Source organism: Streptomyces wedmorensis, assembly GCF_000716445.1.
Lineage (GTDB): Bacteria > Actinomycetota > Actinomycetes > Streptomycetales > Streptomycetaceae > Streptomyces > Streptomyces wedmorensis.
In genome coordinates this window covers 1-115,082 of sequence record NZ_JNWK01000001.1, presented here as the reverse complement: position 1 = coordinate 115,082, position 115,082 = coordinate 1, and the positions used below count along the sequence as shown (strand labels likewise).

The following is a 115,082-nucleotide window of genomic DNA, read 5'->3' as shown; positions in this document are numbered from 1 at the left end:
GGTTGAGGGCCGGGGTGGGGACGGTGCCGCTCGCGAAGCCGACGACGATGATGCGTCCCTCGAAGGCCACGCACTTGGCGGACTGCTGGTAGGCCTCGCCGCCGACCGGGTCGTAGACGACGTCGGCTCCGCGGCCGCCGGTCGCGGCCTTGACGGCGGCGACGACGTCCTCGGAGCGCCGGTCGATCACCACGTCGCAGCCGAGGGCGCGGGCGACGGCCGCCTTCTCCGGGCCGCCGACGACGCCGATGACGGTGGCCCCGGCCGCCTTCCCGAGCTGGACGGCGGCGCTGCCGACGCCGCCGGCCGCCGCGTGGACGAGCAGGGTCTCGCCCTCCTGGAGGGCGGCGCGGCGGTGCAGCCCGAACCAGCCGGTCTGGTAGCCGATGTGCAGCGCGGCGGCCTCGGCGTCGTCGAGCGCCTCGGGAGCGGGCAGGAGCCCGGCGGCGTCGGCGAGGGTGTACTCGGCGAAGCCGCCGTGCGGGAGCGCGGCCGTGGTGATGACCCGGCGGCCGTCCTCGGTCTCGGCGCAGACCTCCACGCCGGGGGTGAAGGGCAGCGGTGGCCGCACCTGGTAGTGGCCGCGGCAGAGCAGCGCGTCGGGGAAGTTGACGTTCGCGGCGCGGACCTTCAGGAGGACCTGGCCGTCTCCGGGCGCGGGCGGTTCCACCTCCTCGCGGCGCATCACCGCGCTCGGTTCGCCGTTCTCGTACACACGCCATGCCTGCATCCGGAATGCCTCCTCCGTACCGAGCGGTCGGTGGCATACTAAGCGGTCGCTTGCCTCGGTGGGAACGGCTCAGCCGGACTTCTTCGGGCGCGCCCTGACGTGCATGCGCTCCCCCTGCGGGCCGAACAGGCTCAGGAACTCCACCGGCCCGTCGGGCGTCGGCCCGAACCAGTGGGGCACCCGCGTGTCGAACTCGGCCGCCTCCCCGGCGGTCAGGACGACGTCGTGCTCGCCCAGGACCAGCCGGAGCCGCCCGGAGAGCACGTACACCCATTCGTACCCCTCGTGGACCCGGGGCTCGGGGGCCTCGTACGGCTTCTCCTGGATCACCTTGTACGCCTGGAGTCCGCCGGGCTGCCGGGTCAGCGGGTACATCGTGCGGCCGTGCCGCACGATGGGCTTCGCCTTGACCCGGGGGTCGCCCACCGCCGGGGCGCCGACCAGCTCGTCGAGCGGCACCTGATGGGCGCGGGCGAGCGGCAGCAGCAGCTCCAGGCTGGGTCTGCGCTGCCCGGACTCCAGCCGGGAGAGGGTGCTCACGGAGATGCCGGTCGCGGCGGACAGCTCGGCCAGGGTCACGCCCCGGTCGCGGCGGACCCGGCGGAGCCGCGGACCCACCTCGTTCAGCACGGCGTCGATGCGGTCGTCTTCGGTCATGCCGCCAGTCTTGCAGAAACGGCAAGATTAGTTGCCGTACCGGAGCGACCTGGCCGACTCTCGGTCCATGGACACACACACGAACGACATCGACGAGACCTACGACGCGGTGGTGGTCGGGGGCGGCGCGGCCGGGCTCAGCGCCGCGCTGATCCTCGGCCGGTCGCGACGCCGGACCCTGGTGGTCGACGCCGGCGAGCCGCGCAACGCACCCGCCGCCCACATGCAGGGCGTCCTGTCCCGGGACGGGACGAGCCCGGCCGAGTTCCTCGCGGCGGGGCGGGCGGAGATCGCCGCCTACGGGGTGGAGTGGCGGGCCGGCCGGGTGACCGGCGCGACGGCCGACGGACGGGACGGCTTCACCGTGGAGCTGGCGGACGGGACCGCGGTCGCCGCCCGGCGCCTCGTGATCACGACCGGCCTCGTCGACGAGGACCTGCCGGAGATCGAGGGACTGGCCGGCCGGTGGGGGCGGGACGTGCTGCACTGCCCGTACTGCCACGGCTGGGAGGTCCGCGACCGGCCCTTCGGCGTGATCGCGCACCCGTCGATGCCCGCCCACCAGGCCCTGGTGGTCTCGCACTGGTCGAAGGACGTGACCCTCTTCCTGCACACGGCCGCCGAGCCGTCCGCGCGGGACGCGGCGCTGCTCGACGCGGCCGGAGTGGAGGTCGTCCGGGGCGAGGTGGCCGGACTCGTCGTGGAAGGCGACGAGCTGACCGGCGTGCGGATGACCGACGGACGGATCGTCGCCCGCTCCGTGGTCTTCGCCGCGGCGGCGCGCCTCGCGCCCCGGGACGGCGTCCTGCGCCGGCTGGGCGCGGAGCTGCGGACGACGCCGTTCGGGGAGTTCGTCGCGGTCGACGAGACCGGCCGCACGAGCGTGCCCGGCGTGTGGGCGGCCGGGAACGTGACGGGTCCCCACGAACAGGTGGTCAACGCCGTCAGCCGGGGCTACCGGGCGGGCGTCGCCGTCAACGCGGACCTGCTGTTCGCCGACCTCGAGGAGAAGGCGGCCGGTCGGCCGACCGGATGAACCCCCGCGACTGCGGCTGCGCGCTCCTGGCGTAACGACGAGGATCGGTCAAGGTGGCCACATTCGGCCGGCGACGACGGAAGGACGGAACACCTCCCATGCTCGGTACGCAGTTCACCACGGGATCCCCCAACTGGATCGACCTCGGCAGCCCCGACACCGAAGCGGCCGCCGCCTTCTACGGCGCCGTCTTCGGCTGGGAGTTCCAGTCGGCGGGCCCCGACGCCGGCGGCTACGGCTTCTTCCGACAGGACGGGAAGACCGTCGGCGCCCTCGGTCCGCTCACCGAGGAGGGCGCCCACAGCGCCTGGACGGTGTACTTCCAGACCCCGGACGCCGACGCCACCCAGAAGGCCGCCGCGGACGCCGGCGGCACCGTGCGCGTCCCGGCCTTCGACGTCATGGACGCGGGCCGCATGGCCTGCCTCACCGACCCGGACGGCGCCGAGTTCGCCGTCTGGCAGCCGGCGGCCGTCAAGGGCCTGGAGCGGACCTCGTCCACCAACACCCTCGTCTGGGCCGAACTGCACGTCGCCGACCCGGAGTCCGTCCTCGGCTTCTACCGCACCCTGTTCGGCTGGCGGTGGGCGGATATGGAGGCGCCCGGCATGACGTACCGGGTGATCTCCACGGCCGAGGGAGACCAGGAGGACGCCTCCTTCGGGGGCGCCGCGGAACGCCAGGGCGACAAGTCGCACTGGGTGCCGTACTTCGCGGTCCAGGACGCCGACGCGATCACCCGGTCGGCCCAGGGCAACGGCGGCTCGGTCCTCATGCCCGCGGCCGACATCCCCGACGTCGGCCGGATCGCCTGGCTCGCCGACCCCTTCGGCGCGACCTTCGCGGTCCTGAAGCCCGCACCGATGGGCTGACGGCCCCGCGGCCCTCCCCGCGCCGGCGGCCCGTTCCGTGTCGACGGCCCTCCGTCCCGGCGCGGGACGGGCGTCAGCGGGCGAACAGCTCGAACGTCACCGCCGGACGGCCGCCGAAGCGGTCCGACGCGCGCCCGGTCGCCGCGGTGAGGAACGAGCGGACGTACTCCTCCGGGTCCTGGTCCGTCAGGGCCTCGATGTACGCGCGGTGGCAGAGCAGCGAGCGGATCGCGCGGTCCAGGCCCGGGGTGGCGTCGACGGCGTGGGTCGGGGTGCTGGAAGCGGCCACCGCCACCCAGCGCACCCCGTTCCAGGGCTCCAGGCCCCGTTCGGTCAGCTCGGGGAAGATCCAGCGGTTGCCGGCGTCCGCGGCCGCGTCCAGGGTGGCGCGGCCGACGGCCAGGTGATCAGGGGTGTTCCAGGGGGCGCCGGGGCCGCCGCCCCAGGTGTCGCGGTGGTTGAGGGTGAGGACCAGCTCCGGGCGGTGGCGGCGGATCGCGGCCGCGATGTCACGGCGCAGCCCGAGCCCGTACTCGATCACGCCGTCCCGGTGGTCGAGGAACTCGACCCGGTCCACGCCGACGACGGCGGCGCTGTCCCGCTGCTCCCGCTCGCGCAGCGGACCGCAGACGTCGGGGGCGAGCGAGTCGATGCCGGCCTCGCCCCGGGTGGCGAGGACGTACACGACCTCCTTCCCCGCGTCCGTCCAGTCGGCGACGGCCGCCGCGCAGCCGTACTCCAGGTCGTCGGGGTGGGCGACCACGGCGAGGGCACGCTGCCAGTCGCCGGGCATCTCCAGGAGGTCCGTGGCATGGGTGTCGATCATGACCGCAGGATACGGGCCGCCTCCGCGGCCGTCGGGCGGAACGACCCGGAAAGGATCACCGACCGCGAGACGTGCCGCGGACGGTCGGGGTTGAGGCCGCGCCGGGAGGCGAGGGCCACGGCGAGCCGCTGGGCGCGGACCAGCGCGGCGACCGGATCGATGGCGTCGGCGGCGAACAGGGCTCCCGTGGACTCCACTTCGTCCCGCAGCCCCGAAGGCGCGGGGCCGAGACACCAGACGAGGCTGGCCCGGTCGCTGATGCTGATCGGACCGTGCCGGTACTCCATCGCCGCGTACGACTCCGTCCAGGCGCGGGCCACTTCGCGGAGCTTGAGGGCGGCGTCGTCGGCGAGCCCCACGGTCCACCCGGTGCCGAGGAAGGTGAACTGCCCGCGCCGCTCCCAGGCCGCGGGCAGCCGCTCGTACAGGACGAGTTCGGCGTCGGCGATCGCCGGTCCGAGGTCCACCCCGAGCCCCGCGCGCAGGAGTTGGAGCGCCGCGGTGGCGAACCGGGTCTGGACGACGGAGCGTTCGTCGGCGAAGCCGAGGTCGACGACCCGGTCGGCGAGCCGCCCGGCGGGGCTGTCGGGCGTCCCGGTGAGGACGAGGGCCGGGACGCGGCCGGCCGCCGCCGCCAGCAGGTCCACGACCTCCGTGGTCGTGCCGGAACGGGTGAGGGCGACGATCCGGTCGTAACCGCGGCCCAGCGGGGTCGGGTCGGAGGCGGGGAAGGCGTCGGTCTCCCCCGCACCCAGTGACTCGCGCAGGGCGGCGTAGGCGCGGGCGATGAAGTACGAGGTGCCGCAGCCGACGACCGCCACGCGCTCGCCCCGGGCCGGCAGCCGGTCCCCGTCATGGGCCGCGATCTCGGCGGCGCGGCGCCAGCAGTCCGGCTGGCTTGCGATCTCCGCGCTGACGTGGGTGTTCATGTTCGGGTCCTCTGCTCGCGTGCTCCCCTCGCGGGGTCGGGACCCGATTTCTATCGGCATCCGTCGTCGCCGCACCATGTGCATCGGGTGGTCACCGCTTGGACTTTTGCGCGGCAGCGCCGACGGAGGCCGGCACTACCGACGGCGGCCGGGACGGCCGGAGCGCGCCCGGGACGGCGGGCGGGGCGCGCTCCGGCGGGCGGGGCCGTCCGGGGCGGTCGGACCCGTCCCGGACGGCCGGGCCATGGGCCTTCCGGGCGGTCAGGCCTCGTCGCGTGCCAGTGAGAGGAGCCGGTCGAGGACGCGCGGGCCGCCGGCCCGCACCCCGTCGTGCTCGAACTCGTCGGTGACCCAGGTCCGCAGGCCTCGCACGGCCCGGGCGGTGGCCAGGGAGTGGGCCGTGTCCACGTACATGTCGTCGTGGTAGACGGCGGCGGCGACCGGGACCTCGTTGGCGGCGAGGCGCTCCGGGTCGTACAGCGGCGTCCAGTCGTCGCGCTCGGCGAGCCGTTCGGCGGTCTCGCGCAGCGGGCGCAGCGCGGGGTCGGTGGTGAAGTGCCAGGGGTGGACCGTCTCGCCGGTGAAGAGGACCGGCGCGCCCGTGTCGAGAGCCGTCCGGGCGTCGAACTCGGGGTACTCCGCGCGGACGCGCTCGGCGGCCCAGCCGGTGGGCCCCCGGCCCTGGGCGTAGATGGCCTCGTGGAGGACGGCGTAGAGCGGGTGGCCCGCGTACGAGAGGTGCGCCTGGACCTGCTCCAGGAAGGCGTCGGCGAGCGCGGGGCCGTCCGCGGTGGGGACGAAGGCGCCCTCCAGGAGCAGATGGAGCTGGTGGGTGCCGTCGCCGGAGCCCAGGAGGATGCCGAGCGACTGGAAGGCCTCGGCGGTGAGGAGGCCGCCGCCCGGGAGGGTGACCTCGCGGTCCAGGAGGTGGGTGACGATCGCGCGGGCCCGTCCCTCGTCCTGCGGGTAGCGGGCGAAGTGGGCCTCGTTCTTGCGGCGGACACGCGGGTAGGCGGCGCGGTACACCTCGTCCGCGGTGGCGTCGAGGGACGGCAGGCCGCCGGTGACGAGGACGGTGTCCAGGCCCTCGGGCGCGGTGGAGAGGTAGTGGGTGGCGCAGAAGCCGCCGAAGCTCTGGCCGAGGACGGTCCACGGCGCCCCGCCGGTGAGCCGGCGGCGGATCAGCTCGCAGTCCTTGACGATGGAGTCGGCGCGGAAGTGGGCGAGGTAGTCGGCCTGCTCGGCAGGGGTGCCGCGGAGCGGCAGGGTCTGACGGTTGGCGGGGGTGGAGCGGCCGGTGCCGCGCTGGTCGAGCAGGAGGACGCGGAACTCTCGGACGGCACGGCCGAGCCAGGCCTGCGGGCCGATGAAGCGGCGGGCGCCGAAGCCGGGCCCGCCCTCCAGGTACACCAGCCAGGGCAGCCGCTCACGGTCCTTCGCGTCCCGCCCGCTCGCGACGACCTCGCGGCCGTAGACCTCGATCCGCTCGCCGTCCGGGCGGGAGTGGTCGAGGGGGACGGGGAAACGGTGGTCGGTGAGGACGAGTCCCGGCTGCCGGTAGGTGGTCACGCTGTGCCTGCTCCTGTTCGGTACGCCCCCGCGAGGACAGTGGATCACACGGCGGGGCCGTTCCCCGGGAGACGGCGGCCGTCACCGCGGCAGGAGTCCCTTGCCGACGAGGTAGTCACGGGCCACGTCCTCCGGCAGCCGCCGCCAGCTGTCCACCCGCTCGTTGAGGCCGGCCAGGTCGGCCGTGGTCAGCACCGTGTTGAGGCGGCCGAGGGCGGCCGTGACGCCCGCGCTCCCGGCGCGGGCGCGGTTGACCACCGGGACCACGAAGTCGGCGTTCTGGAGGCGCTTGTCGTCGGCGAGCAGGACGAGTCCGAAGTCGTCCAGCATGGCGTCGGTGGTGGTGGTGAGCACCAGCTGGTCCTCACCGCTCCGGACGGCCTGCTTCGACTGCGTGGTCCCGACGCCCTTGGGATCGACCGCGGTCACGTCGATGCCGTAGACCTCCTTCAGGCCGGGGGCGCAGTACGGCCGCCGCACGCACTCGTCGCCGGCCGCGAGGCGGACGGGGAGCCGGGCGGCGCCGAGGTCGCTGAGCGTCGTCAGGCGGTGCTCGGCGGCGTAGGCGGCGGTGACGGCGAAGGCGTTCTGGTCGACGGCGCGGCCGGGGTCGAGGACGGCGAGCCCGCGCGGACCCGCGAGAGCCCGCAGGGCGCTCATGGTGGCGGTCAGGTCGGGTGAGCCGACGGTCGGCGCGTCCGGCCCGTTGGCCTTGGCGTTCAGCCAGTCGGCGAAGGTGGCCGCGTACTCCGGCACGACGTCGATCTGACCGTTCTCCAGGGCCGGTTCGTACAGCTCCCGGTTGGTGACGGACAGGAGCTTCGTGCGGTAGCCGGCCTCCTGGAGCAGCAGCGCGTACATCTCCGCGAGGAGGTCGCTCTCGGTGAACCCGGCCGATCCGACGGTCAGGTCCCGGCTGTCGCCGGGCGGTGAGGTGACCGCGTCGCGGTCCTCGAGGGAGGGGCCCTCCGCACAGCCGCCCGCGGCTCCGGCGAGCGCCAGGAGGCAGACGGCGACGACGGTCCCGCGGGCCGCCCTCACGCCCCGCGCCCCCGCGCCCCGGCGGGGGCGAGACGCCCGACCGCCTCGAAGACCCCTTCGACGACGAGCGCGAGGACCGCGACCAGACAGGCCCCGGCGACGACCTGCGGGGTCGAGGCCAGGTTGAACCCGGCGGTGATGATCCGCCCCAGGCCTCCGCCGCCGGCGAGCGCGGCCACGGTGGCGGTGGCCACCAGCTGGACGGCGGCGATCCGCACCCCGGTGAGGATCAGCGGAAGCGCCAGCGGGAGTTCGACCCGGAGGAGGGTCTGGCCGCCGGTCATCCCCATGCCCCGGGCGGCCCGTACGACGTCGGCGTCGACGCCGCGCATGCCCACGTACGCGTTGGTCAGCAGCGGTGGCACGGCGAACAGGACGAGGGCGATGACCGTCGGCCACGGCCCGTACGGGCCGAGCGGGCTCAGCAGGAGCAGGACGAGGACGGCGAAGGTGGGGACGGCCCGGCCGGCGTTCGCGAGGTTCACGGCGAGCGCGCCGCCCTTCCCTAGATGGCCCAGGACGAGGCCGACGGGCAGGGCGATCAGGCAACTGAGCGCCAGGCAGACGACGGTGAGGAAGACGTGCTCGGCGAGCCGGTGCCGGACGCCGTTCTCCCCCGACCAGTTCGCGGCGGTGGTCAGCCAGGACCAGGCGTCGGCGAGGGTCGTCACGAGGCCTGCCCCCGGGTCCACGGGGTCAGCAGCCGCTGGACACCGAGGAGCAGCAGGTCGGCGACGACGGCGATGACGACGCACAGCGCGGACGCGGTGAGGACCTGCGCCTTGAAGTAGGTGTTCATCCCGGCGTGGATGAGGTTCCCCAGGCCGCCGTGGCCGACGATCGCGCCGATGGTGACCAGGGAGACCGCGGAGACGGTGGCCATCCGCAGCCCGGCCATCGCGGCGGGCACGGCCAGCGGCAGTTCGACGGTGAGGAGCAGCCGGATCGGGCCGTATCCGAGGCCGCGCGCGGCCTGCCGGGTCTCCTCCGGCACGGCCCGGAGCCCGGCGAGGATGTTCCGGACGAGCAGGGTCAGCGAGTACAGGACGAGCCCCGCGACGACGAGGGCGGCGGACAGCCCGTACGCGGGCAGGAGCAGCGAGAACATCGCCAGCGCGGGGATCGTGTACAGGACGGTGGTGATCGCGAGCACGGGCCCCGCCGCCCAGCGCCAGCGGCGCGCGGCGACGGCGAGGGGCAGTGCGAGCAGCAGTCCGATGGCCACCGAGGCCCCGGCCAGTTGCAGGTGCTGGACGACCGCGTCGGCGAGGATCTCGCTCCGCGTCGAGACGTAGGCCCCGCAGATCCACTCGTTGCGGGCGAGGCAGTCGTCGGGCGGCGCGGTCACCCTCCCATTCGAGACGGCTCGCCGTCACCGCGCACGCCCGGCCGGGCCGTTCGGGGGCGGGCCTCGGCGGTCCGGGGAACCCCGCGCCGACCGGGCGGGCACGGTCGGGTCGCCGGGGGGGGGAGGGCCGGGGCGGACCCGGGGACCGCGCGCCCGCCGGACGGGCACGGTCGGGGCAGCGGTTTGACGGTGGCCGCCCCGCCTCCGGCAGCGGGGGCGGGGGCCAGGTCGCGGTGGGTCACATGTCGCCGTGCAGGACGGAGAGGACGTTGCCCGCCGGGTCCTTGAACCAGGCGATCTCCGGGCCGCCGCCGGCGTTCCGTACGATCCCCTTCGCGTCGGCCTCGAAGCCGGGGTAGCGCTCCATGGTGACGCCGCGGTCGGTGAGCTCGTCGACGGCCCGGTCGATGTCGTCGACCGCGAAGTTGAGGATGGTGAACGTGGCGGGGGTGTGGTCCTCCTTGGGGTAGACGAAGACCGGGGCCCCGCCGGCCAGGGTCAGGCCGAGCACGCGCATCTCGCCCTCGCCGCGCTCCTCCACCTTCAGGCCGAGGGTCTCGCCGTAGAACCGCCGGGCCGCGTCCAGGTCGTCGACCGAGAAGCCGCTGAATGCCGAGGTCTCGCCGAACATGACGGACTCCCTTCCGGGGGACTCCCGCGAGGCCCCCTTCCAGGATCCGCCGAAGGACCACGGACCGCTCAGGGGGCGATCGGCAGCTGTCGCTTGTGCTCGGTGAGCTCGTAGCGGCGGACGATCGTGGCGTAGGCGTCCTCCGCGACCGGCTTGCCCTCCAGGAAGTCGTCGATGTCGTCGTAGGTGACGCCGAGGGCGTCCTCGTCGGCCTTGCCCGGGTCGAGGGTCTCCAGGTCGGCGGTGGGGGTCTTCCACACCAGCTCGGCCGGGGCGCCCAGCTCGTCGGCGATCGCGCGGACGCGCCGCTTGGTCAGGCCGGTGAGCGGGACGACGTCGGCGGCGCCGTCGCCGAACTTGGTGAAGAAGCCGGAGACGGCCTCGGCGGCGTGGTCGGTGCCGACGACGAGCCCGTCGTGGGCGCCGGCGACCGCGTACTGGGCGATCATCCGCTGGCGTGCCTTGATGTTGCCCTGGACGAAGTCCTGGTGGTGGGCGTCGCGGAAGGTCACCCCGCCGGCGAGGCAGGCCTCGAGGGCCGCGTCGCTCGACGCCTTCACGTCCACGGTGAGGACCTGGTCGGCGCGGATGAAGCCGAGCGCGGTCTGCGCGTCCTTCTCGTCGGCCTGGACGCCGTACGGCAGGCGCATCGCGTAGAAGGTGGCCTCGTGGCCGGCGGTGCGGGCCCGCTCCACGGCGAGCTGGCACAGCCGGCCGGCCGTCGTGGAGTCGACGCCGCCGCTGATGCCGAGCACGAGGGACCGCAGCCCCGTGGAGGTCAGCCGCTCGGTGAGGAAGGCCACCCGGCGCTCGATCTCGGCGGCCGGGTCGAAGCTGTCGGACACCTGGAGGTCCCGGGCGATCTGCTGCTGGAGGGCGGTGGACGCCGGGTCGGTCACGGAGGTCTCCTCGTCAGGGTTCGGTCGGCGGCGGACCGGGGTGTACGGGATGTACGGGCGTCCGCACCGGGATGTACGGCAAGCGCCCAGGTCGACTCTACGCGCCGCCCGAACGGGTGGTGGAGGCGTCCCTGCTGCGCGGCACCCCGAGGCCGCGTACGCGTCCCGCCCGCACGGCACCGCCGGGGCGGCACCTCCTGGGCGGCTCACGCGCGGGAGTGTGCGGAGGTCGTCCGGCGGCGGACGCCGGCGGGTGCGCCGCGGTCGCCCGGCGGCGCACCCGCTGAGTGCGCCACGATCGTGCGGCGCAGGACCCCGGCAGGTGCGCCGGTGTCATCCGGTGGCGGACGCCTCCGGGGTGCACAGCACCTCGACGCGCTGGACGAGGTTGTTGGCGAAGCCGCCGCGGTTCCAGGGCGCGGTGAGCGGCTGGACGTTGCCGTCGGTGTCGGTGGCGCGGACGGTGAGGTGGCGGAGGCCCGGCGTCGCGGTCCAGGTGGTGTGCCAGGCGGACCAGGCCCAGGGGTGTGAGGGGTCGGGGGTGAGCGCGGCCTCGGCCCAGGCCGCCCCGCCGTCCTCGCTGACCTCGACGCGGGTGACCGGGCCGTGGCCCGACCAGGCCCGACCGGTCAGCGCGACGGGCCCGGGGCGGACCACGCGGGTGCGGGACATGAAGTCGGGAAAGCCGGGCGGCACCATCAGGGCCCGCGGCGCGATGACGGTGACGGGCTCCCCCGGGTCGGTCGCCTCCTGGCGCAGGCGGTAGGCGACGCTCTGCTGGAAGCCGGTGTACGGGGTGTCGGTGAGCGTGATGTCGTGCAGCCACTTCACGTGGGCCATGCCGTACCAGCCGGGGACGACGAGCCGGAGGGGGCTGCCGTGCTGCGGGGGCAGGGGCGCGCCGTTCATCGCGTACGCGACGAGGACGTCACGGGCCGGGTCGGCGGCCGTCGTGAGGGGCAGGCCGCGCCGGTAGTCCTGCTCGACGCCGCGCTCCACGCCGTGGTCGGCGCCGGTGAACACCGCCTCGGCGGCGTCCTCGGCGATCCCGGCCTCCGCGAGGAGGGCGGTCAGCGGGACGCCGGTCCAGTCGGCGGTGCCGACGGCCTCGACGATCCAGGGCTGGCTGACGGGCCGGGGCGTGAGCCTGGCCCGGCCGTTCCCCGCGCATTCCAGGGTCACCCGCCGGGTGACGGCGGGCAGGGCGCGGAGCGCGTCCAGGCCGAGGGAGAGCGGCCGGAGCACCCGGCCGCCGATCGTGAGGCGCCAGCCGTCCGCGTCGGTGGCGGGGATGTCGTAGTGGACCAGGACGTAGTGCAGCCCGGGCGGCGTGACGTCGTAGCGCAGCGCCTCGAGCGGGAGGCCGTGGTTGCGGGCGGCGAGGGCGAGCTCGTGCTCGCTGATGCCCTCCTCGGGGCCCGCCACGCGTCCCGGCGCGCTGATGTCGCCCAGACCGGTGAGGGATCCGTCCATGCCTTCATGGTGCGCCGCGGCCGGGGGCCCGGCACCCCGGGCGGGGTCCGGGCCGTCAGCCGTGCCGGGGGCCGCGCAGGGCTCGGTCCAGGCCGTCCTGCGGGAGGCCGGTGAGGGCGCGGACGAAGATCTCCTCGTAGGCGGGTTCGCCGATGGAGGCGCGGACGGTGTCCGTGTACTTCTCGTGCAGGGCCCGCAGGCCGGGCAGGCCGCGCCGGGGCTGGCCGGTGGAGCGCCAGTAGGCCTCGCCGGTGCCGGACACGTCGGCCGCGCGCTCGCCGTCGCCCGCCGCCGCGAGGGCGGTGGCGAGGACGTCGAGGCCGAGGGCGACGCCGAGGCTCGCGCCGAGGCTGCGGGTGCCTTCGAGCATGGCGCGGGCGTGCCCGGACGCGGCGGCCGGGTCGCCCTCCAGGAGGCCGGTGAGGGCGAGCTGGTACTCCAGGGCGGTGCGGGTCCAGTGCTCGTCGAGCGCCTGACAGCGGGCCCGCAGGGCGAGCGCCCGTTCCCGTGCCTCGTCGAGCCGGCCGAGGCCGGTGAGGGCGAAGACCCGCACGAGATGACAGCGCAGCCGGGCGGCGGAGTCGGCCGGGCCGCCCCGCGCCGCGTCGAGGACATGGCCCACGACGACGTACGCGGCCATCGGGCGGCCGGTCGTCAGGGCGAGGAGCCCGGCGAGCGCGGCGGCGTCGAGGGTGAGGTCGCCGGGCCGGTCCCGCCGGCTCCCGGTCCCTCGCGCTGCGGCGTGCCCCGCGTGCGCGACGGCCTCCGCGTACGCGCCGTGACCCGTGCGCTCGGCGGCCCCCGACGGATCGGCGTACACCCCGTGCTCGACCGGCCCCGCGTGCTCGCCGTACCCCACCTCCTCGGCGTACCCCGCGTGCTCGACGGACTCCGCGTACCGCGCCTCGCGGGCGCAGCGTTCGCTCACCTCCTGGGCGGGGCCGAACTCGCCCTGGAGGACGAGGGTGACGCCGAGCGCCCAGAGCGCTCGGGCACGGACGCGGCCGCGGACGTCGCTGAGGAGGAGTGCCTGTTCGAGGCCGTCGCGGGCCTCCCTGAGGCGGCCGCGGCAGGACCAGGCGAAGGCGACGGAGCCGACGAGGTCGAGGGCGGCGTCGGGGTCGGTGCGGAGCAGGCGGTCGAGGGCGGTGCGCAGGTCGGTGTGGTGGGCGTCGACCGTGCGGTACCAGCGCAGCTGTCGGGCGCCGTGCCACTCGGCCTCCGCCCGGCGGGCCAGGCCCCTGAAGTGGGCGGCGTGCCGCTCGGCGACCGTCGCCGTCTCGCCGGTGCGGTCGAGCCAGGTCGCCCCGTACTCGCGGATCGTGTCGAGCATCCGGTGCCGTCCGGCCGCGTCGGCCGCGCGGACCACGGAGGCGCGGACGAGCCCGTCGAGGGCGCCGGGGAGAGTGGCGCGGTTCAGGGGGCCGCCGACGCACACCGCGGTCGCCGAGGCGAGGTCGAACGGGCCGCGGAACACGGAGAGCCGGGCCCACAGGAGCCGTTCCAGCGGGGCGCTCAGCTCGTGGCTCCAGCCGATCGCGGCGCGCAGTGTCCGGTGGCGGCTCGGCCACACCCGCTCCGTGTGGGCGAGCAGGTCGAAGCGGGTCCCGGGCGGGGCGTCGAACCGGCTGCCGAGCTGGTCCCGGACTGCCTCGGCGCCCTGGAGGCGGATCTGGGCGGCGGCCAGTTCCAGCGCGAGCGGAATGCCTTCGAGGCGTACGCAGATCTCGCCGGCCGGTCCCACCGCGGGGAAGTCCTCGCCCGCGGCCCTGCGGAGCAGTTCGAGGGCGTCCTGGCCGGCGGGCGGCAGCGGATCGAGGGTGATGACGTGCTCGCCCTCGACACCGAGGGGGCGGCGGCTGGTCGCGAGGACGGTGAGGCCCGGTGCGGCGGCGAGCAGTTCGGCGACGAGCCGGCCACACGGCTCGGCCAGGTGCTCACAGGAGTCGAGGACGAGCAGCAGCCGGTCGTCGGCGAGGCGCCGGCAGAGCCCGGTGGTCGCCATGCCCGGTGTGTGGTCCGCGAGGTCGACGGAATCGGCGACGAGCGCGACGAGGAGCCGGTCGCCGTCGAGTTGTGTCAGGTCGGTCCACCACGCCCCGTCGGGGTACCGCTCGGCGGCGCGGTGCGCCGCGCGCAGCGCGAGCCGGGTCTTGCCCACTCCCCCGACGCCGGTCACGGTGACGAGGCGGTTCTCCGCCAACGCGACGGATATTCGCTCCAGTTCCGTGCGGCGCCCCACGAAACCTGGGTTCTCGTCCGGCAGATGTCCACGCACGGAAGCAGTGTCCCTCATGAACGCCGCGAACGGGGGTGCGGAGTCCGTTCGTTATCCACCTTCGACCCTGACGACGACCGAGTGCCATCCCTGCGCGCCGTCGGGCATGGTGGAGGTGCGCTCCTCGGGCTGGGTGGTGCCGGTGCCGTCGGTGGCGCGGACGGTGAGGGTGTGGCGGCCGGGGGTGGCGGTCCAGGGGTGGACCCACTGGCGCCAGGTGTCCCGGGTGTCCTCGGCGCCGAGGGTGGCGTCGTGCCAGGGCCCGTCGTCGATCCGTACCTCGACGCGGCGGATGCCCCGGTGCTGGGCCCAGGCCACGCCGGCGACCATGACGGTGCCCGCGGCGATGCGGGCGAGGGCGCGGGGGGTGTCGATGCGGGACTGGGTCTTCACGGGGGCCTGGGCGGCCCAGCCGCGCGGGACCCAGTAGGCGTCGTAGGCGTCGAAGGTGGTGAGTTCGATGGACCGGATCCACTTGCAGGCGGAGACGTAGCCGTACAGACCGGGGACGACCATGCGGACGGGGAAGCCGTGCGAGAAGGGCAGGGGTTCGCCGTTCATGCCGAAGGCGAGGAGTGCGTCGCGGCCGTCCATGACCTCCTCGACGGGGGTGCCGATGGTCATGCCGTCGACGGAGCGGGCGACCAGCTGGTCGGCGGGGCCGCCCTCGGAGGGCGGGCGGACGCCGGCCTCGCGGAGCAGGTCGGCGAGGCGTACGCCGAGCCAGCGGGCGTTGCCGACGTAGGGGCCGCCGACCTCGTTCGAGACGCAGGCCAGGGTGATGTCCCGCTCCACCGTCGGGCGCGCCGTCAACTCGCTCAGGGTGAAGGTGCGTTCCTCCCGGACGCCGCTGCCGTGCAGCCGCAGCCGCCAGCGGTCGGCGTCGACCTTCGGGACCACGAGCGCGGTGTCGACGCGGTAGAAGTCCCGGTTGGGGGTGACGAAGGGGCTGATGCCGGGGACGCGGAGCTGCGCGCCGGCGGGCACGGCCGGCGCGGGTGAGTCCGGACGGGGCAGTCGCAGCGCCGCCCGGGAGGCCGCCGCGTTCTCCTGTACGGGGGTGCCGACCGCCCTGCCGAGCGCGGCGGCGCCGGTGACGGCGAGCCCGGCCGAGCCGGCGACGATCAGGAAGCCGCGCCGGTCCGCCCGGTCGGTTCCGGGCCTCGGGGCGCGGAGGCGGCCGGTCAGGACGTACAGCAGGGCCGCGCCCGCGACGGCTCCGGCGAGGGAGGGCACGGCGTCCACGGCGGAGTCCGAGTCGGGGCGGGTGACGGCGGCGAGTGCCCCGAGGAGCCCGAAGGCTCCGACGGCCGCGGTGCCGAGCAGGCGCCGGCGCAGCGCGAGCAGTCCGACCCCGAGGGCGAGGAGTCCGAGGACGACCAGGATGCCGAGCTGGAGGACGGCCTTGTCGCTCTCTCCGAAGACGCGGATCGCCCACTCCTTCAGGCCCGCCGGCGTCCGGTCGACGACGGTGCCGCCGACGGCCGGGACGGGGCCCGCCTCGGGCCGTACCCGGCCGGCGACGAGGTCCGCGACGGCCAGCGACACGTACGCGGAGATCAGGCCGCCGAGCGCGGCGAGGAGTCGGTCGGTGCGGGTGGGCTCGTACTGCGGCTCGCCCGCGGTCCTGGTGGTGTTCATGCTGGGTACTTCGGCACGCCCCGCCGCCTGGACGGGTCCCGTGCGGACGCTTCACCCGGGCGGCGGAGCGATCGGCAGGACTCTACGGCTTGTCGAGGTGTTCGCCCGGGGTCGCGAGGTCTTCGACCGCCTCGGCTCCGACGACCGCGCCGGTGGACTTCTTGCCGCGACGGAGCCGGCCTTCGAGCCAGGAGGCGAAGGTGGTGAGGGCGAAGTTGAGGAGGACGAAGATGACGGCGACGACGGTGAAGCAGGCGATGGTGTTGGCGCCGTAGTTGGCGCTCATCGGGCGGACGGAGGCGAGGAGTTCGGAGAAGCCGAGCATCGCGCCGCCGAGTGCGGTGTCCTTCACGATGACGACGAGCTGGCTGACGAGGGCGGGCAGCATGGCGGTGACCGCCTGCGGGAGCAGGACGTACGCCATGGTCTGGCCCTTGCGCATGCCGATGGCCTTCGCCGCGTCGGTCTGGCCGGTGGGCAGGGAGAGGATGCCGGCGCGGACGACCTCGGCGAGTACGGAGGCGTTGTAGAGGACGAGGCCGGTGACGACGGCGTACATCGGGCGGGTGTCCGGGCTGATGTCGGTGAACTCGGAGTACGCGGCGTTGGCGAAGAGCATGAGGATCAGGACGGGGATGGCCCGGAAGAACTCGACGACGGTGCCGGCCGCGCCGCGGAGCCAGCGGTGGTCGGAGAGCCGGAAGATGCCGAGGAGGGCGCCGAGCGGCAGCGCGATCACCATGGCGAGCGCGGCGGCGATCACGGTGTTCTTCAGGGCGGGCAGGATGTACGTCTCCCAGACGCGGGCGTCGGTGAAGAAGGGCGCCCACTTGGCCCATTCGAGCTGGTTCTTGTCGGCGAGGCTCACCACGACCCACCACACCACGGCGGCGAGGGCGACCAGGAACAGCAGCGTCCAGAGGAGGTTGCGCCGCCGGGCGCGCGGCCCGGGGACGTCGTAGAGGACCGTAGGTCTGTCCTTCTTCACCGTTTCACCGCCACCTTCTTGGCCACCCAGCCGAGGAACAGACCGGTGGGCAGGGTGAGGCAGATGAACCCGAACGCGAAGATCGCGGAGATGAGGATGAGTTGGGCCTCGTTCTCGATCATCTCGCGCATCAGCAGGGCCGCTTCGGCGACGCCGATCGCCGCGGCCACCGTGGTGTTCTTGGTGAGGGCGATCAGGACGTTGGCGAGGGGGCCGACGACGGAGCGGAAGGCCTGCGGGAGCACGATGACGCGCAGGACCTGCGGGAAGCTGAGCCCGATGGCGCGGGCCGCCTCGACCTGTCCGAGGGGGACGGTGTTGATGCCGGAGCGGACCGCCTCGCAGACGAAGGCGCTCGTGTAGGCGGTGAGGCCGAGGACGGCGAGCCGGAAGTTGATCGTGGTGAACCGGTCGGCGCCCAGGCTGACCCCGAGGGTCTGGAAGAGGCCGAGCGAGGTGAAGACGATGATGACGGTGAGGGGGATGTTGCGGACGATGTTGACGTAGGCGGTGCCGAAGCCCCGCATCAGGGGGACGGGGCTGACGCGCATGGCGGCCAGCAGCGTCCCCCAGATCAGGGAGCCGATCGCGGAGTAGACGGTGAGCTGCACCGTCACCCAGAAGGCTCCGAGCAGGTCGTACCCCTGGAGGAAGTCGAACACGGCGGCCTGCTCACTGGACGACGACGCCGATCTTCGGTGCCGGTTCGTTCTCGTAGCCGGCGGGCCCGAAGTTCTTCTTGACCGCCGCCTCCCAGGAGCCGTCGGCGACCATCTTCTCCAGGGCCGTGTTGATCTTGGCCTTGAGCTCGCTGCCCTTCTGGACGCCGATGCCGTAGTTCTCGTTGCTCATCTCGAATCCGCCGAGCTTGAACTTGCCCTTGAACTCGGGCTGCGAGGCGTATCCGGCGAGGATCGAGTCATCGGTCGTGACGGCGTCGATGACCCCGTTCTCCAGTCCGGTCAGGCACTCGGAGTAGCCGCCGTACTCCTGGAGTTGGGCGTCGGGGGCGATCTTGTCCTTGACGTTCTGCGCGGACGTCGAACCGGTCACCGAGCAGAGCTTCTTGTTGTTCAGGTCGGACGGCTCCTTGATCGAGTCGTCGTCGGCCCGGATCAGCACGTCCTGGTGGGCGAGGAGGTAGGGACCGGCGAAGTCGACCTTCTCGGCCCGCTTGTCGTTGATCGAGTACGAGGCCGCGATGAAGTCCACGTCGCCGCGCTGGAGCAGCGTCTCGCGGTCGGCGCTCTTGGCCTCCTTCCACACGATGTCGGACGGCTCGTGGCCGAGCTCCTTGGCCACGTACGTCGCCACGTCGACGTCGAAGCCGGTGTAGGTGCCGTCGGGGGTCTTCAGGCCGATGCCGGGCTGGTCGTACTTGATGCCGATGGTGATCTCGTCGCCGCCGTGATCACGGGGCGCGTCGCCGGCGGCGCCGTGGGCGAAGCCGGCGGAGGTGAAGGAGAGGACGACGGCCGCGGCGACGGCCACGGTGGCCCTGCTGGTCCTGAGCGCGTTCATGAGGATCACCCCTGGGGGCTGTGGGTCGGGCGGCGTCCGCCGGCTCAGTGGTGGAGGATCTTGGACAGGAAGTCCTTGGCGCGGTCGCTGCGCGGGTTGCTGAAGAACTCGTCCGGGGTCGTCTCCTCGACGATCTTCCCGTCGGCCATGAAGACGACCCGGTTGGCGGCGGAGCGGGCGAAACCCATCTCGTGGGTCACGACCGCCATCGTCATGCCGTCCCGGGCCAGCTGCTGCATGACCTCCAGGACCTCGTTGATCATCTCGGGGTCGAGCGCGGAGGTCGGCTCGTCGAAGAGCATCACCTTCGGATCCATGGCGAGGGCGCGGGCGATCGCCACGCGCTGCTGCTGGCCCCCGGAGAGCTGCGCCGGGTACTTGTCCGCCTGGCTGGCGACCCCGACCCGGTCGAGGAGGGCGCGGGCCCGCTGCTCGGCGGCCTTGCGGTCCTTCTTGCGGACCTTGATCTGACCCAGCGTGACGTTGTCGAGGACGGTCTTGTGGGCGAAGAGGTTGAACGACTGGAAGACCATGCCCACATCGGCCCGCAGGGCGGCGAGTTCCCGTCCTTCGGCGGGCAGCGGGCGCCCGTCGACGACGATCTCGCCCGCGTCGATGGTCTCCAGGCGGTTGATCGCGCGGCAGAGCGTCGACTTCCCCGAACCGGAGGGCCCGATGACGACGACCACCTCGCCGCGGTGGATCGTGAGGTCGATGGACTGGAGGACGTGCAGGGTGCCGAAGTGCTTGTCGACACCGCGCAGCACGACGAGTGAGTCACCGCCGTCCGGGACGGGCATGGCACCCTCCTGGGTCACGCCCCCCGTTCTGCCGCTCCCTCTCACGTTCATGCTCCGCCCTCCACCCGGCGCGCGCACGCCGGAGGGGTGCACGGAGGGTGAGCACGGAGACGCGCACGCGTGATGCCCGGAAAGGGGTTCACGCGCGCGCGTGGGGCTCGGCAGGGGTCAGCCGGCGGTCTCGCGGGCGGCCAGGTCGATCAGGTCGCACACCTCGGCCGGCCGGGAGGCCAGCGAGGCGTGGCTCGCGTCGAGCTCGACCACCTTGCGCGGGTTCATGCGCTGGGCCATGCGCCGCTCGTTGTCGGGGTGGATCATGCGGTCCTCGGTGGAGACCTGGTACCAGCACGGCTTGGCCCGCCAGGCCGGGGAGGTGACGGTGTCGCCGAAGGTGGAGGCGAGCGGGGCCTTCTGCGTGACGGCCATGACGAATGCCTCGTCCTCGGTCAGGTCCTGGGCGAAGCTCTCGTGGAACTTGTCCTGCTTGATCCAGAGGTAGCCGTCGGAGTCGGGCGCGATGTCGTCGAAGGCGGCCGGCGGGTTCTCCTGGCTGATCTGGCCGGGGCTCTCACCGGTGTCCGGGGCGAAGGCGGCGATGTAGACGAGGGCGGTGACGTTGGGCAGGTCGCCCGCCTCCGTGATCACCGCGCCGCCGTAGGAGTGGCCGACGAGGACGACGGGGCCGTCGACCTGCTTGACCATCTTCCGGGTGCGCTCGGCGTCGTCGGTGAGGGAGGTGAGCGGGTTCTCGACGGCGTACAGCTTGCCGTATCCGCGTTTCCTCAGCTCGACGATGACGTTCGCCCAGTGGGCGGCGCCGCCCCAGAAACCGTGCACCAAAACGATCGCGGGCTTGTCTGCCATGGGTTCCGTACCGATCTGCGCGAAGGATGGATCCCGCCCCTGATCCCGCCCCTGATCCCGCCCCGTGACCCCCGCGCCACGCTACGGGCAGGGCGAGGGGACCGCACCTGCGATGGTCTCCCCGGTCGACGGCGGCACGGCCGCGACGGGGGCCGGGCGTCGCCTGCGGACCTCGGCGCCCTGTCGGACACTGGGGGTGGGAGTCGAGTGCGCGAGGAGGGTCCGCCATGAGCAGTGCCGCACCCAAGGTCAGCACGTTGCCGCCGGAGCACCGCGAGCGTCTGATGGCCTTCGCCGAGGACGTGTACTTCGATTCCGGCCACCGCCTCTTCGAGGAGCAGCAGTACGCCGACCGGTTCTGGATCGTGAAGACGGGCGCCGTGACGCTCGACGCGAAGGTGCCGGGTCGCGGGTCGCCCGTGATCGAGACCCTGCGCCACGGCGAGCTGGTGGGCCTGTCCTGGCTGTTCCCGCCGTACCTCTGCCAGTCGGGCGCCGAGGCGATGACGCCGGTGCGGGCGTACGAGTTCGACGCCCCGGCCGTCCGCTCGATGTGCCGCTCGGACACGGATTTCGGCGCCTCGGTCACGTTCTGGGTGGGGGCGATCCTGGCCCACCGCCTCCACGTGACCCGGGTCCGGCTCCTGGACCTGTACGCGCCGCACGGGAGCGGCATCCTTGCGTGAGCCGTGCCCCCTTCCTCGTACGCGGAAGGGGGCACGGCGCTGCGGTGGCGCGGTCAGTTCACGAAGACGACGGGGCTGCCGGCCTGGCTGGTGTCCATGACGGGCCCGTACTTCGCGGAGAAGTAACCGCTGCCCGGACAGGTGCCGGGACCGCTGGTCTTGGTGAACAGCTGGTCGGTGAAGGTGAGCGAGTTGTCGGTGTTGGAGGGGGTGGCGGTGAGGCTCGTGGCCCGGTAGACGCAGGTCGTCAGGCCGAGGATGGTGTTGATCTTCAGTGTGGTCTGGATCGGGCCCGCGGCGCCCGCGGTGACGGTGAGCGACCCGCCGGAGGTGACGGCGGCGGCGAAGGGCAGGTTGTTGACCGTGATGCTCTGGACGCCCGTCGCGCCGATGATGTTGGTGGTGCAGCTGCTCAGGGTGTGAGCCGTGACGGACTCGGTGGCGGTGCCGGGCGCGGCGGGGTTGCCGGTGACCGTGGCGGTGAACGCGGAGGTGCCGCAGGTGATGCCGGTGCTGCCGCCCGCGGTGGTGGCGATCCTGGCCTTGGTTCCGGCGGAGAGGGAGGCGGAGAGGACGTCGCCGACGGCGACGGCGGTGCCGCCGGCGCCGCCGGTGGTGAGGACCTCGCCGGCGGCGGCGCCCGAGGCGCCGGCCTGGGCGGTCGCGGCCAGGGTCGCGGTGACGGCGAGGCCGATGGACACGAGAAGAGCGCGCTTGCGCATGGGGATGCTTCCTTCCGTACGGAGTGGGGGTGCGGAACTCGGCTGTACTGGCGGTGCGCGTGGGGACGCGGGGGTGGTCCGGGGCAGTGCGGACCGGTACGGCGGTGTACCGGGCGCACTCGGGGATGCCCTGGGGGGGAGCCGGCGGCGGTGAGGGAGGTGCGCGGCGTTGCGGAGCGGTGCGCGTCGATACGGGTCGGAGCGCGGCGTTGCGGAGCGGTGCGCGTCGATACGGGTCGGAGCGCCGGCCTGACGGGGTGGTGCGCGGCCGCCGCCGGGACGATCCGGCGCCACGGATGTCCGGCAGCGGTGTCGCGGGAGGTGCGGGAGCGTGATACTCGGTGCGGTGTGCGGTGGGGACGCGTCCCGTCCCACGGGGAGCGGCTCCGACGTTCGGCACACCGAGAGGAAAACCCATCAGGGTTGTAATCCTGTCGAGTATGTGACGTCAACAACCCCGGGAGGATGTGGCCGATGACGAGTGCTCGCGGAACCGAGGAGGATCTCGTCCTGCCGGGCGCCCGCTCGGGAAGGGAGCCGGAGCGCTCGCTCCGGCCCGGACCCCGTCGGCTGACGCCCGAGGAGGTCGCCTCGCGACAGCGGGAACGACTGCTCGACGGGGTGGCGACGACGGTCGCGGCGAACGGCTACGCGGGCGCCCGCATCAGCGACATCTGCCGGGCCGCCGGCGTGACCCGACCGGTCTTCTACGAGCTGTTCTCCGGCAAGGAGGACGCCGTCATCGCCGCCTACCGGGGCGGCACGCAGCAGGTCGTACGGGCCATGCGGAGGGCGTACGAGGAGGCCGGCGGCGCGGCGGACTGGCCGGCCGCGGTGCGCGCCGGACTGCGGGTGCTCCTGACGGTGCTCACGCAGACCCCGGCGTTCGCCACGATGGTGGTCGAGATCGAGTCCCTGGGGCCCGCGGGGCGCCAGGCGCGCGCCGAACTTCTGGCCAGTTTTCGCTGGTTCTTCACCGACGCCCCGGCGGGGCCCGCACGGGTGCCGCGGAGCGAACTGGTCGACATCGTGGTGGGCGCCGTCCACGCCGCGGTCCACCGGGCGGTCGACGAGGGGCGGCTCATCGATCTTCCCCTCCTGCTCGACAGTCTGGTGCACGTCCTGGTGGCTCCCTTCACCTCCGAATGATCGATCGTCGGACGGCCGACAGGCCGCTGATGCAGGGGAGTTGACCCCGGGTAACAGCAAGCCTTACGGTCCGAACGGTTCCCTGCGGCACGTCTGCCTCCGCACCACGCGAGGAAGACCCAGGCGGGTTGGGGGACTGTCCGCGCCAGGACGCGCCGCGCAGGTCTGTTTCCTCACTCATGTCAGGAGCACCGCATGGCCATGTCCGAAGACACCCCCGACCAGCACACGAACCCCGCCACGACGGAGGACGGCTCCGGCAGACGCGGCCGGGTGCGCTACCGCCGCGCCGCGATGATGGGCGGACCCGCCCTGGCCATCGCCGCCACGCTCGTCGTCCTCACCGCGCAAGGGGCGCTCGCCGCCCAGTTCGCCATCTCCGGCATGCCGTTCACCGTCGCCGCCGACTCCATGGAGGGCACCGGCTTCGGCCAGTTCGGAGGCCTCGACAACATGGCCGAGGGAAGCCCCAACGCCGGCGACACCGGCGGACAGGTGCTGGTCATCGTCACCGCGATCCGCGAGGCGAAGCTCACCAACCTCTGCCAGAGCGTGGAGCTCGGCGGCACCTACCTGCGCATCACGGCGGGCGGCAAGGGCACCCCGGTCAAGGCCTCGGGGCTCACCACCGACTCCACCGAGATCAGCGGCAAGGTCGCCGACTTCGACAACATCGAGATCGGCGGTGACGCCAGCACCTTCGACAAGCCGCCGATCAAGGGCCCGCTCGGCTCCTTCGGACAGCAGGCCGACACGGTCACCATCAAGGACCTCCGGCAGACCAACTACGCCACGACCGCCGTCCGGTTCACCCTTCCCGACCTGCACATGAGCTTCAGCTCGAAGGGCTGCTGAGCGTGGCGCCCGGCCGTCCCCGGCACCCCTGGCGGACCTTCCGGCGCTGGCGGCACCACCGTCCCTTCGGCGCCGGAGTCACGCTCGCCCTGGGCGGGGCGGAGATCCTGCTGACCCAGCGGGCGAGCATCACCGTGATCCTCACGGCGGGAGCGGACAGCCTGGTGGGCTACGTCCTGCCCTCCCTCATGATCATCTGTGGACTGCTCATCGTCCTCAACCCCCGCCAACGGCTCTTCTACTCGGTCGTCGGAGTCCTGGCGTCCCTCGGGAGCTGGGTCACCTCCAACCTGGGCGGGTTCGTCGTGGGGATGCTCCTCGGGCTCATCGGCAGTTCGCTCGCCTTCGGCTGGCTCCCGGACCGGCCGCCGCGGCAGCGCCGGCTCTTCCGCCGCCGGAAGCCCGCGACCACCGGAGACCCGGCGGAGACGCCGACGGCGGCCGGGACGGCCTGAACACACGCCCCGAGCCGGGCCCGCCCGACGGCGGGCCCGGCTCGGGCACCGCTCCACGCCGGGTCCGGGTCCGATCGACGGCAGGACCGCATCGGTGCCGCGCCGCGGCGGGCCCGGCTCGGCCGGCAGTCCGCACTCGAACGCCGTGCGATCGGGCAACCGTGACGTCGCCCGACCGGACGGTACGGTGGGAACGCACGACCGGGCCGCGGCACCGCGCAGGCCCTGACCCCACCCGTACGCACACTTCGGCGACGAGCGGCGAGGCCCCCATGAGCGACCCGAGGACGGCACGTGAGGCGATCGCCCTCGTGGCGGACGACTTCACCGAACTCCCCTACGGGGAGGAGCCCCTGGCCGGTGACGGGCCGATCGACTGGCCCGGCTACGCCGACGCCCACGCCCGCGCCGCCGAGCGCACCGGCGAGACCGAGTCGGTGGTCTGCGGCACGGGCACGGTGTGCGGGGTGCGGGTGGTCCTGATCTCCTTCGAGTTCCGGTTCCTCGGCGGCTCCCTCGGCGAGCGGACGGGAGCGCGGGCCACGGCCGCCCACGAGCTGGCCCGCGCCCGCCGGCTGCCCGTGGTCGTCCTCCCCGCGACCGGCGGCAGCCGGATGCACGAGGGCATGCGCGCGCTCCTCCAACTCCAGTACCTCGCACGCGAGTCGGCGCTGACCCGGGCCGCCGGGCTGCCGCAGGTCGCGGTCCTGCGGAATCCGACGACGGGGGGCGGCTGGGCGACGCTGGGGGCCGGGTCCGACGTCGTGCTCGCACTCCCGGAGGCCCAGGTGGGCTTCGCCGGGTCACGGGTGCGCCCGCAGGACGCGGACCCGGCCGCGTACACCGCCGAGGCCCAGCTCGCCCACGGCCACGTCGACGCGATCGTGCCGCCCGACGAGCTGCGCACCACCCTCGGACGCTGGCTCGGGCTGCTCACCCGGCCCGCCGAGGGCCCGGTCCCGCCGCCGCACGCGCTGTCGGCGCCGGGCACCGAGCCCGCCGCGAGCGGGCGGGAGGCCGTGGCGCGCGCACGGCGCCCCGACCGGCCGCGGGCCCCCGCGTACCTCGACGCCCACTTCACGCTCCGCGAGGAGATCTCGGGCGACCGCTGCGGCGGCGTCGACCCCGGCATGCGCTGCGGCTTCGGGCAGCTCCCCGACGGGCGTACCGTCGCGTTCGCCGCCCAGTGCGGCACCGCGACCCGCCCGGCCGGCTTCCGCACGGCCGCACGACTCGTCCGCCTCGCGGACCGCCTCGGGATCCCGGTCCTCACCCTCGTCGACACCCCTGGGGCGGCCAACGACCCGGCGGCGGAGTACGCGGGCGCCGGCCCCGCCATCGCCGACCTCTTCGCCGCCGTCGCCACCGCCGGCGTCCCCCTGACCTCCCTCCTCGTCGGCGAGGGCGGCTCCGGCGGCGCCCTCGCCCTCGCCGCTCCCGAGAACCTCTGGGCCACCCCCGACAGCTACTTCTCGGTCATCGCCCCCGAACTGGCGGCGTCCATCCTGAAGCGGACCCCCGAGGAGTCCGACAGGACCGCCGACCAACTCCGGCTGCGGCCCCAGGACCTTCTCGACCTCGGGGTGGTCCGCGGCATCGTGAAGCCCTGAACGACACCGCTCGCGAGGTGCGTCGTCGCAGGTCAGCGCCCGGAATCGAGTCGCGGAGGAGCACGGCGCCCGGCATCCTGTCCGGCATGACCGCCGACCCCGTCGACCCCGTCGACCCCGTCGACCAGGCTCGACGTCTCGCACACGCCCGTTTCCCCGACGCCCTCGCCGCGATCCTCACCGGATCGACCGCCGCCGACCGTGCCCGTGCACTGGCCGAGGCCGACCTCGCGAAGGGCCGCCGCCGCTCGCCCCGGAGACCGTCGAGACCAAGTGCTACGACCTGACGGACGCGCTGGACGACGACTCGGTCGCCGCCCGCCGGCCGTGATCTTTCCCGAGTCTTGTCCGGGCGCTGACGGTCCCTTGTACGGGGCTTGACCCGGGCGCCGCGAGAGTGGGATCACCCGAACGCAGCTGCGGTCGGGGGGAGTTCGCTCAGCGGAGGAGATCCGATGAACCGTAGGACCCGTATCCGCGCCGCCGTCGCCGGCGGCGTCGCCGTGACCGCGCTCGGCGCGCTCGTCGCCGGTGTGGGTGTGGCGCAGGCAGGTGAGAAGGAGCACGGCAGGGACCGCGGCGACCGGAAGGGCGGGGTGACCGAGCGGGAGATAGCCGGGCTGTTCGACCGGTGGAACGCGGCGCTGCTGACCGGGGACGCGGAGAAGGTCGCCGACCTGTACGCCGAGGACGCCGTGCTGCTGCCGACGGCGTCGCCCCGGATCCGTACCGATCACGTGGGGATCGTCGACTACTTCGAGCACTTCCTGCAGAAGAAGCCGCGGGGCGAGAAGGTCCGTTCGGTGATCCGCGTCCTCGACCGGAACTCGGCGCTCGACGCCGGCGTCTACCGCTTCCACCTCACCGACCCGAAGACCGGCGTCACCAAGGCGGTCGACGCCCGGTACACCTACGAGTACGAGAAGCGGGACGGCGTCTGGCTGATCGTCAACCACCACTCCTCGGTGCTCCCGGCCGAGGGCTGATCCGCCGCGGCGCGTCGGCCTCGGTCCGCAGTCCGATCCGTACGCACAGTCCGCCGCCGGGCGCGTCCCGAAGCGCGACCCGGCCTCCGTCGTCCGTGACCAGCTGCTTGACGATGGCGAGGCCGAGGCCCGAGCCCGTGCGGCCGGTCAGCCCCTGGCCTCGCCAGAACCGGTCGAAGGCGCGGGCCTGTTCGGCGGCGGACATCCCCGGGCCCTGGTCGAGGACCTCGACGACCGCCTCCTCGGGACCGTCCGTCTCCACCCGTACGGTGATCGTGCCCCGGTCCGGGGAGACCTCCAGGGCGTTGGAGAGCACGTTGTCGAGGACCTGGTCGAGGTTGCCCGGCCCCGCGAGCACCCGGGGCCAGTCGTCGGCGTCACCGGCGAGGACGAGGGTCACCCCGCGTTCGTCGGCGGCCGGCCGCCACACGTTCAGGCGTTCCTCGACCAGCTCGCGCAGCGCCAGCGGTTCGGGCGCGGAGACCTTCGCCTCGGCCCGGGCGAGCACCAGCAGCCCGTTGACGAGGCGGCTCATCCGTACGACCTCGGCGGTCGCCTGGTCGACGTCCTCGCGGACGAACTCGTCGTCCACCCCGTCCGCGATGTTGTCGAGGGAGAGCCGCAGCGCCGTCAGCGGGGTACGCAGCTGGTGCGAGGCGTCGGCGACGAAGATGCGCTGCGAGGCGACGAGCGTGTCCAGGCGCTCCGCGCCCTGGTTCAGCGTGCGGGCGAGCGTCCGCGTCTCCTGCGGGCCGGTGACGGGGGACCGTGCCGTGAGGTCGCCGTCGCCGAACCTGCTCGCCATGTCGTTGAGTTGGCGCAGCGGCTTGGTGAGGAGCCGGGCCACGATCGCGCCGAGCCCGGCCGCCACGGCGAGCACGCCGACCGCGAGGATCGCCCGGAACCCCCAGATCCGCCACAGCCGGTCGGTGAGGTCCGCCGTCTCGTACCGGACGCGGACCGCACCGACGATCCGCTCCTCCACGGCCCCGTTCCGCGCGTACACCGGTACGGTGACCACCAGTTCGGGCCCCCAGACGAGCCGCGACCCCCAGTCGACGGTGGTCCTGCCCCGCGCAAGCGCGCTGTCGAAGGCCGGGTCGTCCGGGTGGGCGGGCAGGGGCAGCGGCGGCATCGCACTCCTGCCGTCGGCCGCCACCACCTCCACCGTCCCTGGCGTCTCGTCGCCGTACGCCCCCGCCATCCGGGCCAGCGCCTGCCGTGCGGGCGCGTCGCCCTCCCCGAGCAGCAGCGCCATCGTCGTGGCCTCGCGGCGTACGGACTCCTCGGTGTCGCCCCGGAGTTGGGCGGTGAGCGTGAAGGCGACCGGCACGGTGAAGGCGGCGAGCGCCACCGCGACGAGCGCCACGTAACTGACGATCAGCCGCCTGATCACGTCGGGTCCGCACCGACCGGCCCGACCGGGGCCTCCGGCGCGGCCCGGTCCCCGGCGCCGTCCGGCTCGTCGGTGAGCACGTTCAGTCGGAAGCCCACCCCGCGGACCGCCTCGACGGCCACCGCGCCGGCGAGCTTGCGGCGCAGCGCGGCCACGTGGACGTCGAGGGTCTTGGTCGGCCCGAACCAGTTGGCGTCCCAGACGGCTTCCATGATCTGCTCGCGCGACATCAGGGCGCCGGGTTCCTCGGTGAGGAAGGCCAGGAGGTCGTACTCCTTGGGCGTGAGCGCCACTTCGACGCCGTCGAGCCGGACCCGGGCCGCCTTGCGGTCGACGGTCAGCCTGGCCCCGTATCGCTGCGGCCCGGTGGGCTGTTCGGCGGGGCGGACCCTGCGCATCACGGCGCGGATCCGGGCGATGACCTCGCGGACCCCGAAGGGTTTGGAGACGTAGTCGTCGGCGCCGATCTCCAGGCCGACGACCCGGTCGGTCTCGTCGCTGCGCGCGCTGATGACGATGATCGGCACGTCCCCGCGCCGTCGCAGCGCCCGGCAGACGTCGAGCCCGTCGGTGTCGGGCAGACCGAGGTCGAGGAGCACGAGGTCGTACGGGGTGGCGACGGCGAGCCCCGCCGCCCCCGTGGTGACCCACTCCACCTCGAACCCGTAGCGCAGGAGTCCGCGGCGCAGGGACTCCGCGACCGGCTCGTCGTCTTCCACCAGCAGTACACGCACGGGGAAACCCTAGTTCGAGTTCCGTACGCCGGTTCACCATCGGGTCGGCGCCCGGGCGGCGCCTCAGTAGTAGCGGCGCATGATCTCGTCGGCCCAGGCCGGCTGCTCGGTCGGCCCCTGGGGGCCGAACTCGGCCATGTACGGCTTGATGTCGAGCACGGGGGTGCCGTGGACCGCGTCGAGGCCCCGCACGTGGAGGTCGAGGCCGTCGGTCCGGATCAGCCGGCAGCGCGAGACGCCGATGCGGTTGGGGCGGTTCTTGCCGCGCTGGGCGAAGATCCCGACGAGCGGCCAGTCCTTGTTGCCGCGCGGGTGCCTGGCGCCGGTCTGGACGGCGTCCGGTGCCACCCGGTCGAAGTGGTAGACGACCTCCAGGTGCGAGAACTCGTCGAGGCCGGCGACCGCTTCGGGCCCGAACGCCGCCGCGTCCAGCCGGACGACCGACTCCACGTCGCCCCACTCGTCGTCCCGTACGTCCTCCCGCCCGCCGACGACATGACCCACCGGATACGAGACGACCGTCGTCGGGGTGCGCTGCTCCTGTGCTGCCATGGGGTTCCTCGCTCTTCTCCCACGGATCCCGTGGGATGCTCCGATGCGGCCGGCCAGGGGTGCGGCCGGACCCCGGCACCGTACCCCTTCGGGCGAACGGCCTTCGAAAGTACGTCAGATGCCCGGCCCGTAACCGGGATCCGGTGCCTGTGGCGGATTCCAGCCGGCCGCCAGCCCCCAGAGGCCGAGGGCGACGACCGCCACACAGACGAGCGCCGCCTGCCACGGCCGCAGCCACCGGGTGGCCGCCGCGTACGTCAGCGGCGGTACGACGAGACCGGCGCACAGGATCAGCGGCAGTTCGACGAGTATCACTCCCCAGTCCCTGGCGTGCGCCTCGAAGCCGCCGTCGATGGTGTAGGCGGCCCGGGCCAGCGCGAACGCCCCCACGACCGCGACCCCGGCGACGGCGAGCAGACAGCCCACGGCGCTCTCCGCCCGGGCGTCGCCGTGCTCCTCTCGCCCTCGCTCGTGGTCTCCGTGCCGCTCGGCCCCGGGTCGTTCGGCCCCGTGTCGCTCGGCCCCGTGTCGCTCGGCCCCGTGTGAAGGGTTCTCGCTCATGCAGGTGACGGACGCCGGAAGGTCCCGCCCGGTTCCGTCCGCGCAGGTCCGCAGGTCCGCAGGGGTCGCGTGGGGTCTCCGGGGTCGGCGGGCCCCCGCGCGTTCGCCGGGCGGGCGGCTCCGGGTGACCATGGACGTACGGGACCTGACCGGAGGCCGGGCAGCACCGGGAGGCAGCGATGGGCCATTCCCCCGCGGACACCGGTGGCACGACCACCGACGTACTCGTCGTGGGCGCGGGGCCGGTCGGTCTGAGCGCCGCCGCCGAACTGCGCCGCCGGGGTGTGCGCTGCCGGCTCGTCGACCGGCTGCCGGCGAGGCTGCCGTACGCGAAGGCGGTCGGGATCCAGCCGCGCACGCTGGAGCTATGGGACCGGATGGGGCTGGTCCGGGACGTCCTGGAGGCCGCTGTTCCGCTGCACGGGCAGCTGATCTACGTCGACGGACGGGAGCAGGCGAGGATCGAGCTCTCGCTGCCGCCCGAGGTGCCGTACGGATTCGCGGCGCTGCCCCAGTACGAGACCGAACGGCTGCTGGAGGCGTACGTCGCCGGTCTGGGCACGTCGATCGAGCGCGGCACCGAGTTGCTGTCGTTCACCCAGGACCCGGACGGCGTGACCGCGCGGCTGCGCACGGCCTCGGGCGCCGACGAGGAACTGCGGGTGCGCTATCTGATCGGCTGCGACGGCGCCCACAGCGTGGTCCGCAAGACGCTGGGCCTGTCCTACGAGGGGGGCGCGTTCCCGGAGACGTACATGCTCGGCGACGTCGAGGCCGACTGGGACCTGCCGCCGGGCTACGGCCTGCGCTCCAGCGGCCCGTCGCCGGACGGCGCCGGCGACGACCTCCTGGTGTGCATCCCGCTGCCGGGTGCGGGGCGCTACCGCATGTCGATGAAGGCGCCTTCCGCGTCCGCGGCCGCGGACCGCGCCGGGGACGGTGTCGCGCACGGTCTGGAAGGCGGCACCGGGCCCGCGCTCGACGATCTCCAGGCCGTCGTCGACCGCCTGGCGCCCCGGCCCACGCGGCTCTCCGCGCTGCGCTGGTCGTCGGTGTTCCGCATCAGCCACCGCATCGTCGACCGCTACGGAGAGGGACGGGTGTTCGTCGCGGGCGACGCGGCCCACATCCATCCGCCGGTCGGCGCGCAGGGCATGAACACGGGCGTCCAGGACGCCTGCAACCTGGCCTGGAAGCTGGCCCTGGTCGTCCGCGGCGAGGCCGGGCCCGCCCTGCTGACCAGCTACGACGGCGAGCGCCGCCCGGTCGGCGAGGAGGTCGTGGGCCGGACCGTCCGGCATGCCGTCCAGGGCATGGACACCGGTCCCGACCAGCGGCGGACCCGGATGCTCCGCGAGGCCCAGCTTCTCGTCGGCTACCGCGACGGGCCGCTCTCCGGCGCCCCGTACGGACCGGACGAGGCGCCCCAGCCAGGGGACCGCGCCCCGGACTGCGCGGGCCTGACGACGCCGATCGCCGGCTACCCGCTGCGGCTGCTCGACGTCCTGCGCGGGCGGGCCGGGCACGTGGTGCTGCTGTACGGGGACGACGCCGCCACCCTGGCCCGGGCGGCCGACGCGACGCGGGCCGCGGGCGACCTGCCGCCGCTCGCGGTCCTGGCGCAGGACGCCCCGGACGGCGTGCCGTCCGGGGCGTCCGCGCCCGTCTACCGGGACGCCGCCGGGGAGTTCGCACGGCTCTACCTCCCCGACGACGCGACCGGCTTCGTGGTCCGGCCGGACGGGCAGCTCGGCGCCCGGTTCCCGATCGGCGCCACCACGACCGCCCTGTCCGACTACCTCAGGAGCCTGTCCGTTCCCCTGAGGCCGTGGACGGGGTTACGGGACCCAGTGGTTGCCCGAGACGGTGATCATGACCTGGAGCTGGATGCTCGCTGAGAAGTAGCTGCTCGTGTCGATCGGCGTGGCCAGCATCTTGTTCCAGAGGGCGTCGAGCCAGGCCTGGCTGCCCGAGTCCGTCATCGCCGCCACTGCGAAGGGGGCGAAGAAGGCGGCCTCGCTGCCCGAGGAGATCTGCGTGCCGTTCAGCTTGTAACCGATGGCGATCTTGTTCGGGTCGCCGCCGGTCTTCGACTTGATCCAGCCGTTCAGCTTCCGCGCCGCCGCCAGGGAAGTGGCGTCCCCGCTGGTCACCGCGTCGTCGGCGATGCGCCACGGGGTGCGGCAGGCGTTCCACCAGTAGGCGCCGTCGTTGGGGTCCTCCAGGACCTGGCCCGGGGCCGGCTTGGGCGTGGTGTTGGTGTCGACGACGAAGTCCGGCAGGAGTCCGGTGCCGGGGGCGTACGTGGACTGGAGGCGGGAGATCTGGGTCTGGTGCGCGCTGCGCACGGCGTCCCAGGTCGTGTCGCCCGAGGCCGTACGGAAGGCGCGGAAGTGGTCGACCATCCAGTCCGACGTCCGGGAGATCCAGTAGTACTGGTCGCCGGAGCTGCTCCAGTCGCCCAGCTTCAACAGCTTGGTCGTCGGGTTGAGTTCGTCCTTCTTGATGGCGGCGATGTGCTTGAGCGCGAGGTCCTTGTAGTTGTACGTGCCGGCGCTGCCCCACTGCTTGTCGGCGAGCAGCAGGCCGTACGCCACGTCCATGTCGCCGTCGGTGGCCCCGTCACCGCCGTTGACGCTCTTGCACGCGGTGTCCTGCTCGGCAGCCAGCAGGTTCGGGTTGACCGACGACGGGTGGTCGATCTTCCACTTCACCAGGCCGTCGAATATCTTCTTCGCGTCCGGGTCGGCGCCCGCCATCGTCGCGGTCACGACCATGCCGTAGCCCTGCGCCTCGGCGACGTACGGGTGGTCGGCGTCCGGCGAGATGATCTGGTACCAGCCGTTGCCGCAGTTCTGCCGGACGAAGGCGGCCTTCCACCGGTTGTAGTAGTCGACCACCTTCTGGTCGACCGTCGCCTGCGAGCCGGTGGGCTTCAGCATCCCCGCGGCGTACGGCTTGAGGTGGCTGCCGAACGGCACCGCCGTCCCGCCGCCTCCACCGCCGCCGGTCGGCGCGCCGTACACCTCGAACTCCCAGAGGGAGTAGCCGTACGGGGTTCCGCGCCCGGTCCCGTACATCCGCACGTACCGGCCGCTCCCGGAGACCGTCAGGTCGTCCGTCGCCCCGTCGCCCGCGCTCGTGGAGTAGACGTCGCTCCAGGTCGCGCCGTCCGGCGAGGTCTGGATGCGGTACGCCTTCCCGTACGCCGCCTCCCAGTTGAGCTTCACCCGCGAGATCGTGTGGTTCGCCCCGAGGTCCACCCGGATCCACTGCGGGTCGACCCCTTCCACGCTCGCCCAACGGGTGGCTCCGTTGCCGTCCACGGCCAACGCGGGCCCGAACGCCGACGTCTCGACGGACGACGCCGTCACGGCCTTCCCGGTGGACACCAGCCCGTCGGCGGCCTCCGCCGTCGGCATGACCGTCAGGGGCACCGCCAGCAGACCCGCGAGTCCGAGCAGCGAGGCACTTCGTCTCCGCATGACAACTCCCTTTCCCTCTACGGCAATAGATAGGAAGTATTCCTAACCATTGGCGGAGACTAGAGAGCCCGACAGCCCGGCGCAAGACCCCTGACATGACACCCGGGTGAGCGATGGGGGAACGCCACCGATGCCCGGAAGGTCGGGCGAGGACCGGCTGCGGCGCGTCGAGGAGGGGGAACAGGCCCGCCTCTCCCCCTCGCGCCACGCCCCGGCGATCGCCTCGCTTTCCCGGTCAGGGCGCCGGGGAGCAGACGGTGACCGGCGTGGTGCTCGCGACGGCGACGACGGCCGCGCGCGGGGGGTCGGTCCGCTCCAGGAGTCGGAGACCGGGGCCACCGGCCTTGAAGAGGGCTTCGTGCCGCACCCAGAGGCGCAGGAGCGCGGCCCCGGGATCGGGGCTCGCGGAGGCGGCTTCGAGGTCGGCCTCCGGGAGGAGGCGGCGGAGGACGGGGAGGGGGCCGGGGCGGCGCGTCGAGGGTTCGACGTCGATGCCGACGCGGCTGGGGCCCACCGCCGCGGCGGCGAGGCCGTCGGCGTGGCTCGCGCTGAGGCCGATCTCGGGGTGGCCCGGCAGGAAGGGCCGGCCGTGACCGGACCGTCCGCACGCGGCGCAGGACTGGGCCGGCGCGGAGGCGTGCGGGGGCCGGCCGGTGAACCGGGCCACGCAGAGCCGCAGCAGGAGCCGCGCCGCCAGGACGTCGTCGCGGCGGGAAGGGATCCGGATCGGGGCCAGCCGCCGTACCTCCCACGGGGCGAGGAGCCCCTCGTGCAGCTCGGGGTGGGCCAGGACCTCCGCGGTGGTCGCCACCGCGGCCAGGGTCGGCCGGCCGGCCGGCCGCGGCTCGGGGCCGGCCGTCACGGTCGAGGGTTCATCCGGCGGCGGCCGGCGCGGCGGCCGGTCCGGTGGCGTCCAGGAAGCGCGCACGGACCCGGTTCAGGGTGCGGAAGTCGTCGATGGTGACCTCCTGGAGGTCGATGGTGTCGCCGGTCAGGTCCTCGAGGAGGTCGATGAACTCCAGGAAGTCCATGGAGTCGATGAGCCGGGCCTCGATGAGGTCCTCGTCGGCGTCGATCGGGCCGTCGAGGCCGGGGTTCTTCTCGTGGAGCCAGTCGGAGATGCGTTCCATGGGGCGGGCGTGCTCCTGTTCCGTGGTGCTGGGTGGTGAGTCGTACCGGCGGCCTTCGGCCGTCAGGCCGGGGGTCGGGTCCGGGCCGCTTCGCGCACCCGGTCGAGCGCCGCCTCGGGGGTGCCGTGGGCGAGGATCATGGCGTGGACCCAGCGTTCGACGCCGAAGGCGACGCAGGCGCTGTAGGCGGGGCCGTGGGAGCCGGCGCGGATGCCGAGGCGTTCGCCGAAGAAGTTGCGGTGGCGGTTGACGGAGGCGATGGCGGTGCCGTCGGGGGCGCTGAACTCGTGCTTGACGGGGTCCAGGGCCATGAGGCGGGCGCGGGAGCCACCCTTGTCGTAGAAGGGGTCGTCGGCGGTGGCGCGGGTCAGGGCGAGGCCGAGGCGGTCGGCCAGTTCCCCGACGAACCCGGCGCCGCTCTCCAGGTGTTCGACCGCGCCCTGCTTGGTGCCCAGGTAGAGGACCTCGCGCATGTGGAAGCCCCAGAGGCGGCGCAGGCCGTCGTAGTGGGTCTCGTTGCGGAAGCAGCGGCCGGCGGCGGAGAGCCGCAGGCCGCCCTCGCCGACGTCGCGGCCCTCCAGGGAGAGGAGCAGTCCGTAGCAGGTGGCGGACGGCAGGAGGTAGCCGGTCGGCGTGAGCGGCAGTCCGCCCGGCTCCTCGCCGGCCGCGAGGCCGTCGAGCGCCTCGGGGGTGAACCGTCCGGCGGAGACGCCGAGGTGGGGGAAGTTCCGGAAGAAGTCCAGTCGCGCGAGGCTGTCGACGGAGAGCAGTGGCGGTCCCGTCACCTCGGGGGCGGCGAGGCGTGCGGCCAGTCCGGTCAGCAGGTCGTCCAGGCCGTGCAGCAGGGCGGTGTGGACCGGGTCCAGCGTGATCAGGCCCGCACCGGGGTTCTTCAGGCCGCCGTCGGGCAGGGCCGTGGTGCCGGGTGTGCTCATGGAAAACCGCTCCCTCTGGGCGTGGACGAACAAGTCGGGGCTTCGGAAGCCGGCACGATCCGGGCGGGCCCGCGCCCGCCGTACCGGCGGACGGGCAAGCGGCCCGGCACAGACGCCTGACGGCCCATCAGGCCGTGGCCGCACACCAGGACCCTAGGCCAGCATCTCCGAACTTGTCTAGACCAAAGTCGGCCCACCCCGTCGCGACCTGAATCCCTCTCGACGCATCCCGACCACACACGAAAGCGACACAACTCCGCATGTCGACACCGTACTTGACAGAAGAGATGGTCTACACCAATTCTGCTGAGCGACATGCCTTCAGCAGCCGCCGCGGCACGCCCTTCCGGCCACCGCGGCGCCCGGCGTCGCGCCCAGCGACTGTCGAACCACCGCCGGAAGCGACCGTCCTCGGCCCTGACCACCGCCTCGGAGGGACCACATGGCGACACCCGCCGCCGACCGCCGCCCACGCAGTTCCCACCTCCACCGCGCGGCGTCCGACCGCCCCTACTTCAGTGCCGACGGCGAGTCCTACCTGGCGCAGACGACCCTGCGGGAGCTGGAGAAGTCGCGGCCCCTGCGGGTCCTGACCGAACAGGACTTCGCCCACTGGCAGACGTACGGATACGTCGTCGTACGGGAGGCGATCCCGGCCGACGCGGCCCGGCGACTGCTCGACTTCACGTGGGACTTCCAGGGCCTCGATCCCGAACGCCCGGACAGCTGGTACGAGGACCGGCCGTTCCGCTCCGATCTGGACCGGCAACTCCACGTGTACGGCTTCGTCGAGGCCTACCACCACCAGCTCCTCTGGGACAGCCGCCAGGCCCGGCGCGTGTACGACGCCTTCGTCGACGTCTGGGACTGCGAGGAACTGTGGGTGACCCTCGACCGGCTCAACCTCAACCCGCCCAACGTCCGCAACCGCGACCGCGCGCTGATCGAGACCCGGGACCGCGGCTTCGACATCGACCTGCACTGGGACATCGACACCACGCTCGGCGTGCCGCCCCAGCGGGTGCAGGGCATCATCGCGCTCAACGACACCCGGCCCGAGACGGGCGGCTTCCAGTGCGACCCGGAGCTGTTCCGCCGGTTCGAGGAGTGGAAGCTCGGCCAGCCGGCCGACCGCGATCCCCTCCGCCCCGCCGTGGACCGCGCCGAGTTCCCCGTCGTACGGCCGGATCTGCACCCCGGCGACCTGCTGATCTGGAACGGCCTCCTCGCCCACGGCGTGGCGCGCAACGTCTCGCGGGACGGAGTGCGAGCGGTCCAGTACCTGTCGATGATGCCGGCGCTCGAAGAGCACGAGCGGCTGCGGAAGTCCCGCGTCGACTCCTGGCGCCATCTGCGCACCCCGCGCTGGAACCGCACCCTCGTCGGCGACCCGGTCCTCCACGAGTCCAAGCGCTACCCCACCGCCGAACTGACCGACCTCGGCAGCCGGCTCCTCGGGCTCACCTCGTGGAAGGACGCGGGCGACGCCGCCCCCGCGACGGTCTCCGTCCAGAGCGGAGAGCCCGCGTGCGCCGCGTCTGCCTGACCCTCCCCACCCACCGCGCCTGCGCGGAGACCATCGCGGCGGTCGCCGAGGAGGCCGCCTACGGCGCCGCGCACTTCGACGTCGAGGTCCGATTCCTGATCCTGGACTCCTCGGACGCGGCGGTACGCGCCGGGCACCGCGCGGCGGTACGCGCCCTTCCGCCGGCCCCGGGCGTGGTCGTCCACCACCTCGACGAGACCGAACAGCGCGCCGTCCTGCGCGAGGCGATCGCCGCTTCAGGTGTCGGCTCCCCCGAGCGGCTGCTCGACCTGATGCTGCCGTCGCGCGTGTCCTACGGCGCCTGCACCAACCGCGCGTTCCTCATCGCGGAGGTCCTGGGGTGCTCGTCGGTGCACCGCCGGGACTCCGACAGCCGCTACCAGTACCTCGACGGGAAGCCGGTCTTCCCGCTGCACCACGAGCTCGCCGCCCTCGGACGGCGCGCCGCCGACGTGGCGGGTCTGGTGACCCGCAGCCGGCTCGATCCCGCCTGCGCGGACCGGCCGGTGGCCGTGGTCGGCGGATCGTTCGTGGGCGAGATGTCGGTGGACGTGGCGGAGATCCGCCGACTCGACCCGGCCGTCTACGGCGAGGTCGTCGGCCTGTCGATCCCCTACGGCTATCCGGAGATCTGGCGGGCCAACCTGATCGAGGAGTCCTTCCGCGGCGCCGGGACCGCCGCGTTCACCGCCGACCGGACCACGCTCACCGCCGTCAGCCCGACGCGGGTGGACATGTGCAACGTCGGCTTCGACCGCGAGGTCTACGGCCGGGTCCCGCTTCCCCCGGCGACCGACACCATAGGCAGCGACTACTTCCTCCTCCACCTGGTGCACGGGGCCCGTCTGCCCGGAGTGCTGCACAACCGGCACATCGTCAACTACCACACCGGCGAACGGCGTTCGGACCAGGGATTCCTCGCCTACCAGCTGCGCTTCGCCAAGTTCCTGCTGTCGGCCGGGTACTTCCACACGGTGTACGCCCGCATGGCGGCGGCCGGCGACACACTGCTCGACGGCGCGGGACACGTCCGCGCCACCGCCGTCGCCGAGCTCGTCCGGGACAGCACGCGCCTCGACCCCGCCGGGAACGTCGAACGCCTCGACGTGCTCGACCGCTCCTACCGCAAGCTGGGCGGGCGCTACGCCGAGGCCGCGGACCTCCTCGCCGCCCGCGCCGGACAGCTCCTCGACGAGGCCCGGCAGGACATGGCGGACTTCGCCCTCCTGATCGACGCCTGGGCACCCCTCGTCCACGCCACGCACTCCGTGAAAGGCATCGCATGAGCCGCCCTCCGAGGCACTCCCCCACGCACCCGGCCGAGCCGGGCCCGTGCCGGTGAGCGCGCACGGGTCACCGCGCCCGACGAGCACCCGCACCGTCACCGTCGCGTACCAGGGCGGCACGGCGCGGCGGGGAGCGGTCACGATGGGGCAGGCGAACATGATCCGCTGCGTCCTGCGCGACGAACCCGTGCAGATCAACATCCACGACGTGTGGCCGGTGCCGCCGGGGACCCGTACGGACGCGGCGATCGACGCCCTGCGCACCCTGGCGGTGCGCCACGAAGCCCTGCGCACCACGTTTCCCGCCCCAGCGGACGGAGACGTACCGCGCGAGCAAGTCGTCTTCGCCGAAGGGGAGTTCGCGCTCACCGTCCTCGACCACGACGAGCTGCCGCCCGAAGCGGCGGAGTACGCCGAGTCGCTGGCCCGGGCGGCCCGCGTCGACCGCTTCCACCTCGATCGGGACTTCCCCCTCCGGGTGTCCCTCGTCACCGCGGCGGGCGCGCCGGTGTTCGTCGCCCTCGCGGCGAGCCACGCCGTGACCGACGTCGGCGCCCTCGCCGTACTCCGGGAGGAGTGGCTCGCGCTGCTGACCGGCGCGCGCCTGCCGGACGTCACGGCCGTCACGCCACTCGGTCTCGCCGCCGAGGAGGCGACCCCGTCGGGTCTGCGCAAGTCGCGTGCCTCGCTGGCGCATTGGGAGCGGATCATCCGCACCGGGCCCCAGGCGATGTTCGCCGAGCCGGGCGCCGAGGGCACCGACGTACGGGTGCCGTGCCTCACCCTGCGGTCACGGCGGGGCGCCCGGGCGCTGGCCCGCGTGGCCGAACGCACCGGCGGACTGCCTGCCACGGTCCTCCTGACGGCCTGGTGCGCGCTCGTCGGCCACCGCGCCGGTCAGACCGCCTGCGTCACGGCCGTGCCGACCTCCAACCGGTACGAGCCCCGGCTGGCCCGCTCCGTGAACACGCTCTCGCAGGACGCGCTGCTCTGCCTCGACCTGCGGGTCCCGTCCTTCGACACGCTCCTCGCCAAGACGTGGGGGGCGGCGCTCAACGCGTACCGGCACAGCCGGTTCGACGCGGTGGCCCTGTGGGAGATGATCGGGCGGGCCACGTTCGAGCGCGGCAGCGCGTTCGCGCGCGACGTCGTCTACAACGACGTGAGCACGCTCCCCGCGATCCTCGCGGCCACATCGGCGGGCCCGGTGGACGAGCCGGGGCCCGAACTGGAGCTGGGCCGGGGCCCGGAGCAGGTCCTGCCGACCCGCCTCCTCACCTTCGTCCACGAGACGGCACCCCTCCTCCGTCTCTCCCTGTGGGCGGACCCGGCGCTGTTCCCCCGCGAGGAGGCGGAGGGCTTCCTCACCGGCCTCGTACGGCTCCTGGAGGCGGCCGCCGACAAGGACGTGCCGCTCACCGGGCTCACCGAGGTGACGGGCGTCCAACCGGTCGAGCGCGGCACCGACTGGTGCCTCGTGGACGGTTGCTGGGTCTCGCCGCCCGCCGTGGCGGACGCGCTGAGCCGGGCCGTCGGCGGCGTCCCCGTGCACGTCGTCCTCGACGCGCCGGCCGAGGCCGGCGAAGGGCCGGGGCCGCACCTCACGGCGTTCATCGCCGCCGACGGCTCCCCGCCGACCCCGGCGAGCGCTCACGCGGCGCTGATGGACACCCTGCCCGGCCGCCCCGGAGTGCTGGCCCCGCGCCGGTACGTGATCGTCCAGGGCGCGCCGGCCGAAACCGAACCGAGCAGCGCATGGCTGCGGCGACGCATACTCATGGAAGGGACCGGCCGCGACCGGCAGATGTGACATGACGATGGACGACACGACCGTCCGGCGGAAGCCGGACGCCCTCCCCAGCCCCTGGCGGTCCAGCCGGTTCCGGCGCTTCTTCACCGCCCGCAGCACGTCGCTCCTCGCCGACGGCATGCTGATGGTCTCGATCACGACGACCGTCCTGGCCGCCGGGTACGGCGCCGGCGGCGTGGGGTACACGCTGGCCGCGTGGATGGCCCCGATCGTGCTGCTCATCCTGTTCGGCGGGGCACTGGCCGACAAGTTCACACCGCAGGTGATGATGGTCGGCGCCGACGCGGTGCGGATGGCGACCATGCTCACGCTCGCCGTTCTGCTGGCCGGCGGCGGGGTACGGCTCTGGCACGTCATGGCCCTGATGGCGGTCAGCGGCGCCGCCACCGCCATGTTCCAGCCCGGCCTGGCGGCCCTGGTCCCCCAGGTCGCCGAGGACATCCAGCGGGCCAACGCACTGCTGCGGGTCTCCGAGGCGATCTGCACCCTCCTCGGCCCCGGCCTGGCCGGCCTCCTCGCGGCCTACTGGGACGTGGCCGGCTCCTTCCTGGTCATCGCGGCGGCCTACGCGATCAGCGCCCTCGGCCTGCTGTCGCTGCGCCACCTCCGCACCGCCCGGGAGGACGGCGACGACAGCGACGACCCGCTGCTGCGGCGACTGGCCACGGGATGGCACGAGTTCCGGTCCCGTTCCTGGCTGTGGGGCGTCATCGTCGTCTGGGCCGTCTACGGGCTGTTCGTGTTCGGCCCGTCGGTGCCGCTCGGCGCGGCGCTCCTCACCGAGCAGCACGGGGCCGGCGGCTACGGCTGGATCGCCTCCGCCGACGGCGCCGGCACGATCGTCGGCGGCCTGCTCGGCATGCGCGTCCGGCCCGCCCGGCCGCTCGTCGCGGGGGCCTGCGCGATGTTCTTCTTCACGCTCAACCCGCTGGCCCCCGCGCTCGGCTGGTCGTTCACCGTCACGGCCCTCACCGGCGTCGTGGCCGGCTGCGGCTTCGCCTTCTGGGGCGTGATGTGGGCGACCAGCGTGCAGTCCCACATCCCGGTGGCCGTCCTCAGCCGCGTCTCCGCCTACGACATCGCCGGCTCCATCATGGTCATCCCCCTCGGCCGCGTCCTGGCCGGCCCGGCGGCCGAGTCCTTCGGCGCCGACCGCGTCCTCCTCTTCTCCTCCGTCATGGGCGTCGTCTGCCTCACCGTGATGCTCGCCGTCCCGGCCATCCGCGGCCTCGGCAGGGCGCCTGCGGAGGCCGCGGACCCGGACTGAATCCTGTCCGGGCTCGCGGCGCCCGAGGAGTCCCGTCAGACGTCCCGGACGCGCCGGAAGGGGCGGTCCGCCTCCAGGGTGAAGGCGACGTCGAGAAGGGTGCGTTCGCTGCCCGGCCGGCCGGAGAACAGGACGCCGACGGGCAGCCCGTCCTCCGTGGCGGTGGGGGCGGGCAGGGAGATCGACGGCGTTCCGACGATGTTGTCGACGGGGGTGAACGCGACGTACCGCAGGATCCGTTCGACGAGCTCCGGGTAGGGAACGGTGGGGCTGAGGTGGCCGATCGGCGGCGCCGTGTGGGCCAGGACGGGAGAGAGAAGCAGGTCGAATCCGCGGAACGCCGCCGCGTACGCCACCTTGGTCCGCTTCAGCCTGCGCAGCACGCCGGGGGTGCTCCGCCAGTTCTTCACGTACGTGGCGTGGAGTCCGCGGCTGAGACCGTCCATGCGGCGCCGGTCGAAGTCCGGGCCGAAGGTGCGGCCGCCGGCGCCGATGAGGAACGAGAGCAGTCCCCAGTAGGTGAGGAAGTCGTCGGTGAACCGCGGGTCGATGGCCGGCGCCACCGGCTCCACGGTGTGGCCGAGCCGCTGGAGCGTCGCCACGGTGTCGGTGACGGCGGCCCGGGTGGCGGCGTCGGTCGTGACGCCGTTCGGCGAGTCGAGCATGAACCCGACGCGCAACCGCCTGCCCGAAGGGCCTTCCACGAGGCCGACCGGCGGCAGCTTCGGGTTGCGCCAGTACGTCTCCGCGGCGGCGAGGAAGGCGGCGGTGTCCCGGACGGAGCGGCTCACGATGCCGTCGGAGACGATGTCGAGGGGCAGTTGACGACTCTGCGCGTTCGCCACGACCCGGCCGCGGGTCGGCTTCAGGCCGACGAGGCCGCAGCAGGCGGCGGGGATGCGGATCGAGCCGCCGCCGTCGTTGGCGTGGGCGATCGGCACCGCACCGGCGGCGACGAGGGCCGCGCTGCCGCCCGACGAGCCTCCTGCCGAGTGACCCGTGTTCCACGGGTTGCGCACGGGCTCGGCCGCCTCGTACTCGGTGGACGGGCTGAAACCGAACTCGGGCAGCCGGGTCTTGCCGAGCACCGTGACACCGCTGCTCAGGAACTGCCGGGTGAACGGCGCGTGCCTCCGCGCTTCCCTCGGGCTGAAGGCCGCGCTGCCGTGGCCGGTGGGGAGGCCGCGGTAGTCGGTGTTGTCCTTCACGAACGTCGGCACTCCGGCGAAGGCGCCGCCCGCCCCGGCGGCGGGCGCCGGGGACTCGGCGTACGTCTGGACCGCGTGCAGCCTTGCCTCGACCGCCCGCACCCGCTCGGCCGCGTCCCTGGCGGCTTCGGCCGCACCGACCTCACCGCGCCGGATCGCCGCCGCGAGACCGACGGCGTCGTGCTCCCCCAGTGCGTCGTCCCGGAAGGCGTGCACCGTGGTCCGTTCCTCGAAAGTCGTCACCGCTACCTCAGCCCCGCCGTATGGATGGTTGTCCCTCCATCATTCCGTACCGGCGAGTAACACGCGAGGGGTCGAGGGCCTCGCCCTGCCGCCGGAGCGGCGCGGGCGCGGTGCGGGCGGACGGGCGGAAGGGCGGCCGGTTGGCCTTCTTGGCGACCGGGCACGAGGGTGGGCGAGGGCACGGTGCGGAGTACCTGCAGAGGGGGCGGGGCGACGGCAGGTCAAGGAGTCGTGCGCACCGGGAAGCTGAAGGCGTGCCCCTGCTCCTTGAGCCACGGCAGCACCTGCCGGAGTGCCTCGACGGTCTGGCCGCGGTCGCCGCCGCCGTCGTGGAAGAGGATCGTCGGCCCGTTGGACAGCTGACTCTTGACGGTGTTGACGATCGAGGCCGTGCCGGGCTGCTCGAAGTCCTTGGTGTCGACGTTCCAGCCGAGCGGCCGCATCCCCGCCGCGGCGGCGATCCGCCGGCTGTCCGGGGTGAACGCGCCGCCCGGGGCCCGGTAGTACTCGACCTTGGCTCCCCCGGCCGCGTCCTCGATCATCTTCTTCGCGGCCAGGATCTGCTGCTTCTGGTACGCGACGGGCTTCTTGTCCATCGAGGTGTCGTGGTCCATGGTGTGGTCGCACAGCTTGTGGCCGTCCGCGACGACCTTCTTCACGAGTTCGGGGTGCTGCTTCGCCTGCGGCCCGATCATGCAGAACACGGCCTTGACGCCGTTCTGCCGGAGGATGTCGAGCATCTGCGGCGTGAACCGCGGGTCGGGGCCGTCGTCGATGGTGATGTTCACGGCCGTGCCGCCCGCCTCCGCGGCGTGCGCGATGCTCTCGGGCACCCGCTGGGGAGGGATCCGGGCCGGCTGCTCCGTCTGCTCCGCCGGCGTCCGCTCCGCCGGCCCGGCACCCCGCTGTGCGGCGGCCTCGTTGCCGGTCAGCGCGGCGGCGGCCCACACCGCGAGACTGATCCCCACCGCCGAGGCCACCACGGCTATGTGCGTCCTGTACGTGTTCTGCTGCCCCATGGAATGCCCACTCCCCGTGCGCTCGCGACGTCTCCCAGGTGAGAGGACGGTACAAGCGGCGGGAAGGTTTCACTCCGGTCCGACCGTTCCGGTGACGCCCGTGACTCCCGCCACGGCGGACGGGGCGCCCGCTTTGACGGTGTCTCGGGCATTGGTGTATCCAACATCGGTATGTGTCGGGCGGAGCGATCGGCCCGATTCTCCACCCACCCATCCCCTCACCCACTCACCCACCGACCGAAGAGAAGAGGCACCGATGGCGTTCCATGACGGCCAGCGGGTGAAGCTGGCGGCGGACGTCAGGCTGGCGGGCTCCCTCACCGTGGCCGGGGACTCCCCGGACGCGACGGATGACGTCGGGGGGTCCCTCTCCCTCGCGTCGGGCACCGAGGGCACCGTGGAGCGGGTCGTCGAGCACGCCAAGGAGGAGAGCCACGAGGTCCGCGAGTACCTGCGGCTCACTTCCCTCCTCGACGGCTTCGGCGCCCAGATGCCCCCGGCCAGCAGGAGCCGGCTCGAGGAGCAGATCGGCTCCCTGGAGGCCGACTGGCTCGCCTACCAGGAGCAGCGGCCCCACGTGACGGTCCGCGTCCGTCTCGACAACGGCTTCGTCCTCGACGGAACGCCCGAGGCCTTGTTCACCTCCGCCTGACCCCGTGACACGTCCGCGGGAGCCCCGGCCCGGTGTCAGCCGAGGCGGACCCGGACCTTCTGGGGGGCGCCGGCGGCCCGGGTGAGGTCGCCGAAGGCGAGCTTCAGCGTGGCACCCGTCGTGGCGGCGGTGACGGTGGCCGGCTTGGAGAGCACGGCGGAGACCCGCTTCGCCCAGGTGATCTCCAGGGAAGCGGCCTGGCGGGCCGGGTCGGAGACGACGACGGTCGCGGTGCCGTCGCGGTGCTCGCGGACGAGGACGGACGCGGGCGCGTCGGCGGTGAGGGGTCCCACGGTGCCGGCGGCCCAGAAGTTGACCGCGGTGAGGCCGAGTCGGGGGACGCGGACGCCCTGCCGGTCGCCGGTGTTGGCGAGGATCCGCACGCGGCCCCTGTCGGCGGCCCGCAGCGCGGTGGTCGCCGCGCTCGCGCCGGGCAGCAGGACGTACGCGTATTCCGCGCCGGCCGGGTCGGTGCCGTGGTCGGTGCAGAGGGTGAGGTAACGGCGGGTCAGTGGCGTGGCGGGACCGCCGGTGTTGATGTCCCGCCAGGAGCCGGTGCGTTCCTCGCGTACGGCGGTGAGCTTCAGGCCCTGGGGGAAGACGTAGCCGGCGTGGCCCTCGATGTGCGCCCAGCCGGCGTCCTCGAAGGTCCGCCGCCACCCCTGCGCCGCCGGCTGGACCCGGCCGTCGACGGTGAGCGCGGGCGCGCCGGTCGCGCCGAGGGCGCGGTTGTCCACGGTGGTCTCCACGGCGTGGCCGTCGGCGGAGGTGATGCCGGCGCCCAGGCAGACGACGGAGTCGTCCAGCCAGAACCACGACTTCCTGGCGTTCATCGTGGAGGAGAGGCCGCTGAGGTGCTGTCCGGTGGCGCCGAACTCGCCGTCGGTGGTGCCGCCGACCCAGGCCGCGTCGGGCATGGGCTGGCCCCAGTTGCCGCCCTCGCCGTCGGCGAGCGGCTTGCGGGAGGCGGTGATGCCGGGGAGTCGGTACGGGTCGACGGTCGGCCAGTACGCGTCCGAGTACTGGTCCAGGCCGAAGTCGTCGCCCCACCAGGAGAGCCAGCCGGCGCCGGTGTGGTAGCCGCGGGCGTGCTCGCCGTTGCCGAACTCGTAGTGCGCGATGCGCTTCGACGCCATGGAGACCGAGGCGCACCAGCCCCGGCGGCGGTGGGTGGCCCGGTCCATGTGGTGGAACAGCCGGTGCTGGACCGGTTCGGGCGCGGGCGTGACCGAGGTGTCGTCGAGGACGGACTGCAGCAGGGCGGCGCGGACCAGGCTCAGCTTCGGGTTCCGCAACGGCGGGGCGAAGCGGTCGCGCTGCATCCAGCCCTTGACCATGGCGCGCCAGCGGGCGTTCTCCTGCTCGCTCGCGCCCTGGCCGACGAGCACGATGGTGGCGAGCAGGCCGTGCGCCCTGGTGTGGTCGGAGGTCCCGGCCCGGCTGATGCCGCGCGAGGAGACGTTGTCCATGATCAGGCCGTTGTGGACGAAGGGCGCGATGGCGTTGTCGACGGTGTCCAGGAAGAGTTGCGCGTCCGGCGAGTCCACCGGCCACCGGGAGGCGCGCAGCAGGGCCATGAGGCGCCCGATGCCGTCGTGGAGGACGGAGCCGTAGCCGCCGATGTAGGGGACGTTGCGGTGCTGGATGAAGGACCCGTCGGCGTAGAAGCCGTCCCCGGCGGTCACGTAGGGGAAGACGGGGTTGAGCGCGGCGACGGCGCGGGCGAGGCGGTCGGGGTCGTCTCCGACGATGGAGCGCAGGATCACGCTGCGGCACAGGTCGACCCGGTTCGCTCCGGTGGAGGTGCCGGTGTAGGAGTCGAAGACGGAGTCCGGCACGAAGTGGTCGACGGCCCGGCAGTACGCGGCGATCCGTTCCGCCGTCAGGTGCTCGTGGACCAGGACGCAGGTGTCCATGAAGGCCTGCGGGCCGCCGATCTGCCAGTTCCACCAGTTGCCGTAGCGCGTCGTGTTCTCGTTGTAGACCCGCGCGTACACGTGCTCGAGGCCGGTGAGCACGGCCTCCAGCACGGCCGGGTCGCCGGTCAGGCCGGTACCGGGCTGCGCCCATGCCTGCGCGAGGGTACTCAGCCGGTTGAGACTCTCGTTCATCATCGCCGAGAAGCCGTACGACTCCGCGTCCGTGTCCGGCTCCGGGTCCTTCCACACGGCGTCCGGCCACAACGACCCGTCCGCGGGGGCCATCGCGGACAGATGCCCCCGCGCTGTCCTGCCCAGTTCGGCGAGCAGCGTCCTGAAGGGCTCGGCGGTGGGACTGAACCCGGCACCGAGGACGAGGTCCCGCCACGTGGCGCGCAGTGCGGCGAACTCCTGCGCGTCCCCTTCCGCCGCCGCGGCCGGCCCGGCCGCGACACCGAGGAGTCCGAGGGCCAGCGCGGTTCCTCCGCTCGCCTGGAGGAACGTGCGTCGACGCAGTGAAGAGCCCATGGGGAACCAGCCTTTGCGGAGGTGTCGGAGGGGGCGATGCCTGAACGGCAGCCTCCGCAAGCGCTTTCTATCCGTCAAGGGACGGCGCCGAATCGGGCAGTTTTCGGTCAGCCGGAGGGCGGCGACAGAGCCTCGGCCCCGCCCGGCTCCCGTCCCGCGCCGCACGAATCCCGCACGACGAGCCTCGGAAGCCACTCGATGGCCGAATGGGCCGCGTCGGGATCTTCGAGGCGGCGGACCAGAAGACGGACGGCGGCTTCACCGACAGCGAAGGTGGCCGGGCTGACGGAAGTCAGGGGGACGTCCGCGAGGGCCGCCGTCTCGTCGTTGTGGCAGACGAGGGCGAAGTCGTCGGGGACGCGCACGCCGTGCGCGGTCAGCCACTGAAGGAGATTGAGGGCGTCGATGTCGGTGTGAACCAGGGCGGCGCGCACCTCGCCCGCCTCGACGAGAGCGAGAAGACGCTCCCGCGCGATGTCGTCCGGGTGCCCCCACGGCCCGCTCGGCGGCGGGGACAGGTCGTCGTCCGGCAGGTCGAGGGCCCGGACCGCCGACAGGTAACCGGAACGCACCGCGGGCCGCGTATGCGTGTGCCGGGCCAGCAAGGCGACCCGGCGGTGGCCCAGCCGCGCGAGGTGCCGGACGGCGAGCGCCGCCCCGCCCGCATGGTCGGAGACGACGCGGTCGAGATGGGAACCGGGCACGCCGAGCGGAATCCGGCGCTCTACGAGCACCGCGGGGACCGCGGGTTCGGCGAAACGGGCGGCCTCCTCCCGCGTGGGGCCGCCGACGGTCCAGCTGGGAGCGAGCAACAGGCCGTCGACGCCCGCGGCGAGCAACGTGGCGATGTGCTGGACGTCGCGCTCCGCCGAATAGTCCGTGATGCCCACCAGAAGCCGCGCACCGACATCCGCCGCCGCCTGCCGGGCGCCCTGGATCACCGCCCGGTAGTAGTAGTCGGACACGGGCACGACCATGCCGAGCACCAGACCGCCCGCCGGCCGGGGCGCACCCCGACGGGCGAGCCGGGCATCACGGGCGTTGAGCGGCGCGGTCGGCCAGCTGACGGTGCCGTGCAGCCGCCGCAGACGCCCCACGTCCGCCAGCGCCGCCACGTCCCGCCGTGCGGTCTCCACGGACACCCCCAAGGCCTCCGCCAATTCACTGACCCGCACGCTCTCCCGTTCCCGCACCACCCTCAGGATGCGGCGGTGCCGCTGCTCCACGCTCTCTCGCATCGGTGCCGCCCCTCGCTCCGGTGGTCCGCGCGGGCGCAGCGTAGCCCACGCTCCGACGGGAAACCGACCGCCGGGTGCCCGTACGGGGCCTCGCCCCCCCCACCCCGCGCGTCGGGGGTCGTCGCGCGCCGGGACGACGCCCCGCCGCCCGCGTTGTGGGCCTGCGCCCCCGCCCCCGCGTTGTGGGCAATCGTTCCGCTGGGGCGGTGCCCACCCCCGCGCCTGCGCCCGCGCGTTGTGGGCTGCGCCCGCGCCCCGCCCGTTGTGGGCGATCGTCCCGCTGGGGCGGAACGGGTGGGCACAACGGACGGCGCCCCCTGCCGGGCCCAGGTTTCCGCGCCCGAACCCGCACCCTTTGCACACCGAGCTGTGGGTGCGGGTCAAGGCAACAGGGGCGGAGGCGCCGCCGAGGGCGCCGTCCCGTGTGCCCACCCGTCCCGCCCCAGCGGGACGATTGCCCACACGGCGGTGGGGCGCAGGCCCACACGGGGGTCGCGGGGGCGAGAGCCCAGGGCCCGCGCAGGCCCCACACGGCGGTGGGCGGAGGGCGAGAGCCCCGGCAGGCGCAGGCCCCACTCGGCAGGGGGCACAGGTCCACACGGCGGTGGGCGAAGGCCCACACCGGGCGGCGGGGCCACACGGCTGTGGCACGGGGCCCGCACGGCGGTGGGCGGGGCCACGAGGCAGCAAGTGCGGGCCCGGACGAGGCAGGGCGGTGGGTGGGGTCAGGTTTCGGTCGGGGGGCGGGTGAGGCGGTGGAGGCGGAGGGCGAGGTGTGTCTCGAGGGCCCTGGAGGGGGTGTTCCAGTCGGGGCCGAGGAGTTGGGCGACGCGGTCGAGGCGTTGTACGACGGTGTTGACGTGGACGTGGAGGGCGTCTTTGGCGCGGGAGAGGCTGCCGCCGTGGTCGTAGTACGCGCGCAGGGTCCGCACCAGTTCGGTGCCGCGCTCGGAGTCGTAGGCGAGGACGCGGTCGACGTACGAGCCGACGTCGGACCGGTCGCCCAGGAGGACGCCGATGAAGCCCAGGTCGGCGATGTCGGCGCCCTCGCCGGTGCGGTCGAGGGAGTGGAGGGCCGTGAGGCACCGGAGGGCCTCGGTGTGGAGCGCGGCGAGGTGCTCCGGTCCGTGTCCGGGGCCGGCCGCGCCCACGGTGACGGGTGTGTTGAGCGTACGGGCGAGGTCGGCCGACAGGGATCGGGCGAGGGCCCCGGGGCGGTCGCCCGGAGCCAGCAGGACGACGTGGCCGTGCCGGGTGCCGGCGAGGCCGCCGAGGCCGCGGGCCTTGCGGGCGGTCTCGTCGGAGAGCCGGGGCCGCAGGGCGGCCTCGCAGTCGAGGACGGCGACGGAGTGCGGCCGGGCGAGGTCGACTCCGAGGCGCCGGGCCCTCAGGGTCAGGCTGCCGCCGTCCCGGCGCGCCGACGCGGCGGGGTCCACGAGGAGGTCGTCGAGGAGTTCGCCTCGCACCCGGTCCTCGGTCTCGGCGACGGACCGGCGCATGAGGAGCAGGAGTGCGGTCACGAGCGCGGCGCGCTCGAACAGCCGCCGGTCGGCCTCGGTGAGGTCGTCCCGTCCGGTCAGCACGATGCTGCCCAGGGCCTCGGTCCCGGCCAGGACGGCGCAGGTCCACACGGAGTCCGCGCGGACGGCGCGACCGTCCGTCTGCGAGGCCGCGAGGCTTTCGGCGGAGGGGGTGACCGGTCCGGTGCAGGACCGGGCCAGCTCGCTGCCGTCGGTGTCGTGGACGGCGACCCCGCCCCCGAGCAGCGCCGCGATCTCGGCTGCCACGTCGTCGATGCCCGCGCCCCGCAGCACCAGTTTCGTGAGGCGGTCGTGGGCGTCGGAGGCCCGGTGCAGTGCCTCGCTGTGCGCGTGGGCGGTCGCGTTCGCCGCTTCGAGCCGGCTCAGGGTGGAGCGGGTCTCCTCCAGGAGGCGGGCGCTGTCGATCGCGACGGCGGCGTGGTCGGCGAGCGAGCCGAGCAGGGCGATGGCGTCGGGGGTGAACTCGCGTGGCCCCCGGTCCGCGGCGAACAGCACCCCGATGATCTCCTGGCCGACGCGCAGCGGGACGCCGAGGATGCCGCCGAGCCCCTCCTCGGCCACGCCGTCGTCGATCGCGCCGGTGTGGCGGAACCGCCGGTCGGTGCGGTAGTCGGTGCTGGCGTAGGGGCGGGCGGTCTGGGCGACGAGGCCGCCCAGGCCTTCGCCCATGCCCAGCCGGAGCTGCTGGAAGGCCGCGGACACGGAACCGTCGGTGACCCGCATGAACGTGTCGTGGGCGACCGGGTCGTTGAGCGTCAGGTAGGCGATGTCCGTGCCCAGCAGCGTTCTCGCCCGCCGGACGATGGCGCGGAGCACGGCGTCCAGGTCCCGCAGTCCCGCCAGGTCGCTCGCCGTGTCGAAGAGCGCCACGAGTTCCGCCTCCCGGCGGCGGTACTGGTCGAGCACCCGCCGCACGGACAGGGCGACCTCGGTGGTCTCCTCGATCCACGCGGCCTCCGCCCCGCCCGCCCCACCGGCCCGTGACCTGGCCGGCTGCGCGGCGAGCTGCTCGGCGGGCGCCCCGGCCGCGAGCAGGTCCAGCAGGTTCCGGGCAGCCGCCTCGGCGGGCGCCGCCGCCACCCGCACCTCGCCGAACCCCGACGCCGGAGCTCCGGCAGGCACCGGCGTCCCGGCTTCGTCGGGCTCCGGCGTTCGTTCCCCTTCCGGCGCCGGTGGGCCGTTCTCGGCTCGACGGTCGGCGGTCATGGGGCCTCCTCGCGGGGCGTGTGCGGGGTGGGATGCGGCGCGGGGCCCGGTGCGTCGGGTTCTCCCCCATGGTGGGGGCGGACCGGGCGCCTCACGAGTGCGGCGGTGCCGGGCGGTTTGGGCCCGACACCGCCGGAGGGGGGTGCTACGCGGGGTCGCACGTGTGCACCGGAGGGAGTGTTACGCGGGGTCGCCCGCGTGCACCGGGCGGGGCTCGTCGGCGGGCTGCTCGGCGCGGTTGCGGGCGAGGTCGCGGCCGCGGGTCTCTCGGGTGACGGCCACGGTGATGGTGGTGATCACGGCGGCCGCGCAGAGGTAGATGCTGATGGGCGTGGAGCTGCCGTAGTCCTTGAGGAGCTCGACCGCGATGATCGGGGCGAGGGCGCCGGCGAGGATGGAGGCGAGCTGGGAGCCCATGGAGGCGCCGGAGTAGCGGACCTTGGTGTCGAACATCTCGGAGATGAAGGCCGCCTGCGGGCCGTACATGGCACCGTGCAGCAGCAGGCCGGCGGTGACGGCGAGGGTGATCACCACGAACGACTTCGAGTCGACGAGACCGAAGAAGGCGAAGGCCCAGATCGCCATGCCCGCCGAGCCGATGAGGGTGACGGGACGCCGGCCGATCCGGTCGGACAGGGCGCCCCACAGGGGGATGGTGACGAAGTGGACGGCCGAGCCGATCAGGACGGCGTTGAGGGCGGTGCTCTTCGACAGGCCCAGGTGGGTGGTGACGTAGACCAGGAGGAAGGAGGTCAGGATGTAGTACGAGATGTTCTCGCCGAAGCGGGTGCCGATGGCGGACAGGACCTCACGCCAGCTGCGCTTGAAGACCTCGACGACCGGGGCCTCCTCCTTGACGCCCGCCGCAGCGGCCGCCTCGGCCTTGGCCTGTGCCTCCAGGAAGACCGGGGACTCGGAGACCGAGACGCGGATCCACAGGCCGATCACGACGAGCAGTCCGGAGAGCAGGAACGGGATGCGCCAGCCCCAGGACTGGAAGGCCGCGTCCGACTGGACGGCGGCGAGCAGGGACAGCACGCCGGTGGCGAGCAGGTTGCCGCCCGGGGCGCCGGCCTGCGGCCACGAGGCCCAGAAGCCGCGGTGCTTGTCGCCGCCGTGCTCGGAGACGATCAGGACGGCCCCGCCCCATTCGCCGCCCAGCGCGAAGCCCTGGACGAGGCGCAGCACCGTCAGCAGGATCGGCGCCCAGACGCCGATCGAGTCGTAGGTGGGCAGCAGGCCCATCGCGAAGGTGGCGCCGCCCATCATGAGGAGGCTGAGCACCAGCAGCTTCTTGCGTCCGATCCTGTCCCCGAAGTGGCCGAAGACGATGCCGCCGAGCGGTCGGGCGGCGAACCCGATGGCGTACGTGATGAACGCGATCAGTGTGCCCACCAGCGGGTCGGCGGTGGGGAAGAACAGCGTGTTGAACACGAGGGCGGCGGCCGAGCCGTACAGGAAGAAGTCGTACCACTCGATGGTGGTGCCGATCAGGCTCGCGCCGACGATGCGACCGATGCCGCTTCTCGGGGTGGTGTCAGACATGGGTTCACCGGGTTTTCACAAGGGGGGACGGGACGGGATGGTACGGGTCGTACGTGGAGGGGCCGCGGGTCGGGCGAGGGTCGGGCCCGCGGATCGGCGGTTCGGCCCGGGGGGGCCGCCGCCGACGGGTCAGCCCGCGGTCCAGCCGCCGTCGAGCGGCAGGGACGCGCCGGTGAGGTAGCCGGAGTGGGGGCCGCACAGCCACAGGACGGCGGCGGCCACCTCCTCGGACTCCAGGAGGCGCTTGACGGGCGAGCGGGCCAGCATGACGTTCGAGAGGACGTCGCCCTCGCTGATGCCGTGGGCGGCGGCCTGGTCCCGCACCTGGTTCTCGACGAGCGGGGTGCGGACGTAGCCGGGGTTGACGCAGTTGCTGGTCACGCCGTGGGGAGCGCCCTCGATCGCGGCGACCTTGCTCAGCCCTTCGAGGGCGTGCTTGGCGGCGACGTAGGCGGACTTGAAGGCGCTGGCCCGCAGTCCGTGGACGCTGGAGACGTTGACGATCCGGCCCCAGCCGTGGGCGTACATGTGCGGCAGGACATGGCGCATCAGCAGGAACGGGGCGGTGACCATCACCTTCTGGATGAGTTCGAAGCGCTCCGGCGGGAACTCGGTGAGGGGCGCGACGTGCTGGAGGCCGGCGTTGTTGACGAGGATGTCGACCTCGGCGGGGAGGAGGTCGACGGCACCGGGGTCCGCGAGGTCGGCCACGTGTGCCTGTCCGCCGGCGATCTCCGCGACGGCCTTGGCCGCGTCGGCGTCCCGGTCGACCACGTACACGACGGCCCCCGCCTGCGCCAGGGCGAGCACGCAGGCCCGGCCGATGCCGCTTCCGCCGCCGGTCACCAGAGCCGTACGCCCGCTCAGGTCCACCGCGGCGCTGGGCGGCGGCAGCGGAGCCGGGGCGTGAAATGTGTTCGTCATGGCCGGAAACACTAGGGAGCGCCTGGAGTCGGTCCCATGTGAGTGACCGCTACAAAGCGCTGCTCCCGAGTGGGTTCTTCCGCCATGGGTGCCGACGGGCCGGGCACGGTTTCCGGCCGTCCGCCGACGGGCGTCCGGTACCCGCGTCGGGGCAGGTGGTCATCACCACCCACCCCGGGGTCGATGTGTGGATGACAGACATGGTCGCCCTCCTGCCGCCTGCCTAGGCTCGCTGCCTGTCGGTTGTACCGGCACCGGCTCTGACCTGCGCGGTCGGCCCGGCTGCCCGAGGGAAAGGGACCGTATGGGTCTGGACAAGACAGTCGCGAGCGCGGCGGAGGCGGTGGCCGACATATCCGACGGCGCCTCCCTCGCGGTGGGCGGATTCGGGCTGTGCGGCATACCGGGCACGCTGATCGACGCCCTGTGGCAGCGGGAGGTCAGCGACCTCAGGATCGTCTCCAACAACTGCGGCGTCGACGACTGGGGCCTCGGGCTCCTGCTCGCCGCCGGCCGGATCTCGCGCATGACGAGCTCGTACGTGGGCGAGAACAAGGAGTTCGCCCGTCAGTACCTGAGCGGCGAGCTGGAGGTGGAACTCGTGCCCCAGGGCACGCTGGCGGAGCGGCTGCGGGCCGGCGGCACGGGCGTCCCCGCGTTCTACACCCCGGCGGGCACCGGGACCCAGGTGGGCGAGGGCGGGCTGCCCTGGCGTTACGCGGCCGACGGCTCGGTCGCCGTCGCCTCGCCCGCCAAGGAGACCCGGGACTTCGGCGGCCGCCCGTACCTGCTGGAACACGGCATCACCACCGACTTCGCCCTGGTCCGCGCGACCATCGGCGACCGGCACGGGAACCTCGTCTTCCGCTCGTCCGCCCGGAACTTCAACCCGCTCGCCGCGATGGCGGGCCGGATCACCGTCGCCGAGGTGGACCACCTCGTCGAACCGGGCGAGCTCGATCCCGACGAGGTCCACCTCCCCGGCATCTTCGTCCAGCGCGTGGTCAGGGTGTCCCCCGGCGATCCCGCGGCCGAGCGGCGCATCGAGCGCCGGACCGTTCGACAGGAAGGCGGTGCCTGACATGGCGCTCACCCGCGAGCAGATGGCGGCCCGCGCCGCCCTGGAACTCACCGACGGCAGTTACGTCAACCTCGGCATCGGCCTGCCCACGCTCATCCCGAACCACCTGCCGGAGGGCGTCGAGGTGGTGCTGCAGTCCGAGAACGGCATCCTGGGTGTCGGTCCGTACCCGACCGAGGACGAGCTCGACGCCGACCTCGTCAATGCCGGCAAGGAGACCGTCACCGCCCTGCCCGGTGCCTCGTTCTTCGACTCCGCCCTGTCCTTCGGCATGATCCGCGGCGGTCACATCGACGCGGCCGTCCTCGGCGCCATGCAGGTCTCCGCCTCGGGCGACCTCGCCAACTGGATGATCCCGGGCAAGATGGTCAAGGGCATGGGCGGCGCGATGGACCTCGTCCACGGCGCCGGCAGGGTCGTCGTCCTCATGGAGCACACCGCGAAGGACGGCAGCCCCAAGCTGGTGGACCGCTGCGACCTGCCGCTCACCGGCCGGTCCGTCGTCGACCGCGTCATCACCGACCTCGCCGTCGTCGACATCACCGAGGACGGTTTCGTCCTGGCCGAGCTCGCCCCGGGCGTCACCCTCGACGAGGTCCGGGCCGCCACGGGCGCCGAACTGACGGTGCCGGCCGGCATCGGCGGCTGAGGAGGGCCCCGTCTCAGACCGTCGGCGGCGCGGCCTGGAGGTGCGGAGCGGCCTCGGCCTCGGAGTAGGAGGAGGCGAAGGTGAACGCACGCGGGGACGGCCCGTTCGCCCGCAGGTCCGCCAGCCGCTCCATGGCCTCGCCGACGGTCGGGAGGTGGCCGGCGGGGACCCACCACAGCACCATGTGCGCCTCGACGTGCCGTGCGAACCACTCGCGGCGCCGCCGCATCACCTCCAGGTGCCCGCTGCGGTAGGCGAAGTCCCACAGCGCCTCCTGCGTCTCCCAGACCGACAGGTTGACGATGACGTCCTCACCTGCCGGGCGCAGCCCGGTGGCGTCGGCCGCCCCGTCCTCCACGAGCCGCCACACGAAGCCGGGCGCGCCGTCGGCGGCGGCGTTGACCGGGTCGAGCATGTCGACGAACGGCGCGACGCGCGGGTCGTCGAGGGGGTACCGGAGCGTGGCGACGTTGAGCTGGGCGAGGTGGGCGGCGTGCCGGGGTGCGGTCATGAGCTCATCCCAGCACGGCCCGCTTTTCTATGTCAATCCTCGTTGTTTTTAGAAAGCTCCACCACCACACAGCACTCTCCCGGCCGGGCGTCCATACGGGCCCGGACCGGACCGTCCGTACCGATCAGCCCTTCGAGCAGCGCGAGGTTCATGCCGCAGACGAGCGGCGGGAAGCTTTCGGCGACGGCGTGGAAGGGACAGTTGCGCATGCGGACGACCCGCTCGGCCTCCCCGGCCGCCCCGCCCTCGGCGCCGTCCCCCTCACCGACGCCTTCCCCCTCGCCGACGCCTTCTCCCCCGTCGGCGTCGCCTGCGCTCCCCGCATCCGCGGCGGCCTCGAGACGCGGCTCGTACCCGCGGCCGGCCAGCACCTCCATGACCTCTTCGAGGCCGCCACAGGCGGGCGCCGGCCCCCTCAGCGCCTCACCCCGGCGCCGGGCGGCCGCGCGGAGTCCGGCGTCGAGGCCGGCCTCCTCGGCGGCCTCGGCGAGCAACTCGGCGGCCGTGCGGTAGTCGCGGGCGGGCAGCGACACCGAGCGCTCCGCCCTCGCCCGCGTGTAGACCTTGGCGGGGCGCCCGGCCCCCGGTCCCGAACGGCCGGTCAGCCGACGGCTGCCGCTGTCGAGGAGACCGGCCTCCGTCAGCTTCTCCAGATGGTGCGCGGCGAGCGTCCGCGCGACCCCGGCCGCCTCGGCGGCCTCGTTGCGCCCGACCTCACGGCCCTGCGCGGCCACGTACTCGTACAGGCGGCGCCGCACCGGATCCTGCAGCACCGCGATCACATCGATGTCCTCCACACGGCCATTCTAGGAACAATGTGGATTGGAGATAGAAAGGCCGTCCGGACGTCGATCCCCCGCCCCCTCGCCACGCGCTGCGGCGGCCAGGCGCGCCTGGCTCCGCCGGTTGTACGGGCTGTCCGGGCGCAGTCCGGTGCGCTCGCTGATCAGGGCGCGGGCCAGGTCGTGCCGGCGGGCCCTCAGGGACGATTCGAGGAGGGTCTGCTGGACGGCGTCACGCTGGGCGTGGCTGCCGCCGAACTCGTGGAGGCGGCGGCGCAGCGGCCACAGGAGGTCCACGGCGGCCGCGTGGTCGCCGTGCGCGTGCGCGACCAGCGCCCGGCAGACCGGGAGGCCGATCTCCGCCGTCATCGCGTCGTTCGTCGAAGAGCCCGCCCCGGGCCGCTCCAGCCACCGTTGCCGGTCGGCGACGAGGCGCTCGGCCTCGGCGGGGCGGCCGGCGCCGACGTAGGACATGACGGCGTGCACGTCGTTGAAGGCGTAGAACGGCGGGTCGGCCCGTGCGGTCCACGCGTCGGCGAGCGCCTCCCACCGCGGGGCCTGGTCGATCCCCGACAGGTGGAGACGCCACAACAGGGCCGCCGCGTCCAGGAGTTGCATGGCCAGACCGGCGGACGTCCCGTTGTGCAGGTTCGCGTCGTACACGCGCATCGCGGTGTCGGTGTCCCCTGCCTCCAGGGCGAACAGCGCGTAGTGCCACCAGTTGTGCACCGCGAGGAAGTTGTCGCCCGACCAGTCCCCGGTCCGCGCGTCGAGATAGGCGATGCCGTCGGCGTACCGGCCCCGCATCTCGTAGGTGTGCACGACGGCGTGGACGGCCCAGACGTCCTGGGGGTTGCGCGCGACCGCGGCCGCGCCGACCTCCTCGGCACGGTCGTAGTGCCCCGACTCCTCCAGGCCGAAGGCGTACATGCCGAGCAGCGGCCCGCGGTGGGGTTCGTCCGCGTCCCAGGCGGACAGCGCGCCGCCGACGCGGTCGCGCAGGCGCACCGCGTCTCCGGTGAGGAAGTCGAGCTGGTGCCCCACGAAGAGGGCGAGCGCGTCCCTGGGGTACGCCAGGGTCAGCCGCTCCAGGAGTCCGGCGGCCCGCCGCAGGTCACCGGCGAGGAGGCTCTCGGCGGCGGCCGTGTGCAGGCGCTCGCGCGGCGGCAGCGCCGCGCGGTCCAGACCCGCCGTGTAGTCGGCGAACCTGCCCCGGGCGACGGCGGCGTCGGCCGGCTCGGTGCCCAGCATCCCCAGATAGGCCGCGAAGGCCTGGCCCACGGGCGACACCGGGTCGGCCGCGAGCAGGTCCCCGACGGCCTCGACCACCTCCGGCCTGAAGAACAGCAGCGCCTCCACCGCCCGGTCCAGATGCGCGGCCCCCTCCTCCGTACCCTCGTACAGGAAGTGGCCGTACCGGTCGGTCGCCATCCCAGATCACCTCACGCGACGCCTCGGGAGAACACGGAACGGCGCCCCGGACGGCGCGCCGTCCCCATGAAGCCAGCTCCCGACCACCCCGCACAGGCCCCGAACAGGTGACGCCCGGGCACACGCGGGCGCACCCGGAGCACACGGGGCACACCCGGCACACGGCGGTCGCACGCTCCGCAGGCCCTCCCGCCGTCAGGCGGTCGGTGGCGCTTCGGGCGTCGCGTCGCGGAGGTCGGCGAGGAGTTCGGCCTGCCCCGCGAGGACGCCCGAGAGGATCGTCCTGGCCACCGCGAGCAGCTCGGCCACCTGGGGATCGGTGAGCGCGTAGTGGACGGCGGAGCCTTCGCGGCGCGCGACGACCAGGTTCGACCTGCGGAGCACCGCGAGCTGCTGGGAGAGGTGCGCGGGCTCGACCCCGACCTCGGCGAGCATCTCCGAGACGGCGTGCTCCCGCTCGCTCAGCAGCTCCAGGACGCGGATGCGCACCGGATGCCCGAGCGTCTTGAAGAACTCGGCCTTCAGTCGGTACAGGGGCGTGCTCACCGCGCCCACCGCCGATCCGCCCGCGAGTCGGCGGCCCCGCAGCCCGGCCGCACGTTCACCCGCGTCCCCGCCGTGTCCATCGCGTCCCTCCGGAGCCGTTCAGGCCTTCTTGACGACGCTGGACTTGAGCTGCATGGGTCCGAAGCCGTCGACCTTGCAGTCGATGTCGTGGCCGTCGACGCCGTCCACGAGCCGGATGTTGCGGACCTTGGTTCCGGCCTTGATCCCGGTGGGGCTGCCCTTGACCTTGAGCGTCTTCACGACGGTCACCGTGTCCCCGTCCGCGAGCACGTTGCCCACCGAGTCCTTGATCACCTTCTCGCCGACCGTTCCGGAACCGTCGGCCGCTCCGGCCGAGAGGGACCACTCGTGGCCGCATTCGGGGCAGACCAGCAGCGCGCCCATCTCGTAGGTGTAGGCGCCGGAGCACTCGGGGCAGGGAGGCAGGTTCTCGTTCACCCGGCAATTCTATGACGAGATGATTAATTGCGAAAATTGGCAACTACCCGTGCGGCTCACCGGCGGCGACTCCGGGAGTGACCAGTCCCGACTCGTAGGCGACGATGACGAGTTGGGCCCGGTCCCGGGCCCCGAGCTTCCCCATGATCCGGCTGACATGGGTCTTCGCCGTCAGGGGCGACAGTCCGAGGGCCTCCGCGATCTCCGTGTTGTTCAGGCCCCGGGCCACCAGGGCCAGCACCTGGCGCTCGCGGTCCGACAGCCCTCCCGGGCCGCCCGCCGCAGGGGGATCGGGGAGCGCCAGTGCCCGGGCGATCAGCCGGGACGTGGGGCCCGGCGACAGCAGGGCCTCCCCCGCCGCCACCGTACGGATCGCGGCGAGGAGCTCGGCCGGGCGGATGTCCTTGACCACGAAGCCCGACGCACCGGCCCGCAGCGCCTCCACGACGTGCTCGTCCGTGTCGTACGTCGTGAGGACCAGCACCTTCACCCCGGCGAGGTCCTCGTCGTCGGCGATCAGCCGGGTGGCGCCGATCCCGTCGAGCTCGGGCATCCGGACATCCATCACCACCACGTCCGCCCGCGCCGAACGGGCCAGTTCCACCGCCTCCCTGCCGTTGGCCGCCTGGCCCACGACCTCCATGTCGGGCGCCGACTCGACGAGCATCGCGAACGACGCCCGGACGAGCAGCTGATCGTCCGCCAGCAGGACCCGGATCACACCGCCACCTCCCTCACCGCGAGCGGCAGTGCCGCCGTGACCTCGAAGCCCCCGCCCTCGCGCGGCCCCGCGCTCAGTGTGCCGCCCACGCTCCTGGCCCGCTCACGCATCCCGACGATCCCGTACCCGGAGCCGCGCGGACCGTCCGCCCCACCGCCCGCCACGTGGCCGCCGACGATGCCGCTGTTGGTCACCCGGACGGTCAACACCTCCTCCATCAGGCCGACATCGACCCGTACGCGGGCGTCCGGACCACCGTGCCGGACGGCGTTGGTCAGCGACTCCTGCACGATGCGGTACGCCGCCGCGCCCACCGCCGCCGGGACCTTCGCCCCGCCCGTCCGCACCGTCAGGTCCGCCCCCGAGGGCCGTACGAGATCGGGCAGCGCGGCCAGGTCCGGCAGCGGGCCCTCCGGGGCGGCGCGGAGCACGTCCAGGGTCGTGCGCACCTCGGCACGGGCGTCCCGGCACGTCTCGGATATCCCTTCGAGCGCGCGGACGAGCGCCTCCCGGTCGAGCCGGTCGGGGTCGGCGACCAGGACGTGCGCGGCGACCGACGCCTGCACGCCGATGAGGGTGATCGAGTGGGCGAGGAGGTCGTGCAGGTCGCGCGCGATGCGCAGCCGCTCCTCGGCGGCCTTCCGCTCTCCCTCGCGCTCCGCCCGCTCCACCACGCTCGCCACCAGCTGCCGGTAGAGCCGGATGCTCGCGCCGAAGACGAGCATCGCCATCACCCAGCCGGAGACCCTCAGCAGCTCGACCGTCTCGTGCGGGTTGACCACGACCTGGATGGTCAGCGTGACGCAGGTGACCGAAAGCCCCACCAACAGCGTGCGCTTCGGCCGTCCGGTGGACGCGACCGTGTACAGCGCGGTCATCGACGCCGGGATCGGCGCCAGGTGCATGTAGTCGAGCGCGTGGTAGGGCACCACGCAGGCCACCACCGCCAGGAGCACCGGCATGGGCGCCTTGCGCCGCCAGGCCAGTGGCACGTGCGCGGCGAGCAGCAGCGCCCAGCCCAGCGCGTCCGGCCGGCGGCCGTCGTCGACGGTCAGCGCGAGGACGACCGCCACGACCGCGAAACCCGCGGCGGCCGTCGCGTCGCACCTCGTGGGGTACGGCGCCGCCTGCGGGTCACGGGTCAAGGCCGCTGCGAAGTCCATGGTGCACATCCTCCCCGCGGGCAGGGGCCCCCGGTAGTCCCGGGAGCCCCCACCCGCCCCTGATCAGACCCGTACGGGCACCGGCTCGGTCGCGGACTCCGAACCGGGTTGCGGCTTGGGCCCCTTGGCCAGCGGACCCGGCCACCACACCTTCCGGCCGAGCAGCACGCTCGCGCTGGTGACGAGGTACGTGCGGACCAGGAAGGTGTCGAGCAGGACGCCGACCGCGATCACGAAGCCGAGCTCGGCCAGTTGCACCATCGGCATGTTCACGAGGACCGCGAAGGTCGCGGCGAGGACGAGTCCCGCCGAGGCGATCACGCCACCGGTCGTGCGCAGCGCGGTCAGGGCCGCGGCTCCCGGCTCCGTCCCGTTCAGGCACTCCTCGCGCATCCGGTGCATCAGGAAGATGCCGTAGTCGACGCCGAGGGCGACGAGGAAGACGAAGGAGAGCAGGCCGAGGCCGGGGTCGGTCCCCTCGAAGCCGAAGAGGGACTCGAAGACGAGGCCTCCGATGCCGAGGGCCGCGCCCCAGACGGCGACGACCGCGGCGACCAGGAGCAACGGGGCCACCAGGCTGCGCAGCAGCACGATCAGCACGATCGTCACCACGACGAGGACGAGCGGGACGACGATGTCCCGGTCCCGGGCGCTGGTGTCGGCCATGTCGAGTTGTTCGGCGCTCGGCCCGCCGACGTACACCCCCTCGCCGAGCGCGGACCGCAGCTCCTTGATGGTGGCGGTCTCCGCGGCGGACTGCGGCGGGTGCGCGGCGACGACGGAGATCTCCGTCCAGCCGTCGCCGCTGCGGCCGCGCTCGGCCTTCACGACGCCTTCCGTCGCGCGCGCCGTCTCCAGCGCTCCGGCGGAACCCGCCGTCGGGGCCACGACGGTGATCGGCTGGGTCCCCGTCTCCGGGTACGCGGCGGCCAGCGTCTTCATCGCGGCGACCGCCTCCGGGGTGGAGCTGAAGGAGTCCTCCTGCTTGAGGGCACCGGGCAGGTTCAGCGCGCCGAGGGCGAGGGCGGCCAGGGCCGCGGCGCCCGCAAGGAGGACGGCGAGCGGACGCCGGCCCGCCGAGGACCCCATCGCCGCGAAGAGCGAACGGCGCGTGGCCTTCGGCTCGCTTCCGTACGCCGGGATCAGCGGCCAGAACACCCGTCGGCCGAGCACCACGAGCAGGGCGGGCAGCAGCGTCGTCATGGCGACCAGGGCGCACAGCACCCCGACGGCGGCCGTGGGTCCCATGCCCCGGCTGCTGTTCATGTCGGCGGCGAGCAGGCACAGCATGCCGAGGGCGACGGTCCCGGAGGACGCGAGGACGGCGGGGCCGCAGCCGCGCAGGGCGGCGGCCATCGCGTCGTACGGACGCGGGACGCGGCGCAGCTCCTCGCGGTAGCGCGAGACGAGCAGCAGCGCGTAGTCCGTGCCGGCGCCGAAGACCAGGATCGTCATGACGCCCGTGCTCTGGCCGGACACGCTGATGTCGAAGCCCTGGTGGAGGGCGTAGGTCACGGCCATCGACAGGAAGTCCGCGACTCCGGCGACGGCCAGCGGGACGAGCCACAGGAACGGGCTGCGGTAGATGACGATCAGCAGGATCGCGACGACGGCGACGGTCGTGTAGAGCAGCGGACCGTCGAGCGAGTCGTACACCTCGCCGGCGTCCGTCGCGAGGGCGCCCGGACCCCCGACCTCGCCGCTCACCGTCTCGCGGATGTCGTGGACGAACGCGTCCCTGGCCTTCTCGTCCGAACCCGGCTCGGTGCTGGAGACCGCGTACAGAAGGGTGCTGCCGTCCTCGGAGGGGACGGCCCGGGGGGTCGAGCTGAGCGGATGCTCGGCCGCGACCCGCTCCACCTCACGGGCGGCGGTGGCCCTGTCGGCGGCGGTCAGGCCGCCCTCGCGGTGGTACACGAGCACGAGGTCCGTGGAGTCCCCGCCGGGCAACTGTTCGGTGATCCTCGCCACCTGCGTCGAGTCCGCGCTCCCCGGCAGGTAGTCCACGGCCCGGTCGCGCTGCACCTCTCCGAGCTTCCCCGCGAACGGTGCGGCCAGGGCGATCACGATCACCCACAGGGCCAGCACCCCCCACCCCACGAACCTCTTGCGGCCCTCCATTCGGGCCTCCCTCCATCGGTCCTCGTCTGTTCGCTCCCAGACTCCCGCCGTCGGGCGGGGGATTCGTCGCGCTGAGGACCGAGCCGAGGGGTACTCCCGCGGGCGTCGTGGAGGGCCGGTTACTCCCTGGGGAGTACGCGGACGGGACACGACCGCCGCGGGCCGCCGGAACGGGGGCGGCCCGCGGGCGACCGGCACCAGGGGGTCCGGACGGTCAGGTCCGGTCGGCCGTCCGGGCCGGGGTACGGGAGGCGATCTCCATGGTGAGCCCGACGGCGGCGCCGAGGACTCCGAGGAGCGCGGTCAGTACCAGCAGGAGCAGGCCGGTGTGGCTGTCGAGGGCCCGTGCCTGGACGCTGGTGGCCGGGACGCCGCCGGAGTGCGCGGCGAGGGAGTAGCGGGAGTCGTTGGAGTTCGCGCGGTGGTCGCCGAGGAGGAAGAGCGCGCCCTCGGGGACGACGACGTCGTACGCGGGGGCCGAGCCGGACGGGTCGCCGTCCTTCACGTACGGCTCCGTCAGCGGCTCGCCGTTCACCGTCACCGGTCCGCCGGGGCTCTGGCTCACGTGGTCGCCGCCGACGCCGATCACGCGGCGCAGGACGGGCCTGTTCTCATGACCGTCCTGCGACCGGTGGAGCACCACGTCACCCCGTCCGACCTCGCTCGCGTCGACGCGCTCGAAGAAGACGCGGTCGCCGCGCGGGTAGGTGGGGTTCATGGCGTCGCCGCTGACGGTGGCCGACGTGTACCCGGTGGCGAGGAGTGCGATCGCGCCCACGGCCGCGGCGAGCCCCGCCGCGCCCAGCACCCGTCCGGGGAGCCGCGGTCGGCGCCGGTCCGTCATCACACCGGGCCGATCGGGTAGAAGCCGGGGGCGGGCATCAAGCGCGCGATGGAGAAGGGTTCGAACCCCGGGTCCGTCAGGACGCGGTAGACGAACTCGGAGGTGGACATGCTCACCTCGTGCCAGGGGTACGGGTTGCCCCGGGTGACGATCGGCCAGGTCGCGGGATCCTCGTCGGCGGACGCCAGCCAGAAGTAGCCGCATTCCATCTCGGCGAAGGCCCATGGAATCAGGCCCCGGCGGCCGGGCCGGTACACGTGGTACGGCTCGAGGACCGGGTCGGGCCCTTCCTCGGGGCCGGTGTCGAGGACCGAGCGCCAGATGTGGGGCAGGTCGAACCGGCGGGTGGGGTCGACGCCGAGGACCCTCATGAACTCGGAGAATTCGCCCGTGCCGAACGTCTCGGCGAGTTTCTTGTAGTCCTCGGGCAATGCCGTTCCGAGTTCTTCTTCCATGCTGTTCCAGGGGAGTTCACGCCGAAGCGGCTCCCAGTTCGTGGCCTCGGCGATGCGCTCGACCCACATTCCTTCCACACTCCGATCGAAGAAACTGACGACACGCCGCAATGGCCGGGCCGGCGAACGGGATCCCGCGAGGCCACTGCGGGTGACCGTCGAGGCGATCTCCTTCCACGAATTCCCCGTCCGATACCCGGTCGGCACCGCCGACACCTCGGCCTGCACCCGCCCTTCGGACAGCGTCCTCGGCGTTACGGCCGGGATTATCGGCCTCTGATTTGGTGAGCTGTCAACTGACCGGACAATTCGACGCGAGGAGCGAGTCGGCCGTGACCAGAAGGCGAAGTTCGTCGAGTACGGGAGCGTCGGTCCTGTCCAGGGTCCGCAGCGCGCTCCTCCACCGCTCCCGAGCACCCGGCTCGTCACCCGAGGCGCGGAGGACGTGCCCGTGTTCGTGGTCGGCGAGGCCCGTCGCGTAAAGGTCACCACGCTCGGCGGCGAGGGTGCGCAGCGTCTCGCACGCGCGGTGAGCGGCTTCCAGCCGCCCCAGTACGCGCAGGGCGCGGGCCTCGCCGAGCCGGATCTCCCGCTCCGCGTTCCAGTGCGACGCTTCGGAGGCGACGGCGAGGCCCCGTGCGAAGTGGTCCAGCGCGAGGTCCGCCTCGTTCAGCGCGAGGTGGGCGTGTCCCAGGTTGCACAGGGCCATTTGCTGGACGAGGGGGTAGTCGCTGCGTTCGGCGGTCTCCAGACTCCGGCGGTGGTAGCGGACGGCCAGCCGGAGGTCGTGGAGTTCGGCGACGACTCCCTGGTGCCCGAGGAGGATGGCCTCCCGAGTGGCCGGGAGCTCCTCCGTCCGCAGGGCGAGGCACCGGTCGAGCGCCGCGCGCGCCTCAGCGCCACGGCCCAGTTCCTTCAGCAGAGCGGCCCGGTTGCCCAGCATCGACACCATCGCGCCGCGGTCGTGGGGCCCCTCCCCCACCACGATGGCCTCGTCGATGAGGATCAGTGCGTCGTGGAGATGGCCGGCCGTGTAGCAGATCCTGCCCAGGTCGAGCAGCGCCCGGTGGTGCGCCGCCACGTCTCCATGGGCCCGGGCGAGGCTGATGGTGGCATGGACGAGGCTCTTCATCTCCTCGATCCGTCCGCGGTCCTGCAGGTAGGGGAACAAGGCCTGCATCAACTCCAGGAGCCGGGCGTGGTCCAGGGGGCCGTCGCCGCCCTGCCGAGCGAGGAACAGCAGGTTCTCCCTCTCCTGGTCACCCCAGGCGAACGCTTCGGCGGGGTCGGAGAACGGAGCGGCCCCACGGGCCTCCCAGTCCCGGGCGACCGCGCTCGGGGTCGAGCACCGGAGTGCCGTCGCCGCCTGTCCGGCCTTGGCGGTGTACCAGGGCAGCGCTCGGGCGACCGCGGCGGCGCACTCCTCCTGCTCGTCCTCCCGGCGGGCGAGCTCGCGGGCGAAGACGCGGACGAGATCGTGGGCCGAGTACCTGCCGTCACTGACGTCTTCGAGGAGCGCGACCTCCACGAGCCGGTCGAGGGCCTCCTCCGCCTCCCGCTCCCCGGTGCCCATGAGCCGGGCGACGAGGAAGGTCGGATAGGTGGGCAGGTCCAGCGCTCCGATCCTGAGGAGGGCGAGTCCCGCGTTCCGATCACGTGGGGCGTCGGAAGCGCGCAGGGCGGCGTATGCCACGCCGAGCGAGCGACGCACGCTCAGGTCGTCGAGGTCGAAGTGGTCGAGGCGCTGTTCCTGGGCGGCGAGGCGGTCCACGAGGTTCCGGGCCGTCAGGACACGGCGCGTGGCGAGTCGAGCCGCCGTCACCCGCAGCGCGAGGGGCAGCCGGCCGCACAACGCCACGAGTTCGCCCACGGCGTCGTCGTCGGCGGCGGTCCAGGTGCGTCCGGATGCCCGGGCCAGCAGCTGGGCACCTTCCGCGGAGGACAGCAGGGCGAGCGGCGTGTGCAGGGCGGGGTCGAGCGTGCCGAGGGGCAGCCGACTGGTGATCAGCACGGCGCACCCCGGCGCCGCGGGCAGCAGGGGCCGGACCTGGCCGGCCGAAGCCGCGTCGTCGAGCACCAGGAGCGTGCGCGTACCGGCCAGGACCGAGCGCAGCAGCGCTGAGGCCGCCTGCACGTCCGAGGGAAGGGAACGGGCCGCCACGCCGAGCCCGCAGAGGAGCGCGGTGAGTGCCTGGGCCGGGTCGAGAGGCGGTATGCCGGGGGTGGCGCCGTGCAGGTTGAGGAACAGCTGTCCGTCGGGGAAGGCGGCACGCAGGCCGTCCGCGGCATGCAGGGCGAGGCCGGTCTTGCCGACACCCGCCATACCGCTCACGACGGCGACCGCGGTGTGCGCGCTCTGTGCCGTCAGCGCGGCGCGGAGGGCCGTGATCTCGTCCGTGCGGCCCACGAACTCGGTCGGCGGCATGGGCAGTTGGGCGGGGCGGAGCGCCCTCGGCGGCGCGGCCGGAGGTTCGGTGTCCGGGCGGAGCCGCTCCGGGCGCGGCTCCGAGGAGAGGATCTCCTGGTTCACCTCCTGGATCGCGGCACCGGGCTCGACGCCCAGTTCCTCGACGAGGGTCCCGCGCAGGCTGTGGAAGACGAGGATCGCTTCCGCCTTCCGGCCGGTGCGGTCGAGGACGAGCATCAGTTGCCGGTGGAAGGCCTCCCGTAGCGGATGCTCCTTCACCAGGGCTCCGAGTTCCGTGGCCAGGCCGTCGAGTCGGCCGAGCCGCAGGAGGGCGTCGAAGCGGCATTCCAGGGCTTCGAGCCGCTGTTCCTGATAGGAGACGACCCGTGGATGGGTGGCGAAGGCAGGCAGGTCGGCAAGCGGCGAGCCTCGCCACAGCCGCAGGGCCGACGTCGCCTCTTCGTTCGCGGTCCGCCAGTCTCCCTCGCCCAGGCGGCGCTGGGCGCGGGACAGCCGCCGCGCGAACGCCTCGCCGTCCAGCTCCCCCTCTCCGACCCGGAGCTGGAACCCGTGCCGGACGGAGCGAAGGCGCTCACCGTCGCTCCCGCCGAGGGCGCGCCTGAGCCGTCCGACGTGGTTGTGCAGGGATGCGGTGGCCGTGGGCGGCTGCCGCTCGCCCCACATGACGTCCTTCACCGCGTCCATGGACACGATGCCGCCCGGTTCGAGCAGCAGCGCCGCCAACAGCAGTTTCGACTTCGGCTGGACGATGGGACGCGCCTCGCCGTCGTCGTCCCATACGGTCAGCGCCCCCAGTACACCGAACTTCACCGGCCACCCCCGTTTGCCCGGAAAGCTTTCATGATCGTTCAGGTCTCCGGATCCCGCAACCGAGAGGGGGCCCGGCCTGATCGGCAAGACACCCCCTAGAGTGCGGGTGTGCCGTCATACAGCATTGGGCAGGCAGCGCAGCTGCTCGGAGTGAGTTCGGAGACCGTTCGCCGGTGGGCGGACGGTGGGAAGCTCGCCATGGAGCGGGACGGCGCCGGCAAGAGGGTGATCGAGGGGACGGCTCTGGCCCGTTTCGCGCAGGAGCGGGGTGCCGGGCTCCACGCGGTTCCGGAGGACGACGTGTCGACCTCCGTCCGGAACTCCTTCGTGGGGATCGTCACGGGGGTGAAGGTCGACGACGTGGCCGCGCAGGTGGAGATCCAGTCCGGACCGCACCGTCTGGTCTCGCTCGTGACGAGGGAGGCCGTGGAGGAGCTGGGGCTCGACGTCGGGGTCACGGTCACCGCCCGGGTGAAGTCGACCAGCGTGCACATCGACCTGCCCTGACCGCGTCCGGCGCACGGACCGTCACCGGCAGAGCAGTGCCGCGCGCAGGTCCGCCTTGTGCTCCAGCCGCGACAGGTCCCGGCCGGTGAGCGCCTCGATGCGTTCGACGCGGTAGTGGACGGTGTTGACGTGGACGTGGAGGGCCTCGGCGGTCCTCGCCCACGAGCAGTCGTGCGCGAGGAAGACCTCCAGGGTGTCCAGGAGCATGGTGCTCGACCCCCGGCCGGCGCCGAGGAGCGGCCCCAGAACGGTCTGGCGGTACACGTTCCGTACGTCGGCGGGGATGCCGGCGATCAGCTTGCCCAGCCCGTCGAGGTCGTCGAGGCCTGCGACGCGAGGTGACGACGGCGCCGCGGTGCGGACCGACGCCAAGGCGTAACGGGCCTGCGTCAGAGCGGTGTTCAGTCCGGCCGGGGTGGCCGCGGCCCCACTCACCCCCGCGTGCAGGGCGATGTCCGGGCTGCAGGCGTGGATCAGCGGCCACACGTCACCCAGCCGGGCGCGTACACCCGGCGCCGCCTCCCTCGGGTGCGCGACCACCGCCATCGTCTCGTCACCCGTGCCGTCGGCGACCGCGAACGCGACGGAGGGGACGTGACGCAGCGCCTCCGTGAGTGCCGCGACGCCGGGGGCGACGGTCTCCCCGTGCGTCTCCGGGGCCGCGACGACCACGGTGTACGCGTCCGCGTCACCGAGGCCACAGGACGCCAGGGCGCTGTGGACGCGGTGGGCGTCGAACCGCGGGGCGCCCACGGCGTCCGCGAGTTCCGCGCACGCGGCACTGCCCGCCGCCCGGTTCCGGTCCTGTCGGCGCCGGTGACGGCCGAGGAGTTCGGCTATCTCCTGGAGGACCCTCGGGGGCACCTGGCCCGCCTCGGGCAGGTGCAGGTGCCAGGTGTCGTAGACCGTCGCGCCCTCGGTCTCGACGCGGACCGTCGTTCCGTGCCCGCCGCGCACGAGTTCCGCGGCGCGCGGGGCGGGCAGCTCCGCCGCGGCGGCACCGGTCCGGGCGACCGTTCGGCCGCTGCCGGTCAGCAGGTGGCAGGCGGGCGTGCCGAGGTGGGCGAACGCCCGGTCGAGCAACTCGCCCTCCGGCGCACCGCTCCGCAGCGCGCGATCGAGGTCCAGGCGGACGTTCTCCGGCAACGCGAAGTGGTCCGTGGGCCGCCGGCTGAGCTCGCTCCACTGCCGGAGGTAGACCGCTTCGGTGATCGCCCGGAAGGTCGTGTGCGCCGGCACGGCGATCAGGGTGACGCGGTGCGCGCGGCAGGCCTCGGCCAGCTCCCGCGGCACCTCCCCGTGTGTCTCCTCCCCCGCGAGCAGCGCCACCGCGCCGGCCTCGCGCAGGGCGGAGACGAAGCGTTCGGTCTTGCCCGGTCCGCCGTCCGGGCTCCACCACACGAGGCCGCTGAGGACGATCTCCCCCGGTTGGAGGAACCGCGCCGGATCCTCCAGGTCGGTCGCCGTCACGCCGCCGATCTCCTGGCCGAGCAGCGTCTCGTCGCCCCAGACGAGGGAGAGGTCCAGACGGTCGAGGCGGAGGAGATGGTCGACGTGCATCAGAGGCTCCCAGCGTGGTCGCGGGACAAATCCGCGCTCACATTCACGAGGCGAATGCGAGACGGCACATCGTAGATGCCAAAGCCCTAGCGCAAAACAGCTCTTGGTTGATTCTCCAGGGCGCGGCCCTGCGAGGTGGACGTTTTCCGGCTTCCCGTCCAGTCGTGCCGCGCTGCCTCACCCGGCTTCACTGGCCTGAACACACCGGTCGGAAGGCATGGGCAGGGATGGATCTGAACACGATCGCGGACGTGAGGGACGCGCGTCGGCACGAGCCGTGGCGGCCGGGCGACGCATGGCTCGGCGGCGGCACGTACCTCTTCTCCGAGCCGCAGCCGCATCTGCGCCGGCTGGTCGACCTGAGCCGGATGGGCTGGGAACCGCTCATCCGGCACGAGGACGGTTCGCTGGAGATCGCGGCGACGTGCACCATCGCCCAGTTGTCCCGCTTCGGGCGGCGGCTCCTGGACGCGCCCGCGGCGCCGCTGTTCGAGCAGTGCTGCCGGGCCTTCCTCGCCTCGTTCAAGATCTGGAACACGGCGACGGTCGGCGGCAACCTGTGCAACGGCCTGCCGGCCGGGCCGATGGTCTCGCTCACCGCCGCGCTCGACGGCACGTGTCTGCTCCGGGCCCAGGACGGCTCGCTGCGCGAGGCGAAGGTCGTCGACTTCATCACCGGCGCCGGCGTCAAGGACCTCGCGGAAGGCGAGCTCCTGCGCTCGGTGACCCTGCCCGCCCGGGCGCTGGAGTGCCGAACGGCGTTCCGGCAGGCCTCGCTGTACGGCCTCGGCCGCTCCGGCGCGCTGGTCATCGGGACGCTCGACCCGGTGGACGGTTCGCTGGCGGTGACGGTCAGCGCGGCGACCACACGGCCGTTCCGGTTCTGGTTCCCGCTGCCGCCCGACCGCGAGCGACTGCGCCGGGCGGTCGACGAGGCGGTCCGCCCCGACGAATGGTTCGACGACATCCACGGACTGCCCGAGTGGCGACGGCACATGGGCCTGCGACTCGCCGAGGAAGTCCGCCGCGAACTCACCGCCCTGACGGAAGGAGGAGTCCGATGAGCCCGCACACCGAGGGATTCCGGCTCCATGTGAACGGCCGGTCCCACCAGGAGGAACCGCGCGCCGGCCAGTGTCTGCGCACCTATCTCCGGGAGCACGGCTGGTTCGGCGTGAAGAAGGGGTGCGACGCCGGCGACTGCGGAGCCTGCACCGTGCACGTCGACGGGGAGCCCGTGCACAGCTGTCTCTACCCGGCCGTGCGGGCCGGGGGCCGCTCCGTCACCACGGTGGAGGGGCTGGCCACCCGGGACGGTGAACTCCACCCCGTGCAGCAGAGGTTCCTCGACGCTCAGGGCTATCAGTGCGGCTTCTGTACCGCCGGGTTCCTCATGACGACGGCGGCGCTGGAGGCGGAACGGGGCTCCGCGCACGACGACGGGAAGCTCGACGACCTCCCGCGCGCGTTCAAGGGCAACATCTGCCGCTGCACGGGCTACCGGGCGATCGAGGACGCCGTGCGGGGCGTCAAGCACACCGAACGGCCCTGTGCGGGCCAGGCGGTGGGGCGGAACGTCGGTGCCCCGGCCGGACCGCAGGTCGTCACCGGCACGGCCCGCTACACCTTCGACGTCGAGGTGCCGGGCCTCCTCCACATGAAGCTGCTGCGTTCGCCGCACCCGCACGCCCGGATCGTCGCGATCGACACCGCGGCCGCGCTGCGTGTCCCCGGGGTGGTCGGCGTCCTCACGCACGAGGACGCGCCGGCGACGCTGTACTCCTCCGCCCGCCACGAGCATCCGAGGGAGGACCCCGACGACACCCGGGTCCTGGACGACGTCGTCCGGTACGTCGGACAACGGGTCGCGGCCGTCGTCGCCGACAGCGAGCAGGCGGCCGAGGAGGGCTGCCGCCGGATCGAGGTGACGTACGAGGAACTGCCGTACGTCACCGACCCGGAGGAGGCGATGCGGCCCGGCGCGCCCGTCATCCACGCCGGCAAGGGGCCCGAGGCCCGCATCGCCTGGGTCGAGAACAACGTGGCAGGTGAGGTGCACGGCGAGATCGGCGACGTGGAGCGCGGTTTCGCCGAGGCCGACGTGGTGTACGAGGAGACGTTCCGCACCCAGCGCGTGCAGCACGCCAGCCTGGAGACGCACGGCTGCGTCGCCTACTTCGAACCGAAGGAGGACGGTTCGGGAGAACGGCTGACCGTGCGCTCCTCCACCCAGACGCCGTTCCTGACCCGGCGGGCGCTCTGCGCGCTGTACGGCCTGCCGGAGGACGAGGTGCGGGTGGTCGCGGGCCGCGTCGGCGGCGGCTTCGGGGGCAAGCAGGAGATGCTCACCGAGGACGTCGTCACCCTCGCCGCACTCAGGCTGCGGCGGCCGGTGAAGCTGGAGTACACGCGGGCCGAGCAGTTCTACGGAGCCACCACTCGGCACCCGTTCACCATCGGCGTCAAGGTCGGGGCGCGCGCTGACGGGACGCTGACGGCCGTGCAGATGCGGGTGGTGTCGAACACCGGCGCGTACGGCAACCACGGCCCGGCCGTGATGTTCCACAGCGTCGGCGAGTCCTTCGCCGTCTACCGCGCCCCGCACAAGAAGGTCGACGCCTGGTCCGTCTACACCAACGCGGTCCCGGCCGGCGCCTTCCGCGGCTACGGCCTGGGCCAGGTCACCTTCGCCGTCGAGTCGGTCATGGACGAGCTGGCCCGCCGGCTCGGCGTGGACCCGCTCGTCTTCCGCGAGAGGAACGTCATCGGCCCGGGCGAGGCCATGCGCAGTCCGATCGGCGAGGAGGAGGACCTGCACATCGCGTCCTACGGCCTCGACCAGTGCTTGTCCGTCGTACGGAAGGCCATCGCCGAGGACCGCAGCGCGGAGGACGCTCCCGAAGGATGGCTGACCGGTCAGGGCACCGGGATGGCGATGATCGCCACCGGGCCGCCCGGCGGACACTACGCCGACGCCCGCGTCTCGCTCCTGGAGGACGGCACGTACGACATCGCCGTCGGCACCGCCGAGTTCGGCAACGGCACCACCACCGTCCACAAGCAGATCACCGCCGGCGCCCTGAACACCACCGAGGACCGGCTCGCCGTCCGCCGGTCCGACACGGACGTCGTACGCCACGACACCGGGGCCTTCGGCTCCGCCGGCACCGTCTTCGCCGGCAAGGCCGTCCTGCTCGCCGCGACCTCCCTGGCCGAACGGCTGCGCACCCTGGCCGCCCGGCACACGGGGGTGGCCCGGCACCTGTGCGTCCTCGGCGCCGAGTCCGTGGACTGCGCGGGCCGGACGGTGACGCTGAAGGAGCTGTACGAGGCAGGGCACGCCCTCGGCGCGACGAAGGAGCTGGGGGCGGACGGCCACTGGGGCGGCTCACCCCGCTCGGTCGCCTTCAACGCCCAGTGGTTCCGCCTCGCCGTCGACCCCGCGACCGGCGAGATCCGCATCCTCCGCAGCGTCCACGCCGCCGACGCCGGCAAGGTCATGAACCCCATGCAGTGCCGCGGCCAGGTCGAGGGCGGCGTCGCGCAGGCCCTCGGTGCCACGCTCTTCGAGACCGTCCGGATCGACGACCGCGGCGAGGTCACCACCGCCGCCTTCCGCCGCTACCGGCTCCCCCAGTACGCGGACGTCCCCCGCACCGAGGTCCACTTCACCGAGACGTCCGACGCGATCGGCCCGCTCGGCGCCAAGTCCATGAGCGAAAGCCCGTTCAACCCCGTCGCCCCCGCGTTCGCCAACGCCCTGCGCGACGCCACGGGGATCCGCTTCACCGAGCTGCCGGTGACCCGCGACCGCGTCTGGCTCGCCCTCGACCGGAAGGAGCGCGACGTCGGTCGATGGACCGGGAGGATGTGAGCGACCGACTCGTATCAAGCTCACGAATACCGGGTGTCAGGCCGGATTGACATGGCAAACACGATTCCCTGCTTCGGCGGTCGGGTATCACTGCGCGCAGCCGCCGCACCGACCGTCCCGGAGGGACCGACGATGAGCCGACCGAGCGCCACGCCCCACGCGACGCCCGTGACCACACCCGCACCCGGGTCCTTCGCACTCTGGGGGGACGTGGCCGACCCCGCCACGCTCACCGTCGCCGACCTGCGCGAAGGGTGGGAGCAGCACCGGGCCGATGTGGTCTTCGACTGCGCGTCGGCGGGACCCCAGCGCCACACCTTCGCCGGCCCCCTCCTGCGCGAGGTCATGGCCGTGGCACGTCCCGGCTTCGATCCCGCCCGCCGCAAGGAGCGCTCCCGCTTCCTGGTGACGGTGAGCGGCGGCGACGGGCACCACACCGTCCTGGCGTGGGCCGAGATCGACGCCGACTTCGGCAACGTCCCCGTACTGCTCGCGACCCGCATGGACGACGAGGAACTCGACACCGCCGGCACCCAGCTCGTCGTGCCCTCCGACCGCTGCGGCGCCCGCTACGTCAGCGCCGTCACCGGGATCTGGATCGGTGCCCACCGGCTTCCCGGAACCCCTTCGTCCGACGGGTGAGACGGACGGGCGACTCCGCTCGTCCCTTCCTCCAACCCACCTCTCATTCGCCATGGAGACTCCCACGACTTTGTTGCAGATGAGCGTGATCTCGCCCTACCGTGTCGCATATGCAGTCCTACACCATCGGGCAGGCCGCTCGTCTGCTGGGCGTGAGCCCCGACACGGCACGGCGCTGGGCCGACGCGGGCCGGGTGGCGACCCACCGCGACGAGAGCGGTCGGCGCGTGATCGACGGCAAGTCGCTGGCCGCGTTCTCCGTGGAGATCGCGTCCGGCGAGGACGACGACGCGTCGTACACCTCCGCGCGCAACGCGTTCCCCGGCATCGTCACCGCGATCAAGCTCGGTGACATCGCGGCCCAGGTCACCATCCAGGCCGGGCCGCACCGCCTGGTCTCCCTCCTCACCCGCGAGGCCGTGGAGGAACTGGGACTGGAAGTCGGCATGCAGGCCACCGCCCGCGTGAAGTCGACCAGCGTGCACATCGACCGCACCTGACTCCCCTCACGCAGTACCGAGATCCCTCGGCCGTCGGCGCGGCCGGCCTCTCCCCCGCACCTTCCTCTCGTCCCCAAGGAGTTCGCCTCATGTCCCGCACCCTCACCCCGGCCAGACGTCGTACCGCTGCCGCCGCCCTCACCGCCGCCCTCCTCGTCCCGCTGGCGGCCTGCTCGTCGAACGACGACACCAAGAAGGACACCGCGGGCTCCCCGGCCTCCGGCTCGGCGGGCGCCGCGCCCACGGCGAACCTCACCGTCCTGGCCGCCGCGTCCCTCACCGACGTGTTCAAGACGGCAGGCGCCGCCTACGAGAAGTCCCACCCCGGCACCAAGCTCACCTTCTCCTTCGCCGGCTCGCAGGAGCTCGTCGCCCAGGTCTCGCAGGGCTCCCCCGCCGACGTCCTGGTCACCGCCGACACCAAGAGCATGGACAAGGTGAAGGCCGACACGACCACCCCGGCGATCATCGCGAAGAACCGGCTCGTCATCGCCACCGGCGAGGGCAACCCGTTCAAGGTCGACGACCTGAAGGACCTCGCGGACACCAAGCTCAAGGTCGTCCTCGCGGCGCCCGAGGTGCCCGCCGGCAAGTACAGCGAGAAGATCCTGGACGCCCAGAAGATCACCGTGAAGCCGGTCTCCCAGGAGCCCAACGTCCGCGCGGTGCTCAGCAAGGTCGAGCTGGGCGAGGCCGACGCCGGTCTCGTCTACAAGACCGACGCCGAGAGCGCGAAGGACAAGGTCGACGCCGTCGAGATCCCCGACGACCAGAACGCCATCGCCCAGTACCCGGCCGCCACGCTGAAGGACTCGAAGAACGCCGAGGCCGCCGCCGCGTTCGTCGCCTGGCTGTCCTCGCCCGAGGGCCAGAAGATCCTCCAGGACGCCGGCTTCCAGAAGCCGTAACCCGGCCCCGGAACGTGAGAGGGTGCCCGTCACGGGGGGACGGGCAGCCTCTCACACCCCACGCTCCTCCCAGGAACTCCGATGAAACGAGCAGGCATACGTACTTCCGGCACCCGCCCGCCCCTCCTCCTGGCGCTGCCCGCGCTGGCGGCCGTGACCTTCCTGAGCCTGCCCCTGGTCGGCATCCTCGTACGGACCGAGTGGACCGAACTCGCCGACCATCTGAGCTCACCGGGCACCGTCCAGGCGCTCCAGCTCTCGCTCCTCGTGTCCTTCTGGGCGCTGGGGCTTTCGCTGCTGCTCGGCGTCCCGCTCGCCTGGCTGCTCGCCCGGGTGCCGTTCCCCGGCAAGGCGGTCGTCCGCTCACTCGTCCTGCTCCCCATGGTGCTGCCGCCCACCGTCGGCGGCGTCGCCCTGCTCCTGGCCTTCGGGCGGCGCGGGCTCCTCGGGCCGTGGCTGGAGGAGACCTTCGGCATCACCCTGCCGTTCCACACCTCCGGGGCCGTGCTCGCCGCGACCTTCGTCGCCATGCCCTTCCTCGTCATCAGCCTGGAGGGCGCGCTCGGCGGACTGCGTCTCCGTTACGAGGAGACCGCGGCCTCCCTCGGCGCCTCACCGGTGCGCGTCTTCTTCACCGTGACCCTGCCCATGGTGGCGCCGGGGGTCATCGCGGGCGCCGCGCTGACCTGGGCCCGGGCCCTCGGCGAGTTCGGCGCGACCATCACCTTCGCCGGCAACCTGCCCGGGACGACCCAGACCCTGCCGCTCCAGGTCTATCTGCTGCTGCAGGACGAGCCCGAAGCCGCGACATCCGTGTCACTGCTGCTGCTCGCCATCGCCATGGCCGTGCTGATCGCCCTGCGGGGACGCTGGACGGGCACACCGGCCGACCGCGAGCGCCGCACCGGACCCGAGAACGGCGAGCAGCCGATCGCCGCAGAGCCGACGGCCGACGTCACCCAGGCCGCTCCGCCCGCGCCCACGGAGGGACGCTGGGCGCTGCGCGCCGAGGTCACGGGCTTCACCCGGCTCACCCTCGCCGCCGAACCCGGCACCACCATCGCCGTCGTGGGACCGAACGGCGCCGGCAAGACCACCCTCCTCCGGGCCCTGCTCGGCCTCACGCCCCGCGCCCACGCGGACCTCATCCTCGGCGGCACCGACGTCACCGCCCTGCCCCCGCACCGGCGGCGGGTCGCCTGGGTGCCCCAGGACGGCGCCCTCTTCCCCCACATGACGGCCCTCGCCAACACCGCTTACGGCCTGCGCGCCCAAGGCGTCCCGCGGACCGAGGCCCGGCGGGAGGCGCGGGCCTGGCTCGACCGCCTCGGAGTCGGCCACCTCGCCCACCGCCGGCCGGCCCAGCTGTCCGGCGGGCAGGCCGGTCGCGTCGCCCTCGCCCGTGCGCTGGCCGCACGCCCCCGGCTGCTCGTCCTCGACGAACCGCTCGCCGCCCTCGACCAGACCACCCGCGCCCACGTGCGCCACACCCTGCGCACGCACCTGGCCGGCTTCGGCGGCGTGTGCCTCATCGTCACCCACGACCCCGTCGAGGCCGTCTCGCTCGCCGACCGCGTCCTCGTCCTCGACGACGGCCGTGCGCTCCAGGACGCCGCGCCGTCCGAGGTCACCCGCCATCCCCGATCGCCGTGGGTGGCCCGGATGCTCGGCCGCAACGCCTGGCCCGGCACGGCCACCCCGGAGGGCCTCGCGCTCGACGGCGGCGGCGTCCTGGTGGCGACCGACCCGCCGGCGGCGGGCACCCCGGCGCTCGCGATCGTCGCGCCGGAATCGGTGTCGGTCCATCGCGAGAAGCCCGCCGGCAGCCCCCGTAACGTCTGGCCCGGAACCGTACGCGAGATCACCGCGAGCGGCAGTCGGCTGCGTGTCCTGATCACCTCCGACGAGGCGCCCGACCTCGTCGCCGAGATCACCCCGCAGGCCGCCGCCGAACTCGGACTCGCCGACGGCGTGCCCGTCTGGACGAGCCTCAAGGCGACCGAGGCCACGGTCGTGGCTCTCTGACTCCCGTTCACGGTCCGCCGCGCCGGAACCGTTCCGGTCGGCGACCGGGGGATCTACCCTCTCCCGCATGCCACCTCCGCTGCTGCACCGGCGCTGTCCCGAACTGGCAGGGTCGCTGCCCTTCCTCCGGCTGGGCCGGGCACCGGCGCCGGTCCGGCGGCTGCCCGGGCTCGGTACGCGGTCCGAGGTGTGGGTCAAGGACGAGAGCGGATACGGCGACGGCGGCTGGGGCGGCAACAAGGTCCGCAAGCTGGAGTGGCTGCTGCCGGAGGCCCGGCGGCGCGGCGCGAGAACCATCCTGACGGTCGGCGGTCTCGGCACCAACTGGGGCCTCGCAGCCGCCCGGTACGCGCGGGAGGCGGGGCTCGACGTGGCCCTGGGCCTGATCGACCACCCGGTCGACGAGCACGTGCGGGCCCAGCTGGAACGGCTGCGCGACTCCGGTGCGACGCTGCACTTCCTGCACACCAGGACGAGGCTGATCCTGGCCGCGCCGTGGCTCTTCGCCCGGCACGCCCAGGGTCGTACCCTGCCGTACTACCTCCCGGCGGGCGGCTCGTCGCCGCTCGGTGCGCTCGGCGCCGTCGAGACCGCCCTGGAGCTGGGCTCACAGGTCGAGGCGGGGGAGCTGCCGGAGCCGACGTGGCTCGTCACCGCCGTCGGATCCGGCGGTACCGCCGCGGGGCTGGCCGTCGGACTGCGGCTCGCCGGGCTGCGCACCCGCGTCCTCGGCATCGTGGTCAACGACACCTTGCGGCTGGACGCCGCCACCCTCCTCAGGCTGGCCCGCCGCTCCACGGCCCTGCTCAGGGCCCGGGGTGCCGAGCCGGGCTGCGGCGAGCCCGCCTCCGACGCGATCCGTACGGAGACGGCCTGGCTGGGGGACGGCTACGCGCACCCCACCGCCGCCGCCGACCGCGTCCTCGCCCGCGCGTCGACGCAGGCCGGCCTGACCCTGGAACGCACCTACACCGCCAAGGCGCTCGCGGCTTTGCTCGACCTGGACGCGGCCGGCCGGCTGGACGGCGGCCCGGTGGTCTTCCTGCAGACCCACGGACCGCGATGAGGGCGAGGCCCGGTCGGACGGGCCGGACCGGCTACGCGGTGCCGGCGGCCTGACGGCGGGACAGGGCGGTCTTGGCGTAGAGCAGGTGGGCGATGGCCTCGGCCGCGAGGAGGAGGACCACCAGCCACGGGGTGAGCACGTCCGCGCCGAGAACGACCAGGAGGGGGATCACGACGCCGGGCAGCGCCCAGACGGCCACCTGGCGCGGTGGGCTGCCGAACCGGAGCGCGATCAGGGCGTGCGCTCCGTGGTAGACCGCCAACCCGCCGGCGAGGGCCCAGACCGCGCCCCGCGCCAGGTGGTCGTGGCCGGACTCCTCCACGGCCGTGGCCAGTCCGGCGGCCATCGAGATGACGGCGGCGGTGACGAAGAAGTGGAGGAAGCCGCCCACGTCACGGGCGAGGAGGTAGGCCTCGCGGGTGCCGGCGGTGCCCATGACGCGCTCCGCCGCCGTCGAGGCGAAGTCGAAGTAGGACCACCAGAGGGTGGCCAGCAGGACGAACCCGAGCACCGCCACGACCCCGGCCCGGGCGGTCCACGTGTGGTCGGTGGACGTGATGAGGGCGAGGACCGACTCGCCGAGGACGATGATCACGAACAGTCCGACCCGCTCGACCAGGTGGCCGGTGTGGACCCGGCCCGGGATGCCCTGCCCCCGGGCGGTCAGCAGCAGGACCATCTCCGCCATCAGCAGAGCCGCCCACACCCCGTAGCGCCAGGGAGCGGGGACCGCCGCCGAACCGGCCCAGAGCACCGCGGAGAGCAGACAGTAGGTCAGCGGCCGCCAGCGGGGCAGCGTGCGGGGTGCGGGAAAGCGCGTGGCGGGCCACCACAGGGCGAGCAGGACGAGGCGGGTGCCCGCGTAGCCGAGGGCGTAGGCGGGGCCCCGGTCGCCGTCGGCCTCGGGCACCGCCGCTGCCATCACGGCGAGGCACAGCATCGCCGAAAGCATGACGAGGCGGCGGCGGGCGCTGTCGTCCTGGAAGAGGTTCGCGGAGACCGTGAGGTTCGCCCACATCCACCAGGGCGGGAAGTAGAGGCCGAGGAACACGGCGAACTCGCGCGCGCCGGGGTCGCCGTGGAGGCCGTGCGCGAGCTGGGCGACGACGGCGACGAAGACCAGGTCGAAGAAGAGTTCCAGCCATCCGGCGTGCCGGGGCTCCGGCTCCGGCGTGCGCGACGGCGACCACGACGGGGTGTGCGGACTGCTCATCAGGCCATCCGAGAGGGGATTCGACAGCGGCACGGGCTGGGTGCATCAGATCACGGATCCGGTCCCGCGCCGCCGAGGCGAGGGCGTCCCGGGCGTCGCGCCCGCCGTCCTGGGCCGCGCGTCGAACCCTCGTCCCTGACGTGTCCCGGGTTCAGGATCGGCGGCACGCGCCGGCCCGCCCGGTCGCCCGTGCCGGGGGCGACTTCGGGGAGGGAGGTCACAGGTGGCGGGGCGCGTCCGGCCTTGGGATCATTTCCCCGGAGGACAGCCATGGCTCCCTATACGCACAAGTCCCCGCCGGACGGATCCCCCGGCCGCGAGACCGCCGGGAACGGGGGCGCCGCTCCGGACGCCGACTCGGCGAAGCGCCGTCGGTCGCTTCGGCTCACGCTGCCCGGCTGCTGGGGGGCGCTGCTCTTCGCCTGCCTCTCCTTCACTCCGTCGCTGCTGCCGCGCGGCGGCGTCCTCCAGGGGCTGATCTGCGGCATCAACGCGGCCATCGGCTACGGGCTGGGCGTCGTCGCGGCCTATGTGTGGCGGGCGTTCGCCGACCGGGAGGCGCGGCACGCCTCGCGCACGTCGTGGCGCGTCCTCATCGTCTGCGCGATCGTCCTGTTCGGCCTGTCGTTCGGGTTCGGCCAGTACTGGCAGCACGAGATCCGCGAGCTCATGGGGGTCACCGACTTCAACGCCCTGACGGCCGTCGCCTGCCCGTTCGTGGCCGCGCTCGTCTTCTGCCTGCTGTTGCTGGCCGGCCGCGGTCTCCGGCGCCTGTACCGCTGGGTCACTCGCGTCCTGCGCCGGTGGGCGGGTCCGCGCGCGGCGCGGGTGGTCGGCTGGCTGGTCGTGGCGGGCCTCGCCTGGTCCGTCGTGAGCGGGGTGCTGCTGAGCGGCTTCGTGAACGGGGCCAACGAGGCGTTCTCGCTGCGTGACACGGAGACCCCTGAAGGCGTCCACCAGCCCACGTCCCCCCTGCGCTCCGGCGGGCCGGGTTCGCTGGTGCCGTGGGATTCGCTGGGCAGGCAGGGCCGTGCCTTCACCGGCAGCGGTCCGTCGGCGCAGGACATCGGCGCGTTCACCCATCGCCCGGCGCTGGAACCCGTCCGGGCCTACGCCGGGCTCGAGACCTCCGACGACGCCGAGTCCCGTGCGGAGCGGGCCGTCGCCGACCTCGAACGGGCGGGTGGCTTCGAGCGCGCCCAACTGCTCGTGGTCACCACCACGGGAAGCGGCTGGGTCGATCCCGCCGCCGTGGACTCGTTCGAGTACCTCGGCGACGGCGACGCGGCCACCGTGGCGATGCAGTACTCGTACCTGCCGTCGTGGCTGTCCTATCTCGTGGACCAGTCCAAGGCGCGCGAGGCCGGCCGCGAGCTCTTCGACGCGGTCTACGACGTCTGGTCCAAGCTGCCCCAGGACCAGCGCCCGCGACTGTTCGTGGCGGGCGAGAGCCTGGGGTCGTTCGGCGGGGAGACGGCCTTCAGCGGCGAGTACGACCTGCGCAACCGCACCGCGGGAACCCTGTTCGCCGGCCCCCCGAACTTCAACACCCTGTTCCGCGAGTTCAGCGATCAGCGCGACGGGGGAAGTCCGGAGATCGAGCCCGTCTACAGGCAGGGGCGGACCGTACGGTTCACCGAGGACCCGACCACCGGGATCACCCCGGAGGGCGTGCCGTGGAACGGCACCCGGGTGCTCTACCTGATGCACCCGTCCGACCCGATCGTCTGGTGGAGCCCGGAGCTGGCCTTCTCCGAGCCCGACTGGATCGGTCAGGCGCCGGGCGGCGACGTGCTCGAAGGGATGTTCTGGATCCCCTTCGTGACCTTCTGGCAGGTGACCGCCGACCTGCCGTTCTCCACGGACGTGCCGGACGGCCACGGCCACCGGTACAAGGCCGCGTACGTCGACGGCTGGAACGCCGTCATGCGGCCGTCGGGCTTCACGCCGCAGGACCTGGACCGCTTGAGGGACATCGTCCAGACGGATCACTGAGCCCGGCTGTGACCGGCAGGGTCTACGGTCGCCATCCGGGAGCCGGCAGTCGGCAGTCGCCATTCGGAAGTCGGCACGGGCGCACGGTCAGCGCAGCAGGAAGCCGGCGATGTAGCCGAGCGCGTTGACCGCCCAGTGCAGGCCCATGGGCGGCAGAAGACTGCCGCTGCGGCGGCGCAGTTCACAGAAGAGGACGCCCGCCGCCGCCGTGAAGAGGACGGCGCCCGTGACGGCGAGGACGGCGCCGAGCGCGGAGTCGCCGAGGACCGTGCTCAGCGCGGGTTTCGCCGTCGCCAGGCGCAGGGACGGCAGGACGTGCCACAGGCCGAACAGCAGACTCGAGACGGTGGTCGCCCAGACCGTCCCACGGGCCCGGCGCACCAGTCCGTAGAGCACTCCGCGGAAGGCGATCTCCTCGACCAGGACGGTGCCCACGGGGACCACCACGAGCACGCGTCCCACCAGCTCGCCCCCGGTCATCCCGTCGTACCGACGGTCCTCGAAGAGCGGGCGGGTGTCCGGCAGCAGCGCTCCGGCGGCGTAGACGAGTCCGACCAGCCCGATCAGGACCAGCGCCCACCTCGCGCCGCGGGCCAGTGTCGCGGGCGCCAGCCCCGCGTCCGCCAGGGTGCCGCCCGCCCAGCGGAGCACGCCGAGGAGCAGGGCGCTGACCGCGACGGCCGCGACCAGGCGGAGCGGTCCGGTCCAGTGGTGCAGCAGCAGATTGGCCGCGACGAGGACGGCGACCGTGAGGCCGACCGCCGGCCAGGTGCCGATCGGCCCGCGCCACCGGCTTCGCACCCTGTCGCGCCACCGGCTTCGCACCCGGTCCACGCTACCGGGCGCCCGTCACGGGCGCCCGGCAGGTGCCGCCGCCCGGGTCGGCGGGGGTACGTCCCCAGCTCTCGGCCGCGCCCGGGCCAGGGGTGTCCTGCCGATCAGGCCGGGCATCCCCTAGGAACGGTCGTGCTTGAGCGAGTCCCTGATGCCTTCGGCTCGATGACGGACGTTCGTCGCCTTCTCGCGGATCTTGGCCTTCACCTGGTCCGTCTTGCCCTCGGCCTCCAGGCGCTCGTGACCGGTGATCTTTCCGGTGAGCTCCTTGATCTTGCCCTTGACCTTCTCCATGCCGGCATTCATACCCGTGGTCCCTCCGTGACGTCGGTTCCCACCCTCCACGCTAGGTTTGCGCGGCCCGGAGTGCTCGTCGACGTCCGGCCCCGGCCGTCTCCACCGGTCAGGGGCGGTCCCGAGCCGTGGTCAGGCCAGTACGCGGAGGGCTGCGGGCCGCACCCTGAGGGTCACCGGCAGGGTCGCGTCGACCTCGCCGTCGGCGCCGTACGGCAGGGGCCGGTCGGCCTCGATGCGGACCTCCTTGCCGCGCAGGATCTCGATCTGAGGACGGTTCACGTGCGCGCCCGTCTTCAGTTCGTTCATCATGGCGAAGAAGAGACGCTTGGGCGCCTCCTTGATCACCACGACGTCGAGGAGGCCGTCGTCGACGCGTGCGCCCGGTGCGACCTTCCTCCCGAAGCCGTAGAAGCCGGAGTTGGCCGCGATCACCGTGTAGCCGGTGCGGTCGTGCCGGACCCCGTCGATCGTGATGCGGTACGCGGCGGGCTTCCAGGCGAGGACCGCCCGGAGGCCGCCGGCGTAGTAGGAGGCCGCGCCGCGCAGCAGGCGGGAGGCGTTGGCGTGGCGGTTGGCCACCGCGTCGACACCCGCGTACACGCTGCCGAGGACGTGGGTCCCCTTGTGCCGGGCGGACTCGACCTCGATGGTGTCGACGGCCCGCGGCTCGCCTTCGAGCAGCACCTTGGCGAGGCCCGGGGCGTCCGTGGGAAGCCCCAGGGCGCGTGCGAAGTCGTTGCCGCGGCCGGCGGGGACCAGGCCGAAGACCGTGTCCGTGCCGCTGAGCGCGCCCCCGACGGTGCCGGCCATGCCGTCACCGCCGACGGCGAGCACGACGTGCCCCTTCGCTCCGGCCTCCCGGGCGAGTTCCTGCGCGTGTTCCAGGCTGCGGCTGTAGACGGTGTCGAGCCGCGCGCCCGCCTCCCGCAGCAGCCGGGCCAGCGGGAGCAGGCTCGCCGTGCCGCTGGAACCCCCTGCGGTGGGGTTGACGACGGCGGTGAACTGTCGCATGGATCTGGCCTCCGGGCGGCAGAAGAAGGAATTCAGGAGGAAGGGGTACGGCGGGCGGGGATCAGCGGACGGGGATCAGGACCCCGGGGCTGAGGACGCCGGACGGGTCGATCTCGGCCTTGACGGCCTGGAGCATACGGATGCCGAGGGGGCCGATCTCGCGGGCGAACCAGTCGCGGTGGTCGGTCCCGACGCCGTGGTGGTGGCTGATGGTGCCGCCCGCCGCCAGGATCGCGTCGTTGGCCGCCCGCTTCACGGGTGCCCAGTGCGCGACCGGGTCCCCGCCCTGCGCGGACACGACGGTGAAGTAGAGCGAGGCGCCGTTCTCGTACGTGTGCGAGATGTGGCACATGACGAGCGGCGGGGTGCCGGCCTCGGTGAGGGTGCTCGTCAGGGCTTCGCGCACCGCCGTGTACAGGCCGGGGATCGCGGACCAGAAGGCCGCCGTCTCCAGCGTCTCGGCGAACGCGCCGGCGTCGAGCAGGGCGTCGCGGAGGTAGGGGGCGTTGTAGCGGCCGTGCGCCCAGCGGTCGCCGCCCTCCTCGCCGAGGTACTCGCCGTCGCAGGCGAGGAGGACCTCACGGGCGGCGGCGCGGCGGTCGGCCGTCTCCTCCTCCGAGCCCTCGTACCCGACGATGGCCATGCAGCCCGGGTTCTGCGGGACTTCGGTGCTGCCGATGGCGTCCGGCTGCGCGAGTCCGATGAAGGTCTCCGACTCGTCCGACAGGCGCAGCACCGTGGGTCGCGGGCCGTCCTGGGCGAGTCGGCGCAGCGCCGCCGTGCCGGCCTCGAAGGAGGCGAAGCGCCAGCTCTCGTAGATCCGCTTCTGCGGCAGCGGGCGGATGCGCACGGTCACCGACGTGATCACGCCGAGGACGCCCTCGGAGCCGAGGATCAGCTGGCGCAGGTCGGGGCCGGCCGCGGAGCGCGGGGCCCGACCGCTCCACAGCGTGCCTTCGGGGGTGGCGACCTTCAGGCCGAGGACCATCTCGTCGAAGCGGCCGTATCCGGCCGAGGCCTGGCCGCTGGAGCGGGCCGCGGCGAAGCCGCCGACGGTGGCCCATTCGAAGGACTGCGGGAAGTGGCCGAGTGTCCAGCCCCGCTCGTTGAGGAGCGCCTCGCACTGCGGGCCGCGCAGACCGGGCTGCAGCGTCGCGGTGCGCGAGACCTCGTCGACGGCCAGGAGCCGGTCGAGCCGCCGCAGGTCGAGGGCGACGAAGGGCCGCTTGGTGGTGGGCGCGAGGCCGCCGACGACGGAGGTGCCGCCGCCGAAGGGCACGGCGGCGAGGCCGTGGTCGGCGCACGCGCGCAGTACGGCGAGGACCTCGTCGTGGCTGCCGGGGAGCACGACGACGGCGGGGACGTCGTCGACCTCGCCGGCCCGGATGCGGAGGAGGTCGGGGGTCGACTTGCCCCGGGTGTGCCGGATGCGGCTCTCGTCGTCGTCCCGCAGGCCGTCGGGTGCGGCGACGGCGGCGCGCAGTGCGCTCTTCGCCTCGCCGGTCAGTGCCGGGGCGGGCACCTCGATGTCGGTGAGGGCGGACGGGCCGCTCTCGCGCGGCGTGACGCCGAGCAGGTCCCGCAGGAGGCCGGTCACCGATTCGGGCAGGGGCGCCGCCTTGGCCGGGTCGCCCCAGCCGCTCCACAACATGTCCACTTCGAGAGGTTCCTCACGGTCTGTTTCACGGACGGCGCTGCCACTCGGCCTGCGCTGGTATTACACTGTGACAGATGACGCCCATTCGTCACAACCATGCGGACGCAGATCCCGTGCTCGACGCCGCACGCGACTGCGTGCTCGCCGTCGGAGTACGGCGGACCACCCTCACCGACGTCGCCCGGCGGGCCGGCGTGTCCCGGATGACGCTCTACCGGCGCTGGCCCGACGTGCGCACCCTCGTCGGCGACCTGATGACCCGTGAGTGGATCGCCGTCGCCGCCGATGCCATGCCACCCGCCGACGACGACCTGCCCGAACGCACCCGGATCGTCGAGGGGCTGGTCGAGGGAGTCGCCTCGTTCCGGGCCCATCCGCTGTTCCGGAAGATCCTCGACGTGGACCCCGAGCTGCTGCTGCCGTACGTCCTCGACCGGCGGGGGGCCAGCCAGGACGCCCTGCTCGGGCTGCTCGTCACGGCCCTGGAGGACGGGCACGAGGACGGTTCCGTACGCCGCGTCCACGCCGACCTGCAGGCCCGGTCCCTGCTGCTCGTCGTCCAGTCCTTCACGCTCTCGCTGCGCACCATGGCCGACGAGACCGATCCCGAACTGAGCGAAGCCGCCTTCCTCGACGAGCTGCGCACCCTGCTGGAGAGGACTCTCACCCCATGAACCCCACGAGCAGCACCGCCCTGCCCGGCTCCTCGCTCGACGCCGCGCGGCGCCGGCGCGAACTGGCCCTGCTCGCCGACGGCGAGCAGGTCGACGTCCTCGTCGTCGGGCTCGGCGCCACCGGCGCCGGAGCCGCCCTCGACGCGGCCACCCGCGGACTCAGCGTCGCCGCGATCGACGCCCACGACCTCGCGTTCGGCACCTCCCGCTGGAGCTCCAAGCTGATCCACGGCGGACTGCGCTACCTCGCGTCCGGACAGCTCGACGTCGCCCACGAGAGCGCCGTCGAACGCGGCATCCTCATGGAGCGCACCGCCCCCCACCTCGTCCGCGCCCAGCCCTTCGTCCTGCCCCTCACCCCGCTCGTCGGCCGCGGCCAGGCCGCCCTCGCCCGCGCCGGATTCGTCGCGGGCGACCTGCTGCGCGTCTCCGCCCGCACCTCGCGCCGCACGCTGCCGCAGCCGCGCACGCTGTCCGCCGTCGAGACCCGCCACCTCGCCCCCGCCCTGCGCCCGGTCGGCCTGCGCGGCGGACTGCTCTCCTGGGACGGCCGGCTCTCCGACGACGCGCGCCTGGTGACCGCGATCGCCCGCACCGCCGCCGCCCACGGCGCCCGCGTCCTCACCAGGACCCGGGCCCTGGAACTCCACGGCGACGGGGCGCTCGTCCGCGACGAGCTCACCGGCGAGGAGCTGCGCATCCGCGCACGGACCGTCGTCAACGCGGCCGGGGTCTGGGCGGGCGGCCTCGTCGAGGACGTCCGGCTGCGGCCCTCGCGCGGCACCCATCTCGTCCTGCGCTCCGAGACCCTCGGCCGTCTCTCCGCCGGCCTGCACATCCCGATCCCCGGCGAGTCCAACCGCTTCGTCCTGGTCCTCCCCCAGGGCGACGGACGGGTGTACGTCGGCCTCACCGACGAACCCGTCGACGGCGACGTCCCCGACGTGCCGGAGGTCCCCGAGACCGACATCGGCTTCCTGCTCGACGTGCTGGGCTCCGCGCTCGACGTGACCCTCCACCGGGACGACGTCGTCGGGGCCTTCGCCGGCCTGCGGCCGCTGCTCGACACCCGGGACGCGTCGGGCCGCACCGCCGACATCTCGCGCAAGCACGCGGTGCTCGCCTCGCCCGAGGGCGTCGTCACCGTCGTCGGCGGCAAGCTGACCACGTACCGCCGCATGGCGCAGGACGCCGTGGACGCAGCCGTGGCGGCCCGCGGCCTGACCGCCGGGCCGTGCAGGACCGCGTCCGTCCCGCTCGTCGGCGCCGCCGCACAGCGGACCCTCGCCGGGCTCGACGTGCCGCCCCGCCTGGTCTTCCGCTACGGCACCGAGGCGGCGGCCGTCCACGCCCTCGGCGTCGAGGACCCCGTGCTCGCCGAGCCCGTCGTGCCCGGCCACCCCGTCACCGGCGCCGAACTGCTGTGGGCCGTACGCCACGAGGGCGCCCTCGACACGGCGGACCTCCTGGACCGGCGTACCCGCATCGGCGTGGTCCCCGAGGACCGCGCCACCGCCGAGGAGGCCGCCCGCGCCGCCCTCGCCGACGCGTGACCCTCCGGCGGGCGCCGAGCCGGTACCCCACCCGGCTCGACGCCCGCCGGCACGCCCGGGGCCGCGTGCTACGTTCGCCCCAACGGACGACGGGGAGCGTGGGGTGACGGAAGCATCGAGGCCGCGCGTACGCCGGGAGCCGCAGCAGGCTCGCAGCCGGGCCCGCGTCGAGGCGATCCTCACCGCGGCCGACCGCATCCTCTCCCAGGAGGGATACGAGGCGCTGACCATGCGGCGGATCGCCGAGGAGTCGGGCGCGCCGGTCGGCAGCATCTACCAGTTCTATCCCGACAAGGGCGCCGTCGTGGACGCCCTCGGCCGGCGGTACCTCCTGGCCTTCGCGTCCGCCATCGACGAACTCGTCGAGCGGGCGGTCTCCGGTGAACTCACCGATCTCGTCGGCACGATGGTCGACGTCTACGCCGACCTCTTCCGGTCCCAGCCCGGCGGCATGGCCCTGTGGGCCGGCCGCCACCTGAGCCCCGAACTCGCGCGCGCCGACGAGGCCAGCAACACGCTCATCGCCGACGGCCTCCAGCGCATCGTGGAGCACCTGACGGGCGGGCCCGGCGGCGAACGCGCCCGGCGCGCCACCCGCATGGTGGTGTGGGCCTCCAACGCCGTGCTCCACGAGGTCTTCAAGGGGGACGGCGAGCCGGACCTGGAGACCGTGGAAGAGCTCAAGCGGATGCTGCGTTTCTACTGGGACGACCTGCGCGGCCGGCTGGAGACCGCGGCGGAGTGAGCCCCGGCGGGCCCTGACCCGGGCCTCGCCACGCCCGAGTCTCGCCCGCGGGCCCCGACTCGGCCTCCCGTGCCCCCGCCCGCGGGCCCGGGCTCGTCCTCGCCACGCCCCGCGCCCGCCGCCGCACGGCTTCACGGGCCGGCCCCGCCCCGAATGAGCGGCCCGTCCCGCGCGCCCCTCTCCGCACCCTAGAACATGAACAACGGTTCATGTTATGTTGCGGCCCACCTCGGACGGCCGGCCCCCAGGACCCGCGCGTTCCGGCGGCCGTACGTGAGCAGTTCGCGCATCACGCGATGAAGGCAGGTGCCTGTGACGACCAGCTCCACCGACCCCACCCGACTCCCCCGGTTCCCGGCCGACTTCGCCTGGGGGGCATCGACGGCCGCGTACCAGATCGAGGGCGCGGCCGACGAGGACGGCAAGGGCGCGTCGATCTGGGACACCTTCGTACGGCGCCCCGGGGCGGTCCGCGACGGGCACACCGGCGACGTCGCCTGCGACCACTACCACCGGGTCGACGAGGACGTCGCGCTGATGCGCCGGCTCGGGCTCGACGCGTACCGCTTCTCGATCTCCTGGCCGCGCGTCCTGCCGACCGGCGCCGGCAAGGTCGAGCCGCGCGGCCTCGACTTCTACGACCGGCTGGTCGACGCGCTGCTCGACGCCGGGATCGAGCCCACGCCCACGCTGTTCCACTGGGACCTGCCGCAGTCCCTGGAGGACGAGGGCGGCTGGATGAACCGCGAGACCGCGCACCGGTTCGCCGAGTACGCGGCCGTGACCGCGGAACGGCTGGGCGACCGGGTCAAGCGCTGGATCACCCTCAACGAGCCCTTCGTGCACATGTCGTTCGGCTACGGCTTCGGCGTCCACGCCCCGGGCCGCGCCCTGCTCCTCGACGCACTGCCCGTCGCGCACCACCAACTGCTCGGCCACGGCCTCGCGACCGAGGCGCTGCGGGCCGCCGTCCCCGACGCGCAGGTGCTGATCTCCAACAACTGCACACCCGTCCGCCTGCGTTCCGACGCACAGGAGGACAAGGACCTGGCCGCCGCGCAGGCTTACGACGTCCTGCACAACAGGCTCTTCAACGACCCCTTGATGGCGGGGAGCTACCCCGACCTCTCGGCCTACGGCATGACCGATCCCGACTGGGGAGGGCTCGTACGGGACGGTGACCTGGCCACCATCGCCGCACCCTTGGACGGCCTCGGCATCAACTACTACAACCCGACCTGGATCACCGCCCCGGCGGATCCCACCGCCGGGCTCCCGTTCGACCTGGCCGAGCCCCAGGAGCCCTACCAGCGCACGGCGTTCGACTGGCCGGTCGTACCCGACGGGCTCACGGAGCTGCTCACCGACCTCAAGGCCCGCTACGGCGACGCCCTTCCGCCGGTGTGGATCACCGAGAGCGGGTGCTCACAGCCGGCCGGACTGGACGACCGGGCGCGCATCGACTACCTCGCCGGACACATCGACGCGGTCGCGCGCGCCGCGGCCCTCGGGGTGGACGTACGCGGCTACTTCATCTGGTCGCTGCTCGACAACTTCGAGTGGGCCGAGGGCTACCACCAGCGCTTCGGCCTGATCGAGGTCGACTTCGCCACACGACGTCGCACGCCCAGGGCGAGCTTCGAGTGGTACCGCAAACTGATCGCCTCCCAGCGGTCCTGAGCGACGGAGCCCCCATGTCTCACGCTCCCTCAGCGGACGCGGCGGAGCCGACGGAACCAGCGGGACCAGCGGGACCAGCGGCACCATCCGGCCCGACAGACCCCGCAGGACCCGCGGGACCGGCGGGACCGGCGGGACCGGCGGGACCGGCGGGACCGGCAGACGGTCTGGATCCGGCGGAGCCCGTCGTCCTCTTCGCCGAGCCCACCGCCGTGGTCAAGCCCGGCTGGACGGTGAACCTCTCGCTGGCCACGCTCGCCGTGTTCATGGCCTTCATGACGCCCATCCAGATCCTGCTGCCGCTCCAGCTGGAGCACATCGACCCGCAGGACAAGAACGCCGCGCTGTCACTCGTCACCGGTCTCGGCGCGCTCGTCGCGGTGCTCGCCAACCCGATCGCCGGGGCGTGGTCGGACCGGACCACGAGCCGGTTCGGGCGGCGTCGGCCCTGGATCCTGGGCGGCGCGCTGGCCGGGGCGGCGGGGCTGGTGGTGACCGCCTCCCAGCACACGGTGGCGGGGGTCGCCGTCGGCTGGTGCCTCGCTCAGGCGGGCCTGAACGCGATGCTGGCCGGGGTCACCACCCCGATCGCCGACCGCGTGCCGCTGAGGCAACGGGCGCAGGTCTCGGGCTGGACCGGGCTCATGCAGTCCGTCGGTCTGGTCGTCGGCGCGTTGATCACCACGACGCTGGTCACCGGGGTGGGGTCCGGCTACGGGACCCTGGCCGTGCTCACCGTCGCCCTCGCACTCCCCTTCGTCCTGTGTCACGGCGAGCCGGCGCTGCCGCGGGCGCTGCGCCCCGCCTTCGACGCACGCGCCTTCGCGCGCTCGTTCTGGGTGAGCCCGCGGCAGCACCCCGACTTCGGCTGGGCCTGGCTCACCCGGTTCCTGATCAACCTCGGCAACGCCCTCGGCACCCTCTACCTGTTCTACTTCCTCGCCGACGCGGTCCACTACGGCGACCCGGGCACCGGCGTGCTGATCCTCACCCTGATCTACACCCTCTGCGCCGCGGTCACGGCCGTGCCCGTCGGTGCGCTGTCCGACCGCGTCGGACGCCGCAAGGGCTTCGTCGTCCTGTGCTCCGTGGTCATGACCGCCGCCGCGCTGCTGCTCGCCCTGGTCCACACCTGGCCGTCCGCCCTCGCCGCCGCGGCCGTCCTCGGCGCGGGCTACGGCATCTACCTCGCCGTCGACCAGGCCCTGGTCACCCAGGTACTCCCCCAGGCCGCCGACCGCGCCAAGGACCTCGGCGTCATCAACATCGCCAACTCCGGCCCCCAGGTGCTCGCCCCCGCCCTCGCCTCGCCGATCATCGCCCACCTCGGCGGCTACACCGGCCTCTACGTCGCCGCGGCCCTGGCCATCCTCGCCGGCGGCTTCCTGGTCCGCCGCATCCGCGGCGTGGCGTGATCCGGGCCGTCGGCATCGACGACCCGGATCACACCCCGCCTGGGCCGGCGGACCCGATGCGTTGTCGGGACCGCCGGCACCTGTGCCGTGGCGAGGGGGACATCAGCCCTTGGCGACCAGCGCCTTGAGAGCGATGTTGAGCTTCAGGACGTTGACGCGGGGTTCGCCGATGAAGCCGAGGACGCGGCCGTCGGTGTGGGCGGCGACCAGCTCGTCGACCTGGGCGACGGTCAGCTTGTTCCGCTCGGCGACGCGGTGGACCTGGAGCTTCGCGTACTCCGGTGAGATGTGCGGGTCCAGGCCCGAGCCGGAGGACGTGACGGCGTCGGCGGGCACGTCGGAAGGCCGCACCTGGTAGCCGGCCGTCGAGTTGTCCTTGATCACGGCGGCCTTGGCGTCCGTGACCCACTTGATCAGGTCCGCGTTGTCGCCGGAACGGTTGGTCGCGCCGGACAGGATGATCGAGTACTGGGTGTTGACGGAGTTGGTGCCCAGGCCGTTGGAGGGGCGGGGCTGGAACCAGCGTAGGTCCGGCTCCGCCGTCTCCTCGCCGTCCTTGAGCGGGAGGTGGTAGGTCTGGCCGATGAGTTCGGAGCCGACGACCTTCCCGCTCGCGTCGGTGACCTCGGAGCCGTTCGCCTTGCCCGGCATGGCCAGTTGGGCGATGCCGGTGACGGCCAGCGGCTCCTTGACGACGTCCTTCAGGTGGATGACGCCGAGGACCCGCGCGCCCTTGTCGTCCTCCAGAGCCACCAGCAGCGGGGTGCCGCCGGCCTGGGAGATGCGGTCCGTGAGCGTCTGCGCGTCCTCGGCGACCTCGCCGCCCCGCTCCTTCACCCACGCGGCGACCGAACCGGTCGCGCCCTTGCGGATCTTGCGTCCGTCCACGTCCACGCCCGACATGCGGGTCTGGGCGGTGAACTCGATCCAGGTGGCGTGGGCGAGTTCGCCCTGGTGGCGCTCGCGGAGGCCGTACCTCTCCTTGGCCAGGACGTAGTCGAGGACCAGCGAACCGGCCGCGACCAGGCTCGTACGCCGTCCCAGGTGGGCCTTCGCCACCGCGTAGGAGCCACCGCCGTCCGGGAACGCGGCGAGACCGGTGACGGCGGTCAACTTGTGCCGCGCCCCGCTGTCAGGGGGCTCTCCGGCGCCCTTCTCGGCTGTCAGGGTGGTCATGCGGGTGAACTCCTTCGGACTCGTGTCCGCTCAGCGTGAGCCCTGACCGGGACGTCATCCGCCGTTCCTGGCGGCTTCTTTGCCCCCGGTCGCCTTCTCTTCACGCGTCCATGACACGGACCGGTGACGCGGAGGCGCCCGCGCTCCGCCGGCATTGCCTTCACTTTCATTCATTGCAACGCACGGTTGCGTTTAACTACAACCCATTGCATCAACTTGTCACTCCTGACCTTGGGTTATCGATTTTTGCGATTGACGACATCATGAACGCAACGTAGCGTTCGAGCACCGACGAACACGTCATATCGCGAGATGAGGAATGACCGTGAGCGAGTCCGTCCACACCGTCACGACGCTGCCCACAGAGCGCCCGACCGGCTGCCCCTTCGACCCGCCGGCCGAGCTGCTCGACGCCCGGCAGCACGGCCCCATCAGCCGCTACACGCATCCCGGTGGAAAACCCGGCTGGCTGATCACCGGATACGACATGGTGCGAGCGGTCCTGGCCGACCCGCGGTTCAGTTCGCGCAGGGACCTCATGAACGTCGTCGACTTCGCGCTTCCGCCCGCGCCGCCCGGCGAGTTCCTCCTCATGGACGACCCCGAGCACAGCCGCTACCGCAAGCCCCTGGTGGGCAAGTTCACCGTGCGGCGGATGCGGATGCTCACCGAGCGGATCGAGCAGATCACCGCCGACTGCCTGGACGCCATGGAGGAGGCCGGTCCGACGACCGACCTGGTGACCGCGTTCGCCAAACCCATCCCCACCATCGTCATCTGCGAGATCCTGGGCGTGCCCTACGAGGACAGGGCTTCCTTCCAGGAGCAGATCGACGCGTTCATGGGCGGAGAGGTCAGCGACGAGGAACTGATCGCGGCCTACACCGCCACCCAGGAGTACCTCGCCCGGCTGGTGGCCGCCAAGCGCGCCCACCCCACCGACGACGTCCTCAGCGAACTCACCGACAGCGACCTGACCGACGAGGAGCTGAAGGGCATCAGCCTCATCCTCCTGGCGGCCGGGTTCGACACCACCGCGAACATGCTCTCTCTCGGCACCTTCGCGCTGCTGCGGAACCCGGAGCAACTCGCCGCGCTGCGCGCCGATCCCGCACTCACCGACGGGGCTGTCGAGGAACTGCTGCGCTACCTGAGCGTCGCCAAGACCTTCCACCGGACGGCCCTGGAAGACGTCGAGCTGGGCGGACAGACCGTCAAGGCCGGCACGACCGTCCTCCTCTCCTACAACACCGCCAACCGCGACCCCGACCGCTTCGACGACCCCCACACGCTCGACGTCCGGCGACAGGCCGCCGGGCACCTGGCCTTCAGCCACGGCATCCACCAGTGCCTGGGGCAGCAGCTGGCCCGCGTCGAGATGCGGGTCGCGTTCCGCGCGCTGATCGACCGCTTCCCCACCCTGCGCCTCGCGGTGCCGGCCGAGGAGGTCGTCCTGCGCCCGGAGACCGCGGACATCTTCGGGGTGAAGAGCCTCCCGGTCACCTGGGACGCGAAGTGACCGCGCCCCGGCTGACCGCCGACCGGGAACGCTGCATCGGGGCCGGCATGTGCGCCATGACCGCCCCCGACGTCTTCGACCAGGACCCCGACGACGGCCTCGTGCTCCTGCTGCACGCCGAGCCGCCCGCCGCCCACCGCGCGGCCGTACGGATGGCCGTGGGCGTCTGCCCCTCCGGGGCGATCGCCCTCCACGAACCGGAGGGCGACGGCTCCTAGGGCCTGTCTGACAATTCGCGTCGGATCAGGCCGGGTCGTTCGGTGCGTGCGATCGGCGTGCGGCCGGGGCGCCCTCGTAGCGGAGCTACTGGCAGGCCCACGTCCCGTGCCCTGAGGTCCTCCAGGGTCTCCCGGCGCACCAGGACCCGGGACCGGCCGTCGAGCACGGCGACCACGGGCGGGCGGCCGACGAGGTTGTACGAGGAGGCCATGGCCAGGTGGTAGGCACCCGCCACCGGCACCGCGAGCAGGTCGCCCGGGTGGGTGTCGGCGGGCAGCGGCACGTCCTCGGCGAGGATGTCGCCGGCCTCGCAGTGGCGGCCCACGACCGTCACGCACTCGGCGTCGGAGGGCGAGTGACGGCCGATCAGGCGGGGCGCGTACCGCACTCCGTACAGCGCGGGCCGCGGATTGTCGCTCATCCCGCCGTCGACCGCCACGTAGGTCCGCCCGGGTGTGCGCTTCACCGCGAGAACCCGGTAGACGGCGACCCCGGCGGGGCCCACGACGGCGCGGCCCGGCTCGATGATCAGGCGCGGGACGGGAAGTGCGGCAGCCGCACAGCTCTCGGCGAGTGCGGTGCGGACCCCGGCCGCCAGCCTCGCCGGATCGAGCGTCGGATCGCCGGGGCGGTAGGCGATGCCGTGGCCGCCCCCGAGGTCGAGCTCCGGCAGCGCGATCCCATGGGTGTCGCGGACCCTGGCCATGAGGCCGACGAGTCGGCGCACGGCCACCAGGTACGGCCCGACGTCCGTGATCTGCGAGCCCAGGTGGCAGTGGAGACCGGTGAGTTCGAGCCGCGGCTGCTCCAGGACGCGGGCGATGGCCTGCTCGGCGTGGCCGCCGCGGAGCGACAGACCGAACTTCTGGTCGTCGGAGCCGGTACGTATCTTGCGGTGGCCGCCCGCGCTGATGCCCGGTGTCACCCGGACCATGACCTTCTGCCGGCCCGCGCTGCCGACGGCGGCGGCGATGCGGGCGATCTCCGCGGGGGTGTCGACGACGATGCGGCCCACACCGAGGCGCAGCGCGATGGCCAGGTCCTGGGGCGACTTGGCGTTGCCGTGGAGCAGGATCCGGTCGGCCGGGAATCCGGTGGTCACGGCGAGTTCCACCTCTCCGGCCGAGCAGGCGTCCAGGCCGAGTCCTTCCTCTTCGACCCAGTGGGCGAGGGCGCGGCACAGGAACGCCTTGGCCGCGTAGTGGATCTCCGCTTCGGGAAAGGCCGCGCGGTAGGCGCGGCACCGCCCGCGGACCTCGGCCTCGTCCAGGACGTAGACGGGGGTGCCGTGGCCCTCGGCGATCTCGCTGAGGGCCACGCCTCCGACGAGGACCTCACCATGGGGTCGCTCGGTCGTGGTCGCGGGCCACGGGGAGCGGGGCCCGGCGGGGTCGGAGCCCGACGGGGTCACGGGAGCGGTGTCGTTCGGGACTACGGACAGGGGAAGGGTGGTCATCGCTGGGGCTCCCTTCAGTTCGCGATCCCGGCGAGCGGCCGCGAGCCGGGCAGGGACTCCGCTCCGGCGGCCGTCACGCCGTCGACGACTCCGACGGTGACGCCGACGGTGACGCCGACGGGCGTGCCCTCGGCCGGGACCTCGGACGACCGGCCGCCGACCGGGACCTCGGGAGTCCGGGCGGTGAGGACGGGGTCGATCCGCAGTTCGCGGACGCCCAGCGGTTCCATGAGCGCGCGCAACGCCGGTTCGGCGAGGACGATCCACGGCTGCGCGGCCCCCAGGACCGCCCTCAACCGCGCCGGGCCGGTGAACGCGACGGCGGTCCGGCCGCCGACCGGCGTGCGGAAGAGACGGGTCACGCACCCGCCGGCGCCCGGCCGGACGGGCACGCAGAGCCGTCCGGCCGGGAGCTGTTCTCCGGGCTCGGGCTCGTCTCCGTACAAGGCAGCTGACATGGGTTCCTCCGAGGAAGGGAACGAAGTCCCCGGACGCGGTCGCGGCCGGGTGTCTCCGACGCTATTCCCGGCCCGCTCCGGCCCCGGCCGCCTCCTGACGCTCCCCTGACGGCATCCGCCGGAACGCATACGCCGCACATACGCCACACATGCGCCGCGCATACCCCACTCCCGACGGCCCGGCCCCGGCTCCTCGTCACCGTTCGGTGCGGGCCCCTGTGCCCGCCACGCCGGGGTCGGCGACCGTCCCCGCCCCGCCGGTGGCGGGACGGGGACGGTGGGCGGGAGCGGGGCGTCACCGGCGTACGGCCACCGCCGCCTGGTGGCCGGAGGGTACGGCCACGTCGGCCAGGAGCCAGCCGGGTGGGGCGGTCGGGGCGGGGCCCGAGCCGACGTACTCGGCCGAGGGGTCGGCGCCGAGCCCGACCCCGGTCCCCTTCAGGTACGCCTCCTTCCGCGTCCACACCCGGGCGAAGGCGGCCGGGCGAAGGTCCCGGGCGAGCACCGCCAGTTCGGCGGACTCGGCGGGGTGGAGCACCTCGGCCAGCTCGGTGACGAGGTGCGGGGCCGGGATCCGCTCGATGTCCACACCCACCGGTGTGGTCGCGACGGCGATCAGGCTCATCCCCTCGCAGTGGGAGAGCGAGAAGTGCAACCGCCCGTCCGGGAGCACCGGCCGCCCGTGCGGCTCGCCGCAGCAGGGGCAGGGCGCCCGCTCCACGGTCACGCCGCGCGGTGCGACGCCGAGGTGGGCGCCGAGCAGCCGGCGCAGGCCGACGTGCGCGCACAGGTACGTGGCACGGTCGCCCGGCCTTCGGAACTCCCCGGCCCGCGCCAGCTCCTCCGCGTCGAGGACGAGGGAGGCGTACCGGTCGGCGCTGTCCTCGTGCGTCTCGGTGGCGACCAGCCAGAGCTGCGGGCGGGCCGCCCGCGGACCGGGCGGCAGCACCGGCGCCGCGGGCAGGGGCGGGAGCGCGGACGGACGGAGGAGGACGGCACCGGGCCGGAGGTACGGCTCGGCCGGAGGTACGGACGGGTCGGGCGGAGGGACGTGGAGGTCGGGCCCGGGTGCGTACGGGGCGGGCGGGGGTGCGGGGGTCTGCGTGGTCATGTCTGCCTCACACGGACGTGGCGGTGGTCTCCGGCGCGGTACGGATGCGGTCCTCGGTACGCCGCTCGACGGCCTTCCCCTTGGCACCGGCGCGCAGCGCGAAGCCGGCGGCGATCGGGGAGACCAGCGCGAGGCCGGCGCACAGCAGCCAGGTGCCGGTCACCCCGAGGTGCAGCGAGACCGGGGTGAAGACGGCGAGCGAGAGCGGCGCCGCGCCGATGCCGGACAGCGCGAAGGTCGACATCGCGGCGCCCATCCGGCCTTCGGGCACCGCCTGCTGATAGGCCGTGACCAGCGCCGGGCCGTTGAGGCCCGAGAGCAGGCCGACGGCGGCGGCCGCCCCGGCGAGCAGCCCCGGCGAGGGGACGAGGGCCATCGCGCCCATGCCGACGGCCAGTCCGGTGCCCGTCACCACCAGCTTGAGGTGGGTCGGGATGCGGTGGGCGAGCGCGGCACCGAGCGCGGCCGAGGCGAGCGCCCCCACGCTGAAGGCGGCGAGGACGAACGCGACAGCGCCCACGCCCCAGCCCTGGTCGGCGGCGCGCAGCGGCAGCGCGACCTCGGCCGGCCACAGGAAGGCCAGGTCCATCGCGAAGCACGCCACGAACATCCAGCGCAGGCGCGGGTGCGCGGCGAGCAGACGGAAGCCGTCGCCCGAGCGGCGCAGCAGCGACGGGCCGCCCGGCGCGGCGGCCTCGGGCCGCTTCATGCCGTGCGTGACGTGCGCGGCGCAGCCGAGCCAGAGGGCGCAGCCGACGGCGGCCGCCGTCATCGCGGCCGGCAGCCCGCCCACCACCACGAACCACGCGCCCAGCGGGGAGCCCGCGATGGGCGCGAGGCGCAGCACCATGGAGAAGAGGGAGTTGGCGCGCCCGAGGTGCTCCTGGGGTGCCAGGTGGGGCAGCAGGACGCCGGAGGCCGGGCCGGTGAGGCCGAGCAGGACGCCGTCGATCAGGGCGATGACGATCAGGGGCCAGAGGGTGTGCGTGGTGGCGGTGGCGACGGTGCCCACGACCAGGACGAGGACGCGGACGCTGGTGGCGCGCAGCAGGAGGGCGCGCGGGCCGAGGATGTCGGTCAGGGCGCCGCCGAAGAGGAGGAGCAGCGCACGGGGCAGCGTGGCGGCGAGGGTCACGGCGGTGACGGCGCCTCGGCCGCCGAGCTGGACGGCGGTCCAGCTCATGGCGATGAGGAGCGCGAAACTGCCCGCCTGGACGGCGGCCTGGCCGACGACGAGGCTGCTGATGCGGCGCCAGTCGACGGTGGGGGCGGGCGGGTCGGCGAGGGGCGTGGCCATGGGGTCGGCTTTCTGTGGGCGGGGAGGGCTGCTGTCTTCGGATGTCCGAGGGGCGCTGTCGTGGCGGGTGGGGCGGGTCAGGTGCGGAGACGGAGTCGGAGACGGACGGGGTGGTCGGGGTGGTCGGGGTGGTCGGGGTGGTCGGGGTGGTCGGGGACGCTGCCGTCGCGGTCAGGTGCGGAGACGGAGGCAGGTGGTCGGGGGTGCGCCGTGAAGGGTGGCGGCCACGGCGAGGGCCACGGCGCGGTCGGTGGCCCGCTGGAGGACGTGGGGGGCGAGGCCCCGGGGGGCGCGGAGTTCGACGTGGCCGCCGAGGTATCCGCGGCCGGCCTCGCTGAGGGCGCGCTGCGCGGTGCGGCGTGCGACGCCGTCGACGCCGTACGGCAGCGGGCCGCGGCCGGCGGGGGCGCCGACGGTGACGCCGGGGGTCTCCCGCACCGAGAAGCGGACCTGCACGGTGCGGGAGGCCCTGTGCCGGGGCGGCCTCAACACGGGACCGCTCCCTGGGCCGGGTCCCAGAGGTCGTCCGGGGTCAGGGCGGCGGGCGCGTACTTGCCGAGGGCGCTGATGAGCAAGCGGAGTTCGAGGGCGAGGGCCTCGACGAGGCGCTCCAGGCCGTGCTCGGGGTCCTCGTCGACGGCGACGAGGGCGGCGCGGCCGAGGCCGACGGCGGTGGCCCCGAGGGCGAGGGCCCGGACGGCCCGACCGCCCTCCCACACGCCGCCGGTGGCGAGGAGGCAGCCGTCGGGGCGGCCGATCCGGCGCAGGCACTCGGCGAGGGGCAGTCCGACGTGGTCCAGGAAGACGCCGGGTGCCCAGCCGGTCCCGCCCTCGGCACCGTCGACGGTGACGGCGTCGGCTCCGGCGGCCCAGGCCGTGCGGGCGGCCTGCCCGATGTCGCGGCCGGGGTGGAACTTCACCCAGGTCCGCGCCTTGGGGAAGTTGTTGCGCATGAAGCGGAGCTGCTGGCGGAGGATCTCCTCGGTGAAGGTGCCGGGGGTCGCGCAACGGAGCAGCCGCGGGGCGTCCTCGCCGAAGACCTCGCGGACCGTGAAGCGGCGTGCGAGCTGCTCGCCCTCGGCGCGGCCGACGACGGTCATGCCGCCGAGCCCTGGCTTGGCTCCCTGGCCGGTCTTCAGCTCGAAGGCGAGGCGGCCGGATTCCAGGAGGGGGCGGAAGGCGGGGTCGCTGTAGAGGAGGTTCCACACCTCGGAGTCGGCGTCCTCGGTGGACTGCTGGACGACGACGCCGCCGACTCCGTCGGGCGCGGCCTCCAGGTAGGCCTCGACGCGGGCGCGCAGGGCGGAGCGGGACGCGTCGCCGGCCTTGCGGTAGCCGTGGACGGGGACCATGTTCTCGCCGATGACCATGGGGATGCCGAGGCGGGCGGCCTGGCGGCTCGCGTGGACGGCGAGGTCGCCGCTGCCGGCCCGGGTGGAGCCGAAGGCGGAGAGGTAGAGGGGCAGCCGGGCGGTGAAGCCTCCGACTCCGGCGGTGAGGTCGACGTCGCCGAACTCGGGCTCGCGGGCGAGGTCGATGAGCTTCTCCAGGCGCTCCGGCATGAAGACGGGCGGGACGATCCGCGTCCGGTCCAGCGCGTCCCCGCCGTGGGCGGCGGCCGGGCCGAAGAGGTGGGCGCCGTAGGCGGCGGGGTCCGGGAAGACGGCCGCGGATCCGGTCCTGGCCCGCGCCCGCACCTGCTCCTCGGGGAAGCCGGGGGCGCGGAGCCCGGACGGGGCGGGGGCCTCGGTCGGGACCGGGTCCGTCAGCGGGGCGGACGCGGCGGGCGGGACTGCGGCGGCCGGCGGGACGGGCCGGACGGACGGGGCTGAGTCGTCCGGCGCCTCCGCGGCGGCGGGGAGCGTCGTCGTCACGGGGTCACCACGCCGGGGAGCTTCGGGTAGGCGCTGACCTGCCAGAGGGCGTCGAAGCCGGTGAGGAAGCGGACCAGGCGCTGCAGGCCCATGCCGAAGCCGGCGCTGGACGGGATGCCCTCGCGGGCCTCCTTCAGGTACCAGGCGTATTTGGCGGGGTTCTCGCCGCTCTCCCGCATCCGGGTGACGAGCGTGGCGTAGTCGGCCTCGCGTTCGCTGCCGGAGACCAGCTCGCCGTAGCCGTGCGGGGCGATCAGGTCGAAGTTGCGGAGCACACCGGGGCGGTCGGGGTCCTCGCGGTCGTAGAAGCCGCGCGAGCCCTTGGGGTAGTCGTCGACGAAGAAGGGGCGGTCGCTCTCCAGGGAGAGGATGCGTTCGCCGGTCCAGTCGATCTCGCCGTCGGGGTTCTGCGCGTGGCCGAGGGACAGCAGCCGGGCCACGGCCTCGTCGTGCGTGCGCACGTCGTACTTCCCGGCGCGGACGTCCGCGAAGTCCGCCTCCGTGCGGCCGAGTCCGGTGAGGATCTCGGGGACGGTGGTCCACACGTGCTCGGTGACGTGGGTGAGGAGCCCGGCTGCGATCTCCTGGGCCTCCTCGCGGCCCGCGTCGGCGATCTCGACGTCGATCTGGTGGAACTCGACCAGGTGCCGGCCGGTGGTGGCGGTCTCCTCGGGCTCCACGCGGACGTTGGGGGCGATGTAGAAGAGCCGCGGGAAGCCGCGCAGGGATGCCTGCTTGTAGAGGATGGCGCTGGTCATGAGCTTGTACGGGTGCCCGTAGTAGTCCACGTCCAGGGCCTTGGCACCACGGCCGCCCGGGTCGGTGACGGGTCCGACGAGCGGCGGGAGCAGCTCGGTGAAGCCCTGGCCGCGCAGGTAGTCGCGGGCGCCCTGGAGGGCTTCCTGCTGGACGAGCATGGCGGCCCGCAACTCGGGCGAGCGCAGGTGCTCGCCGAGCGGCGGCGGGGTGGCCGGGGCGGCGGAGGAGGATGCGGGCTGGTCCATGGCGGAGCTCCTGATCTCGTACGGGAGGGACGCGGTGGGACGCGGTGCGGGCGGTCGGCCCGCGCGGTCGGGCGGAGTCGGGTCGGGTCGGGCGGAGTCGGGTCGGGCGATCGGGCGGAGTCGGGCTGCGGGGCGGTCGGCGTCGCCGCCGCCGGGTGGAGTGGCCGGGCTGGGCCGGTCAGACGCTCAGCGGCGTCGCGGCCGGGCGGCCGGAGCCGTCGGGGTGGTCGGCGGAGTCGCGGTCGTAGCCGTCGGGGCCGTCGGGGCCGTCGCCGGAATCGCGGTCGTAGCGGTCGGCGACGTGCCGGAGAGCGGTGAGGAGACCGGCCGAGGTGTACGGGTCCGCGTCGGCGCCGGTGTCGGGGCGCAGGGGCATGGCACCGGTGCGGGCCCAGCGGAGGCGTCCGGCGGGGTCGATGAAGCCGAGGGAGTGTCCGGCGTTGTCGGGGTGGAGGCAGAAGGGCACGTCGAGCAGGCCCCGGGCGAAGGCGGCGGGGAGGGCGCGGGCGAGGTCGGCGTGGAGGCCGAGGACGGTCTCGACGAGGGTGCGGGCCTCCTGGTAGATCTCGCCGTCCTCGGGGGCGGTGTCCGGGGCGGGGGCGCCGGCGAGCGCGGCGGCGGCGGCCGCGGTCTCCAGGGCGCGCACGTTCTCGTCGACGGTGGGGATCCGGTGGGCCTCGGCGGCGGTCTTGACGATCAGGCGCCCGGCTCCGGAGCGGACGGCGAGGCGGGCGGACGCCTCCAGGAGCCGGAGGGCTCCGCTCTCGGTGCGGGGGTAGACGCCCATGTACGTGTAGAGGACGACGTGGTGCTCGACGCCGGCCGGGAGGAACTCGGCGGCGAGCCGGTGCAGGGCCCGCAGCGCCTCCTCGTCCTGGGCGGCGTCGGTCTGCTGGGCGTAGCTGAGGGAGACGCTGCGCAGCCCGTGCTGGACGAAGAAGAGGCACTCCAGGACGCTCATGGCGACGAGCAGGCCGGGCGGGCAGAGCTGGCCGAGGAGGCAGCCGCCGAAGCTCTCCAGGTGCGGGGTGGCCGCGCTGCGTTCGGCGAGGAGTTCGCAGGCGCGGACCCAGGCGGAGACGGACTCCCGCAGCGGGGTGCGGCCGTAGGGCAGGCAGTACGAGACGGGGCCGCCCTCGGTGGCGTCGAGTCCGGCGGCGGTGAGGGCGCGGACGATGGCCTCGGGGCGGGCGGAGCCGTGCCGGACCTGGACCGGGAAGTCGGGTCCGCGCAGTCCGGAGAGGACGGCGCGGGTGGTGTCCGGGGAGTGGGCGGCTATGGGGTAGCCGTTGAGGCGGGCGCCGTCGGCGACGGCGGCGCGGGCGGCCGCGAGGGCGCCGACCCGGGTGTAGCTGTCGACGGTGAGGGTGCCGACGGTGTGGGCGGTGGCGGCGCGGGTGCGGGCGAGGCCGGTCCGCATGTGGCCCGGGTCACCGAAGCCCATGCGGGGCTGGACGACGAGCCGGCCGGCGGCGGAGGCCTCGGCGACGAAGGCCCCGAAGCCCGAGCCGGAGGGGCCGGTGGCGGTGTCGGCGGTCACGCCGGGACCTCCCGGCGGGCTCCGGCGGCGAGGAAGGCGCGCAGGGCGTCGAGGTCGTCGCCGAGGACGGCGTCGCAGCCGGCGTCCAGGAGGCGCCGGACCTCCTCGTCCTGGCGGCGTCCGACGACGCCCAGCTTGCCGCCGAGCACCACGGGCAGTGCGGCGAGGGCGGGCCGGGTGCGAAGCACGCGGACGGCGTCCAGGCCGTCGCGGTAGCCGTGCCCGTTGACGCTGCTGAGCACCACCGCGTCGGGGGTGTGCCGCAGGCAGGCGGCGGCGAGCAGTTCCGCGTCGACGCAGGGGCCGAGGCCGACGACCTCGTGGCCGTGTTCCTCCAGGAAGAGCCGGAGGTACACGAGATTCCACGTATGGGAATCCGAGGCGGTTCCGCTCAAGAGAATCTTCATGCCTGAAGACTAATTTTCCGATGGTTCCGGAAGGGGAAGTCCGAGCGGCAGCAACGACCGGCACTTTCACTGGGAAAAGGGGTGGGAAAGAATCCTGGAAAGGAAGCGGAAAAGGCGCCGCGCCCCGCTGTGGATGCGGGGCGCGGCGCCTTCGGGAGTGGGTCGGGAGGGTCAGGCGTACTGGGCGACGAGGCTGCGCGGGCGGATGTCCGCCCAGTTCACCGTGATGAACTCCAGGGCTTCGCCCCGCTCGCCGGGACCCCAGACGTTGGTCCAGCCGGCCGGTACGGGGGCGAAGGACGGCCACAGGGAGTGCTGGCCCTCGTCGTTGACGACGACGTGGAAAGTGCCCTCGGCGTTGTCGAACGGGTTGATGGAATCGCTCATGACTGGGTCCTCGTTTCCTTCTTCTGGAGGGCGGAGAGCTTCTCCGCGAGAATGCTGCCGATGTGTGCGAGTGGTTCCGGTTCGGTCATCTGGAGATGTCCGCATTCGATGGTGTGGTTCTCGATGATTCCTTCGGTGAAGGGAATCCAGGTGGCGGCGAGGGCACCTTCCCGCTCGGCCGGCCTGCGGGCGGTGAAGAACAGGAGGTCGGTGTCGGCGACGCCGGGGACGTGCCGGGCCATGAGACCGGCGTGGGTCTCGGAGGCGCGGAGCACGGCGCGGAGTTCGGAGGCGGTGAAACCGGCGAGGACGGGGTCCTCGCGGCGGATCCGCTCCATCGCCTCGGCGAGGTCCGCGGGCGGCTCGGCGGCGGCGCGCTCCTCGGGCGGCAGCACGGAGACGCTGCCGGGTCCGGTCTGGTGGACGTCCATGAGGGCGAGGAGCTCGACCTCCTCCCCCGCGTCCCGGAGCCGTACGGCGACGGCGTGCGCGACGAGGCCGCCGAAGGACCAGCCGAGCAGCCGGTAGGGGCCCCAGGGCTGGATGCCGCGGATCCGTTCGAGGTAGGCGTCGGCCATCTCCTCGACGCTGCCGGGGCGGTGGCCCGGGTCGCTGAGGGAGCGGGCCTGGAGGGCGTAGAGCGGCTGGTCGTCGCCGAGGTGCCGGGCGAGGCCGGCGTAGGCCCAGCCGACGCCGGTGCCGGGGTGGACGCAGAAGAGCGGGCGGCGGGTGCCCCGGGCGCTGAGCGGGAGCAGCACCCCCAGGGCGGAGGCGTCGCCGCCGTCCGTGCCGGAGTCCTCGTGCGAGCCGAGGAGCGAGGCCGGGGTGGGCGAGCGGAAGAGGTCGCGGACGGTGCGCTCGACGCCGAGGACGCCGCGCATCCGGTTGACGAGGCGGACGCCGAGCAGGGAGTGCCCGCCGAGCGTGAAGAAGTTGTCGTCGATGCCGACTTCGGCGACGTCGAGGATCTCGGCGAAGAGTGCGCAGAGGACCTCCTCGCGGGCGTTGCGCGGGGCGCGGCCGCCGGGGTCGGCGGCGGGCCGGTGCGGGGCGGGCAGGGCGGCCCGGTCGGGCTTCCCGTTGACGGTGAGCGGGAGGCCGTCGAGGACGACGACCGCCGATGGCACCAGGTGTTCGGGGAGCAGGGCGCGGGCCTCGGCGAGGAGTTCGGCCTCGGTGACGGAGTCGCCGGCGCGGGGGACCACGTATCCGACGAGGCTCTTGTCACCGGGCCGGTCCTCGCGGACGACGGCGAGTGCCTGGCCGACCGCCGGGTGGGCGGCGAGCACCCGCTCGACCTCGCCGGGTTCGATGCGCACGCCCCGGAGCTTGATCTGTCCGTCGGCCCTTCCGAGGAAGCGGAGTTCGCCGTCGGGGGTCCACAGCACGCGGTCGCCGGTGCGGTACATGCGGCTGCCGTCTCCCTCGAAGGGGTCGGGGACGAACCGTTCGGCGGTGAGCCCTGGGCGTCCGACGTAGCCCCGGGCGACGTGTCCGCCCGCGACGTACAGCTCGCCGGGGACGCCGGGCGGGACGGGGCGGAGGTGCTCGTCGAGGACGTGGCTGCGGGTGTTGTCCATGGGCCGCCCGAGGTGGAGTCCGGCGCCGCGCAGGACGCGCCGCTCGCCGGGCTTCGTGGTGAACCACTGGTTGTGGGAGGCGAAGGTGGTCTCGGTGGGGCCGTAGGAGTGCACGAGGACGGTGTCCGGGCAGTGCGTGAGGACCCGTTGGACGGCGGCCGGGGAGGCCACGTCGCCGCCGGTCCACACCTCGCGCAGCAGGCGGAGGGTGTCGAGTCCCTCGTCCGCCATGACGTGGAAGAGGCCGACGGTGAAGTAGGCGGTGGTGACGCCGTGCCGGCGGACGGCGCGGGCGGTCTCGTCGAGGTCGGTGCCGTCGCCGGCCAGCAGGACGAGGCTGCCACCGCCGAGGAGCGGGGCCCAGATCTCGAAGACGGAGGCGTCGAAGCCGGTCGCGGAGTGGACGAGCATGCGCCGGCCCTGGCCGAGGGAGAGGTCGCGGTCGGCGGCGAGTTCGACGACGTTGCGGTGGGTGACGCCGACGCCCTTGGGGCGGCCGGTGGAGCCGGAGGTGAACATCACGTACATGAGGTCGTCCTCGGAGGCCGCGGTGTCCGCGCCGCCCTCCGGGGCACGCTCCCCGCCCGCCGCGTCGACGCGCAGCACCGGCGTGCCCTCAGGCGGGGTGTGGTCGCGGTCGGTGGCGACGAGGCGGGCCCCGGCGTCCTCCAGCATCAGCCGGATCCGCGCCTCGGGCAGCCGGGGGTCGAGCGGCAGGTAGGCGGCCCCGGCCTTGAGTGCGGCGAGGGCGGTGACGACCAGCGGGGCGCCGCGGCCGAGGAGGACGCCGACGGTGTCGCCGCGCCGGACTCCGGCGGCGCTCAGCCGGGCGGCGAGCGCGCCGGCTCGGGCGTCCAGCTCGGCGTAGGTGAGGGTCTCGTCGTCGGTGAGGAGGGCCGGCGCGTCGGGGGTGCGGGCGGCGCGGCGGGCGATCAGCCCGTGGACGGTTCCGCGTTCGGGCAGGACGGTGGCGGTGTCGTTGTAGTCGGCGACGAGCCGGAAGCGGTCGGCTTCGGTGAGCAGGGGCAGTTCGCCGATCCGTACGCCGGGGTCGGCGGCGGCGGCGCGCAGGGTGCGCTCCAGGTGGGCGGCGAGCAGGGCGGCCGTGGGGGCGTCGAACAGGTCGGTGGCGTACTCCAGTCCGCCGGTGAGACCGGCGGGCCGGCCGTCCGCGTCGCGCCGCTCCGCGAGGGCGAAGGTGAGGTCGAACTTGGTGGTGACGGTGGTGAGGAGTCCGGGCCCGTCCTCGCGGAAGAGACGCGCGGCGGTGTCCGCTCCGGGGACGCCCCGCGTGTAGTCGTGGTGGAGCTGGACGACGATCTGCGCGAGCGGGTGGTGAGCGGTGGTGCGGACCGGGTTGAGTTCCTCGACGACCCGGTCGAAGGGGAGTTCCTGGTGGGCGTAGGCGGCCAGGTCGGTGCGCCGGACGCGGTCGAGCAGTTCGGTGAAGGCGGGGTCCCCGGAGGTGTCGGTGCGCAGCACCAGGGTGTTGACGAAGAAGCCGACGAGTCCGCCGAGGAGTTCGTCGTCGCGACCGGCGGTCATGGTGGCGAGCGGCAGGTCGGTGCCCGCTCCGTGCCGGGTGAGGACGGCGGCGAGGGCGGCCTGGAGGACCATGAAGAGGGTGGCGCCGCTGTCGCGGGCGATCTTCTCCAACGCCTCGTGGGTGGCGGCGTCCACGGCGACGGGGGCGCGGTCGCCGCGGTGGCTCGCCTCGGCGGGCCGGGGGCGGGCGGCGGGGAGTTCGAGGGCGGCGGGGGCGCCGGCGAGTGCGGTGCGCCAGTGGTCGCGGTGGGCTTCGGCCCCGGGGCCTTCGAGGAGTTCGTGCTGCCAGAGGGTGTAGTCGGCGTACTGGACGGGCAGCGGCTCCCAGCCGGGGTCCCGGCCCTCGGAGCGGGCCCGGTAGGCGGTGGCGAGGTCGGCGAGGAGCGGTCCGGTGGACCAGCCGTCGGCGGCGATGTGGTGGACGAGCAGGACGAGGACCTGCCCGTGCCCGTCGGCGTCCTCGTTCCCGGTGCTGAGGAGCGCGGCCCTCAGCGGGGTCTCCTCGGCGAGGTCGAAGACGTGTCCGGCGGCCTGGGCGACGGCGTCGGCGAGCCCGTCGGCGGTGACGGTGCGGTGGTCGAGGGCGGGCCTGACACCGGTCAGGACCTCCTGGTGGGGTTCGCCGTCGACGGCCCGGTAGCAGGTGCGGAGGACCTCGTGCCGGTCGGAGACGTCGGCGAGGGCGTCGGCGAGCACGGTGGGGTCGAGGGCCTCGGCGGGGTGCAGGACGAGCGGGATGTTGTAGGAGGCGCTGGGGCCTTCGAGGGTGTCGATGAACCAGAGCCTGCGCTGGGCGTAGGAGAGGGGGACGCGGTCGGGCCGGTCGGCGCGCGGCGTGGGCCGGGGGCGGGCGGGTGCGGCCGGGGCGCCGCCGGCCGCGCCGGTGGTGCCGTCGGCGGCGGTGTCGCGGGCGGCGATGCGGCGGGCGAGTGCCTCGGGGGTGGGGGCGAGGAGCAGGTCGCGGACCTGGATGTCGGCGCCGAGGCGGGCGCGGACGCGGTTGGCGAGGCGGACGCCGCTCATGGAGTGCCCGCCGATGGTGAAGAAGCCTTCGTGCGGGCCGACCTGGTCGAGTCCGAGGACCTCGGCGAACATCGCGCACAGGGTGTCGACGAGTTCGCTGTCGGCGGCCTCGCCGGAGTCGGCGGGCGTCTGCGCGGTGTCGCCCGTGCGGTCACGTCGCTCGTCGAGTGCGCGGCGGTCGTCGGCGGGGACGAGGGCCTCGTCCCGTACCGGCGTGGTGGGGTCGTCGGCGGCGGCGCGGAGGGCGCGTTCGAAGGCGGTGAGGAGGACGCGGGGCACCTGCTCGTCGGCGAAGACGTCCCGGGCGTACTCCAGGCCGAGGCGGAGTCCGGCCGGGGCCCCGTCGGCGTCGCGCGTGTCGACGCAGGCGGCGGTGAGGTCGAACTTGGTGGTGAGGGGTCCGGCCTCCTCGGCGAACCGGCCGGTGACCGGCCCGAAGGGGAAGTCGCCCTGGTCGGGACCGGTGGCGAGCAGGGTGAGCATCACCTGGAAGAGCGGGTGGACGCCGGGGTGGCGGGGCGGGTTGAGGTGTTCGACGAGGAGGTCGAAGGGGATCCGCTGGTGGGCGAAGGCGCCCAGGTCGGTGTCGCGGACCCGGTCGAGGAGTGTGGTGAAGGCGGGGTCGCCGGAGGTGTCGGCGGGCAGGACGAGGGTGTTGACGAAGAAGCCGACGAGCTCGTCGAGTGCCTCGTCGTCGCGGCCGGCGACGGGCGTTCCGAGGGTGACGGAGTCGCCCGCGCCGGCGGCGCGCAGGGCCAGGCCGAGGGCTGCCTGGAGGACCATGAGGAGGCTGGCGTCGTGCTGTTCGGCGAGGTCGACGAGGCGGGCGTGGACGTCCGCGTCGAGGACGGTGTCCAGCTTGGCGCCCGCGTGGTCGCGGACGGCGGGCCGGGGCCGGTCGAGCGGCAGGGCGGTGACGGCGGGCTGTCCGGCGAGGGCGGCGCGCCAGTGGGCGAGTCCCTGGGCGAGGACGGAGTCCGGCTCGTCGGTGTCGCCGAGGACGTCGTGCTGCCAGAGGGTGTAGTCGGCGTACTGGACGGGCAGCGGCTCCCACTCGGGTGCCCGGCCGTCGGCGCGGGCCGCGTAGGCGCGGGCGAGGTCGGTCATCAGCGGGGTGAGGGACCAGCCGTCCCCGGCCACGTGGTGGAGCAGCACCGCGAGGGTGGCGCCGGCGGCCCCGTCCTCGTGTTCCGGCTCCTCGGGGAGGAACAGGGCCACGCGCAGCGGCAGTTCGCGGGAGAGGTCGAAGGTCTCGGCGGTGAACCGGGCGACCAGGTCCGGCAGTTCGGCCGCGGGGGCCTCGACCGTGCGGAGCCGGACGGCGGCCGGGGCGAGGATGTGCTGGTACGGCTCTTCCTCGGGGGCGAGGAAGACGGTGCGGAGCACCTCGTGCCGTTCGGCGAGGTCGGCGACGGCGGCGGCGAGCGCTGCCCGGTCCGGGGCGGTGTCCAGGTGCAGGACGATCGGCATGTTGTAGGCGGCGGACGCCCCGTCGAGCTGGTCGAGCAGCCACAGGCGCCGCTGGGCGTGCGAGAGCGGGACCCGGTCCTCGGCGGGCAGCGGTTCCTCGTGGACGACGGGCAGCCGGGGGTCGGTGGTCCGCAGCGCCTTGCGGTTGATCTTGCCGGAGCTGGTGCGGGGCAGGGCGACGACGACGGAGACGGTGGGGACGGCCGCGGCGGGCATCCGGTCCCGCACGTGGCTGCGCAGCTCCTCGGCGCCGGTGCCGCCGTCGGTGACGACGAAGGCGACGAGCCGCTTGACGCCGTCGGTGTCCTGCTGGGCGACGACGGCGGCCTCCCGGACGGCGGGGTGTCCGGCGAGGACGGAGTCGACGGCGGCGGGGTCGATGCGCTGGCCGCCGATCTTCACCTCGTCGTCGAGCCGCCCGTGGTAGAGGATCTGGCGGTCCTCGCCGAGGGTGACGAGGTCGCCGGTGCGGTAGGCGCGTTCGCCGTCGAGTTCGGTGAAGCGACGGGCGTTCAGCTCGGGCCGGTGCAGATAGCCCCGGGTGAGGCCGCCGCCGAGGAGCCACAGCTCGCCGCCGACGATCGCGGCGCGCACGCCGGGCAGCGGGCGCCCGATCGGCACCGGACCGGCCTCGTGCCGGGTGAGGTCGGCGACGGTGGCGACGACGGTCGTCTCCGTCGGCCCGTACGCGTTGAGCAGCCGTACGGAGTCGCCGACGAGAGCGCGCCACTGGGCGATCCGCTCGGGCAGGGCGGCCTCGCCGTAGATGATGACCGTGCGCAGGCGCTCCGGGAGGCGGACGGATCCGGTGGTGAGGACGTAGACCAGCTCGTGCCAGTAGGCGGCGGGCAGGTCGAGCAGGGTGACGCCGTGCCGGGCGCATCCGGCGAGGAGCTCGGCGACGTCGAGCATGTCGTCGGTGCGCAGGACGAGGGTGCCGCCCGCGCCGAGGGTCGCGAAGACCTCCTGGACGCTGGCGTCGAAGTGCAGCGGGCTGAACTGGAGGACGACCGAGTCGGCGTCGATGCCGTACGCGGGGGTGGCGCCGGCGATGAAGTGGGCGAGGGAGTCGTGGGCGACGACGACGCCGTTGGGGACGCCGGTGGAGCCGGAGGTGTAGATGACGTAGGCGGCGCCCGTGTCGGTGCCGGGCCCGCCGAGGACCAGTTCGCCGTGGCGGGCCACCTCGGACGGGGCGGGCGCGGCCGCGCCGCAGGCGTCGGTGAGGATGGCCTCGTTGCGGGCGTCGGGCGCCTGGACGTCGAGCGGCAGGTAGGCGGCGCCGGTGGCGAGGACGGCGAGCAGGCCGACGATCGCGTCGATGCCGCGCGGCCGGTGCAGGGCGACGAGCCGGCCGGGACCGGCCCCGTCGGCGGCGAGCAGGGCGGCCCGCTCGCGGACGGCGGCGCCGAGCTCGGCGTACGTCAGCCGCGCGTCGGCGTGGACGAGGGCGACCGCGGCGGGCCGGGTGCGCTCCTGCCGGGCGATCAGGTCGAGCACGGGCGGGGCGGGGGCGGGAGAGGGTCCGCCGTCGAGCAGGTCTTCCGTCCTTCTGGGGGGCATGCTGGCTTCCTCCGGTGACTGGGGCCGAGAGACCGGGGCGAACGGTTCCTCTCGCCTCCGTGCCGTCCACGCTAGGTGCGCCCGGCGTGCTCCCGGGGCAGTAGACGCGGCAGCTCCGGGCGGCAGAAGTGCCGCCCGGAGCTGCCGGTGCGCGGGGACGCCGTGGGGTGGGTGGAGGGTGACGCCCCGGGCCCTCGGGCCCGGGACGGGTGGGTGGCCCGGTACGGCCGACGGAGTACGGCGGCGCGTCGCGGACCCGGGGGTCAGCGGCCCTGGCGGCTGCCGGCTCGCGTGCGGCGCTTGAGGGCGGGGGCGGCCGGGGCGGGCCGGCCCGGGGTCGGGACGGGGCGCTTCGGGGACAGGGGGTCCTTCGGGTCCGGGCGGGACGGGGCCGCGTCGGTCGCGGTGGCGGCGAGGCGGCGGGCGAGGGAGGCGGCCGTGGGGTTCCGGAAGACGTCCCGGAGGGTGAGGTCCTGCCCGAACTCGGCGCGGATGCGGTTGAGGAGGCGGACCGCGAGGAGCGAGTGCCCGCCGTTCTTGAAGAAGTTGTCCTCACTGCCGAACGGCCGCCCGCCCAGCACGTCCCGGAAGAGCCCGAGCAGCCTCTCCTCGCGCCCGTCGGCGGAGGCGTCCGCGGCGGGGGCGGCCTCCGGTGCGGCGGCGGACGGGCGTTCCGCGGCGGCGGACGGACGTTCCGAGGACGGGTGGCCGGCGATCTCGATCCGGGCGGGCGCGAGGTACTCGGGCAGCCGCTCGGCGGCCCACTCGCGCAGCTCCTCCCCGCCGGCGCGCGCACCTGCGGCCCGGGTGACGGTGGCGTGGAGGCGGTCGTCGCGGACCTCCACGACGGCGCCGGTCACCGCCGGGTGGCCGAGGAGGACGTCCTCCACGCGGCCGGGCTCGACCGGATATCCGGCGACGGTCAGTGTGGCGACCGTGCGGAGGGAGCCGTCGGCGGTGGCGTACGCCCTGCGGCCGGTGGCCCGCAGCCCCCCGCCGGGGACCGGCTCGTACACCTCGCCCGGCACCCGCACCGGCGCCCGGCGGCCGTGCTCGTCGAGGACGGTCCCGGCATCCAGCGGCGCGGTCGTGTCCGGCGTGTCGTACACCGGCGCGGAGAGCACGAGTCCGGGGTCGGCGGCGAAGGCGTCGAGCGTCTCGACGAGGCGCCGGGCCAGGAGCCGTGCGGTCTCCTCGTCGTAGAGGGCGGTGGCGTACTCCAGGGCGCCGGCGAGCCCGGCGGGTGTGCCGTCGGCGTCGGCGCGCTCGGTCAGCGCGAAGGTGAGGTCGCTCTTGGCGCCGGTGGCCCGGAAGCCGACGGGCTCGCCCTCCAGCGCCGACGGGCGGGACGCGTCCGCCGGACCCGCCGGGGTGGCGGCGTGGACCTGGAGCATGACCTGCACCAGCGGTGCGTGTGCGGCGGACCGCTGCGGGCTCAGGTCCTCGACGAGCCGGTCGAAGGGCAGGTCCTGGTTGCTGTAGGCGGCGAGCCCGGCCTCGCGGACCCGGCGGACCAGCTCGGCGAAGGCGGGATCGCCGGAGGTGTCGGTGCGCAGGACCAGCGTGTTGACGAAGAAGCCGACGAGCGGGTGGAGGGCGTCGTCGGCGCGTCCGGCGACGGTGGTGCCGAGGGCCACGTCGGTCCCGGCGCCGTGACGGCCGAGGAGCGCGGCGAGGGCGGCCTGGACCACCATGAACAGGGTGGCGCCCTGGGCGCGGGCGCAGCGGAGCAGGGCCCGGTGGGTGGCGGCGGAGACCTCGAAGCCGGTGAGGGCGCCGGAGCCGTCGCTCTCCAGGGGGCGAGGCCGGTCGGTGGGGAGGGCGATGAGCGGCGGGAGACCGGCGAGGGCGGTGCGCCAGTGGGCGAGCTGGGCCTCGGCGAGGCCGTGCGCGCCGTCGAGGAGGTCGCGCTGCCAGAGGGTGTAGTCGGTGTACTGGACGGGCAGCGGCTCCCACTCTGGTGCCCGGCCCTCGGCGCGGGCCCGGTAGGCGGTGTCGAGGTCGGCGAGCAGGCAGGGCGTGGACCAGCCGTCCCCGGCGATGTGGTGGGTCAGCAGCACCAGGGTCTGCTGTCCGTCGGCGCCGGTGACGAGCGTGGCGCGGAAGGGGAGTTCGGCCGCGAGGTCGAAGACGTGTCCGACGGCGGCGTCGACGGCCGACCGCACCTCCGCGTCCCCGGTGGCCGGGATCCGGTCGAGTGCGGGACGGGCGTCGTCGAGCACCAGCTGGTACGGCTCGCCGTCCGCGGCCCGGTAGACGGTGCGGAGCACCTCGTGGCGCGCGGTGACGTCGGCGAGGGCGTCGGCGAGTCGGGCGGGCTCCACGGGGCGCCGCAGCCGGGTGACGACGGGGATGTTGTAGGTGGCGGAGGGCCCTTCGAGCCGGTTGACGAACCACAGGCGGCGCTGGGCGTAGGAGAGCGGGATGCGGGCGGGGCGCAGGGCGTCCGGGACGGGCCGGAGGGCGGGACGGGCGGGACCGTCGCCCCGCTCGTCGAGCCGGCGCAGCAACTGCCGGGGCGTCGGCGCCAGGAACACGTCCTTGATCGCGGCCTGGAGCCCGAGGGCGCCCCGGATCCGGTTGGTCAGCTTCCCGGCGAGCAGCGAATGCCCGCCCAGCTTGAAGAAGTTGTCCCCCGCCAGGACCTCGTCCCGCCCCAGGACCTCGGCGAACAGACCGCGCAGGATCTCCTCCCGGGGGTCGGCGGTCGTCGTCCCCGTGCCGCTCCCCCGCTGCCGGTCGCCGGCCGGGGGCGCGGTGGCGGCCGTCCGGACGAGGTTCTCGTGGCGGGCGTCGAGGGCGGACCGCTCCTCGTCGGTCGCCCACGGCACCGCGCTCAGCGGCGTTTCTCCGTCCTCCCGGGCGAGGGCGGCGAGCGCGCGGCGGAAGAGGCCGAGCAGGAGCCGTGCGGTGGCCTCGTCGTAGAGGTCGGTGGCGTACTGGAGCCCGATGAGCAGCGGTCCGGCCTCGCCGTCGGCCTCCTGGGTGCCCGCGCAGTGGAAGGCGAGGTCGAACTTGGCGCTGCCGAGGTCGGCCCCGTCGAGCGTGCCCGGGATGCCGCCGAGGACGACGGCGCTGTCGCCCTCGCCGTCCTGGGCGCTGACCATGACCTGGAAGAAGGGGTGGCGGCCGAGCGTGCGGTCGGGGTTGAGGTCCTCGACGAGGAGGTCGAAGGGCAGGTCGTCGTGGGCGAAGGCGGCGAGGTCGGCGTCCCGGACCCGGCGGACCAGCTCGCCGAGGGTGGGGTCGCCGGACAGGTCGGTGCGCAGGGCGAGGGTGTTGACGAAGAAGCCGACGAGGTCGTGGAGCGCCTCCTCGGGGCGGCCCGCGACGGGCGTGCCGACGACGAGGTCGGATCCGGCGCCGGCGGCCCGCAAGGCGAGGGCCAGCGCGGTCCGGACGACCATGAAGAAGGTGGCCCGCTGTTCCTTCGCCACTCCGGCCAGCGCCCGGTGGACCGCGGCGTCGAGCTCGTCCGTGACGACGGCGCCCCGGTTGCTCGGCTCGGTGGGCCGGGGCCGGTCGGCGGGGAGCCGGGTCTCGGCGGGGATGCCGTCCAGGGCCGCGCGCCAGTGCTGCAACTGCGCCGCTTTGAGGCCGTCTTCGCCGTCGAGGAGGTCGCGCTGCCAGAGGGTGTAGTCGGTGTACTGGACGGGCAGCGGCTCCCACTCTGGTGCCCGGCCCCCGGCGCGGGCCCGGTAGGCGGTGTCGAGGTCGGCGAGCAGGCCGGCGACGGACTGGCCGTCGGTGGCGATGTGGTGCACGGACAGCACCAGGACGCTGCTTTCGGCGCCCTCGCCGTGTACCTCGAAGAGACGTACGCGCAGGGGGAGTTCGCGGGTGATGTCGATCGGGGTCCGCGCGAACTCGGTCACCCGGGCGTCGACGTCGCCCGCCGCGAGGGCGACGACCTCCACCGGTACCGCCGGGTCCGTCGTGATCTCCTGGTACGGCTCCCCGTCCACGGCCGGGTACACCGTCCGCAGCACCTCGTGCCGCTCCACC

97 protein-coding genes (1 of these 97 running past the window's edge) are annotated in these 115,082 nt (G+C 73.7%); 33 read left to right on the top strand and 64 right to left on the bottom strand.

The genetic code is table 11. The annotated features are described in order from the left end of the window. Positions 1–730: the 5' portion of an NADPH:quinone oxidoreductase family protein gene (locus tag OO54_RS00485; RefSeq protein ID WP_033200861.1), read on the bottom strand. Its footprint begins 239 nt before the window's first position; only the first 730 of its 969 coding nucleotides appear in the window; its start codon is at positions 728–730; its stop codon lies beyond the left edge, outside the window. A 69-nt stretch (positions 731–799) separates the two neighbouring features. Next, positions 800–1,387, bottom strand: coding sequence for a helix-turn-helix domain-containing protein (locus tag OO54_RS00480; RefSeq protein WP_033200860.1), 588 nt, complete (start codon positions 1,385–1,387; stop codon positions 800–802). 67 nt (positions 1,388–1,454) lie between these two features. Between OO54_RS00480 and OO54_RS00475 the strand changes: the two genes are divergently transcribed. Beyond that, entirely contained in the window at positions 1,455–2,423 is a 969-nt protein-coding gene (locus OO54_RS00475) for an NAD(P)/FAD-dependent oxidoreductase (protein WP_033200859.1), read from the top strand. Between the two features lie 98 nt (positions 2,424–2,521). Next, on the top strand, positions 2,522–3,295 hold the full coding sequence (locus OO54_RS00470; RefSeq protein WP_033200858.1) for a VOC family protein: 774 nt from the start codon (positions 2,522–2,524) through the stop codon (positions 3,293–3,295). A 73-nt stretch (positions 3,296–3,368) separates the two neighbouring features. Here OO54_RS00470 and OO54_RS00465 read toward each other — a convergent pair whose 3' ends face one another. From OO54_RS00465 to OO54_RS00390, 16 genes are all read right to left on the bottom strand, one after another. Continuing rightward, the gene (locus tag OO54_RS00465; protein WP_033200857.1) at positions 3,369–4,121 is read right to left on the bottom strand and encodes a PIG-L deacetylase family protein; all 753 of its coding nucleotides are present in this window, start codon (positions 4,119–4,121) and stop codon (positions 3,369–3,371) included. Next, positions 4,118–5,050, bottom strand: a complete 933-nt coding sequence (locus OO54_RS00460; protein ID WP_033200856.1) for an SIS domain-containing protein — start codon at positions 5,048–5,050, stop codon at positions 4,118–4,120. The genes OO54_RS00465 and OO54_RS00460 overlap by 4 nt, the downstream gene beginning before the upstream one ends. A 261-nt stretch (positions 5,051–5,311) precedes the next feature. Next, entirely contained in the window at positions 5,312–6,619 is a 1,308-nt protein-coding gene (locus OO54_RS00455) for an alpha/beta fold hydrolase (RefSeq protein ID WP_033200855.1), read from the bottom strand. 81 nt (positions 6,620–6,700) lie between these two features. Continuing rightward, positions 6,701–7,660: an ABC transporter substrate-binding protein gene (locus OO54_RS00450; protein ID WP_033200854.1), complete on the bottom strand. Its 960-nt coding sequence runs from the start codon at positions 7,658–7,660 to the stop codon at positions 6,701–6,703. Continuing rightward, positions 7,657–8,331: an ABC transporter permease gene (locus OO54_RS00445; protein ID WP_033200994.1), complete on the bottom strand. Its 675-nt coding sequence runs from the start codon at positions 8,329–8,331 to the stop codon at positions 7,657–7,659. The genes OO54_RS00450 and OO54_RS00445 overlap by 4 nt, the downstream gene beginning before the upstream one ends. Next, on the bottom strand, positions 8,328–9,008 hold the full coding sequence (locus OO54_RS00440; protein ID WP_033200853.1) for an ABC transporter permease: 681 nt from the start codon (positions 9,006–9,008) through the stop codon (positions 8,328–8,330). Before OO54_RS00440 ends, OO54_RS00445 begins: the two co-directional genes overlap by 4 nt. Positions 9,009–9,246: 238 nt before the next feature. Then, on the bottom strand, positions 9,247–9,639 hold the full coding sequence (locus OO54_RS00435) for a VOC family protein (RefSeq protein ID WP_033200852.1): 393 nt from the start codon (positions 9,637–9,639) through the stop codon (positions 9,247–9,249). Positions 9,640–9,707: 68 nt separating this feature from the next. Continuing rightward, positions 9,708–10,538 carry an ammonia-dependent NAD(+) synthetase gene (nadE, locus tag OO54_RS00430; RefSeq protein WP_033200851.1) on the bottom strand — a complete coding sequence of 277 codons (831 nt, stop codon included), beginning with the start codon at positions 10,536–10,538 and terminating at the stop codon, positions 9,708–9,710. Between the two features lie 333 nt (positions 10,539–10,871). Continuing rightward, positions 10,872–12,011 carry a sulfite oxidase gene (locus OO54_RS00425; protein ID WP_033200850.1) on the bottom strand — a complete coding sequence of 380 codons (1,140 nt, stop codon included), beginning with the start codon at positions 12,009–12,011 and terminating at the stop codon, positions 10,872–10,874. A gap of 55 nt (positions 12,012–12,066) precedes the next feature. Continuing rightward, positions 12,067–14,289 carry an ATP-binding protein gene (locus OO54_RS00420; RefSeq protein ID WP_037944136.1) on the bottom strand — a complete coding sequence of 741 codons (2,223 nt, stop codon included), beginning with the start codon at positions 14,287–14,289 and terminating at the stop codon, positions 12,067–12,069. Positions 14,290–14,340: 51 nt separating this feature from the next. Continuing rightward, complete coding sequence (locus tag OO54_RS00415) at positions 14,341–15,930, bottom strand: molybdopterin-dependent oxidoreductase (protein WP_033200848.1); 1,590 nt, start codon at positions 15,928–15,930, stop codon at positions 14,341–14,343. A gap of 82 nt (positions 15,931–16,012) precedes the next feature. Further along, complete coding sequence (locus tag OO54_RS00410; protein ID WP_033200847.1) at positions 16,013–16,918, bottom strand: amino acid ABC transporter permease; 906 nt, start codon at positions 16,916–16,918, stop codon at positions 16,013–16,015. After that, positions 16,915–17,580 (bottom strand): amino acid ABC transporter permease, encoded by a 666-nt coding sequence (locus tag OO54_RS00405; RefSeq protein ID WP_033200846.1) that lies wholly within the window; start codon positions 17,578–17,580, stop codon positions 16,915–16,917. Before OO54_RS00405 ends, OO54_RS00410 begins: the two co-directional genes overlap by 4 nt. Before the next feature lie 10 nt (positions 17,581–17,590). Continuing rightward, positions 17,591–18,439, bottom strand: a complete 849-nt coding sequence (locus tag OO54_RS00400; RefSeq protein ID WP_033200993.1) for a glutamate ABC transporter substrate-binding protein — start codon at positions 18,437–18,439, stop codon at positions 17,591–17,593. Between the two features lie 44 nt (positions 18,440–18,483). Next, positions 18,484–19,239: an amino acid ABC transporter ATP-binding protein gene (locus OO54_RS00395; protein ID WP_033200845.1), complete on the bottom strand. Its 756-nt coding sequence runs from the start codon at positions 19,237–19,239 to the stop codon at positions 18,484–18,486. 168 nt (positions 19,240–19,407) lie between these two features. Continuing rightward, the gene (locus OO54_RS00390; RefSeq protein WP_033200844.1) at positions 19,408–20,103 is read right to left on the bottom strand and encodes an alpha/beta hydrolase; all 696 of its coding nucleotides are present in this window, start codon (positions 20,101–20,103) and stop codon (positions 19,408–19,410) included. Positions 20,104–20,330: 227 nt separating this feature from the next. On the opposite strand from OO54_RS00390, the gene OO54_RS00385 reads away from it, so the two are divergent. Further along, positions 20,331–20,789, top strand: coding sequence for a Crp/Fnr family transcriptional regulator (locus tag OO54_RS00385; protein ID WP_033200843.1), 459 nt, complete (start codon positions 20,331–20,333; stop codon positions 20,787–20,789). Positions 20,790–20,842: 53 nt separating this feature from the next. Here the strand turns inward: OO54_RS00385 and OO54_RS00380 are convergent, their stop codons facing one another. Next, on the bottom strand, positions 20,843–21,511 hold the full coding sequence (locus OO54_RS00380; RefSeq protein WP_033200842.1) for a hypothetical protein: 669 nt from the start codon (positions 21,509–21,511) through the stop codon (positions 20,843–20,845). 474 nt (positions 21,512–21,985) lie between these two features. On the opposite strand from OO54_RS00380, the gene OO54_RS00375 reads away from it, so the two are divergent. The 6 genes from OO54_RS00375 (at position 21,986) to OO54_RS00350 (ending at position 26,566) form a co-directional block, all read left to right on the top strand. Further along, the gene (locus OO54_RS00375) at positions 21,986–22,660 is read left to right on the top strand and encodes a TetR/AcrR family transcriptional regulator (RefSeq protein WP_033200841.1); all 675 of its coding nucleotides are present in this window, start codon (positions 21,986–21,988) and stop codon (positions 22,658–22,660) included. 195 nt (positions 22,661–22,855) lie between these two features. Then, positions 22,856–23,515: a DUF6230 family protein gene (locus OO54_RS00370; protein WP_033200840.1), complete on the top strand. Its 660-nt coding sequence runs from the start codon at positions 22,856–22,858 to the stop codon at positions 23,513–23,515. Positions 23,516–23,517: 2 nt separating this feature from the next. Next, positions 23,518–23,970, top strand: coding sequence for a DUF6114 domain-containing protein (locus OO54_RS00365; RefSeq protein ID WP_106969961.1), 453 nt, complete (start codon positions 23,518–23,520; stop codon positions 23,968–23,970). A gap of 272 nt (positions 23,971–24,242) precedes the next feature. After that, positions 24,243–25,580, top strand: a complete 1,338-nt coding sequence (locus OO54_RS00360; RefSeq protein ID WP_033200839.1) for a carboxyl transferase domain-containing protein — start codon at positions 24,243–24,245, stop codon at positions 25,578–25,580. A gap of 86 nt (positions 25,581–25,666) precedes the next feature. Beyond that, a complete protein-coding gene (locus OO54_RS00355; RefSeq protein WP_033200838.1) occupies positions 25,667–25,867 on the top strand; it encodes a hypothetical protein in 201 nt (66 codons plus the stop codon). Positions 25,868–26,035: 168 nt separating this feature from the next. Continuing rightward, positions 26,036–26,566 (top strand): SgcJ/EcaC family oxidoreductase, encoded by a 531-nt coding sequence (locus OO54_RS00350; RefSeq protein WP_033200837.1) that lies wholly within the window; start codon positions 26,036–26,038, stop codon positions 26,564–26,566. On the opposite strand, the gene OO54_RS00345 is transcribed toward OO54_RS00350, so the two are convergent. The 4 genes from OO54_RS00345 to OO54_RS00330 all read right to left on the bottom strand — a co-directional run bounded on the left by OO54_RS00345 (position 26,529) and on the right by OO54_RS00330 (position 29,809). After that, positions 26,529–27,962, bottom strand: coding sequence for a sensor histidine kinase (locus OO54_RS00345; RefSeq protein WP_033200836.1), 1,434 nt, complete (start codon positions 27,960–27,962; stop codon positions 26,529–26,531). The two genes, OO54_RS00350 and OO54_RS00345, sit on opposite strands and share 38 nt — an antisense overlap. Continuing rightward, on the bottom strand, positions 27,959–28,696 hold the full coding sequence (locus OO54_RS00340) for a response regulator transcription factor (protein ID WP_033200835.1): 738 nt from the start codon (positions 28,694–28,696) through the stop codon (positions 27,959–27,961). Before OO54_RS00340 ends, OO54_RS00345 begins: the two co-directional genes overlap by 4 nt. Positions 28,697–28,759: 63 nt before the next feature. Continuing rightward, entirely contained in the window at positions 28,760–29,248 is a 489-nt protein-coding gene (locus OO54_RS00335; RefSeq protein WP_033200834.1) for an SAM-dependent methyltransferase, read from the bottom strand. 114 nt (positions 29,249–29,362) lie between these two features. After that, complete coding sequence (locus OO54_RS00330; RefSeq protein WP_051786613.1) at positions 29,363–29,809, bottom strand: hypothetical protein; 447 nt, start codon at positions 29,807–29,809, stop codon at positions 29,363–29,365. Positions 29,810–29,988: 179 nt separating this feature from the next. Between OO54_RS00330 and OO54_RS00325 the strand changes: the two genes are divergently transcribed. After that, the gene (locus OO54_RS00325) at positions 29,989–31,707 is read left to right on the top strand and encodes an FAD-dependent monooxygenase (RefSeq protein WP_033200832.1); all 1,719 of its coding nucleotides are present in this window, start codon (positions 29,989–29,991) and stop codon (positions 31,705–31,707) included. On the opposite strand, the gene OO54_RS00320 is transcribed toward OO54_RS00325, so the two are convergent. The 4 genes from OO54_RS00320 to OO54_RS00305 form a co-directional block, all read right to left on the bottom strand. Continuing rightward, positions 31,648–33,294: a glycosyl hydrolase family 8 gene (locus OO54_RS00320; RefSeq protein ID WP_033200831.1), complete on the bottom strand. Its 1,647-nt coding sequence runs from the start codon at positions 33,292–33,294 to the stop codon at positions 31,648–31,650. The genes OO54_RS00325 and OO54_RS00320 overlap by 60 nt on opposite strands. A 235-nt stretch (positions 33,295–33,529) precedes the next feature. Continuing rightward, complete coding sequence (locus OO54_RS00315; RefSeq protein WP_033200830.1) at positions 33,530–34,156, bottom strand: 4'-phosphopantetheinyl transferase family protein; 627 nt, start codon at positions 34,154–34,156, stop codon at positions 33,530–33,532. Positions 34,157–34,166: 10 nt separating this feature from the next. Continuing rightward, on the bottom strand, positions 34,167–34,424 hold the full coding sequence (locus tag OO54_RS00310; RefSeq protein ID WP_033200829.1) for an acetylxylan esterase: 258 nt from the start codon (positions 34,422–34,424) through the stop codon (positions 34,167–34,169). 62 nt (positions 34,425–34,486) lie between these two features. Beyond that, a complete protein-coding gene (locus tag OO54_RS00305) occupies positions 34,487–35,359 on the bottom strand; it encodes a class-II aminoacyl-tRNA synthetase family protein (protein ID WP_033200828.1) in 873 nt (290 codons plus the stop codon). Between the two features lie 442 nt (positions 35,360–35,801). On the opposite strand from OO54_RS00305, the gene OO54_RS00300 reads away from it, so the two are divergent. The 4 genes from OO54_RS00300 (at position 35,802) to OO54_RS00285 (ending at position 41,268) form a co-directional block, all read left to right on the top strand. Next, a complete protein-coding gene (locus tag OO54_RS00300; protein ID WP_033200827.1) occupies positions 35,802–36,905 on the top strand; it encodes a phytanoyl-CoA dioxygenase family protein in 1,104 nt (367 codons plus the stop codon). Next, a complete protein-coding gene (locus OO54_RS00295) occupies positions 36,887–38,191 on the top strand; it encodes a DUF6271 family protein (protein ID WP_033200826.1) in 1,305 nt (434 codons plus the stop codon). Before OO54_RS00300 ends, OO54_RS00295 begins: the two co-directional genes overlap by 19 nt. A gap of 142 nt (positions 38,192–38,333) precedes the next feature. Further along, on the top strand, positions 38,334–40,001 hold the full coding sequence (locus OO54_RS00290; RefSeq protein ID WP_234439199.1) for a condensation domain-containing protein: 1,668 nt from the start codon (positions 38,334–38,336) through the stop codon (positions 39,999–40,001). Between the two features lies 1 nt (position 40,002). After that, on the top strand, positions 40,003–41,268 hold the full coding sequence (locus OO54_RS00285) for an MFS transporter (protein ID WP_033200824.1): 1,266 nt from the start codon (positions 40,003–40,005) through the stop codon (positions 41,266–41,268). A 35-nt stretch (positions 41,269–41,303) separates the two neighbouring features. Here OO54_RS00285 and OO54_RS00280 read toward each other — a convergent pair whose 3' ends face one another. Then, positions 41,304–42,719, bottom strand: coding sequence for an amidase (locus tag OO54_RS00280; RefSeq protein ID WP_033200823.1), 1,416 nt, complete (start codon positions 42,717–42,719; stop codon positions 41,304–41,306). A 221-nt stretch (positions 42,720–42,940) separates the two neighbouring features. Next, the gene (locus OO54_RS00275; protein ID WP_051786612.1) at positions 42,941–43,738 is read right to left on the bottom strand and encodes a polysaccharide deacetylase family protein; all 798 of its coding nucleotides are present in this window, start codon (positions 43,736–43,738) and stop codon (positions 42,941–42,943) included. A gap of 256 nt (positions 43,739–43,994) precedes the next feature. On the opposite strand from OO54_RS00275, the gene OO54_RS00270 reads away from it, so the two are divergent. After that, positions 43,995–44,390: a hypothetical protein gene (locus OO54_RS00270; protein ID WP_033200822.1), complete on the top strand. Its 396-nt coding sequence runs from the start codon at positions 43,995–43,997 to the stop codon at positions 44,388–44,390. Between the two features lie 35 nt (positions 44,391–44,425). Here OO54_RS00270 and OO54_RS00265 read toward each other — a convergent pair whose 3' ends face one another. The 5 genes from OO54_RS00265 to OO54_RS00245 form a co-directional block, all read right to left on the bottom strand. After that, positions 44,426–46,837, bottom strand: a complete 2,412-nt coding sequence (locus tag OO54_RS00265) for a polysaccharide lyase 8 family protein (protein WP_033200821.1) — start codon at positions 46,835–46,837, stop codon at positions 44,426–44,428. Positions 46,838–46,944: 107 nt separating this feature from the next. Further along, the gene (locus OO54_RS00260; protein ID WP_063738235.1) at positions 46,945–48,075 is read right to left on the bottom strand and encodes a LacI family DNA-binding transcriptional regulator; all 1,131 of its coding nucleotides are present in this window, start codon (positions 48,073–48,075) and stop codon (positions 46,945–46,947) included. Positions 48,076–48,800: 725 nt separating this feature from the next. Beyond that, positions 48,801–50,822, bottom strand: a complete 2,022-nt coding sequence (locus OO54_RS00255) for a helix-turn-helix domain-containing protein (protein WP_234439551.1) — start codon at positions 50,820–50,822, stop codon at positions 48,801–48,803. Between the two features lie 180 nt (positions 50,823–51,002). Further along, positions 51,003–52,367 (bottom strand): MFS transporter, encoded by a 1,365-nt coding sequence (locus tag OO54_RS00250; RefSeq protein ID WP_033200820.1) that lies wholly within the window; start codon positions 52,365–52,367, stop codon positions 51,003–51,005. 129 nt (positions 52,368–52,496) lie between these two features. After that, a complete protein-coding gene (locus tag OO54_RS00245; RefSeq protein WP_033200819.1) occupies positions 52,497–53,291 on the bottom strand; it encodes a 3-hydroxybutyrate dehydrogenase in 795 nt (264 codons plus the stop codon). A gap of 304 nt (positions 53,292–53,595) precedes the next feature. Between OO54_RS00245 and OO54_RS00240 the strand changes: the two genes are divergently transcribed. Together OO54_RS00240 and OO54_RS00235 are read left to right on the top strand one after the other, a co-directional pair. Beyond that, on the top strand, positions 53,596–54,372 hold the full coding sequence (locus OO54_RS00240; protein WP_033200818.1) for a CoA transferase subunit A: 777 nt from the start codon (positions 53,596–53,598) through the stop codon (positions 54,370–54,372). Position 54,373: 1 nt separating this feature from the next. Next, a complete protein-coding gene (locus OO54_RS00235) occupies positions 54,374–55,021 on the top strand; it encodes a CoA transferase subunit B (RefSeq protein ID WP_033200817.1) in 648 nt (215 codons plus the stop codon). 13 nt (positions 55,022–55,034) lie between these two features. On the opposite strand, the gene OO54_RS00230 is transcribed toward OO54_RS00235, so the two are convergent. The 11 genes from OO54_RS00230 to OO54_RS00180 all read right to left on the bottom strand — a co-directional run bounded on the left by OO54_RS00230 (position 55,035) and on the right by OO54_RS00180 (position 67,292). After that, on the bottom strand, positions 55,035–55,532 hold the full coding sequence (locus OO54_RS00230) for a DUF3291 domain-containing protein (RefSeq protein WP_033200816.1): 498 nt from the start codon (positions 55,530–55,532) through the stop codon (positions 55,035–55,037). A gap of 32 nt (positions 55,533–55,564) precedes the next feature. After that, positions 55,565–56,329: a helix-turn-helix transcriptional regulator gene (locus OO54_RS00225; RefSeq protein WP_033200815.1), complete on the bottom strand. Its 765-nt coding sequence runs from the start codon at positions 56,327–56,329 to the stop codon at positions 55,565–55,567. Positions 56,330–56,338: 9 nt separating this feature from the next. Then, positions 56,339–57,745: a tetratricopeptide repeat protein gene (locus OO54_RS00220; RefSeq protein ID WP_033200814.1), complete on the bottom strand. Its 1,407-nt coding sequence runs from the start codon at positions 57,743–57,745 to the stop codon at positions 56,339–56,341. A gap of 195 nt (positions 57,746–57,940) precedes the next feature. Then, positions 57,941–58,291, bottom strand: coding sequence for an ArsR/SmtB family transcription factor (locus tag OO54_RS00215; protein ID WP_033200988.1), 351 nt, complete (start codon positions 58,289–58,291; stop codon positions 57,941–57,943). 99 nt (positions 58,292–58,390) lie between these two features. Continuing rightward, positions 58,391–58,750, bottom strand: coding sequence for a zinc ribbon domain-containing protein YjdM (locus tag OO54_RS00210; RefSeq protein ID WP_017241904.1), 360 nt, complete (start codon positions 58,748–58,750; stop codon positions 58,391–58,393). Between the two features lie 43 nt (positions 58,751–58,793). Beyond that, on the bottom strand, positions 58,794–59,471 hold the full coding sequence (locus OO54_RS00205) for a response regulator (protein WP_033200813.1): 678 nt from the start codon (positions 59,469–59,471) through the stop codon (positions 58,794–58,796). Then, entirely contained in the window at positions 59,468–60,634 is a 1,167-nt protein-coding gene (locus tag OO54_RS00200) for a sensor histidine kinase (protein ID WP_033200812.1), read from the bottom strand. Before OO54_RS00200 ends, OO54_RS00205 begins: the two co-directional genes overlap by 4 nt. Before the next feature lie 63 nt (positions 60,635–60,697). Beyond that, positions 60,698–62,755 carry an MMPL family transporter gene (locus OO54_RS00195; RefSeq protein ID WP_106969960.1) on the bottom strand — a complete coding sequence of 686 codons (2,058 nt, stop codon included), beginning with the start codon at positions 62,753–62,755 and terminating at the stop codon, positions 60,698–60,700. Positions 62,756–62,969: 214 nt separating this feature from the next. Beyond that, positions 62,970–63,599 (bottom strand): signal peptidase I, encoded by a 630-nt coding sequence (gene lepB, locus OO54_RS00190; RefSeq protein ID WP_033200811.1) that lies wholly within the window; start codon positions 63,597–63,599, stop codon positions 62,970–62,972. Next, positions 63,599–64,132 carry an SMI1/KNR4 family protein gene (locus tag OO54_RS00185; RefSeq protein WP_157856421.1) on the bottom strand — a complete coding sequence of 178 codons (534 nt, stop codon included), beginning with the start codon at positions 64,130–64,132 and terminating at the stop codon, positions 63,599–63,601. The genes lepB and OO54_RS00185 overlap by 1 nt, the downstream gene beginning before the upstream one ends. 214 nt (positions 64,133–64,346) lie before the next feature. Continuing rightward, positions 64,347–67,292, bottom strand: coding sequence for an AfsR/SARP family transcriptional regulator (locus tag OO54_RS00180; protein WP_033200809.1), 2,946 nt, complete (start codon positions 67,290–67,292; stop codon positions 64,347–64,349). A gap of 108 nt (positions 67,293–67,400) precedes the next feature. Here OO54_RS00180 and OO54_RS00175 point away from each other — a divergent pair, with 108 nt between their 5' ends. Continuing rightward, a complete protein-coding gene (locus tag OO54_RS00175; protein ID WP_033200808.1) occupies positions 67,401–67,799 on the top strand; it encodes a TOBE domain-containing protein in 399 nt (132 codons plus the stop codon). A 21-nt stretch (positions 67,800–67,820) separates the two neighbouring features. On the opposite strand, the gene OO54_RS00170 is transcribed toward OO54_RS00175, so the two are convergent. Next, entirely contained in the window at positions 67,821–69,359 is a 1,539-nt protein-coding gene (locus tag OO54_RS00170) for a PucR family transcriptional regulator (RefSeq protein WP_033200807.1), read from the bottom strand. 227 nt (positions 69,360–69,586) lie between these two features. Between OO54_RS00170 and OO54_RS00165 the strand changes: the two genes are divergently transcribed. From OO54_RS00165 to OO54_RS00135, 7 genes are all read left to right on the top strand, one after another. After that, positions 69,587–70,423 carry an FAD binding domain-containing protein gene (locus OO54_RS00165; protein WP_033200806.1) on the top strand — a complete coding sequence of 279 codons (837 nt, stop codon included), beginning with the start codon at positions 69,587–69,589 and terminating at the stop codon, positions 70,421–70,423. Next, on the top strand, positions 70,420–73,233 hold the full coding sequence (locus OO54_RS00160) for a molybdopterin-dependent oxidoreductase (RefSeq protein WP_033200805.1): 2,814 nt from the start codon (positions 70,420–70,422) through the stop codon (positions 73,231–73,233). The genes OO54_RS00165 and OO54_RS00160 overlap by 4 nt, the downstream gene beginning before the upstream one ends. Positions 73,234–73,365: 132 nt before the next feature. Then, positions 73,366–73,875: a molybdopterin-dependent oxidoreductase gene (locus tag OO54_RS00155; RefSeq protein WP_033200804.1), complete on the top strand. Its 510-nt coding sequence runs from the start codon at positions 73,366–73,368 to the stop codon at positions 73,873–73,875. A 110-nt stretch (positions 73,876–73,985) separates the two neighbouring features. Next, the gene (locus OO54_RS00150; RefSeq protein ID WP_017241916.1) at positions 73,986–74,375 is read left to right on the top strand and encodes a TOBE domain-containing protein; all 390 of its coding nucleotides are present in this window, start codon (positions 73,986–73,988) and stop codon (positions 74,373–74,375) included. A gap of 89 nt (positions 74,376–74,464) precedes the next feature. Next, positions 74,465–75,283 (top strand): molybdate ABC transporter substrate-binding protein, encoded by an 819-nt coding sequence (modA, locus tag OO54_RS00145; protein ID WP_033200803.1) that lies wholly within the window; start codon positions 74,465–74,467, stop codon positions 75,281–75,283. A gap of 81 nt (positions 75,284–75,364) precedes the next feature. Next, complete coding sequence (locus OO54_RS00140) at positions 75,365–77,308, top strand: ABC transporter permease (RefSeq protein WP_033200802.1); 1,944 nt, start codon at positions 75,365–75,367, stop codon at positions 77,306–77,308. 67 nt (positions 77,309–77,375) lie between these two features. After that, entirely contained in the window at positions 77,376–78,374 is a 999-nt protein-coding gene (locus tag OO54_RS00135; RefSeq protein WP_033200801.1) for a 1-aminocyclopropane-1-carboxylate deaminase/D-cysteine desulfhydrase, read from the top strand. Between the two features lie 31 nt (positions 78,375–78,405). Here OO54_RS00135 and OO54_RS00130 read toward each other — a convergent pair whose 3' ends face one another. Then, positions 78,406–79,587, bottom strand: coding sequence for a low temperature requirement protein A (locus tag OO54_RS00130; RefSeq protein WP_051786610.1), 1,182 nt, complete (start codon positions 79,585–79,587; stop codon positions 78,406–78,408). A 270-nt stretch (positions 79,588–79,857) separates the two neighbouring features. Here OO54_RS00130 and OO54_RS00125 point away from each other — a divergent pair, with 270 nt between their 5' ends. Then, positions 79,858–81,582 (top strand): alpha/beta hydrolase, encoded by a 1,725-nt coding sequence (locus OO54_RS00125; protein ID WP_200146765.1) that lies wholly within the window; start codon positions 79,858–79,860, stop codon positions 81,580–81,582. A gap of 87 nt (positions 81,583–81,669) precedes the next feature. Here OO54_RS00125 and OO54_RS00120 read toward each other — a convergent pair whose 3' ends face one another. The 4 genes from OO54_RS00120 to OO54_RS00105 all read right to left on the bottom strand — a co-directional run bounded on the left by OO54_RS00120 (position 81,670) and on the right by OO54_RS00105 (position 85,381). Then, positions 81,670–82,383: a CPBP family intramembrane glutamic endopeptidase gene (locus tag OO54_RS00120; protein ID WP_051786609.1), complete on the bottom strand. Its 714-nt coding sequence runs from the start codon at positions 82,381–82,383 to the stop codon at positions 81,670–81,672. Between the two features lie 153 nt (positions 82,384–82,536). After that, a complete protein-coding gene (locus tag OO54_RS00115; RefSeq protein WP_017241923.1) occupies positions 82,537–82,710 on the bottom strand; it encodes a CsbD family protein in 174 nt (57 codons plus the stop codon). 132 nt (positions 82,711–82,842) lie between these two features. Beyond that, on the bottom strand, positions 82,843–83,724 hold the full coding sequence (locus OO54_RS00110; protein WP_017241924.1) for a diacylglycerol/lipid kinase family protein: 882 nt from the start codon (positions 83,722–83,724) through the stop codon (positions 82,843–82,845). 61 nt (positions 83,725–83,785) lie between these two features. Continuing rightward, positions 83,786–85,381, bottom strand: a complete 1,596-nt coding sequence (locus OO54_RS00105) for an FAD-binding oxidoreductase (protein WP_033200799.1) — start codon at positions 85,379–85,381, stop codon at positions 83,786–83,788. Positions 85,382–85,455: 74 nt separating this feature from the next. On the opposite strand from OO54_RS00105, the gene OO54_RS00100 reads away from it, so the two are divergent. From OO54_RS00100 to OO54_RS00080, 5 genes are all read left to right on the top strand, one after another. Next, the gene (locus OO54_RS00100; RefSeq protein WP_078904981.1) at positions 85,456–86,055 is read left to right on the top strand and encodes a TetR/AcrR family transcriptional regulator; all 600 of its coding nucleotides are present in this window, start codon (positions 85,456–85,458) and stop codon (positions 86,053–86,055) included. Continuing rightward, the gene (locus tag OO54_RS00095; RefSeq protein WP_033200797.1) at positions 86,052–87,608 is read left to right on the top strand and encodes a glycerol-3-phosphate dehydrogenase/oxidase; all 1,557 of its coding nucleotides are present in this window, start codon (positions 86,052–86,054) and stop codon (positions 87,606–87,608) included. The genes OO54_RS00100 and OO54_RS00095 overlap by 4 nt, the downstream gene beginning before the upstream one ends. Before the next feature lie 103 nt (positions 87,609–87,711). Beyond that, positions 87,712–88,353, top strand: coding sequence for a TetR/AcrR family transcriptional regulator (locus tag OO54_RS00090; RefSeq protein WP_033200796.1), 642 nt, complete (start codon positions 87,712–87,714; stop codon positions 88,351–88,353). Between the two features lie 306 nt (positions 88,354–88,659). Beyond that, positions 88,660–90,033: a GH1 family beta-glucosidase gene (locus OO54_RS00085; RefSeq protein ID WP_051786608.1), complete on the top strand. Its 1,374-nt coding sequence runs from the start codon at positions 88,660–88,662 to the stop codon at positions 90,031–90,033. Between the two features lie 212 nt (positions 90,034–90,245). Continuing rightward, positions 90,246–91,448, top strand: coding sequence for an MFS transporter (locus OO54_RS00080; protein WP_106969958.1), 1,203 nt, complete (start codon positions 90,246–90,248; stop codon positions 91,446–91,448). A gap of 102 nt (positions 91,449–91,550) precedes the next feature. On the opposite strand, the gene OO54_RS00075 is transcribed toward OO54_RS00080, so the two are convergent. Then, positions 91,551–92,201, bottom strand: coding sequence for a potassium-transporting ATPase subunit C (locus OO54_RS00075; protein WP_425348017.1), 651 nt, complete (start codon positions 92,199–92,201; stop codon positions 91,551–91,553). A 748-nt stretch (positions 92,202–92,949) separates the two neighbouring features. Here OO54_RS00075 and OO54_RS00070 point away from each other — a divergent pair. Next, entirely contained in the window at positions 92,950–94,143 is a 1,194-nt protein-coding gene (locus tag OO54_RS00070; protein ID WP_033200981.1) for a cytochrome P450, read from the top strand. Then, the gene (locus OO54_RS00065) at positions 94,140–94,361 is read left to right on the top strand and encodes a ferredoxin (RefSeq protein ID WP_033200794.1); all 222 of its coding nucleotides are present in this window, start codon (positions 94,140–94,142) and stop codon (positions 94,359–94,361) included. Before OO54_RS00070 ends, OO54_RS00065 begins: the two co-directional genes overlap by 4 nt. On the opposite strand, the gene lysA is transcribed toward OO54_RS00065, so the two are convergent. The 12 genes from lysA to OO54_RS00005 form a co-directional block, all read right to left on the bottom strand. Continuing rightward, complete coding sequence (gene lysA, locus OO54_RS00060) at positions 94,358–95,818, bottom strand: diaminopimelate decarboxylase (protein ID WP_245236708.1); 1,461 nt, start codon at positions 95,816–95,818, stop codon at positions 94,358–94,360. The two genes, OO54_RS00065 and lysA, sit on opposite strands and share 4 nt — an antisense overlap. Positions 95,819–95,832: 14 nt before the next feature. Further along, the gene (locus OO54_RS47005; protein ID WP_234439553.1) at positions 95,833–96,276 is read right to left on the bottom strand and encodes an SAV_915 family protein; all 444 of its coding nucleotides are present in this window, start codon (positions 96,274–96,276) and stop codon (positions 95,833–95,835) included. Between the two features lie 295 nt (positions 96,277–96,571). Then, entirely contained in the window at positions 96,572–97,387 is an 816-nt protein-coding gene (locus tag OO54_RS00050; RefSeq protein ID WP_033200793.1) for a 4'-phosphopantetheinyl transferase family protein, read from the bottom strand. Between the two features lie 7 nt (positions 97,388–97,394). Beyond that, positions 97,395–98,684 carry an MFS transporter gene (locus tag OO54_RS00045; protein WP_033200792.1) on the bottom strand — a complete coding sequence of 430 codons (1,290 nt, stop codon included), beginning with the start codon at positions 98,682–98,684 and terminating at the stop codon, positions 97,395–97,397. A gap of 171 nt (positions 98,685–98,855) precedes the next feature. Continuing rightward, positions 98,856–99,176: a hypothetical protein gene (locus tag OO54_RS00040; RefSeq protein WP_051786607.1), complete on the bottom strand. Its 321-nt coding sequence runs from the start codon at positions 99,174–99,176 to the stop codon at positions 98,856–98,858. Next, the gene (locus OO54_RS00035) at positions 99,170–100,453 is read right to left on the bottom strand and encodes a glutamate synthase-related protein (RefSeq protein WP_051786636.1); all 1,284 of its coding nucleotides are present in this window, start codon (positions 100,451–100,453) and stop codon (positions 99,170–99,172) included. Before OO54_RS00035 ends, OO54_RS00040 begins: the two co-directional genes overlap by 7 nt. Before the next feature lie 101 nt (positions 100,454–100,554). Then, complete coding sequence (locus OO54_RS00030) at positions 100,555–101,562, bottom strand: asparagine synthetase A (RefSeq protein ID WP_033200791.1); 1,008 nt, start codon at positions 101,560–101,562, stop codon at positions 100,555–100,557. A 178-nt stretch (positions 101,563–101,740) separates the two neighbouring features. After that, a complete protein-coding gene (locus tag OO54_RS00025; protein ID WP_033200790.1) occupies positions 101,741–103,102 on the bottom strand; it encodes a methylaspartate mutase in 1,362 nt (453 codons plus the stop codon). Then, on the bottom strand, positions 103,099–103,509 hold the full coding sequence (locus OO54_RS00020; protein ID WP_033200789.1) for a cobalamin B12-binding domain-containing protein: 411 nt from the start codon (positions 103,507–103,509) through the stop codon (positions 103,099–103,101). The genes OO54_RS00025 and OO54_RS00020 overlap by 4 nt, the downstream gene beginning before the upstream one ends. Before the next feature lie 171 nt (positions 103,510–103,680). After that, positions 103,681–103,896 (bottom strand): MbtH family protein, encoded by a 216-nt coding sequence (locus OO54_RS00015; protein ID WP_017241950.1) that lies wholly within the window; start codon positions 103,894–103,896, stop codon positions 103,681–103,683. After that, on the bottom strand, positions 103,893–111,077 hold the full coding sequence (locus OO54_RS00010) for a non-ribosomal peptide synthetase (protein WP_033200788.1): 7,185 nt from the start codon (positions 111,075–111,077) through the stop codon (positions 103,893–103,895). The genes OO54_RS00015 and OO54_RS00010 overlap by 4 nt, the downstream gene beginning before the upstream one ends. Positions 111,078–111,340: 263 nt before the next feature. Next, a partial coding sequence (locus tag OO54_RS00005) for a condensation domain-containing protein (RefSeq protein ID WP_033200787.1) occupies positions 111,341–115,082 on the bottom strand: 3,742 nt, incomplete at its 5' end.

Excerpts from the sequence above, each read along its gene's own strand:
- OO54_RS00240 (WP_033200818.1), top strand. The coding sequence starts at position 53,596 with ATGGGTCTGGACAAGACAGTCGCGAGCGCGGCGGAGGCGGTGGCCGAC.
- OO54_RS00160 (WP_033200805.1), top strand. The coding sequence starts at position 70,420 with ATGAGCCCGCACACCGAGGGATTCCGGCTCCATGTGAACGGCCGGTCC.
- OO54_RS00155 (WP_033200804.1), top strand. The coding sequence starts at position 73,366 with ATGAGCCGACCGAGCGCCACGCCCCACGCGACGCCCGTGACCACACCC.
- OO54_RS00355 (WP_033200838.1), top strand. The coding sequence starts at position 25,667 with ATGACCGCCGACCCCGTCGACCCCGTCGACCCCGTCGACCAGGCTCGA.
- OO54_RS00325 (WP_033200832.1), top strand. The coding sequence starts at position 29,989 with ATGGGCCATTCCCCCGCGGACACCGGTGGCACGACCACCGACGTACTC.
- OO54_RS00305 (WP_033200828.1), bottom strand. The coding sequence starts at position 35,359 with ATGAGCACACCCGGCACCACGGCCCTGCCCGACGGCGGCCTGAAGAAC.
- OO54_RS00045 (WP_033200792.1), bottom strand. The coding sequence starts at position 98,684 with ATGGCCACGCCCCTCGCCGACCCGCCCGCCCCCACCGTCGACTGGCGC.
- OO54_RS00460 (WP_033200856.1), bottom strand. The coding sequence starts at position 5,050 with ATGAACACCCACGTCAGCGCGGAGATCGCAAGCCAGCCGGACTGCTGG.
- OO54_RS00200 (WP_033200812.1), bottom strand. The coding sequence starts at position 60,634 with ATGGACTTCGCAGCGGCCTTGACCCGTGACCCGCAGGCGGCGCCGTAC.
- OO54_RS00130 (WP_051786610.1), bottom strand. The coding sequence starts at position 79,587 with ATGAGCAGTCCGCACACCCCGTCGTGGTCGCCGTCGCGCACGCCGGAG.
- OO54_RS00285 (WP_033200824.1), top strand. The coding sequence starts at position 40,003 with ATGACGATGGACGACACGACCGTCCGGCGGAAGCCGGACGCCCTCCCC.
- OO54_RS00255 (WP_234439551.1), bottom strand. The coding sequence starts at position 50,822 with ATGACCGCCGACCGTCGAGCCGAGAACGGCCCACCGGCGCCGGAAGGG.
- OO54_RS00470 (WP_033200858.1), top strand. The coding sequence starts at position 2,522 with ATGCTCGGTACGCAGTTCACCACGGGATCCCCCAACTGGATCGACCTC.
- OO54_RS00195 (WP_106969960.1), bottom strand. The coding sequence starts at position 62,755 with ATGGAGGGCCGCAAGAGGTTCGTGGGGTGGGGGGTGCTGGCCCTGTGG.
- OO54_RS00135 (WP_033200801.1), top strand. The coding sequence starts at position 77,376 with ATGCCACCTCCGCTGCTGCACCGGCGCTGTCCCGAACTGGCAGGGTCG.
- OO54_RS00115 (WP_017241923.1), bottom strand. The coding sequence starts at position 82,710 with ATGGAGAAGGTCAAGGGCAAGATCAAGGAGCTCACCGGAAAGATCACC.
- OO54_RS00400 (WP_033200993.1), bottom strand. The coding sequence starts at position 18,439 with ATGAACGCGCTCAGGACCAGCAGGGCCACCGTGGCCGTCGCCGCGGCC.
- OO54_RS00415 (WP_033200848.1), bottom strand. The coding sequence starts at position 15,930 with ATGAACACCACCAGGACCGCGGGCGAGCCGCAGTACGAGCCCACCCGC.
- OO54_RS00320 (WP_033200831.1), bottom strand. The coding sequence starts at position 33,294 with ATGCGGAGACGAAGTGCCTCGCTGCTCGGACTCGCGGGTCTGCTGGCG.
- OO54_RS00250 (WP_033200820.1), bottom strand. The coding sequence starts at position 52,367 with ATGTCTGACACCACCCCGAGAAGCGGCATCGGTCGCATCGTCGGCGCG.
- OO54_RS00465 (WP_033200857.1), bottom strand. The coding sequence starts at position 4,121 with ATGATCGACACCCATGCCACGGACCTCCTGGAGATGCCCGGCGACTGG.
- OO54_RS00435 (WP_033200852.1), bottom strand. The coding sequence starts at position 9,639 with ATGTTCGGCGAGACCTCGGCATTCAGCGGCTTCTCGGTCGACGACCTG.
- OO54_RS00150 (WP_017241916.1), top strand. The coding sequence starts at position 73,986 with ATGCAGTCCTACACCATCGGGCAGGCCGCTCGTCTGCTGGGCGTGAGC.
- modA (WP_033200803.1), top strand. The coding sequence starts at position 74,465 with ATGTCCCGCACCCTCACCCCGGCCAGACGTCGTACCGCTGCCGCCGCC.
- OO54_RS00010 (WP_033200788.1), bottom strand. The coding sequence starts at position 111,077 with ATGCCCCCCAGAAGGACGGAAGACCTGCTCGACGGCGGACCCTCTCCC.
- OO54_RS00380 (WP_033200842.1), bottom strand. The coding sequence starts at position 21,511 with ATGCGCAAGCGCGCTCTTCTCGTGTCCATCGGCCTCGCCGTCACCGCG.
- OO54_RS00480 (WP_033200860.1), bottom strand. The coding sequence starts at position 1,387 with ATGACCGAAGACGACCGCATCGACGCCGTGCTGAACGAGGTGGGTCCG.
- OO54_RS00165 (WP_033200806.1), top strand. The coding sequence starts at position 69,587 with ATGGATCTGAACACGATCGCGGACGTGAGGGACGCGCGTCGGCACGAG.
- OO54_RS00290 (WP_234439199.1), top strand. The coding sequence starts at position 38,334 with ATGGGGCAGGCGAACATGATCCGCTGCGTCCTGCGCGACGAACCCGTG.
- OO54_RS00095 (WP_033200797.1), top strand. The coding sequence starts at position 86,052 with ATGAACCCCACGAGCAGCACCGCCCTGCCCGGCTCCTCGCTCGACGCC.
- OO54_RS00235 (WP_033200817.1), top strand. The coding sequence starts at position 54,374 with ATGGCGCTCACCCGCGAGCAGATGGCGGCCCGCGCCGCCCTGGAACTC.
- OO54_RS00220 (WP_033200814.1), bottom strand. The coding sequence starts at position 57,745 with ATGGCGACCGACCGGTACGGCCACTTCCTGTACGAGGGTACGGAGGAG.
- lepB (WP_033200811.1), bottom strand. The coding sequence starts at position 63,599 with ATGACGGACCGGCGCCGACCGCGGCTCCCCGGACGGGTGCTGGGCGCG.
- OO54_RS00395 (WP_033200845.1), bottom strand. The coding sequence starts at position 19,239 with ATGCCCGTCCCGGACGGCGGTGACTCACTCGTCGTGCTGCGCGGTGTC.
- OO54_RS00330 (WP_051786613.1), bottom strand. The coding sequence starts at position 29,809 with ATGAGCGAGAACCCTTCACACGGGGCCGAGCGACACGGGGCCGAGCGA.
- OO54_RS00270 (WP_033200822.1), top strand. The coding sequence starts at position 43,995 with ATGGCGTTCCATGACGGCCAGCGGGTGAAGCTGGCGGCGGACGTCAGG.
- OO54_RS00140 (WP_033200802.1), top strand. The coding sequence starts at position 75,365 with ATGAAACGAGCAGGCATACGTACTTCCGGCACCCGCCCGCCCCTCCTC.
- OO54_RS00425 (WP_033200850.1), bottom strand. The coding sequence starts at position 12,011 with ATGGACGGATCCCTCACCGGTCTGGGCGACATCAGCGCGCCGGGACGC.
- OO54_RS00100 (WP_078904981.1), top strand. The coding sequence starts at position 85,456 with ATGACGCCCATTCGTCACAACCATGCGGACGCAGATCCCGTGCTCGAC.
- OO54_RS00360 (WP_033200839.1), top strand. The coding sequence starts at position 24,243 with ATGAGCGACCCGAGGACGGCACGTGAGGCGATCGCCCTCGTGGCGGAC.
- OO54_RS00350 (WP_033200837.1), top strand. The coding sequence starts at position 26,036 with ATGAACCGTAGGACCCGTATCCGCGCCGCCGTCGCCGGCGGCGTCGCC.
- OO54_RS00050 (WP_033200793.1), bottom strand. The coding sequence starts at position 97,387 with ATGACCACGCAGACCCCCGCACCCCCGCCCGCCCCGTACGCACCCGGG.
- OO54_RS47005 (WP_234439553.1), bottom strand. The coding sequence starts at position 96,276 with ATGTCAGCTGCCTTGTACGGAGACGAGCCCGAGCCCGGAGAACAGCTC.
- OO54_RS00170 (WP_033200807.1), bottom strand. The coding sequence starts at position 69,359 with ATGCACGTCGACCATCTCCTCCGCCTCGACCGTCTGGACCTCTCCCTC.
- lysA (WP_245236708.1), bottom strand. The coding sequence starts at position 95,818 with ATGACCACCCTTCCCCTGTCCGTAGTCCCGAACGACACCGCTCCCGTG.
- OO54_RS00110 (WP_017241924.1), bottom strand. The coding sequence starts at position 83,724 with ATGCGACAGTTCACCGCCGTCGTCAACCCCACCGCAGGGGGTTCCAGC.
- OO54_RS00260 (WP_063738235.1), bottom strand. The coding sequence starts at position 48,075 with ATGCGAGAGAGCGTGGAGCAGCGGCACCGCCGCATCCTGAGGGTGGTG.
- OO54_RS00245 (WP_033200819.1), bottom strand. The coding sequence starts at position 53,291 with ATGACGAACACATTTCACGCCCCGGCTCCGCTGCCGCCGCCCAGCGCC.
- OO54_RS00475 (WP_033200859.1), top strand. The coding sequence starts at position 1,455 with ATGGACACACACACGAACGACATCGACGAGACCTACGACGCGGTGGTG.
- OO54_RS00335 (WP_033200834.1), bottom strand. The coding sequence starts at position 29,248 with ATGGCAGCACAGGAGCAGCGCACCCCGACGACGGTCGTCTCGTATCCG.
- OO54_RS00375 (WP_033200841.1), top strand. The coding sequence starts at position 21,986 with ATGACGAGTGCTCGCGGAACCGAGGAGGATCTCGTCCTGCCGGGCGCC.
- OO54_RS00370 (WP_033200840.1), top strand. The coding sequence starts at position 22,856 with ATGGCCATGTCCGAAGACACCCCCGACCAGCACACGAACCCCGCCACG.
- OO54_RS00030 (WP_033200791.1), bottom strand. The coding sequence starts at position 101,562 with ATGGACCAGCCCGCATCCTCCTCCGCCGCCCCGGCCACCCCGCCGCCG.
- OO54_RS00310 (WP_033200829.1), bottom strand. The coding sequence starts at position 34,424 with ATGGAACGCATCTCCGACTGGCTCCACGAGAAGAACCCCGGCCTCGAC.
- OO54_RS00265 (WP_033200821.1), bottom strand. The coding sequence starts at position 46,837 with ATGGGCTCTTCACTGCGTCGACGCACGTTCCTCCAGGCGAGCGGAGGA.
- OO54_RS00385 (WP_033200843.1), top strand. The coding sequence starts at position 20,331 with ATGAGCAGTGCCGCACCCAAGGTCAGCACGTTGCCGCCGGAGCACCGC.
- OO54_RS00275 (WP_051786612.1), bottom strand. The coding sequence starts at position 43,738 with ATGGGGCAGCAGAACACGTACAGGACGCACATAGCCGTGGTGGCCTCG.
- OO54_RS00390 (WP_033200844.1), bottom strand. The coding sequence starts at position 20,103 with ATGGCAGACAAGCCCGCGATCGTTTTGGTGCACGGTTTCTGGGGCGGC.
- OO54_RS00020 (WP_033200789.1), bottom strand. The coding sequence starts at position 103,509 with ATGAAGATTCTCTTGAGCGGAACCGCCTCGGATTCCCATACGTGGAAT.
- OO54_RS00125 (WP_200146765.1), top strand. The coding sequence starts at position 79,858 with ATGGCTCCCTATACGCACAAGTCCCCGCCGGACGGATCCCCCGGCCGC.
- OO54_RS00300 (WP_033200827.1), top strand. The coding sequence starts at position 35,802 with ATGGCGACACCCGCCGCCGACCGCCGCCCACGCAGTTCCCACCTCCAC.
- OO54_RS00230 (WP_033200816.1), bottom strand. The coding sequence starts at position 55,532 with ATGACCGCACCCCGGCACGCCGCCCACCTCGCCCAGCTCAACGTCGCC.
- OO54_RS00015 (WP_017241950.1), bottom strand. The coding sequence starts at position 103,896 with ATGAGCGATTCCATCAACCCGTTCGACAACGCCGAGGGCACTTTCCAC.